Below are 113,843 nucleotides of genomic sequence, written 5' to 3' on the forward strand. Positions count from 1 at the left end.
GCCGCCCCATGGACGACGTGCCTCAGGCACGGCACCCGTTGACTGCCCCACCGACCGCGGGGCGCCGACCAACAAGGAACGAGTCTTGACTGACCAGCTGCGACTGATGGCCGTCCACGCGCACCCCGACGACGAGTCGAGCAAGGGCGCGGCCACCATGGCGAAGTACGTGTCCGACGGGGTGGACGTGCTGGTGGTGACCTGCACCGGTGGAGAGCGCGGTTCCATCCTCAACCCCAAGCTCCAGGGCGACGCGTACATCGAGGAGCACATCCACGAGGTGCGCAAGAAGGAGATGGACGAGGCCCGCGAGATCCTCGGGGTCAAGCAGGAGTGGCTCGGCTTCGTCGACTCCGGTCTGCCCGAGGGCGACCCGCTGCCCCCGCTGCCCGAGGGCTGCTTCGCGCTGGAGGACGTCGGCAAGGCGGCCGGCGAGCTGGTCCGCAAGATCCGCGCGTTCCGCCCGCAGGTGATCACCACCTACGACGAGAACGGCGGCTACCCGCACCCCGACCACATCATGACCCACAAGATCTCGATGGTGGCGTTCGAGGGCGCGGCGGACACCGAGAAGTACCCGGAGGCGGAGTTCGGTCCCGCCTACCAGCCGCAGAAGCTCTACTACAACCAGGGCTTCAACCGCCCCCGCACCGAGGCCCTGCACCAGGCGATGCTGGACAGCGGGCTGGAGTCGCCGTACGCGGACTGGCTCAAGCGCTGGAAGGAGTTCGAGCGGGTCGAGCGCACGCTGACCACGCACGTGCCGTGCGCGGACTTCTTCGAGATCCGGGACAAGGCGCTGATCGCGCACGCCACCCAGATCGACCCCGACGGCGGCTGGTTCAAGGTCCCGATGGAGCTGCAGAAGAAGGTCTGGCCCACCGAGGAATACGAGCTGGCGAAGTCCCTCGTGGACACCTCCCTCCCCGAGGACGACCTCTTCGCGGGCATCCGGGACAATGCCTGACATGAGCGCAAGCGTGAGCCTCGCAGTGACGCATCTCGTCCCTCTCGCCAAGGAGATCGACGAGAACAAGGTCACCCCCGGTGTCCTCGGCTTCATCGTGTTCGCGGTGATGGCCCTGGCCGTCTGGGGGCTGATGAAGTCCATGAGCAAGCACATGGGCAAGGTCGACTTCAAGGAGGCGCCCGCCGAGGGCGAGACCTCCGCCACGAAGACCGAGTCCCGGCAGGGCTGACCCCGCCGGGCGGAACCCACCGACGGGCGCGACCGGAACTCCGGCCGCGCCCCGCCGGTGCCTGGCTCACCCCTTGTCCGGCACCGGCACCCCCAGCACATCGCGGGCGTGCCGGTCCGGGGTCATGCGCAGCCGCCACGCCTGCCAGCCCGACTCCAGGCTCACGCCCCGCTCCAGCAGCAGGGCGTACGCAGGTGCGCAGTCGGTGAGCCGCTCGTCGCGCGCGGGATGCGTGGCGCGGACCAGGCGGGCCAGCTCCTCCTGCGCGACCGCCGTGCCCACCTCGGTGCCGCCCGGCGCCGCGTACGGCAGCAGGGTGCAGCGCAGGAACCGCGCCCAGTCCTCACCGCGCCGGTCGCCGTAGGCGGTGAACAGGGTGAGCGCCTCGTCGCACAGGGCCAGCGCCTGCCCGGTGCGCTCGTTGCCCGCGTCCACCACCGCCAGCTCCAGGCAGGTCCACGCCTCGCCGTGGGGCACCCCGACCCGCTGGAAGTCGGCGCGGGCGTCGACCAGCAACTGGCGGGCGAACCCGGAGTTGCGCAGCGAGCCGGTCTGCGCGGCCCGCTGGTCGCGGGTCACCCGGGCCGAGTGGTGCCGGGCGCAGGCCAGCCCGTACACGTCCCGCATCCGGGAGAACATCGTGCGCGAGCGCTCCAGCTCCCGCACCGCCCGGTCCAGGTCGCCGGTCTCCTCCAGCGCCTGCCCCAGGTGGTACAGCGTCCACGCCTCGCCGCGCGCGTCCTCGTTGTCCCGGTGCCTGACGGCCGCCTGGCGCAGCCTTTCCACGGCGGGCGCCGCGTCCCCGTCGACCAGCCGGGCCCGCGCGAGCTGGGTCAGCGCCCAGGCCTCGCCGCGCGCGTCGCGGGTGCGCCCGTACCGCTCCAGCGCGGCCCGCAGCTCGTCCTCCGCGCGGGGTACGTCGCCCAGGCACAGGGCGAGCTGGCCGAGCTGGTAGTGGGCCCACGCCTCGCCGTGCACCGAGCCGCCCGCCCGGTGCAGCACCAGCGAGCGCTTCAGCAGGTCCAGTGCCTCCGGCAGGCGGGCCCGGTCGCGCTGCACGGCGGCCAGCGCGTGCATGGTCCAGGCGCGGTCGGTGGCGAGCTGCGGGGGCGCCTGGAGGTCCAGCGCCTCCTGCAGCTTGGCCGCGGCCTCGGTCAGGTTGCCCTGGTGGTGCAGGGTGATGCCGAGCGAGCACAGGGCACGGGCGGCGCCCGCGTCGTGGTGCGCCTCCCGGTACAGGTCCACCACCGAGGCCAGCGTGGTGCGCGCCTTGTCCAGCTCACCGAGCTGCCGGGCCGCGATACCGGTACGCCACTGCACCGAGCGCACCAGCAGCCCCTCGTCCACGGCCTGCGCCAGCTCGTTGATCTCCCCGAGCCGGTACAGGTCACCGCGCAGCAGGCAGTAGTCGCACAGCGCGCCCAGCAGGTTCAGCACCGCGCCCTGGTCCACGCCCTCGGCCTGGCGCAGGGTGGCCGTGATGAAGCTGGTCTCGTCGTCCAGCCAGCGCAGCGCCTCCTCCAGCGAGACGAAGCCGTGCGAACCGAACCGGTCCGACCGCGTCGACATGTTGCCGTCGACCAGGCGGAGCACCGAGTCGGCCAGCTCGGCGTAGTTGACGATCAGCCGTTCCTGCGCCGCCGTGCGCTCGGCCTGCTCCTCCTCGTCCAGCAGCCGTGCCCCGGCGAAGGCGCGGACCAGGTGGTGCAACCGGTACCGGTCGCCGCGCACATGGTCCAGCAGTCCGGCGCGGGCCAGCGCGGCCAGGTGCCGCCCCGCCTCCTCCTCGCCGGTGCCCAGCAGCGCGGCGGCCGCCGCCACGCCCAGCGAGGCCCGGCCGGCCAGCGCGAGCCGGCGCAGCAGCCGGCGGGCGGGGTCGGGCTGGTCGGAGTAGCGCAGCCACAGCGCGCGCTCCACCGGCCCGACGGGACCGTACGCGGCGAGGTCCGCCGCCAGCCCGCTCGCCGAGCGGGCTCCGAGCGCCGAGCCCGCGCAGCGCAGGGCCAGCGGCAGCCCGCCGCACAACTCGGCGATCCGGGCGGTGGATTCGGCGTCGTGGGGGTGGTCGGAGTTCTGGGCGGAGGCGGTCAGCAGCTCCTGGGCACCGGCCGCGTCCAGCGCCTCGACGGGCAGGTGGTGCACCCAGGCGGGCAGGTCCGCGGCCAGCTCCAGCGGGGTGCGGGAGGTGACCAGGACCAGGCTGTCGGAGCGCTCCGGGATCAGCGCGCGCACCTGTGCCGGGTCGGAGACGTCGTCCAGCACGATGGTGACCGGCAGCCCGGCCAGGTGCTGGTGGTACAGCTCGCCGAGCCGTTTGACCTGCTGCTCGGTGGAGGAGTGCTCGCGGAACAGCAACTGCTCGCGGGGCGCGCCGAGCCGGTTCAGCAGGTGCAGCAGGGCGTCGCGGGTGGGCAGCGGACGGGTCTCGCGGCCGTCCCCGCGCAGGTCGACGACGACCGCGCCCCGGAAGTGGTCCCGCAGCTCGTGCGCCGCCCGTACGGCGAGCGTGGTGCGGCCCGAGCCCGGCTCACCGTGCAGGACGACGACCGTCGGCCGGGTCTCCGATTCCGCGCGGGCGGCCCGCGTCCACTGTCCGATCCGCGCCAGCTCCTCCGTGCGGCCCGCGAACAGGTCCGCCGGCTCGGGGAGTTGGCCGAAGGACTGCTCCAGCACGGTCCGGCGCCGGGCCGCCGCGCTCTTGTCCGCGCCGCGCAGTGCCGGGCCGGTCCTCCTGCCCGGCGCGGTGGAGGCGGCGAGTATCCGCTGCTGGTCCAGGAAGGGGCGGATGCCGCGCACCTCCAGCGCGGTGAGCCACTGCAGCCGCAACTGCTCGGGGCCGCCGGGCTGGCTCGCCGCGCCCTTGCGGTGGTGGGCGGCGGGCAGATGCGTACCGGCCACCTTCACCACCGTGGCGGCGGCCCCGGCGACACCCACGACGACGCCCGCGCCGAGCGCGGTGCCCGCACCGGTGCCGAGCGACAGGTCGGCGACGGCCGCGGCGACCGCCGCGACGGCGGCCACCAGTAGCGGGGTGCCCGCCCCCTCGCGGGCGTAGCGCCGGCCGAAGCTGAGCCGGTCCGCCTCGGACTCGTCGAGCGCGCGGGTGTACGCGGCGTACTCCTCCGCCGCCGCCCCCGCCATCACGTCCAGCGCGGCACGCGCCCGCGTGAGCAGCAGCTGCCCGTCGGCCCGCCCGCCCGACCGCCGCACCTCCTCCTCCACCGCCCGCACCACGAGCCGCTCGGCCGCTTCCCGATGCCCGTCCCGCATACGTCCCCCTCCCCGCCAACTCCTGTGCGCAACAGTGTGCTTCGGGGGAGAGGGGAGCGCGAGGGGCCGGGGGTGAGGAGCGCGGCGTGGACGAGCAGGCTTCCCGTCTCCGTGAACAGCGCGTGGGCGCGCGGCCATTGGGCCCGGACCGTGGACGAATCCACGGTTCAGGGAGGTGGCGAGATCCGCACCGTTCCTCCACTCGACGGAACGTGTGGAGGACCACATGAAGGTAGATCGATCTGTTCTTCGGGTAAGGATTCTTCAGAAACAGTCCAAGCTGTCTGCTTCCGTTGTCTGGAACGCCGCCTGGTCGTAATCGTCAGTGGGCGAGGGTTTACCCTCCGCTGCGTCCCGAAGGCTCGAATGGTCCCGCTTAAACACCGTTTGCTGGTTCGGTTCGTCACATCTGCCCCGACTGTGGCTTCGTCACAGCGTGTCGGTAACTCGTTGACAAACCGACAGGCCAGTCTTTTACTGTCTCCGGCAGTGAGCGGCGTAGGGGTGCGGGAGCGTGCTCAAGGAGGGGCCAGATGAGCCAGCAGGTCGTGGGCTGCGGGGGATTACACGGGAAGCAGCTCTGCACCAAGTTCACCGCCGAGGTCGACACGACGCCCCCTTCCCGGACCGGGATCGACCGGGGCGAGGGGGACGGCAGGGGGGCGCAGGTACTGGTCGTGGAGAGCGAGCAGGGCGCCGCCGAAAGCCTGGTGCAGGAGCTGCGGCGGCACGGCTATCCGGCCGAGAGCGTGTCCACCGGCGCGGCCGCGCTGCGCGAGTACCAGGGCGTCGATCTGATCCTCCTCGACCTCGATCTGCCCGATCTGGACGGTCTGGAGGTGTGCCGGAGGATCCGGGCCGCCAACGACGTGCCGATCATCACCGTGACCGCGCGCAGTTCCGAACTCGACTGCGTGCTGGGGTTGCAGGCCGGCTCCGACGACTACGTGGTCAAGCCGTTCGGGCTGCGGGAGCTGATGGCGCGGATGGAGGCCGTCCTGCGCAGGGCGCGCCGCCGCCGGCCGGTGGGGCCGGTCGTCACGTACGGGCCGCTCCATCTGGACTCCGCCAAGCGCCAGCTGCTTCTGGAGGGGCGGCTGGTGGATCTGACCCCGAAGGAATTCGATCTGCTGTACCAGCTTGTTTCCCAGCCCGATGTGACCCTTTCCCGGCGCCAATTGATGAGTGAGGTGTGGGACGACGACTGGTCGCACCGAGGGCGCACCATAGACACCCATGTCAGCAGTATCAGAGGCAAACTGGGGTCCAGTAGCTGGATAGTGACGGTGCGCGGGATCGGCTTCCGTCTCGGTCATCCCTAGGGAATTGCCCCCTGGTGGACCTGGTCGGCGCTCGGTCGACCGCATATAGTGCAGGCCGGTCTGCTTGGTTTTTGACTATAGGCATAGTGGGTGGGATGGCTACACAGGAGCGTGGTATCAGATCGAGGCGTTCGATCCTGGAAGCCGCAGCGGATGTGTTCGGCGAACGCGGCTATGACGCGGCGAGCACGAACGAGATTCTCGCCAGGGCCGGACTCACCAGGGGCGCCCTTTATCACCATTTCCCCTCCAAGGAAGCGATCGCCGTGGCGCTCGTGGAGGCCCACAGTGAGGCACTCGTGGTGCCTCACCAGGAGGTGAGGCTCCAGGCGGTCATCGACCTCACCCTGAAGTTCGCCCAGCGGCTCCAGCGGGACCCGATCCTGCGCGCCAGCGTGCGGCTGGCCATCGAGCAATCGGCCTTCGCACCCCCCGCCCGTACCCCGTACATCCAGTCGATCACCGTGATCCAGGAGCTGCTGGAACAGGCGTGCCGGCAGGGTGAACTGCTGCCGGGCACGGATGCGGCCGAGGTCGCGGCGACCATCGTCGGCGCGTTCACCGGCCTGCAGGTGATGTCCCAGGTCTACAGCAACCGCGAGGATCTGCCCGCGCGCGTCTCGGCGCTGTGGCGGCTCGTGCTGCCCGGTCTCGCCTCTCCCGGGATCATCCCCCGGCTGCGTACCGGCGCCGTTCCCGAGGGCGGTACCGGACTGATCGAGAACTCCCTGCCGGCGGGAGGGGAATTCGCCCCTACATGAGGCCGGTCGCGCCGGGCAGCCGATGTGCCGGGGCCGAGGAGCATCAGCTCCTCGGCCCCGGCTTTTTTGTTTTCCCGAGGCCCTGGGCGGCGTTGCAGTACCCGCCGGGACGACGCTCCGATCAGCGATCTTGACAATTCTCTGACCTTCTCTGACCTTCTCTGAACAACCCTGACGTTACCGGTCGGTTATCTGCGGAGTGATGACGAACCCTGTATCGCGAGCCGTTGAACTCGGCCATGTTCACCTGTGATCATTTATTTGCGGCCAACGACAGGAGCGGGTCGCGGAATGAACCACTTTCCTGTGGTTCCCCCATGAACGAAGAAGTCCGTGGGGTTGTCACCGCCGATCGTGCCCGCCCGTGTCGTCTCGATAGGAAAACGTCTGCCCACTGACAAACCGCACGGCCAGTTCCGGTGAAGTGTGCGCAGTCTGACCTCGGCCCAGGAATCGAGCACATCACATGGGGAGACGGACATGATCAACTCTGATTTCGTCATCAGTGACGAGGATGTCACCAGCTTCCGGGACACCGGATTCCTCAAGCTCCGGAACATCTTCTCGCCGGACTTCGTCGAGCACATGAGGAAGCTCAGCAGCTCGGAGATAGCCCCGCCCGCCGACAACTACGGGTCCGGCTTCAGCAAGCTGAAGTACGACATCGGCAACGACGACGCCACCATCCTCGCCGCCATGGGAGACGCGACGTTCGGTGCCGCGATGAAGAAGCTCGTCGAGCAGCCGGTCTTCTTCACCCAGGGCCTCGGCTTCGAGCTGGAGAAGAACAAGAGCACCGGCTTCCCGTGGCACGTGGGCACCCAGAGCTTCGGCTTCCAGCGCCGGGAGGACGCCGGCTTCACCATCTGGACGCCGCTGTGCACCATCGACGCCGACGGCCAGCGCGGCGGCATGAAGTACGTGCCCAAGAACCTGCTCTCCGGCGAGTTCGTGTACCAGCACATCAACCTGCTGCCGGGCTACATGAAGGCCCGGATCGACGCGGGCGAGGAGCTGACGTACGACGACTTCAGCGTCCTGAAGAACACCCTGGTCAACTCCCCGCAGATGACGGACCTCCTGGACCACGTGGCGGTGGAGGACTCCTTCGAGCCCGGCGACGCGCTCATCTTCGACAAGTACGTCCTGCACCGCAGCGTGCGCCTCGGCGAGGGCCCGATCCCCTCCCGCCTCGCCTACGCCCTGCGCTTCTCCTCGGTCGACGCGCGCTACGACAAGTCCCGCGTGGAGGCGCTCGCCTACCCGCGCATCACCTTCAACTACGACGTCGGCAGCGACTTCAACGAGAAGGTCGCCTCCGTCGACGGCGAGCAGGTCTACGCGAGCTCGTACTTCGACGGCAGCCGCGAAGCCCGCACCATCGCCTGACCGCGCGGGACACCGATGCACCAGGCACGTCCGCTTCGGAAGGAACCAGGGCGGTGGACATGGCACAGAGCGCGGCCCCGCTGACCGTACGCCGGGCACAGGCGGCCGACAGCGGGCAGCTGGCGGAGATCGCACGGGGGGCCTACGGCAAGTACCTCGACGTGGTCGACGAACCGCCCGCCCCCATCCTGCTCGACTACGACCGGGTCGCCGCCGCCGGGCGCACCCATGTGGCCCACGTGGCCGACCGCATCCTCGGCATGGTGACGGTGGAGCCCGACGGCCCCTGGCTAATCCTGCGCAACCTGGCCGTACGGCCGGACCTCCAGGGCCAGGGGATCGGCAAGCGGCTCGTCACCCTCGTCGAGGACATGGCCCGCTCCTCGGGCCGGGACGGGGTCCGGCTGTGGACCCGGGCCGAGATGACCGACAACGTCGCCTTCTACCGGGCCCTCGGATACGTCCTCACCCACTCCGAGAAGAACGAACACGCGCACCGCGTCTTCTTCCGCAAGGAACTCGGCGGCGACACCGCCGGGGCGCGCGCCTCCCTTGACCGCAATGCACTGGAAGGACAGAAGTGACCACTGACTCCGGGGTCTACGCCGACCGTCTCGCCGGTACCTTCGCCGCCGAGGTGAAGGGGCTTCCCCTCACCGACCAGGTGATCGAGGACAAGGGCCGCGAGATCTTCGAGACCTACCTCGCCCACAAGGTCCTGGTCTTCCGCTCCCAGGACATCACGCCCAGCACCTTCGCCCGGTTCGGCACGATCTTCGGCCGCCCGGAAGAACATCACGTGGTCAAGCTCCGACACCCCGAGGAACCGACGCTCACCTACCTCTCCAACCAGAACGAGCCCGGCCGCAACAAGGAGATGAAGACCTCCGGGCAGGGGTGGCACTCGGACTACTCCTACAAGCTCGTCCCCGGCAGCGCCACCATGCTGCACGGCCTGGAGATACCCGAGAGCGGCGGCGACACCCTCTTCGCCGACGCGGAGGCCGCCTTCGCCGCGCTCCCCGAGGAGCGCAAGGAGCACCTGCGCACCCTCCGCGTACGCCACCAGTACCGCTGGTCGCCCGACCGCGAGGACCCGTGGGCGCGCTGGAAGTACATCGGCCCCGAGGAGCGCCGGCAGACGCCGGAGATCACCCACCCGCTGGTGCGCCGGCACCCGGACACCGGGCGCGAGACCCTCTTCCTCCAGCCGCGTGTCATCGGCAGCGTCATCGCGATCGACGGGATGCCGGAGGCGGAGAGCACCGCGCTCATCGAGGAGCTGATCGCTCACATCACGAGCGAGCCCTTCGTCTACCGCCACCGGTGGAACCCGCTGGACGTGGTCGTGTGGGACAACCGCTGCGTCCTGCACTCCGCCACCACCAAGGACCTCGACGAGCGGCACGTACGACGGCTGCTCCGGCTCACCACGCACGGCCAGCCCGTGACGCCCTCGAACCCGGAGACCGGCCACAGCCGCCTGTCGCCCACGTCGGCGGACTGAGGTCCGCCCCGGCACTCCCAGCCGGGAGCCGGCACTCCGCGAGCGCCCGCGACTCCCCGGAGTCCGGGCCCTCGCCCCTCCGACCGACCGCCCCGACCCGTCAGCGAGCCCCCCATGCCTTCAGGTATCCCCGTACGGTGTTCCGACAGCGAACTCTTCACCCACATGCTCGGCATCCTCGAGCGGCTGGTGGCCTTCGACACCACGAGCCACAAGTCGAACCTCGAACTCATCACTTACGTGCGGGGGTTGCTGGACGGCAACGGCATCACCAGTGAGCTGCACTGGAACGAGGACCGCACCAAGGCGAACCTGGTGGCCACGGCCGGACCCGGCGGCGGCCGGGACCGCGGCATCGTCTGGTCGGGTCACACCGACGTGGTGCCCGTGGACGGCCAGGAATGGTCCGGCGACCCCTTCACCCTGCGCACCACCGAGGACCGGGTGACCGGCCGGGGCACCGCCGACATGAAGGGCTTCATCGCCTGCTGCCTGGCCATCCTCTCCACCGCCGACCTCGCCCGGCTCACCACCCCCGTCACCCTCATGCTCACCTACGAGGAGGAGATCGGCTGCGTCGGCGCCCGGCACCTCGTCGAGGAACTGCGCACCTGGCGGGGGCGGGTCAGCGGCTGCATCGTCGGCGAGCCGACCGGCCTGGAGGTCGTGGTCGGCCACAAGGGCAAGCAGAACCACCGCTTCACCTTCACCGGCCGCCCCAAGCACGCGGCACTGGCCCCGCGGGAGCCGAACCCCGTCACGACCGCCGCCGCGCTGGCCGGCCACGCCCAGACCCTCAACGAGGGCTTCAGGAGCACCGGGCCGAGCGACGACCGCTTCGAGATCGACCACTCCTGGATCAACGTCGGCCGGATCGACGGCGGGGTCAAGCCCAACATCGTCCCCGAGAAGTGCGTGGTCGAGCTGGAGATCAGGAACGTTCCCGGCCACGACTGCGACGGCATCGCGGAACAACTCCGCGGCCACGCCACGGGTGAACTGCTCGACGCGATGCGCGCCAAGGCGCCGTACACCGACGTCGTCGCCGAACAGCTCTCCGACACCCCGTCGTTCGCCATCGACCCCGAGCACGACTTCGTCACCTTCGTCCGCAAGGCATTCGGTACGGACGGCGAGCCGCAGTACGTGCCGTTCGGCACCGAGGCGGGCCTGATCTGGGAGCACGCGGGTGTCCCCACGGTCGTGTGCGGTCCCGGCTTCATCACCGAGGCGCACACGCCGGACGAGTTCGTCGCCCTCGACCAGCTCCGGCGGTGTCTCGGCCTGCTGAAGTCCCTGCCCCTCGCCTGACCCGGCGCGACCCCGAAGTACACGGACGCCGGGCACCCACGAACGTGCCCGGCATCCGGAAGGAGAACGAAGTGACGACCGACGTCCCGACGGTCACCCCGCCGGAGGCGGAGTCCGCCTCCGGCCCGGCCCGGCCGGGCCGGCAGTTCGCGAAGCTGTGGTGCGCCTCGGGCGCCTCGGCCCTCGGCGAGGGTGTGACGCTGGCCGCGGCGCCGCTCCTGGCGAGCAGGTTCACCGACGACCCCCGGCTCATCGCGGGTGTCAGCATGGCCCTGACGCTGCCCTACGCCCTGTTCGGGATACCGGCCGGCGTCATCGTCGACCGGGTCGACCGGCGCCGGACCATGGCCCGCATCGACCTCTTCCGGGGCTGCCTCGTCACCGTGTTCACCCTGTCCCTCGCGGCCGGCCTCGGCAGCCTGTGGACCCTGTACGTCTGCCTCTTCCTCATCGGAAGCTGCGAGACCGTCTTCCGCAACGCCGCCCAGACCCTGGTGCCCGCCGTCGTACCCGAGGACCTGCTGGTCACCGCGAACGGGCGGATCATGGGGTCGGAGAAGGTGGCCAACCAATTCGTCGGGCCGCTCGTCGGCTCGTCCCTGTTCGTGCTCGCCGTCTCCCTTCCGTTCGGCGTCAACGCCGCCACCTTCTTCACCTCCGCCTTCCTGCTCAGCCGGCTGCGCACCCGGCCGGGCGGCGAGACCCGGCCGGCCGGCGGCGGGGGCGCGCGGCACCTGCTCACGGACATGGCGGCCGGCCTGCGCTGGCTCTTCGCCCACCGGGTGCTGCGCAGCCTCTCCCTGACGGCCGGAGCCATCAACGTCGTCTACACCGGCGCGCTGGCGGTGCTCGTCGTCTACGCCCACCGGGAGCTGGGGCTGTCCGACTTCGGGTACGGCGTGCTCGTCGCCTGCCAGGCCGTCGGCGCGGTCGCCGCCGCGAAGCTGTCACCGGCGCTCGTGCGGCGCGTCGGGCACGGCTGGACGCTCGTCTGCGTCGGCGCCGCGATCGGCTGCAGCAACCTGGTCATGTGGCTGCTGCCCTCCGTCTGGGCCGTGGGCGCGGCCCTGGCCGTCGGTGCCTGTGCCTCCGTCACCTGGGACATCGTGGCCGTGGTACTGCGCCAGACCCAGGTGCCGAGGGAGCTGCAGGGCCGGGTCAACAGCGTCTACCGGCTGTTCGCCTGGGGTGCGCTCCCGGTGGGCGCCGGCCTCGCGGGGGTCGTCTCCAAGAGCCAGGGCACCCCCGCGGTGTACGCGCTCGGCGTCGGCGTCATGGCCCTCGTGACCCTCCGGCTGGCCTTCGGGGTCCGCAAGTGGATCAAGGGCGTCGCCTCCGACGGGTGAGGACGCCCCGGCGACCGTCCTCCCCGCTCCGCCCGCACCCGTCCGTATCGACCGAAAGCGAAACCCTCATGACTCACCCCGTCCTGGCCCCCCGGTCGGACCTGGGCTCCCGGTACCTCGCGTCGCCGGCGCTCCGCGACGCCGACCCGGCCGACCTGACCCGGCACGTGGTGGCCGACGAACTCGTGACGGTGGCCTACCAGGGCCGCTTCCTGCCCGCACCGGTCTTCCTGTCCGCGGGGGAACGCCGCTCCGTGGCCGGTGACCTCTTCCGGGTCCACCAGATGCTCACCCAGCTTCCCGAGCGGCTCTTCGACTCGGACGCCGGCGCCATGGCGCGGGAGGTCGGCATGACCGACACCCAGGCCGAGACCGTGCAGCGCGCGGCCAGGGCGGGGGCCCCGCTCAAGGCGCTGGCCCGCTCCGACCTCTACCGGGCCGCCGACGGCTTCAAGCTGCTGGAGCTCAACATCACCAGCGCGCTCGGCGGCTTCGAGAACGCGGGCATCGCGCGCGCCATGCTGAAGCACCCGGCCCTCGCCTCCTTCGTCGAGGAGAACGGCCTCGCCTACGCGGACACCTTCGGCGGCATCGTCAAGACGCTCTACGCCGAGTGCGCCGCGCACATGCCCGCCGACCGGCGTCCCGTGGTCGCCCTGGTGGACTGGCCCGAGAGCTTCAAGACGTACGAGCCCCGGCTCAAGGTGATGGCGGCGCTCTTCGACGCCCTCGGCATCGACGCCCTGCCCTGCCACGCGGGCCAGGTCCGCGAGCGGGCGGGCCGGCTGGAGGTGCACGGCCGCGCCGTCGACGTGGTCTACCGCTTCTTCCTCGTCGAGGAGATCGCCACCCCCGCCGACGCCGAACTCGTCGAGCCCGTCCTGCGCGCCTTCGAGGAGGGCCGGGTGGGCATGTTCAGCCGCCTGGACGCGGAGCTGTACGGCAACAAGGGCACTCTTGCGATGCTCTCCGACGACCGCAACCGCTCCGTGTTCTCCGCCGAGGAACTCGCCTGCGTCGACCGGTTCCTGCCCTGGACCCGGCACGTCAGGGAGATCTCCACGGACGCCGCCGGCGAGCGCCTGGACCTGATCGGCCACGCCGTGGCCCACCAGGAGCAGCTCATCCTCAAGCCCACCCTGCTGCACGGCGGCAGCGGCATCGTGCCGGGCTGGACCGTCGGCCCCGAGGAGTGGCGCAAGCAGGTCACCGCCGCACTGGACGGCCCCTACGTGCTCCAGGAGCGCATCCGCCCCGTACCCGAGGTCTTCCCGGCCGACGAGGGCACCGGGACCCAGGAACTCTTCCTCAACTGGGGCGTGTTCCTCACCGACCCGCAGATCACCGGCAACGACGGCTACAACGGCTGCCTCGTGCGCGGCAGCACCGATCCGGAGGTCGGGATCGTCAGCATGTCCGGCGGCGCCCGTGTCGCCTGCTCCTTCTTCGAGACCGACGAAGCCTGACGTCCCGGAACCTCGGAAAGGGGATCACGTTGAAGATAGCTGTGGTGGACGGTCACTCGACCGGACGTGCGCTGGTCTCGGCCCTCCGTGAGCGCGGGGCGGTCTGTGTCCACGTACAGAGTTCACCGGACATGTCCGCGTACTTCACGCGCGGCTTCCGGGCCGAGGACTACGAGACCCTTCTCGACGGGACGGCCGCGCCGGACGCGCTCGCCGCGCGTCTGACCGCGCTGGGCGTGGACCGGGTGGTGGCCGGCACCGAGTCGGGGGTCATCCTCGCCGACACCCTGACCCATCTGATGGGGCTGCCCGGCAACCGCCACGACACGCTCACCGCCCGGCGCGACAAGCGGGTGATGGCGGCCGCGGCGGCCGCCGCCGGTGTCGCCATGCCGCGCGGAGAGTCCTTCACGGACGCCATGGCGGCCATGGACTGGTACACCGGCAACCGTCTCGTCGAGGCCGTCGTCAAGCCGCCGAGCAGCGCGGGAACGGACAACGTGCGCTTCTGCCGCACCCGGGACGAGGTGCTCCTCGCCTGCAAGACGGTGCTCGCCTCCGAGAACCTCTACGGCGAGCCCAACACCGCGGCCCTGGTCCAGGAACGCGTGCACGGCGTCGAGTACTACGCCAACTCCGTCTCGCACGACGGCCTGCACCGGGTGGCCGAACTCTGGCGCTACACCAAGCGGGCGGGCAGCGCGGGCTATCCGGTCTACGACTACGAGGAGCCGGTGCCCGTGGACTCGCCCGAGGCGGAGGTGCTGCGCCGATTCGTCGGCGAGGCCCTCGACGCCCTCGGCATCGTCTCGGGCGCGGCGCACACCGAGGTCATGATGACCGCACGCGGCCCCGTCCTCATCGAGTCGGGCGCCCGGCTCGGCGGGGGCACCGCCCCCGCCGTCGTCGAACGGTGCGCCGGCACCTCCCAGACCCGCCTGCTCGCGGAGACGCTCCTCGACCCGCACCGGCTGCGGGACTTCGACGACACGGCCGTCGAGTGGAGGGGCGCCCTGCGCAACGTCGCGCTGATCAACTCCCGTCCCGGAACGGTCGCTTCGCTGGACTGGACGAAGCGCCTTGAGGCACTCCCCACCCTGGTGCACCTCGTGCACGGGGCCGTCGTGGGCGAGCACCTGGGGGAGACGGTCGACCTGATCAGCTCGCCGGGCTACGTCTACCTCGCCGACGAGGACCCCCGCGCGATCGAGCGCGACTACCGGGCGCTGCGCGCCCTGGAGGACGAGGGCCTCTACACCGGCTGAGCCCCGCACCACCCGGCGCGACACCGCCGGACCCCGCACGGCAGGAACGGACCTGACGACCCGGACGGCACGACACCGGCCCCGGCGCCCCGCGCCTCGGACGGCCCGGACGGTGAGAGAGAGGAAAGAGATGACCCTGGCAGCAGGACCCGTCCCTGCCATCGGTCACGGGGAGGTGCTCGTCCTCCTCGTGCAGATCGGTGTGCTGCTGACCCTCGCGGTCGGCCTCGGCAGGCTCGCCGCGCGGCTGAACCTGCCCGCGGTGGTCGGCGAGCTGGTCGCCGGGGTGCTCCTCGGACCCTCGTTGCTCGGCACCGCGTTCCCGGCGGTGTCGCAGTGGCTGCTGCCGCGCGAGCCGGAGCAGATGCACCTGCTCAGCGCGGTCGCGCAGCTCGGAGCGCTGCTCCTGGTGGGAGTCAGCGGGGCCCACATCGACCTGGGGCTGCTGCGGCGCGAGAGGAGGGCCGTGGCCTGGGTCAGCGCGGGCAGCGTGCTCCTGCCCCTGGCCCTGGGGGTGGGCCTCGGCTTCCTGCTGCCGGCGTCGCTGCTCGGCAGCAACGGCGACCGGCCCACGTTCGCGCTGTTCATCGGCGTGGCCATCGCGGTCAGCGCCCTCCCCGTCATCGCCAAGACGCTGCTGGACATGGGGCTGATGCACCGCAATGTCGGCCAGCTCATCATCGGCGCGGCGGCCGTCAGCGACATCCTCGGCTGGCTGCTGCTGTCGGTCGTCTCCGCCATGGCGACCGCCGGCTTCCGCGCCGGTGTCCTCGCGCGGTCGGTGGCCGCCCTGCTGCTGGTACTCGCCCTGACCGCGTTCGTCGCCCGGCCCCTGATCGGGCGGCTCCTGCGCCGGACCGAGCGGTCCGGGAACGGGGACACCGGCCTCTCGGTGACCGTGGTGCTGATCGTGCTGGCGGCTGCCGGGACGCACGCCCTGGGGATGGAACCCATCCTCGGCGCCTTCCTGTGCGGCACCGTCATCGGTTCGCTCGGCGGCGGCGGACGCAGGTACCTGCACGCCATGCGGCCGTTCGTGATGGCCGTCCTCGCCCCGCTGTTCCTCGCCACCGCCGGGCTCCAGGTCGACCTGAGCGCCCTGCGCCGGCCCCCCGTCCTGCTGGCCGCGCTGGTCACCCTGCTCGTCGCCGTGGGCGCCAAGTGCGCGGGCGGCTACCTCGGAGCCCGGCTCGGCAGGCTCGGCCACGACGAGGCCGTGGCCATCGGCGCCGGCCTCAACGCCCGCGGTGTCGTGGAGATCGTGCTGGCCTCCGTCGGGCTGAACATCGGGGTGCTCAACAGCGCCTCCTACACGGTCGTGGTCCTCGTGGCCATCGTCACCTCCGTCATGGCTCCACCGATCCTGCGCCGCACCACGGGACGCATGGCCCAGACCGCCGTCGAGACCCGCCGGGAACGGGAGTACGCCTCCCACTCCGCCGCGTCCTGACGACCCCCACACGTAAACCCCTCAAGGAGAGACCCTCCATGGCAATGCGTGGCGTGTCACACGTCGAAGTGTTCGTACGGGACAAGGTCTCGGCGGTCCGGCACCTGAGGTCCTCGCTCGGCTTCGCCCATGTCGCCGACTGCGTCGAGGTGGACCGGAGCTCCGCCCTGCTGCGCCGCGGGGAGGTGCAGGTGGTGGCCACGTCCGGCTGGGCCACCCGCGCGTTCATCGCCCGCAACGGCGAAGGGGTCGCCGGTTTCGCCGTCACCTGCGACGACGTCCCCGCGGCCGAGGGGGCCGCGCGGGCCCTGGGCGCCGAGGTCAGCGCTCTCCCGCGAGGCCGCGTGACGGTCACCGGCATCGGAGACGTCGCGCACACCCTGCTGCCGGCCGACGGCCACGACCCCGGCGCCCCGCCCGCCGGCCGCCGGTGGGTGCCGCGCGACGGCGCCTGGCCGGCCGCCGGGGGCGCCTGGGCGCTGGAGCGCGTGGAGCTGCGCCTCCCGGTGGCCCTGAGGGAGCGTTACCCGGCCTTCCTCAGCCGGGTGTTCGGTCTCGAGCGGCACCCCGCTCAGCGCTCCTGGCTGTACAGCGCGCCGGCGGGGGTGACCTTCGCGCTGGAGGAACAGCGGGCGCCGGTCCCTCTCGAACCTCCCGCGAGGGCGGCCGCCGGGTCCCCGCCGGCCGCCTCCGTGACCGCGTACGGCCTCGCGTTCCGCGCGCTTCCGGCACCGGTGCTGCGATGAAGCCCGTGGAGGAGGCCGGGAGCATCGCCAGTCCCGGCTGGGACGGGCTGATACGCCGGGTCGCCTCGGACGCGGCCTCGCACGCACCCGCCGTCGGCGCGGTCCTCGACACCCTGATCGCCATGGGCGGCACCGTGCCGGTGGAACACGGGCTCGGCGCCCTGCCGCGCGAGTCGCGCGAACTGGTGGGCGTCCTGCGCACCCTGCCCTGCCTCGCCGCAGCCCCCCGCGCGGAGGACGGCGCGGAGCGGGACCGGGGCGCGGACGAGGGGTACGGGGAGGGCCTGGCGGTCGGCATCGCCGCGGACGGGCGGACCCATCTGGTGCGCCTGCCCGACGGGCTGGAGCCCGTCGCCGTGATCCGCGGGGCCACCCCGGCCGCCGCCCGGCGACTCGCCGCCGCCCTGGACCGGTGGCGTTCGTTACGGCAGGCCGCCGACGCCGAACGGGAGGAGATCAGACGCTGGCTGGCGGCCCGCGACCGGGCGGAGGTCGACGACCGGCTGGCGCACCTCGGACACCTGCTGCTGCACATGGCACCCCTGCGGACGTTCGTCGGGGACACCTCCTTCACCAACCTCGGCAAGGGCAACCTGCCGGGCCGCTCGGTCGCCGCCGACCACGAGGCCAGCGTGCTGCGCCGGCTGCGCGCGGAGCCCGTGGAGCGGTGGAGCGCCGAGGAGGCCGCCTTCGTGGGCGTCTGCTGGGTCCTCATGGCCAGCGGCCCGCAGTCCCGGCTGGAGGAGGCCAACGGCATGTGCCTCGACCTGCCCTGGCTGTCCGACTTCCTCGCCGAGCGGGCGAACCGGTACGGACTCCGGCCCGCCGGCCCCGCCGGGAAGGACGCACACGACATCGACGTCCTCCTGGAACTCGCCGCGCGCCTCGCCGAGTGCCGCGCGGGGCTGCTCCGCGAGGGCCGCACCTTCTACCGCGAGATCCACGGCGCCAGCCTCCACAAGGAGGAGCGGCTCCTGCCCGGTACCCCCGGCCACCGGTCCCTCACCGTGGGGGGCCACACCTGGAGCATGTGGCCCGAGTCGGCCCCGTCCACCGCGCACATGGGCCGGCACGCGGCCCTCCGGGTCCGGCGGGCACCGGCCGCCGAACGCTCCGACACCCGCGCCCTGACCCTGCACGACCTGCTCCGCGAGGTCGCCGGGGCCACCCGCTCCGACGTCGCCCTGGCCCGCGGCCCCCGCGACCTGGCGCTCATCGACGAGGACCCGGCGAGCGCCCTCGCCTTCGGCACCGGCGACTTCTACTGCTGCGTCGTGGCCGGGACGGAGTTCGCCGACCGGCGCCGGGGCCAGGAGCCCCCGCTGCACCGGATACTCACCGCGTACAGCGCCCGGATGCGCTTCAACAGCTGGCACTACCTCCCGCACGTCCTCGGCCGCACCGACCAGGAACGCGACGACTGGTTCTTCGCCCCCACCATGCCCGACCTGACCCACGGCTCCCAGTGGCACCACACCGGGCACGTGAAGTTCGGCGTCCGGCACGCCATCCGGGTGCCGTTCGCCACCACTTTGGGCGGCCGCGACCTGCCCGGCCTGCACGACCTGCGCCTGGTGCGGACCACCGACGAGCCCTACACCCTCCGGGAGCTGGAGACGGCCGTCGCCTTCGGACAGGTCCTGCGGGCCTTCCACGAGGACGCGTTCGCGGTCTGCCGGGACGCGGTGACCCAGTTCGACAACGCGTGGTTCCGGAGCGCCCATGAGGACTGAACCGCTGTCCGTCGAACCGCTGTCGGCGCATCTCCTCCTCGGCCGCTACGCGCGGGGGGAGCTGCGCCCCTCCGACCATGTCGCCGCCGTCCTCGACCGGATCGACGCCGGCGGCCCGGCCGGCTCGGCGTACGTGCTGCTGGACCGCGCGGGGGCCATGGCGGCGGCCCGCCGCGCCGACGCGGAGTTCCGGGCCGGGCGGCCCGCCGGCCCGCTCAGCGGTGTGCCCGTCTCCGTCAAGGACCTGCTGGACGTGGCGGGGCTGCCCACCGGGCGCGGCAGGGGCGGGCCCGCGCCCGCCCCCGCCCCGCACGACTCGCCGGTCGTTGCGGTGCTGCGCCGCGCGGGCGCGGTGATCGTGGGCAAGACCCGCACCTCCGAGGACGGGTGGTCCGCCAGCACGGTCGGGCCGTCCGGACCGGCCACCGTCAACCCCCTGTTCCCGGAGCGCACCAGCGGCGGTTCGAGCGGCGGGGCGGCCGTGGCCGTGGCGACCGGGACCGGCCCCATCGCGATCGGCACGGACGGGGCCGGGTCGGTGCGGATACCCGCCGCCTGGTGCGGGGTCGTCGGCTTCAAGCCGACCTGGCAGCGCTGGGACTACGGCCCCCGCGGCGACCGCCTGTCGCACGTCGGCTCGCTCACCGCCTCGGTCGAGGACGCCCTGCTCATGGACGCGCTCGTCACCTCCGCCCCGCTCTCCTCCGTCCCGGCGCCCCGGCCGGCCCGGAGCCCGGACCTGGTGTGGCCGGTGCTGTCCCGCGCGTCCCACCTCGACGCCACGCTGCGCGCACGGCTCGCCACACTGCTGGACGGACCCGTTCCCGAGGTGCGGCTGGACACCGGCGGCGCCCACCGGGCGCTGGCGGACCTGCTCTCGGCGGGGGAGTACCCGCGCCTGGCCGACGGCCCGCTGTGGCCCGGACACGCCCAGGTGGCCCGGTGGGGTGCCGAGGTGACGGAGAGCGGGCTGCGCGCCGCGGAGGCCACCTGCCGGCGTCTGACGGCCGCGGTCGACGAGGCGCTCGCCGGCCACGACGCGCTCGCGCTGCCCACCGTGGCCGTCCCCGCCTTCGGCCGGGACGAGGAGTTCCCCGCCGGCACCGCCGCGCGGGACTGGCTCGCCTGGGCGGAGCACACCTTCGTCACCAATCTGACCGGACACCCCGCCGTCAGCGTCCCGCTGGGCAGCGGACCCGACGGCATGCCGGCCGGGCTCCAGCTCATCGGCCGCCGGGGCGGCGACCGGGCCCTGCTGTCCCTCGCCCGCGACGTGCGGGACCGCTGGGAATCAAGCACGACGAGGAAGGCGACACCATGAAGAGAGACGACCGCGGGGAGTCGGGGGCGACGGCCTCCGGCATGGGAGCCGGCACGAGCACGCGTCCGGGCGCCGTCACCTCCGGTGCCGGGGACCCCGCCGCCGTCCTGGCGGCCGCCCGCACGGTGAGCGTCGTGCACGTGCTCTACGGCGACCCGCACGGCATCGCCCGCTCCAAGGCGCTGTCCCCGGGTGCCTTCGCCGACGCGCTCCAGGACGGCGTCGACTTCAGCCCCGGCCCGCTCGTCTTCGACACCGGCCACGCGATCGCGGTGAGCATCGACGACACCGCCTTCGTGGGCGAACTGCGCGGCGCGGGGGACATGGTCGTCGTCCCCGACCTCGGCACCTGGACCGTCACCGAGAGCGGCGGGCGCCGTGTCGGCTGGGTCATCGGCGACGAGCGGCTGCGCGGCGGCGACCCCCACCCGCTCTCCAGCCGCCGGGTCCTGCACGAGACCGTCCGGCGCGCCGCACGGCACGGCTGGACGCCGGTCATCGGGATCGAGCTGGAGTTCTACCTGCTGCGCCGCCTCCACGAGCACTACGCCGGCACCCCCGGCGGCTTCGGCGTACAGGGTCTGCCCGAGCCGGTCGCGGTGATCGACGGGGGCTACCAGTTCAACTCCACGCGCCTTCTGGAGGCCGCCCTCGATCTCCTCACCCCGCTGTGGGAGCCGCTGGAGGCGCTCGGCGCCCGGCTGCGGACCGTCGAGCACGAGTCGGGCCCCGGCCAGCTGGAGATCACCTTCGCACCGCAGGACGCCCTCGCGGCCGCCGACACCGTACTGCTGCTGCGCACCTGGCTGAAGTGCTTCACCCGGCCGCACGGACTGCACGTGTCGTTCATGGGCCTGCCCGCCGTCGACCACGGCGACCCCAGCGGCTGGCATCTGCACCAGTCGGGCCTGCGCGCGGACGGCACCCCCTGGTTCGCCGGCGGGGCGGACGGTGAACTCGGCCCGGAGGGACGCAGTTACGTCGCGGGCCTCGTGCGCCGGGCCGCCGACTTCGCGCTGCTGAGCAACGGCACGGTCAACGCGTACCACCGCTTCGCGCCCGAGCACGCGCTCTCCCCGACCCGGCTGGGCTGGGCCCGCGAGGACCGGGGCGCCCTGATCCGGGTCGCGGACGGCGGGGCCCCTCACTCGGTGCACGCGGAGAACCGCGTGGGCGACCCCACCGCCAACCCCTACCTCTACATCGCCGCGCAGATCTCCTCCGGCGTGGAGGGCGTCGTCGACGCGCTGCCCCTCGGCCCCGAGGCGCGGCGCCCCCAGCAGGAGGGCGAGTCGCTGCCGCGCGACCTGGGCGAGGCCGTCGAGCGGTTCGAGTCGTCCAAGGCCGCCCGGGAACTCGTCGGCCACGACCTCCACCGGGCGCTCGTGGAGCTCAAGCGCAGCGAGTGGAACCGGTTCACCGAGGCGGCGGGGGAGTTTCACCACGGACGGGTAAGCGAATGGGAAGCGTGTGAATACAGTGACGAGTACTGAGAACTCCTACCGCGTCGAGGTCCTGGACAGCGTCGAGGAACTGCCGGCGGAGTGCGCGCTCATGGCCGCGGAGCTGGGCCTGTCCACCTTCTACTACGGCACCGAGTTCCTGCGCGCCTACGAGCGCGAGCCGATCCAGCAGGTGCACCACACCCGTTACCTCCTCGTCCGGGACACCGCCGAACGGGTGGTCGCCTTCGTGCCCTGCTACGTGCAGGGAGACCCCCTGCGGGCCCTGGACCTGGCCGAGGGCGAGGTCGTCCTGCTCAGCCATGTCTGGCACTGCTCCGACAGCCGGCTGGCCACCCGCAGCGAGGACCCCGCCGTCGCCGTGGCGGTGGAACGCGCCATGCGGGCACTCGCCCGCGAACTCGGCGCCGGGCGCTACGGGTTCATCAACGTCGCCCGGCAGGGCCCGACGGCGCCGCTGCTGTGCGCGGCCGGCTTCACGCCCCGGCACATCGACACCCGCTACGTCATCGACCTCGCCGCCGCCGGGGACTTCGACGGGTACCTCCAGGGCCTTCGGCCCAACGCCCGCGGCGAGTACCGGCGTCAGCTCAACCGGGCGCGCGACGCGGGCGTGGTCACGTCGGTGCGGGTGCCCGAAGGCGCCGAGGACCCGGCGAGCCTCGACCTCTTCGAGAAGCTGATGGCCAACGTCGGCTCGGCGGGCTACTACGACAAGGAACGGATCTCGCGCTTCCTCACCCACGTCCCCTCCGGCGCCCGGATCGTCGAGGTCCACCAGGACGGCGAACTCCTCGCGAAGTCCGTCGTCTTCCTCGAGGAGACGAAGATCCACGCCTGGGCCGGCGGCTACGACCGCTACGCGGACGAGGACGCGAAGCGCCCCTTCAGCAGCTACTACGTGCTCATCGCCGCGATCCTCAGGCTGGGCTTCGAGGCCGGTGTCCGCTACTTCGAGGGCGGCCGCCGCAACGGCCCCTTCAAGGAGCGGTACGGGATGAGCCCGGTCGAACTCGACGCCTACATCAAGGAGGTCGCCCCGTGACGGGTCCCGCCCCGCACGCCGCACGCTGGATGACACCGTCGGACCTCGCCGAGTTCGCCGCCCTCCTGCCCCCGGCCGTCCCCGCGCGCGAGGCGCTCGGCCCGGCGGACGTGTACGTCCTCGGCGACGGACCCGACGCCGACGCCTGCGCCACCCGGCTGCGCGAGGGGCTGGAGCCCTTCGGACTGCGCGTCGTACCGGTGCCCGACCCCCGGCCGGGCGTGCGCCTCGTCGCCACGCACCGCCCCGGTCCGCCGGCCACCTGGTCCGGCGCGGAGGCGGAGGAACTGGTGGCGGACGTACGGGCCGAACGGCTCGGCCACTGGGCCGGCCTCGCCACCGCCCCGCCGCGCCTGCGCACGCTGCACCGGCCCGGCTCCGACTCCACCGGCGTCGTCGAGTTCGAGTGCGCCGGGGGCACGTTCGTCGCCAAGACGGGCCCCGAGGACGTCATGCTCGCCGAGGAGGAGCACGTCCGGCGGGCCCACGACGGCGGCGGCCGCATCTTCCCCACCCCGCGCGGCTACGACGTCCGGGCCGGCTCGGCCACCCGCGTCATGGACGCCGTGCGCGAGGCCGGACTCGTCGAGACGATGTTCCGGCGGGGCGAGGACGGCCTGCTGCGCGCCGACCCCGCCCGGCTCGAGGCCCTCGGCGACCACCTGGACGTACTGACCCGGTGGCACGGCAGCACGCTCGCCGACGGCGAGCCGGAGGTCGCCCCCTACCTGTACGTGGACCGCTTCAGAGACCTGCCGGGGTCCGAGGCGTGCGCGTCCCTCGGGGCGCGGGTGCTGGGCCCCGCCGCCTACGCCCACGCCTTCGAGACCCCGGTCCTGCTGCCCGACGGCACCCGCGCCGACTACCGCGAACTGGTGTCCTGGGCCCAGGACACCTACCCCAAGTGGCGTCCGGTCCGGTCGTCCCTCGTGCACGGCGACATCTTCACCAGCAACCTCATGCGCGGGCAGGACGGCGAGCCCCGGTTCATCGACCCCCGCAGCGCCTGGGACGGTGTCGCCGAGGCCCCGGCGGGCCGCGGCGACCCCGTCTTCGACCTCGGCACCCTGCTGCACGCGATCTCGCCGATGGTCACCGTCCTGGACGCCTGCGAGCGCGGCGACGCCGCGGCGCTCCTGCCCGCCGGCCCACCCGGTGACGGTCCCGTCGACGCCACGGCCGCCGTGCCCGTCGCGGACGACCCGGCGCGCGCCGTCCTCCTCGGCCGCCTGGAACGGCTCACCGCCGACTGGGGCGACGCCGGGGTCCTCACCCGCCTCCATCTCGCCTCCGCGTGCAGCCTGCTCGGCTGGCTGAAGTACGCGAAGGTCCTGCGCACCCCCGAGGCCTGGTGGTCGGTCTTCCTCGCGGCCGTCGCCGACCTCGCCCGCGCCCGCCGCGTCCACGACGGACTCGGTCCCGCGTTCACCCACGACAGCACCCGGAAGGGCGGTCAACCCCGATGACCATCGACTACGACCAGATCGCCGGCGAGTACGCGCAGCACCGCCGCGCCTATCCCGAACTCGTCGAACACCTCGCCTCGCTGGTCCCGCGGGGCGGCACCGTCGCCGAGATCGGCTGCGGCACCGCGAACCACCTGCGGGGGATAGCCGCGCTGGTCGACTGCACCGCCGTGGGCCTCGACCCGCACGCCAAGATGCTGGAGGTGGCGGCCTCCGCCCCGGCGGGCGACCGCGCGAGCTACGTACGCGGCACGGCGGAGGACCTCTCCGTGCTCGGCATCCCGGCCGGCGGCGCCGACCTCGTCTTCAGCGTCGACATGGTGCACTACCTCGACGACCCGGGTGTCTACGCCGCCCAGGCGTGGGAGCTGCTGCGGCCCGGCGGCTACTTCTGCACGGCCACCGACTCCGAGTGGATCATCCGCAACCGGCTGCCCATGACGGCGTACTTCCCCGGCACCATCCCCCTCGAACTCGAGCGCCACCACGCCATCGAGGCCCTGGAGGAGGCGTACCGCGCGGCCGGGTTCACCGACCCCGGCACCCGCGTCTTCGGCGAGGAGGGCACGCTCGCGGACGCCACCCGCTTCCGGGACAAGGCCAACTCCGTGATGCATCTGCTGCCCGAGGACGAGTGGCGGGCGGGCCTGGAGCGCCTGGAGGCCGACCTGGCCCGCGGACCGGTGCCGTCGAACAACAGGACGTGCCTGCTCACGGTGAGGAAACCGCTGTGATCGCCCGCTATGTCACCCCGGCGATGGCCGCGCTGCTCGGCGAGGACCACCGCTACGACACCTGGCGCCGGGTCGAGGAGGCCGTCTGCGCCGCGTACGTCGACCTCGGCCTGATGCCCGAGAAGGTGCTGGCGGACGTCCGCGCCTCGGACTCCCCGACGGTCGAGGCGATCCGCTACGAGGAGACCCGGCGCGACCACGAGATCCTCGGCTTCCTCGAAGCCTGGGCCCCGCTCATCCCGGACGGCAGCGCCGCCATGGTGCACCGGGGGCTGACCAGTTACGACCTGGTCGACACCGCCAACGCGATCATCCTCAAAGAGGCGGGCGAACTCCTGCTGGCCGGGTGCGAGGAACTGCTCGCGGTCTTCCGCGACCGGATCACCCGGCACTGGGCCACCCCGTGCCTGGGTCGCACCCACGGCATGGCCGCCCAGGCGACGACCTTCGGCCACCGGCTGGCCACGATCGCCCTGGAACTGAACCGGGCGGTGGAGGTGCTGCGCCGGGCCGTGGAGGCGGTGGCCGTCGGCACCATCTCCGGCGCGGTGGGCACCTATGTCGAACTGCCCCTCGAACTCGAGACCTCGGTGCTGGACTCCCTCGGGGTCGGACGCGAGCCGCTCGCGAGCCAGGTCGTCGGACGCGACCGGCACGCTCAGCTCGCCTCCGCGCTCGCCCTGGTCAGCGCGGTCGTCGAACACCTCGCGCTCGACCTGCGCCTGCTGTCGCAGACCGGCGTGGAGGAGGTCGAGGAGCCCCGTCCGCCGCTGTACCAGGGGTCGAGCATCATGCCCCACAAGCACAACCCGACCGGCAGCGAGCGGCTGTGCGGCCTGGCACGCCTCGTCCGCGGAAACGCCACGGCCGTCCTGGAGACCGTGGCCCTCTGGAACGAGCGCGACCTGTCCAACTCGTGCGTGGAACGCGTCGCCCTGGCGGACGCGCTCAGCGTCACCGAGTACCAGGTGACGTTCGCGGCCGGACTGCTGCGCGGGCTGGTGGTCCGCGAGGACGTCATGCTCGCCAACCTCCGGCAGGCCGCCGTACGGCTCGGCAGCCCTCGTGCCATGACGGACCTCATCGACGCCGGCGCGAGCCGCGAGGAGGCGTACCGCCGGGTCCAGGCGGCCGTCGACAGCGACGACCCCGCCGCCCTGGCCGCCGTCGGGCTCACCGGGCGCGACACCCTCGACGAGGCCGAGCTGCGGCGGGTGCTGCCGCACCGCGACGAACTGTACGAACGAGTCATGAAGGAACTGGGATGACCCTCAGCTACACGACCGAATCACCCCGCGACGCCGACGTCGAGGAGATCGCCCGCGTCTACCGGGAGTCCGGCCTCGCCGAGCGCAGGCCCGTCGAGGACACCGAGCGGTTCACCGCGATGATCCGAGGGGCCGGCCTCCTCCTCGTCGCCCGCGAGGACGGCCGCGCGGTCGGCGTGGCACGGTGCCTGACCGACGACTCCTACGTCACCTACGTCAGCGACATCGCCGTCAGCGCGAGCCACCAGCGCACGGGCGTCGGCAAGGCCCTCCTCGACGAGATCGAGCGGTGCGTACCGGGCGTCAAGCTCGTCCTGCTCTCGGCCCCGGACGCGCGGGAGTACTACCCCAAGGTCGGCTTCGACCAGCACCCCTCCGCGTGGACCCGGCAGCCCGCAGAGGAGTGGAAGCGTGGCTAGGCCCCCGCTGGTCGGCATCACCACCTACCAGGAGACGGCGGTCTGGCGCGGCTGGGACCGCAGCGCCTCGCTGGTCCCGCGTGACTTCATCGATCCCCTGTACGCCGCCGGCGCCGCCGTCTGCCTGCTCCCGCCGGGCACCGACGACGAACACACGCTGCGGGCGGCGGACGGCATCGACGCCCTGGTCCTCGTCGGCGGCGCGGACATCGACCCGCGCATGTACGGCGGCGGGCCCGAGGGCTCGTCCCGCGACCGCGCCGAACGCGCCCTGCTGCTCAAGGCGCTGGCGGCCGACCTGCCGGTGCTGGGGATCTGCCGGGGCATGCAGATGATCAACGTGTGCCTCGGGGGCACGCTCGTGCCGCACCTGCCCGACACGCTCGGCACCGACGACCACCAGCCGCTGGAGCCGGTCTTCGTGCCGAAGCGGGTGACGCTCGATGCCGAGCGGCTGCCCGGCAGCGCGGTGGGCGGTCACTGGGACATACCGTGCTTCCATCATCAGGCGATCGACGCGCTCGGTACGGGCGTGCTGGCGACCGGCTGGACCGAGGACGGGGTGATCGAGGCGGTGTGTGTGCCCGAGCGGCGGTTCGTGGTGGGTGTCCAGGGACATCCGGAAGTCGCGCCCGTACGCGAGCTGTTCGGGGCCTTCGTCGCCGCGGCGGCGGAGCGGCGGAGCGACGGTGACGGTGTGCGGGAGCGGGTGGGGGGCGTGAACGCGGCATGACGGCCGACCGGATGACGGACCTTCTGCGGGGCGGCCACTTCGCCCAGCGCGTCGAACACGCCAGGCGACGCTCGGGGCAGTGCTACGCCCCCTGGCCGCCCGGCGCCCCCGAGCCGCCGGCCGGCCCGCTGCCGGGGGAGTGGGAACTGACCGCGTTCCGCGGCCTGGTGGCGGCCCGCGACCGCGCCGGGCAGGACGGCACCGGCGCCGTCTACATCGGCGAGGACTCCCTGCGCTTCGTCGACACGATCCTCGACGCCCGGCCCACCGGCCGGGCGGTGGACGTGGGATGCGGGTCGGGCATCACCAGCTCCGCCCTCGCCCGCACCTGCGACGAGGTGATCGCGGTCGACGTCCAGCAGGTGTGCCTGGACGCGACCGCGCTGTCGGGCACCCTCAACGGCAGCGCCGACCGCATCCACCCCTGGCGCGGTGACGTCTTCGCGTCCCTCGGCACCGGAGGGCCGGACGACCTCGCCGCGTCGGGCCCCTTCGGATGCGTCGCCGCGAACCTGCCCTACGCCCCCGTGCCGCCCGGCCTCGCCTACTCGGCCGCGGGCAACGGCGGACCGGACGGACTGGACCTCAACCGGCTGCTGCTGCGGTCCGCGCCCGGTCTCCTCGACCCTCGTACCGGCATGCTCCTGACGCGCTTCCACTCCCTGGGGGACGCGTCCGGCCCGATGCTGCTGGGCGAGATCCGGGAGTTCGCCGCGCGCACCGGTCACGACGTGGCGGTGGTGGCGGACGGGCGGACCTCCTCCAGGGTCCGTGCCGCGCTCACGGCCGTGCACGCCGCGCGCCACAACCCCGAGCTTGCGGCCGCCGAGGTGCTCCGGCTGGTCGACACCCACCAGGAGAAGCTCGGCATGCCGTACTTCCACGCCTGTTCCCTGGTGAGCCGGGCGGGCGGCTCCGGCACGGTGACCTTCACCGACCTGTCGTCCCCCGTCAGGGCCGACACCCCGGTGCTGGCCGTGCCCGGTGCGTCCCCCGAGGCCGTGCGCACCGCCGAACGGCTCTACCGCAACCGCACCCCCGACCTCCCGGACGGCTTCTGGGAACTGGGCGGCACCGCGGACGTGGACGGCCCGCCGGAGCGCCTGCCGCGGCTGCTGGAGGCCCTGGAGGGGGTACCGTCCGGACCGCGCACGGCGCTGACGCTCGCCGAACTGGTCTTCGCGGACCGGTTCGCGGCGGACGCCACCCGGGCGCGCGCCCTGTACGTGACGACCGAAGTGATGCTCGGCTGCCTCGCGGAGGCAGGCGTGGTGAGGAGCGGGACCGGCGAGTGAGCACTGAACCGACGACCGGGCGCACGACCGGCGAACGCTATCTGGGGGCGGTCCTCCTCCTCGCGCTGGGCGCCTTCGCCGTGGGCACGGACAGCTACATCATCAGCGGCATCCTGCCCGCGATCGCCGGTGACTTCCGGCTCCCCGAAGGGGTGGCCGGGCAACTGGTCACCGTCTTCGCGCTCAGCTACGCGATCAGCGCGCCGGTGCTGACGACCCTGACGGCCGCCTTCGGACGGCGGCTGCTGCTGCAGACCGCCCTCGGGGTCTTCCTGCTGGCCAACGTGCTCGGAGCGCTCGCCCCGACGTACGGGGTGCTGCTCGTCGGGCGGGTGCTGGCCGGGGCCGGGGCCGCGATGTACATGAACACGGCGGTGGCGGTGGCCACCGCCGTCGCCGGGGACAGCCGGCGGGGCCGGGCGGTCTCGCTGGTCCTCGGCGGCCTCACCCTGGCCACCGCCTTCGGCGTCCCCCTGGGCTCGCTCGTCGGCAACCTCGGGTCGTGGCGCGGCACCCTCGGGCTGACCGCGGCCCTGGCGGCCGTGGCGATGGCGGGGCTGGCGCTCACCCTCCCCGCCACGGCCGCGCCCCCCGCCGTCAGCATGGGCCGCCGGCTGCGGGTCGCGGCCCGGCCGGGCGTCCTCGTCGCGGTGACGGCCAACACCCTGGTGGTGGGCGGCAGTTTCGTCGTCTTCACCTACCTCGCCGTGCTCACCCGGGCCGTGACCCCGCTCAGCGAGGCCGGGGTCAGCGCCGTGCTGCTCGTGTGGGGCGTCGCGGCGGCGGCCGGCAACGCCGCCGGCGGCCGCTCCTGCGACCGCCGCGGCTCCGAACGCACCTACCTCTACGGCGTCGGCGGGGTGGCCGCCTCCTTCGTCGCCCTGGGGACCGTCGCCCTCGCCGCCCCGCGCGGGAACACGGCCACGACGGCCGTGTTCCTCCTCTGCACCCTCGTCTGGAGCGCCCTGTACTGGCTGATCCCGGGCGCGCAGGTGCAGCGCGTGATGCTGCGGGCTCCCGACGCCCCGGTCGTCGCCGTCTCCGTCAGCAGCGCCTCCTCCTACCTCGGAGTCGCCCTCGGCGGCGCGGTGGGCGGCGCGACGCTTCAGTACGCCTCCGCGCCGGTGCTGCCCTGGACCGGCTGCGCGCTGGCGCTCTGCGCTCTGCTCGTCGTCGTCCGGGACCGGTACCAGGCCCCCGAGGCGCTCCCGGACGCGAAGAGGGCGCCGAGCGGCTCCACCGTGCGGGAGACGCTCGACACCTGAGGTACGGAAGGCCCCGCCGTCACGGCTCCACCCGCTCGCTCGGAGGGCCGGCCGGCAGACGGACGGTCGTCCGGGGCAGGAAGAAACCGACCAGCGGCCCCATGCACAGTGCGACAAGCACCGTTCCGACTCCCAGGGTCCCGCCCAGCAGCCAGCCGGCGCCGGCGACCGTGACCTCGATCGCGGTGCGGACGGCCGCGAGGGGGAGGCGGGTGACCCGTACGAGGCCGGTCATGATGCCGTCGCGGGGGCCCGAGCCGAACTGCGCGCCGAGATAGAGCGCGTCGAAGAACGCCAGCGCGACCAGGCCGAGCAGCAGGTAGGCGATCCGGCCGGGCAGCCCGTGCGGGTCGGGGAGCACGGCCGCCGTGGCGTCCGCGGCGAACCCCACGACGGCCACGTTGAGGAACGTGCCGAGGCCGGGCAGCTCCCGCAGGGGAATCCAGGCGAGGAGGACGAGGACGGAGATCAGGTTCGTCGCCCAGCCGAACGAGATGCCCGACACGCGGGCCGTTCCCTCGGTGAGCACGTTCCAGCTCGCCGCGCCGAGCCCGGACTGGACCAGCATCATCACGGCGCCCCCGTACCCCGTCAGACCGACGAGGAGCTGCAGCAGGCGGCGTGTCTTCCGGCCCGCCCGGACCTGGGCGACGGCGCTCATGCGCAGCAGTACGGGCCGGTCGGGGTGAGGTGGCGTCGAGACGGTTTCGGGAGGAGCGGGAAGAGCCATGGCACCACTGTGCGGATCATCTGGGTCCGCATTCCATAGCCAGATTCCCTACGCTGGTCCGGTGAAAGTCAGCTCGCACACGGTGGCCGGCATGCTGGGCCGCTGGCAGGAGGGCCCCGGCCCGGCGCACCGGCGCCTCTCCGACCGGCTCCGGCTGCTCGTCCTGGACGGGCGCCTTTCCCTCGGCGCCGCCCTGCCCAGCGAACGGGACCTGGCCGCGGCCCTCGACACCAGCAGGACCACCGTCGGCGCCGCGTACCGGACCCTGGTCGAGCACGGTTACCTCGCCACCCGGTCCCGCGCCCGGGCGACCGTACGGCTGCCCGACGACACACCGGCCGAACGGCGGGCCGACGCGAGCCCGGAGACCCTCGACCTGTCCCTGGCCGCGCCCACGGCCCCGGTCGAGATCCTGCACGCCGCGTTCGCCACCGCGCTCGAACAGCTGCCGCGGCACTTCGAACGGCGCGGTTACGACCGTTACGGCATCACGGAGCTGCGCGAAGCGGTCGCCGACTGGTACCGGCGGCGCGGGCTGCCCACCGCGCCCGACCACATCATGATCACCAACGGGGCCCAGCACGCCCTGGCCGTCCTGGCCCGCACCCTTGTGTCCCCGCGCGACAGGGTCGTCATCGACCACCCGACCTACCCGCACGCGATCAGGACGTTCCTGGACGTACGCGCCCGGCCGCTGCCGGTGGCGCTGACCCCGTCCGGCTGGGACGCCGCGCAACTCGGTGAGGCGGCGCGCTCCGCACGGCTCGCCTACCTGATCCCCGACTTCCACAACCCGACCGGTACGAGCATGTCCGCGAGCGTGCGCCGCGGCCTCAGGCTGGCCTGCCCGACGGTCGTCGACGAGACGATGACCGACCTGGCGCTGGAGGGGGCGAGCCCGGAGCCCTTCGCGCTCCACATGCCCACCGCCATCAGCATCGGCTCCGTGTCCAAGAGCGTCTGGGGCGGTCTGCGCATCGGCTGGATCCGCGCGACCCCGTCCCTGCTGGAGCGTGCCGAACAGGCCCGCCTCACCACCGACCTCGGCACCCCGGTGATCGAACAGCTCGCCACCGCCGCCCTGCTGAACAACCGCCAGACCCACCGGCCCGAGGCGCTGCGCCAACTGGCGGAACGCCGCGACGCGCTGAGGCGGGCCCTCGCCGAGCACCTGCCCCACGTCCACGCGCCGCGCCCGCCCGGCGGCATGACCCTGTGGGCCACCTTCCCCGACCCCGTCAGCTCGCGGCTGGCGGCCATCGCCCCCGAGCACGGAGTGACGATCGCGGCCGGCCCGCGGTTCGGTATCGGCGGCGCCTTCGAACGCAACGTCCGCCTGCCCTACACCCTCCCCCCGGACCAGCTCACCCGCGCCGTCCGCAGCCTCGCCGAGGCGGAACGAGCACTCACCCGCGGAGCGACCGGCACCCACACCCCGGCCCCGATCGCCTGAACACGGTGCGCGCCCGGGGGACGTGACCTCCGAACCCGGTAGTGGGCGGTGCTCACACCTCTCTGACGATCACGCGGTTCCCGCACAGCTTCGACCAGTCGTCACGGTCGGAGGTCAGAACGATGACAGGTGCCGGGACGCGGAGCGCGAGCGCGGCGACGAGAGCGTCGATCGCGTACTTGTGTCCGTGCAGCCGGCCTGCGTCCCGAAGCAACGTCACTGCGGTCAGGGAGTCCTCCTGGCTGACCGGTTCCACTCGGAGCCGGGAGAGCATCCACTTCAGACGTGCCAGATCGGTTCTCTGCTGTACGGCTTCGACAATGGTCGGCGCAGACACAAAGACGGGAATCCCGGCCTGCCGGGATGCCTCGATGCGAGCCGCCATCCCGCGATCGTTGCGCAGAAGCAGGGAGAGCGCCTCGGAGTCGAGTACCAGCGAGCGGGCCGGCCGCTCCTTCACGCAGCGCCCCACTCGGCGGTCTCGTCTCCGAACAGCTCGCGTCGGGCGGCTTCGATCTCCTGCTCGGTGAGCGCGCCGTGCTCCTCCTCATGGGCCGCGACGATCTCGGCGAGCCCGTCCATGGCGAGCTGATGTCTGACGGCTTCGGTGACATAGCTGGACAGCCCGCGACGCCCGGTTCGCGAGCGAAGCTCGCTGACCAGCTCTGCAGGCATCGACACGGAGATGTTCTCGGTGGTGCCGGATCGGGTCGGCTTCATGCTCCCGAGTGTAAGAGAGTATCTATTACATTGCTGGAGTTCGAGGTGTGAGGCCCCACCGGCCCTGGCGCGGAAGAGCGAAGACGAGTCGCACTTCTCCGCGCTGTCGGGGTGCCCGGTCCGGCAGAGCCCCTGTGAGAGGCTGGAGCGTATGAACCGGCTAGCCGACGTGACCTCGCCGTATCTGCTCCAGCACGCTGACAACCCGGTCGACTGGTACCCCTGGGGGCCGGAGGCGTTCGAGGAGGCGAGGCGGCGGGATGTGCCGATTCTGCTGAGCGTCGGGTACTCCGCCTGCCACTGGTGTCACGTCATGGCGCACGAGTCCTTCGAGGACCAGGCCACCGCCGACTACCTGAACGAGAACTTCGTCAGTGTGAAGGTCGACCGGGAGGAGCGGCCGGACGTCGACGCGGTGTACATGGAGGCGGTGCAGGCGGCGACCGGGCAGGGCGGGTGGCCGATGACCGTGTTCCTGACGCCGGAGGCCGAGCCCTTCTACTTCGGCACCTACTTCCCGCCGCGCCCCCAGCACGGCATGCCCTCCTTCGGGCAGGTGCTGGAAGGGGTGCACCAGGCGTGGGAGGGCCGGCGGGACGAGGTCACCGAGGTGGCCGGGAAGATCACGCGGGACCTCGCCCAGCGGGAGATCGTCCGGCAGGCGGCCGGGGTGCCCGGTGAGGAGGAACTCGCGCAGGCCCTCCTCGGCCTCACCCGCGAGTACGACCCCCAGCGCGGCGGATTCGGCGGCGCGCCCAAGTTCCCGCCCTCCATGGCGCTGGAGTTCCTGCTGCGCCACCACGCGCGCACCGGCTCCGAGGGCGCCCTGCAGATGGCGAGCGACACCTGCGAGCGCATGGCCCGCGGCGGCATCTACGACCAGCTCGGCGGCGGCTTCGCCCGCTACTCCGTCGACCGCGACTGGGTCGTGCCGCACTTCGAGAAGATGCTGTACGACAACGCGCTGCTCTGCCGGGTCTACGCCCACCTCTGGCGCACCACCGGCTCCGACCTCGCCCGCCGCGTCGCGCTGGAGACCGCCGACTTCCTCGTCGGCGAACTCCGTACGGAGGAGGGCGGGTTCGCCTCGGCGCTGGACGCGGACAGCGACGACGGCACCGGCCGTCACGTCGAGGGCGCGTACTACGTCTGGACGCCCGAGAGCCTGCGCGCCCTGCTCGGGGACGAGGACGGCGACCTCGCGGCCGAGTACTTCGGTGTGACCGGTGAGGGCACCTTCGAGCACGGCCAGTCCGTACTCCAACTGCCGCAGTCGGAGCGGGTGTTCGACGCCGGGCGGATCGCCTCGGTCAGGGAGCGGATGCTCGCCGCGCGGTCCCGGCGCCCCGCGCCCGGCCGGGACGACAAGGTCGTCGCCGCCTGGAACGGCCTCGCCATCGCCGCCCTCGCCGAGACCGGCGCCTACTTCGACCGCCCCGACCTGATCGAGGCCGCCGTCGCCGCCGCCGACCACCTGGTCCGGGTCCACCTCGACGAGCACGGACACCTCACCCGGACCAGCCGCGACGGCCGGGCCGGGGACAACTCCGGGGTGCTGGAGGACTACGCCGACGTCGCCGAGGGCTTCCTCGCGCTGGCCTCCGTCACCGGCGAGGGCGTCTGGCTGGACTTCGCCGGGCTCCTCCTCGACCAGGTCATGGCCCGCTTCACCGATCCGGAGAGCGGCGCGCTGTACGACACCGCCTCCGACGCCGAGCAGCTCATCCGCCGCCCGCAGGACCCGACGGACAACGCGACCCCCTCCGGCTGGTCCGCCGCGGCCGCCGCCCTGCTGTCCTACGCCGCGCACACCGGCTCCGAGGCCCACCGGACCGCCGCCGAGCGGGCCCTTGGCGTGGTCAAGGCCCTCGGGCCGCGGGTGCCCCGGTTCGTCGGCTGGGGCCTGGCCGCCGCCGAGGCGCTGCTCGACGGACCCCGCGAGGTCGCCGTCGTCGGCCCGTCCCTCACCGACGAACGCACCGCGGCCCTGCACCGCACGGCCCTCCTCACGCGCGCCCCCGGCGCGGTCGCCGCCGCGGGCACACCGGACGGCGAGGAGTTCCCCCTGCTCGCGCACCGCCCCCTGGTGGACGGCGCCCCGGCCGCGTACGTCTGCCGGAACTTCACCTGCGAGGCCCCGGTCACCGACCCCGAAACGCTGCGCGCGGCGCTGGACGGCAACTGACCGGACCCGGCACCCCGCACGGCTACTTCCCGGACACCCCCGCCCGCTACCATGCGCTGCCCGCCGCCCGGACGGGGTGGCGCATCCTGTGGGGGGAAAGCCCGTGTTCGTACTGTCCGTACTGCTGCTCATAGCGGCCGTCGCCGTGTTCCTCGTGGGACGGGGCAGAGCCGAGGCCGGCTGGAAGATCGGGGCCGCGATCGGGGCCCTGGGTGGGGTCCTGGCCGGCCTGTTCGCCTGTCTTCATGTGGTCAGCGCCTATGAGGTGGGCGTCCCGGTGACATTCGGCCGGGTCGGCACCCCGCTGACCTCCGGCATGCACGTCAAGTCGCCGTTCACCGACGTCACCTCCTTCTCCACCCGGCCGGTCGACCTCGACCTGGGCGGCGAGGACCGGGTGGAGGTGCGCTCCTCGCAGGGCGGGGTGCTCTACGCGGACGTCACCATCAAGTGGGCCGTCGTCCCGCGCAAGGCGGTCGAGCTGTACCGGCTGGCGGGCAGCGAGGACGCGGTGCAGGAGCGGCTGGTGCTGCCGGACAGCCGCGAGATCATCCGCAACGTCTTCGCCCGGCACACCAGCGAGGAGGGGTACGCCTCGGCCCGCGAGCGGATCAGCGCCGAGATCGAGGCCCAGGTGAAGGAGCGGCTGGCGCCGCGCGGGATCGACGTGACCACCGTCAACCTGCGCAACGTGCGGCCGTCGAAGCAGTTGCAGGGCCAGATCGACAAGAAGATCCAGCAGGAGCAGGCCACCGAGCGCGCCGTCGAGGCCGCGCGGACCGCCAAGGCGGAGGCCGAGCGCAAGCGGATCGAGGCCGAGGGCACCGCCCGCGCCAACAAGATCCTGGAGCGCTCCCTCAGCGACAAGGTCCTGTACAACCAGTGCCTGGACGCCTACCGCGAGGCCGCCAAGGCCCACCCCGTGTACGCCGTGCCCTGCGGCAGCGGCTCCGGCGGCAGCCCGGTCATCGTGGACGGCACCAAGGACTGACGGCACCGGGCACCGGCGGCACCAGGCACCGGCGGCACCTGTCGGAGCTAGCCCAGCCCCGACCGGAACCGCACCGCCTCCGCCACGATCGCCTCCAACTGCGCGTGGTGCGCCCCCTTCCAGTACGCCCGCCCGCACTCCCCACAGGCCGCGAACACGTCGTACGTGTCCCGCGTGCCGGCCTGGAGCCGGTCGGCCACCTGGGACTTGGTGGCCGGACGCAGCGGGCCGTTGCAGGCGGTGCAGCGGGACCAGGGGGCCAGCTCCGGGGCGAACCGCTCCAGTACGTCCCGGAGCTGCTGCTCGGGCCGGGTGCTGTACACATACGCCCCGGCCCACAGCTCCCGGCGGCGCAGCAGACCCCGGTCCCGGCTGAGCAGGACCCGGCGTTCGGCGGCCGAACGCGCGGCGAGCGCCGGGTCGCCGATGTCGGTGGACTCGTACGCCGTGTCCACGCCGAGCAGGCGCATCCGGCGGGCCAGGGTGCCCAGGTGCACGTCGAGCAGGAAGCGCAAGGGGGCGCCGGGCACCCGCTGGGGGCGGGGGACCGGGCCGACGCGGACGGACTCGCCGTCGGCCGGTACGTGGGAGCGGGGGACCTCGCGGCCGTCCACGGTGAGGGTGCCGGCCTCGGTCAGCGGGATGCCGAGCGACTCCACGACATGGCCGAGGGAGGAGACGCCGTCGGTGCCGAGTTCGGCGGGGCCCGCGCGGTGGGCGTGCGGCACGAACGGGTGCAGTTCCGGGGCGACTTCGAGGTGGATCACGGGTCCGTTCACCCGGTCAGGATGGCACGGCCGCCCCGGCCGCCCCGCAGGTCCGTCAGGCGTGCTGGTAGGCCACCAGCGAGATGCCGATGTAGTGCACGACGAACGCGGCCAGCGTGAGGGCGTGGAAGACCTCGTGGAAGCCGAACCAGCGCGGTGAGGGGTTCGGCTTCTTGATGCCGTAGACCACGCCCCCGGCGCTGTACAGCAGGCCGCCGACGACCACCAGGATCAGGACGGCGACGCCGCCGGTGCGCATGAAGTCGGGCAGGAAGAAGACGGCGGCCCAGCCCATGGCGATGTAGCACGGGGTGTACAGCCAGCGGGGCGCGCCGACCCAGAAGACGCGGAAGGCGATCCCCGCGAGGGCGGCCGCCCAGATGCCCCACAGCAGCCACTGCCCCTTGCTGCCCGGCAGGAGCAGCAGGGTGAGCGGGGTGTAGGTGCCGGCGATGATCAGGAAGATGTTGGAGTGGTCGAGGCGGCGCAGGATGCGGTCGGCCCGGGGGCTCCAGTTGCCCCGGTGGTACAGCGCGCTGACGCCGAAGAGCAGACATGCCGTCAGGGCGTAGATACCGCAGGCGACACGGCCGCGGGTGGAGTCGGCGAGGGCGGTGAGGACCAGGCCGGCGATGAGTGCGGCCGGGAACATGCCCAGGTGCAGCCAGCCACGGAGCCGGGGCTTGACGGGCTCCGGCAAGGAAAGCGTGGGAACGGACGCAGTCATGCCCCGCATCGTACCTACGGAACCGTAAGTTACGAATCAGACCCCCTGGGCGGGTGGCCGAGGTCACGCCGCTGCCAAGATCCATCGTCTCACGTCCGACACGGGTCCGGCGGGCAAAGAATTCGCCATGTGCGCGCCAGGCGGGCGTAAAGGGGTGCGCATGTCAGCAGGACGGACGCGGGACAGGCCGTTTCGGGGGTACTCGCTCACCTGTGACGCCCTCTGGACATATGCGCACTCGCATCGGATGATCAAATGAGTGCGGTCGGTACCGGATGAGCGTCGACCCCGACCGGGGTTGCCGCCTGGCATCCGGGCCGCAGCCCCCAAGGGGCCGAGAAAATCCCTCACCCAGGGCCATAAACCCTCACTTAGGAGCGATCGTGGCGCGCGACAACGCGGCTCCCACCGTCATCCCGACCACCCATCAGGAACTGATCTCGTGGGTCGACGAGATCGCCGAACTGACCCAGCCGGACAACGTGGTCTGGTGTGACGGCTCCGAGGCCGAGTACGAGCGCCTGTGCGAGGAGCTCGTCGCCAAGGGCACCTTCACCCGGCTCGACCCGGTCAAGCGGCCGCACTCGTACCACGCGGCCTCCGACCCGACCGACGTCGCGCGGGTCGAGGACCGGACCTTCATCTGCTCCGAGAAGGAGGCCGACGCGGGCCCGACCAACCACTGGAAGGACCCCGCCGAGATGCGGGAGATCTTCCAGGGGTCCGGCGGCGAGGGCGGCCTGTTCCGGGGTTCGATGCGCGGCCGCACGATGTACGTCGTGCCCTTCTGCATGGGCCCGCTCGGCTCCCCGCTCTCCGCGCTCGGTGTGGAGATCACCGACTCCGCCTACGTCGCCGCCTCGATGCGCACCATGACCCGCATGGGCAGCGCCGTTCTGGAGCAGCTGGGCGAGGACGGCGAGTTCGTCAAGGCCGTGCACACCCTGGGCGCCCCGCTGGCGGCGGGCGAGCAGGATGTGCCGTGGCCCTGCAACTCCACCAAGTACATCTCGCACTTCCCCGAGTCCCGCGAGATCTGGTCCTACGGCTCCGGCTACGGCGGCAACGCGCTGCTCGGCAAGAAGTGCTACGCCCTGCGCATCGCCTCCGTCATGGCCCGCGACGAGGGCTGGCTGGCCGAGCACATGCTGATCCTCAAGCTCACGCCGCCGCACGGCGAGTCCAAGTACGTCGCCGCCGCCTTCCCCTCCGCCTGCGGCAAGACCAACCTCGCCATGCTGGAGCCCACCGTCTCCGGCTGGAGCGTGGAGACCATCGGCGACGACATCGCCTGGATGCGCTTCGGCGAGGACGGCCGGCTCTACGCGATCAACCCGGAGGCCGGGTTCTTCGGCGTCGCGCCCGGCACCGGTGAGCACACCAACGCCAACGCGATGAAGACCCTGTGGGGCAACGCGGTCTTCACCAACGTCGCCCTCACCGACGACGGCGACGTGTGGTGGGAGGGCATGACCGAGGAGCAGCCCGCGCACCTGACCGACTGGAAGGGCAACGACTGGACGCCGGAGTCCGGCACCCCGGCCGCCCACCCCAACGCCCGCTTCACGGTCCCCGCCGACCAGTGCCCGATCATCGCGCCCGAGTGGGAGGACCCGCGCGGGGTGCCGATCTCGGCGATCCTCTTCGGCGGCCGCCGGGCCAGCGCGGTCCCGCTGGTGACCGAGTCCTTCGACTGGAACCACGGCGTGTTCCTGGGCGCCAACGTGGCCAGTGAGAAGACCGCCGCCGCCGAGGGCAAGGTCGGCGAGCTGCGCCGCGACCCCTTCGCCATGCTGCCGTTCTGCGGCTACAACATGGGCGACTACATGGCCCACTGGATCGACGTGGCCAAGGACAAGGACCCGGAGAAGCTGCCCCGGATCTACTACGTCAACTGGTTCCGCAAGGACGGCGAGGGCAGGTTCGTCTGGCCGGGCTTCGGCGAGAACAGCCGCGTCCTGAAGTGGATCGTGGACCGCCTGGACGGCCGCGCCGAGGGCGTGGAGACCGCCATCGGCGTGCTGCCGGCCAAGGGCTCCCTGGACACCGAGGGCCTGGACCTCACCGAGGCCGAGCTGGACTTCCTGCTCACCGTCGACGAGGAGGTCTGGCGCGAGGAGGCGTCCCTGGTGCCTGGGCACCTCGAGACCTTCGGCGATCACACGCCCAAGGAGCTGTGGGACCAGTACCGGGCGCTGGTGGAGCGCCTCGGCTGAAGCGGGGTCAGTGGGCCGCGCTGAGTTCCCTCGGCGCGGCCAGGGCCGCCGTGTGGGCGTCCATCCGCTCGGCGGCCAGGATGGCGGCCGCCGTGTCCGCGCGGGAGGCCGCGACGAGCAGGGCGCGGCCCGCGAGGGTGTGCGCCCGGCGGTGCAGCGACGCCGTATCGGTGGCCGTTCCCGGCGCCGCCCGTACCGGGAGCCGGCCGCCGCGCAGGCGGGCCACCTCGGCGGCGAGCCGCTCCGCGGCCGTGTCCAGCTCGGGGCCGGCGGCCGGGCCGCGCAGTTCGTCGGTGACGGCGAGCAGGGCGGCGAGGTGTCCGGCGAGCTGGATGTCCAGTTCCTCGTCGCGGGAGCGGTGCGGGAAGTCCGGGGCCGCCGGAGTGCTGTGGACCGACTTGGTGCGGATCGGTTCGTACATGGGACGGCCTCCTCTGCGCTGACAGGAAACCATCCTAGCTTGGATTGAGTCTAAAGTTGATGCGAGTCGGTCCTATGGCTGGCCGTAGCCGTCCAGGAAGGTCCCGATCCGGGTCACCGCGTCCGTCAGATCGGCCACGTTGGGCAGGGTGACGACCCGGAAGTGGTCCGGCTCGGGCCAGTTGAAGCCGGTGCCCTGGACCACCATGATCTTCTCCTGACGCAGCAGGTCCAGTACGAGCCGCCGGTCGTCCCTGACCTTGAAGACCTTCGGGTCCAGGCGCGGGAAGAGGTAGAGCGCGCCCTTGGGCCGTACGCAGCTCACGCCGGGAATCCGGGTGAGCAGCTCGTACGCCGTGTCCATCTGCTCCTTCAGCCGGCCGCCCGGCAGCACCAGGTCGTTGATCGTCTGGCGGCCGCTGAGCGCCGCCACCACGCCGTGCTGGCCCGGCATGTTGGCGCACAGTCGCATGTTGGCCAGGATCGTCAGGCCCTCCAGGTAGGAGTCGGCATGCGCGCGCGGGCCGGAGACGGCCATCCAGCCGACCCGGTAGCCGGCCACCCGGTACGCCTTCGACATGCCGTTGAAGGTGAGGGTGAGCAGGTCGGGGGCGACCTTGGCGGTGGGGGTGTGGACGGCGCCGTCGTAGAGGATCTTGTCGTAGATCTCGTCGGAGCAGACCAGCAGGTTGTGGCGGCGGGCCAGGTCGGTCAGGCCCTTGAGCATCGCCTCGTCGTAGACCGCGCCCGTCGGGTTGTTCGGGTTGATGATCACCAGGGCCTTGGTGCGGTCGGTGATCTTGCGCTCGATGTCCGCGAGGTCGGGCATCCAGTCGGCCTGCTCGTCGCACCGGTAGTGCACCGCGGTGCCGCCGGACAGCGAGACGGCAGCCGTCCACAGGGGGTAGTCCGGAGCGGGCACGAGGACCTCGTCGCCGTCGTCGAGCAGGGCCTGCATGGCCATCACGATCAGCTCGGAGACGCCGTTGCCGATGAAGACGTGCTCGACGTCGGTCTCGATGCCGAGGGTCTGGTTGTGCATGACCACCGCGCGGCGGGCGGCCAGCAGGCCCTTGGCGTCGCCGTAGCCGTGGGCCGTGGAGACGTTGCGGAGGATGTCCTCCAGGATCTCCGGGGGGCACTCGAAGCCGAAGGCGGCCGGGTTGCCGGTGTTGAGCTTCAGGATGCGGTGACCGGCCGCCTCCAGCCGCATCGCCTCCTCGAGCACCGGGCCCCGGATCTCGTAACAGACGTTGGCGAGCTTGGTCGACTGGATCACCTGCATGCCCGCGAGCTTACGGCCCCGGAAGGGGCGGCGCGTGTGTTCTCCACCACGTGGGACGCGCCGGTTTCACCGGGTTTCGCCGAGGGGTGTTCGGGGCGCGTCCGTCTCCCTAGAATGCGACGATCATGTCTAGCGAACGCGAGTGCGAGCCGGAGGTGTACGGCGCGCACGAGGCGGACGGCGCGGCGCCGGTCCCGCCGATCGTCTTCCACCCCCCGGCCGCCCCGGCACCTTCCTACGAGGGGTACGCCGACCCCGCCGCCGCCCACGGCTGGCAGAGCGCCTACGACCAGACCCGGGAACTGCCCGCTCTGACCGAACTCTCCACGCCTCCCGGCCCGACGGGCCCCGGCGCCGCCGGAGTCGCCGCTGCCGCCGGCGGGCGGTCCGGGCGCCGGCGGCGGCCGGCCGGGGGGCGCCGCCGGGTGGCGGTGGCCGGGGCGGTCGCCGGCACGGTCGGGGCCGCCGCGGTGATCGCGGGTCTGGCGGGCTCCTCGTCGCCGTCCGGCGGTGACCGCCCGGTGACCACCGGACAGGCCACCTCCGGCGCGTCCGCGGTGCCGGCCACCTCCGGCACGCCGGACCCCGCGGCCGCGGTGAGCGCGGGAGCCGTCGACGTCCGCCCCTCGGCCACCCCGCCGCGTGCCACTCCGGTGCGGGCCACACCGGTCACATCCACCTCGTCGGCCGGGACGCCGGCCGCGCCGTCGGTCGTGCCCGCGGCCGCCACCGCCTCCCAGACGGCCCCGCCGTCCACCGCCCCCGCGACGACGGCCGCCGTTCCCGTGGCCTCCCTCACCCCCGCCCCCGGCGGTACCCCCGCCCATGGCGGCTGGCGGCACCGGCACCGCTGAGTCCGACGGGCCGTCGGCCGGGCGTCCTCCACGTGACGCCTTCTTGTCCTCTCTCGCCGACCCGATAACAATGCGCATGACAATACGGGCGGCCGGTGGCTCTCCGGTCGTCCGCTTCCGCAGAGAGGACCCCCACATGAACAAGCCTCTCCTGGCCGCGCTCTCCGCCGTGGCGCTCGCCGGGTTCGGCGCGACTCCGGCCGTGGCCGCGCCGCAGGCCAGGGCGGTGACCGTCGACTTCGCCGGAACCGTGTCGCTCAGCAACTGTTCCGGCTCCGTCGTCCGGCTGCCGAACTCGGCGGACAGCGACCCCGCGCTGGTGCTGAGCAACGGGCACTGCCTGGAGACGGGCTTCCCGCAGCCCGGCCAGGTCATCACCGGCCAGTCCTCCAGCCGCACCTTCGGCCTGCTGAACTCGGCCGGCACCAAGGTCGCCACGCTCCGCGCCAACCAGGTCGTGTACTCGACCATGACCGACACCGACGTCACCCTGTACCGGCTGACCACCAGCTACGCGGCCATCAAAAGCTCGTACGGCATCAACGCGCTGCCGCTGAGCGACACCCACCCGGTGGCCGGCAGCGCCATCAAGGTCGTCTCCGGCTACTGGAAGCGGATCTACTCCTGCAACGCGGACGGGTTCGTGTACCGGCTGAAGGAGGGCGGCTGGACCTGGAAGGACTCGCTGCGCTACACCGCCGCCTGCGACACCATCGGCGGCACCTCCGGCTCCCCGGTGGTCGACACCGCCACCGGCAAGGTCGTCGCCGTCAACAACACGGGCAACGAGGACGGCCAGTCCTGCACCGAGAACAACCCGTGCGAGGTCGACCAGAACGGCAAGGTCACGGTCCGTCAGGGCATCAACTACGCCCAGGAGACCTACCAGATACCGGCCTGCTTCACGACCGGCAACAAGCTCAACCTCGGCGCGGCCGGCTGCACGCTGCCCAAGCCCTGACCGTCACACCGGGGTACGGCGCACCGACCGGCCCGCCAGCACGTCGGTGCGCCGCCCGTCCTCGATGACGAACCGCCCGTCCACCAGGACGTGTGGAATCCCGGTCGGCAGCGTCCTCGGCTCCGCGAAGGTGGAGCCGGCGGCGACGGTGGCCGGGTCGAACAGCACCAGGTCCGCGCGGTACCCCTCGCGCACCAGGCCCCGGTCCGGCAGTCGCAGCCGGGCCGCGGGCCGCGAGGTCAGCCGGGCCACGCACTCCTCCAGCGACAGCACGCCCAGCTCGCGGACGTAGGTGCCGAGATAGCGCGGGAAGGTGCCGTAGGCGCGCGGATGCGGCTTGGTGCCCTGGAGGATGCCGTCCGAGCCGCCGGTGTGCGCGCGGTGCCGCATGATCGCGCGGACGTTCTCCTCGTGGCCGACGTGCTGCAGGATCGTGGTGCCGAGCCGGTCCTCTACCAGCAGGTGCCGTACGGTCTCCCACGGCTCCTCGCCGCGCAGTGCGGCCACCTCCTTCACCGTGCGGCCCACGTACGCGGCCAGCGCCGGGCTGGTCACGCCGGAGATCTCGATCGTCTCCCACTCCGCCGGTACGCCGTGGCAGCCGTCCGAGCCGGTGACCTCCAGATGGTGCCGGACGCGCTCGGCGGTCGCCGGGTCGGTGAGCCTGCTCAGGATCTTCGCGGGGCCGCCCTCGCTCGCCCAACTGGGCAGCAGCGCCGCGAGGGTGGTGGAGCCGGGGGTGTAGGGATAGGTGTCCAGGGTGAGGTCGGCGCCCGCGTCCAGCGCCGCGTCGAGCAGGGCGAGCAGCTCGGGGGCGCGGCCCTCGTTGACGCCGAAGTTCATGGTGGCGTGCGCCAGGTGCAGCGGGCAGCCCGCCTCCCGGGTGAGGGCGACCATCTCGGCGTACGCCTGAAGGGCGCCCGCGCCGTAGGAGCGGTGGTGCGGGCAGTAGTAGCCGCCGTAGGAGGCCACCACCCGGCACAGTTCGGTCAGTTCGGCGTCGTTCGCGTACATGCCGGGGGTGTAGGTGAGGCCGGAGGAGAGGCCGACCGCGCCCTGTTCCAGGCCCTCCGCGACCAGGTGCCGCATCCGGTCCAGCTCGGCCGGGGTCGCCGGGCGGTCCTCCCAGCCGACGACCAGCGCGCGGACCGTGCCCTGCGGGATGAGGTAGGCCGCGTTGACCGCGATGCCCTGATCGAGCCGGTCCAGGTACTCGCCGACCGAGCGCCAGTCGAAGTCGAGGTCGTCGCCGTAGCCGTTCCAGCCGGTGATGGCCCGGCGGACCTCCTCCAGCGTGCGGTCGTCGACGGGGGCGTACGACAGGCCGTCCTGGCCCAGGACCTCGAGGGTGACGCCCTGGGCGGCCTTCGCGCTGTGGTCGGGGTCGCGCAGCAGGGCCAGGTCGGAGTGGGCGTGCATGTCGATGAAGCCGGGGGAGAGGACCAGCCCCTCCGCGTCCAGCTCGCGCCGGGCGCGAGGGCGCTGGCAGCCCGCCGCCGCGGCCTCCTTGACGATCGAGACGATCCGGCCTCGGTCGACCACCACATCGGCGCGGTAGGCGGGCGCGCCGCTGCCGTCGACCACGTCGGCGTCCCGGATGACGAGTTCTTCCATGGCCCTGCCCTCCTAGAAGAACGTGCGGATGTACTGCACGACCGTGCCGTCCGCCTCGGTCACCGGGATGAGCTGCCACTTGTCGAAGCTGGTGCAGGGGTGGGACAGGCCGAAGCCGATCCAGTCGCCCACCATGACATCGGCCTCCGGTGTGGTGGCCAGCCACATGTGCTGGTCCGACAGGGCGGTCACCGTGACGCCGGTGGCCGGGTGTTCGGCGCCGTTGCGGCGTACGACCTGCGCCTCGGGCTTGTCCAGGTCGTAGGCGGCGTCGCGCTTGCCCGCGTCGACGAACGCCTGGCCCGGCTCGGGGCGGGAGACCACCTGCGCCCACAGCCGGAACGCGGGCTCCAGGGCGCCCTCCTCGGGCACCCGGTTGAAGGGGGTGATGCGGCGGTAGTGGCCGTCGTCGTGGGAGACGTAGGCACCCGAGCGGAGCAGCTTCAGCACCGGGCGGGACAGCTCGGGGACCTCGGCGAACACCTCGGCCACCGTGTCGAACCAGGCGCTGCCGCCCGCGCTGACCACGATCTCGTCCGCCTTGCCGAAGAGGCCCCCGGCGTCCAGGGCCGCGGCGAGCGCGGTGAGCCGGCGCAGGTAGGCGGCGACCCGCTCGGGATCGGCCTTCGGCACCTCGCCCTCGTACCCCGCCACGCCGACCAGGCGCAGGGTGCCGGTGGCGGCCACGGCGGCGGCGACCTCCGCGCACTCCGCCTCGGTACGGGCGCCGGTACGCGCGCCCTCCCCGGCCGCCAGCTCCACCACCACGTCCAGCGGACGGGCCGCGCCGGTGAGGGCCGCGTCCATCAGCTCGACCCCGCGCACGGAGTCGACGTAGGTCACCAGGCGGAAGGCCGGGTCGGCGGCCAGCTCGGCGGCGATGCGGCGCAGCGCGGCCGCGTCCACCAGCTCGTTGGCGAGGAAGATCCGCCGGACGCCGAACTCCCGTGCCACCCACACCTGATGAGGTGCCGCGACCGTGATGCCCCAGGCGCCGTGCTCGATCTGCCGGGCGAAGAGCTGCGGCGCCATCGAGGTCTTGCCGTGCGGGGCGAAGGCGAGGCCGTGCCGGGCCGCGTACGTCTCCATGAGCGCGAGGTTGTGTGCCAGGCGCTCGGCGGACAGGGCGAGGACGGGAGTGGCGAAGCCGCCGGTGAACAGGTTGCGGCGCTCGGCGGCCAGTTCGCCCACCGTCAGCCCGGCGGCGTCCGGCGGAAGGCCCTTGAAACGGTGGTCGACCCGTTCCCCGGCGAGCTCCGCCAGGGCGTCGGAACCGGTCTCACGAGCCATACGAGCCTCCTGATCAGCGTCGTTGCACTCTCTGCAACGTCCATTGCGTATGTCGCTCCATGCTGTCTAACATCTCGGCCAACACGGGGTCAACGAAGTCGTCACCCCGGACCACCGACGAGGAGCCGAGACCATCGTGACCGCCGACGGACCGTCCAGCGCCGCCCCGGACGCCGTGGATGCCGTGGACGTCGTCGCCCTCGGCGAATCCATGGTCGCCCTCCTCCCCGACCGCCCCGGCCGCCTCGCCGACGTGCCCGCCTTCCACCGGGGCATCGGCGGCGCGGAGTCCAACGTGGTCTGCACCCTCGCCGCCGCCGGCCACCCGGCCCGCTGGGTCAGCCGGGTCGGCGCCGACGGCTTCGGCCACCACCTGGTGGAGCGGATCGGCTCCTACGGCGTCGACACCGGCGCGGTCCGCGTGGACCCCGCCCGGCCCACCGGGGTCTACTTCCGCACCGCCGCCGACCGGGCCACCGACGCCCACGAAGTCGCCTACTACCGCGCCGGATCGGCCGCCTCCGCGATGGCCGTCGACAACACCGACCTCGCCGCCCTGGACGCGGGCCGCGTGCTGCACCTGTCCGGGATCACCGCCGCGCTGTCACCGGGGTGCCGGGAACTGCTGCACACCCTGACCGCGCCGCGTGAGGGACGCCCGGTGGTGTCCTTCGACGTCAACCACCGCCCCGGCCTGTGGCGTGAGGCCGAGGACGCGCTGGTGCTGCTGGACCTGGCCCGGCGGGCCGACATCGTGTTCGTCGGCACCGACGAGGCGGAGGACGCCTGGGGCACGCGGGGCGGGGTCGAGGCCGTCCGGCGGCTGCTGCCCGAACCGCGCGTGCTGGTCGTCAAGGAGGGCCCGCACGGCGCGACGGTCTTCGAGCGCACGGGCCCGGGGGAGTCCGCCGTGCACGTGCCCGCCCTCACCGTCGACGTGGTGGCCACCGTCGGGGCGGGCGACGCCTTCGCCGCCGGGTTCCTCTCCGCCACCCTGCGCGGGCTCCCCGCACGCGCCCGGCTGCGGCACGGCCACCTGATGGCCGCGGCCGCCCTCACCGTCCCCGGCGACCTCGCCGACCCGCCCGCCCGCGACCACGCCGACCGGCTCGCCGCCCTGAGCGACGAGGCGTGGGGGAGACTGCGACTCGGCCCCGGCTGGACCGGAGCCGACCAGGTCACCGAAGGGACGAGCACCGCATGAGCCAGACCGTCGACCGCGCCCTGAGCATCCTCCCGCTGCTCGCGGAGGGCCCCGCCGACCTCGGCCAGGTCGCCGAACGGCTCGGGGTGCACAAGTCCACCGCGCTGCGCCTGCTGCGCACCCTGCACGAACACGGCCTGGTCTACCGCCAGTCCGACCAGCGCTACCGGCTCGGCGCCCGCCTCTTCGCCCTCGCCCAGGAGGCGATGGAGAACCTCGACATCCGCGAGATCGCCCACCCCCACCTCGTGAAGCTCAACGAGGCGTGCGGGCACACCGTGCACCTCGCCGTGCACGAGGAGAACGAGGTGCTCTACATCGACAAGGTGGACAGCCGCTACCCGGTGCGCATGTACTCGCGCGTCGGCAAGCCGGTCGCCATCACCGTCGCCGCCGTCGCCAAGCTGCTGCTGGCCGACCTGCCCGAGGGCGAGCGCCGGGCGCTGGCGGAGAAGCTCGAATACCCCCTGTACACGGCCCGTTCCACCCCCCACGCGACCGCGTTCCTGCGGGAGTTGGAGAAGGTGCGCGAACAGGGCTGGGCCACCGACCTCGGTGGCCACGAGGAGTCCATCAACTGCGTCGCGGCCCCCATCAGGGGCGCCGACGGCCGGGTGGTCGCCGCGATGTCGGTCTCCGCGCCGAACGTCGTCGTCACCGCCGACGAACTCCTCACCCTGCTCCCGCGGGTGCGCCGCACGGCGGACGCGATCAGCGGCGAGTACTCCGGAAGAACCCCAGTGAAGGACCCCACCGCATGACCGACAAGATCGCGCTCACCCCGAAGACCCACACGGTGCCGCCCGCGAAGTTCTCCCACGGCGTCAGGAAGGGCAACATCCTCCAGGTCGCCGGTCAGGTCGGCTTCCTGCCCGCCGAGGAGGGCAAGGCCCCCACCCCGGCCGGTCCCACCCTGCGCGAGCAGACCCTCCAGACCCTCGCCAACGTCAAGGCGATCCTCGAAGAGGGCGGCGCGGGCTGGGACGACGTGATGATGATCCGCGTCTACCTCACCGACGTGGACCACTTCGCCGAGATGAACGACATCTACAACACCTACTTCGGCGAGCAGGGCCTCACCCAGCCCCCGGCCGCCCGCACCACGGTCTACGTCGGGCTGCCCGCCGGGCTCCTGATCGAGATCGACGCGCTCGCCGTCCTCGGCTGACCGCCGCTCCCCAAGGCAGCACCACCCGCACCACGCACACGGCACGGCACCCCCTTCGGGTGCCGTGCCGCGCTCCACCCTGCCCGAAAGCCCGATGCACTTAACCGACTCACGCAGAGGACCGCCCTCTCATGTCCCTTCCGCTCGCCGCACCCGCGCCCGCCGCGCCACCCCACACCGGAGGACTGCTCCTCCTGCTGGACGGCACCCCCGGCCTGCTCACCGTCGCCGGCCTCGGCATCGCCCTGCTGCTCTTCCTGATCATCAAGGTCCGGCTGCAGCCGTTCGTCGCGCTGCTCACGGTGTCCATAACCGTCGGCCTGCTCGCCGGTCTCTCCGTCACCGAACTCTTCGGCACCGTGCAGCGCTCCGACGCCGTCTCCACCATCGAGTCCGGCATGGGCGGCATCCTCGGCCACGTCGCCATCATCATCGGCCTCGGCACCATGCTGGGCGCGATCCTGGAGGTCAGCGGCGGCGCCGAGGTCCTCGCGAGCCGCCTGCTGCGGCTGTTCGGCGAGAAGCGGGCACCGCTCGCCATGGGCCTGACCGGCCTCATCTTCGGCATCCCGGTCTTCTTCGACGTCGGCATCTTCGTCCTCGCGCCGCTGGTCTACGCGGCCGCGAAGCGGGGCGGGAAGTCGATCCTGCTGTACTGCCTGCCGCTGCTCGCGGGCCTGTCCATGACGCACGCCTTCCTGCCCCCGCACCCCGGCCCGGTGGCCGCGGCCGGACTGCTGCACGTGCAGCTCGGCTGGGTCGTCCTCATGGGCGTGGTCTGCGGCATCCCGGCGGTGCTGGCCGCGTGGGCGTTCTCCGCGTGGGTCGGCCGGCGCATCTTCGTCCCCGTCCCGCAGGACATGGTCGAGGCGGCGGAGGAGGCCCGGCAGGCGGTCCTCGCCGAACAGCGCGCCTCGGGCGTGGAGCCGGCCGAGAAGCCGGTCCCCCTCGGTACGGTCCTCGCCATCATCGGTACGCCGCTGATCCTGATCCTCGCCGCCACCTTCTCCTCGGTCGCGCTGGACCCGTCCACCGCGCGCTCGGTCATCGAGTTCTTCGGGCACCCCTTCGTCGCCCTCACCATCGCCCTGGTGCTCGCCTACTACCTGCTCGGCATCCGGCGCGGCTGGTCCCGCAAGTCCCTGGAGAACGTCTCCACCGCCTCCCTGAAGCCGGTCGGCAACATCCTGCTGGTGGTCGGCGCGGGCGGGGTCTTCGGCGCCGTCCTCAAGGCCAGCGGGGTCGCCCAGGCGCTCTCGGACACCTTCCACGGCGTCGGCCTGCCGGTGATCGTGCTGGCCTACCTGATCTCGCTGGTGCTGCGGGTCGCCCAGGGCTCGGCCACGGTCGCCATCGTGACGACGGCGGGCATCGTCGCCCCGCTGCTGACCGAGGGCGATCACTCCCAGGCGTTCACCGCCCTGGTCATCATGGCCATCTCCGCCGGTTCCATCTTCGCCTCGCACGTCAACGACGGCGGGTTCTGGATGGTCGCCAAGTACTTCGGCATCACCGAACGCGACACGCTGAAGACGTGGACGGTCCTCGAATCGGTGCTCTCCGTCGCCGGGTTCGCGGTCGCGGCGGTGGTGAGCCTGTTCGTCTGACCGCTCCTTTGGCCGACAGGACGGGGGGACGTACCGGGGGGATACCGGCGGGAATGGAGCGCCGGGTGGTTCCGGCACAGGGAAGTCGTCCATACTGCCGCCGTGGAGCAGCGCATAGGATCGAGCAGCCAGCCCCTGAAGGGCGAGCCCGTCACGGGTGCCGGGTTCGACCCGGCCTTCATCCCCGGTCTGACGGGCTCCGCCGCCCAGGGGGAAGCGGAGGACGCCGAGGCGACGGCCGAAGCGGCCGACTCGGCCGAGGCGGAAGGGAGTTCGGCGCCCGCCGAATCCGTTCCCGAGGCCGAGGCGGCCGACGCCGGGGAGGAGCCCGCCGAGGACGGCGGACCCGTCTTCGAGGCCGCCGACCGCCGGGCGCGGATAGTCGCGGACCGGCGGGGCGTGCGCCTCGCCCTGGACGCGGAGGAGTGCGAGTTCACCTGGCCGGAGATCGCCGCCGTGGAGACGGAGACGGCCCGGTTCGGCAAGCGCTTCACCGTCACGGTGCACACCCCGGACCGCCGCTGGTACCCGATCGAGATCGAGGCCCCCTCCCGCTCGCGGTTCGCGGAGTGGGACGCCTCGATGGACGCGGTACTGGACGCCTACTTCGAGTCGGAGTGAAGAAGGGCGGTGCCCCGGCCTCCCCTCGGGGGAGGCCGGGGCACCGCCCGTTCTCCGGTACCGCTACGGCATCCCGTGCACGTGCGGACCGACCGCGCCGGACCAGGCGTTGCCCGCCGTCGCGTCCCAGTTGGTCGACCAGGTCATCGCGCCCCTGAGGTCCGGGTAGGTCCGGGAGGGCTTGAAGGAGCCGCAGCCGGTGCCCCTGGCCAGGCAGTCCAGCGCGCTGTTCACCACGCTCGGCGCCACGTAGCCGCTGCCCGCGCCCCGCGTGGAGGCCGGCACCCCGATGCCCACCTGCGAGGGCGCGAGCCCGCCCTCCAGCTGGATGCAGGCCAGCGCGGTCAGGAAGTCCACCGAGCCCTGGCTGTAGACCTTGCCGTCGCAGCCCAGCATCGAACCGCTGTTGTAGTACTGCATGTTGACGACCGTGAGGATGTCCTTGACGTTCAGGGCCGTCTGGAAGTAGGAACCGGACGTCGACTGCATGTCGATCGTCTGCGGCGCCATCGTGATGATCAGCGACGAGCCCGCCTTCGACGACAGCGACCGCAGCGCCTGCGTCATGTACGTCGGGTTGAGCCCGTTCTCCAGGTCGATGTCGACCCCGTCGAACCCGTAGGTCTGCATCAGGGAGTACACCGAGCCCGCGAAGTTGTTCGCCGAGGCGGTGTCGCTGACCGCGACCGTGCCGCGCTCGCCGCCCACGGAGACGATCACCTTCTTGCCCGCGGCCTGCTTGGCCTTGATGTCGGCCTTGAACTGGTCGACGGTGTAGCCGTTCAGCCCCGCCGAGTCCAGGCTGAAGCTCACCGCGCCCGGCGTGGAGGTGGCGTCGGCGAAGGCCACCGCGATGATGTCGTAGGCCGAGGGCACGTCGGAGATCTTCTGCACGGCCGCGCCGTTGTTGAAGTTCTGCCAGTACCCGGTCACCGCGTGCTTGGGCAGGTCGCCCTTGGGGATCGTGCCGCCGCCCGACGTGGTGGTCGCGCTCACGGTGGCCGACTTCGCCGACTCACCGGCCGAGTTGGTCGCGGTGACCTGGAAGGAGTACGAGGTCGACGCCGCGAGCCCGGTGACCGTGGCCGAGGTGCCGCTCACCGCGGTGACCTTGGTGCCGTCGCGGTAGACGTTGTAGCCGGTCGCGCCGGACACCGTGCTCCAGGCCAGCGAGACGGAGGACGAGGTGGTGCCGGACACCGCGAGCCCGCCGGGTGTACCGGGCTTCGTCGGCGCCGGGTCACCGCCACCGCCGCCGTCCGGGCCCTGCACCTGCACGTCGTCCGCGTAGTACGCGGCCTGCCCGTACCAGCCGTGGGTGTACACGGTGACCGAGGTGGTGGCGGAGCCCGTGGTGAACGTCGTCGAGAGCTGCTTCCACGACGAGCTGTCCGGCGTCCAGGTCGACACGTCGGTGGTGCCGGTGCCGGTCGCCCCGAGGTAGGCGTACCCGCCCTGCACCCAGGCGCTCAGCGTGTACGTGGAGTTGGGCTTGACCGCCACCGACTGGACGCACTGGGCGTTGTCCTGCCCGGCCGGGGTGGCCTTCAGCGCGGCGGAGCCGCCGTGCACCGGGGACGAGACGGTCGTCCCGCTGCCCGCCGAGCAGGTCCAGCCGGACAGACCCGACTCGAAACCGGCGTTCCTGGCGTTGTTGACGTCCGCCGCCGAGGCGGGAGCGGCGGCCAGCCCCGCCACGGCGAGGGCGAGAGCGGCGGTCACCGCCCGGGCGCGGGCCCGGCCGCGCCGGCCGGGCGCGGGCATGGCAGATACGAGGTCCAACTGGAGCCTCCAGTGGGGGAGATCGCGGGGGAGAGGGGATGAGCACCTCTGTGCGCCCACGTTGGTCCAGACCAATTCCGCTGTCAAGGGGTGGCGTGCGGACGGCTGCCGGACCGACCGAGCAACCTGTCCCGTTTTGAAGCAAGTTGTGACCGGAGAGTTCCTCACGAGCTACACAAACGCTGTTCTCCCGTGATCCAGGCGTGGATACAGTGCTCACGTAGTCACGCAACGAAGTCGTCATGGCCCGAGGGGAACCGTGCCGGTGGGCCGGAGGGTGTGAGAGCGGGGAGCTGCGCGTGCCAACTGCCATCGCCGTGACCAGTGCCGACCTGGCACTGCCGGCGCAGGACGAGCGGACCATGCCCGCCGTCGTGCTGCGCGACCTCGACAGCCGCCCGCTGGACCAGACCCTCCTGGAAGTCCAGGGCGTGATCGACCAGTTCGGCTATCTGGTGGTCCTGTGCTCCAAGGCCACCCCGGAGCCCGTGTTACGCCGGCTGCACACCCTGCGCTCCCTGCTGGAGAGCGACCGGATCGCGGTGTTCAGGCCGGAGCTGCCGCCGCTCGGCGTCGCCGTCCTGGCCCGGCAGTTACGGCAGCTCGCCACCTGCGACCTCAGCCCCGGTGTGCTCGCCTCGGCCGGGCGGCTGCTCACCCACTACATCCACGCCGGTGCCGTACTCGGCTCGGTCGCCCGCCTCGACCACGTGCCCGTGGGGCTCAAGGCGCACGCCAAGTCCTGGGTGCCCGGCGCCCAGTTCGCCGTCGTCGCCCACCCCGAGCCCCAGCTCGTCAAGGCCGTGCAGGGCGCCACCCTCAAGGGACCCGAGTTCAGCACCTGGATGCTGCTCGCCCGGGGCCAGTTGCAGTCCGACTGGATCACCGGCTTCGCCAAGGACTGGGGCACGCACGGGCTGCGCGAAACCCCCCTGCCCGCCGAGTCGCCCGCCTGGTGGGGCACCGGCCGGATGATCGAGTTCTGCGGCTACCTCGCCGACCTCTCCGTGCTCTACCAACTCGTCACCTCGGTAAGGCAGTCGGGCTGCCACTGGTGCGGGCTCGACGTCATCGGGGACCGCTGCGTCTTCTGCTCCGCCTCCCCGCCCGAGCACCCCTTGCCGCAGCCGCGCGCCCTTCAGGGGCGTACGCCCGCCTGAACCGATACGGACCCCGCTCCCGTCCCGCACGACCGATTCCCCCAATGAGGTTGCACGGTTCATGAACTCCCGTCAGCGCCGCGGCGTGATACTCCTGATCCTCTCCGTCCTGTGCGCCCTCGGCGCCTTCGCGGGCGTGCTGTCCGTCATCAGCGACGTGCGCTCCAAGGTCGGCCCCGAGGTCACCGCCTACCGGGTCAAGTCCGCGGTGAGGCCGTACACCGCGCTCGGCGCGGACCAGTTCGAGAAGGTGCGGATGCCCAAGCGGTGGCTGTCCGCCAACGCGGTCACCGACCTCTCCCAGCTGCGCGGCAAGATCGCCGTCACCACCCTGCGCGCGGGCTCCCTGCTCCAGACCGACATGGTGGTCGACCAGCCCGAACTGCGGCCGGGCCAGCAGGAGGTGGCCATCATGATCGACGCGGCCACCGGTGTCGCGGGCAAGATCACCCCCGGCGCGCGGGTCAACGTCTACGCCACCTTCGAGGGCAAGAAGGAGAGCGATCCCGACCAGTCGAAGATCATCGTCACGGACGCACGGGTCCTGGACGTCGGGAAGATCACCGCGCTGGACCCCGACCGGGACCGCGACCAGCAGCGTCAGCCCACCGAAGCCGTCCCCATCACCTTCGCGCTGTCCGCCCTGGACGCCCAGCGCGTCACCTACGCCGAGTCCTTCGCCCAGCGGGTCCGGCTCGCCCTGGTCGCCCCCGGCGGCGAGTCGGAGATACCGGACCGCGAGCGCACCTACGAACTAGCGACGGACAAGTGAGAGGCGGCCCGCATGCCCACCAGGATTCTGCCGGCCGGCGCGGACCCGGACGCCGTACGGTCCCTCACCACCCTGCTCAGCCAGCTCCCCGACGCCGAGCCGGTCCCGCCGGTCACCGACTCCACGCGGCTGGTCGACACCCTGGCGCGGCTCGCCGCGGACTCGGTCGACGAACTCCCCGAGGTCGTCGTCGTCCATGAACGCATCGGCCCCGTACCGGCGCTGGAACTGATCCGGGAGATAGCGCTGCGCTTCCCGGCCGTCGGCGTCATCCTCGTCACCACCGACGCCGGGCCCGCCCTGTTCGCCGCCGCGATGGACGCCGGCGCCCGTGGTCTGGTCGGGCTGCCGCTGGCGTACGAGGACCTCGCACACCGGGTGCAGGCCGTGGCCCAGTGGTCCACCGGGGTGCGCCGCCACCTCGGGCACGGCGGGGCCGACGTGCTCAGCGGCCCCGGTGGCACGGTGATCACGGTCAGCGGGGCCAAGGGCGGCACCGGCGCCACCACGGCCGCGCTCCAGCTCGCCCTCGCCGCCCAGGCGTCCGGCCGGGCCACCGTGCTGGCCGACCTCGACCTCCAGACCGGTGACGTGGCGTCCTTCCTGGACATCCAGTTCCGCCGCTCGGTCGCCGACCTCGCCGCCATCGCCGACATCTCCCCGCGCGTCCTGGCCGACGCCGTCTACCGCCACGACACCGGGCTCGCCCTGCTGCTGGCGCCCGGCGAGGGCGAGCGCGGCGAGGAGGTCACCGACCGCGCCGTCCGCCAGATCGTCCACGCCCTGCGCGCCCGCTACGAGGTCGTCGTCCTGGACTGCGGCGCCCAGCTCACCGGGGCCACCGCGGCCGCCGTGGAGGGCGCCGACACCGCGCTGCTGGTCACCACGCCCGACGTGGTCTCGGTACGCGCCGCCAAGCGGACCGTGCGGATGTGGGACCGGCTCCAGATCCGCAAGGCCGAGGAGACCACCGTCGTGGTCAACCGGTACACCCGCGTCACCGAGATCCAGCCCGCGCTGATCCAGCGCATCACCGGCACCGCCCTGGCCCGCACCACCGTGCCCGCCGCCTTCAAGGAGCTGCAGGGCGTCGTGGACGCCGGACGCGTGCACGAACTCGACGCCCGCAGCACCGTACGCCAGGCCCTGTGGGCGCTGGCCGGGGAACTGGGCCTGGCCAGAGCCGCCGACGGCCCCGCCCACCGGGGCGGCCGGCAGCGCGGCGACCGGGGAGCCGTGGGCTTCCGGCGGCGGAAGGAGTAGGCATGAGGCGCCGTGGCAGGGCACGGGGAGACCGGGGGCAGGTGGCGATCGAGTTCCTCGGCATGACCCCGCTGATCGTGCTGACCCTGGTCCTGATGTGGCAGTGCGTGCTGGTCGGCTACGCCTTCACCCTCGCCGGGAACGCCGCCGACGAGGGCGTGCGGGCGGCCACGGCGGCCCCGCGGGGTGCCCGCCCGGGAGCCTGCTCGGACGCCGCGCTGAAGAACCTGCCCGGGGCCTGGCGGGACGGGGCGGAGGTGGACTGCGGCGGCACCGGGTTCGTCACCGCCGACGTGTCGCTGAAGGTCCCCGTCCTCTTCCCCGGCTCCATCGACTTCCCGGTCACGGTGCGCGGCCACGCCGGTGCCGTGGAGGAGGTGAAGGACTGAGATGCGCCGCAGAGCACACCCCCGCGACCGGGGTCAGGTCGCCATCGAGTACCTGGGGTTCGTCCCCGTCCTGCTGATCGTCGGCCTCGCCGGCATCCAGATCGGCGCCGTCGCCTACGCCGCCGAGCAGGCCGGCACCGCCGCGCGGGCCGGGGCGCGGGCCGCCTCGCTGCGCCAGAGCGCGTCCGGAGCGTGCGCGGCCGCGGTCAGCGGCGGGCTCAGCGTGTCCTGCTCGGGCGGCGGCGGGGGCGGCGACTCGGTCACCGTGACCGCGACCGTCAAGATCCCCCAGGTCGTGCCCGGCTGGAACCTGGGGACCGCCGTCAAGTCCGCCACCATGCCGGTCGACCACTGAGGAGGGGCGTCTCATGAGCCTGCGGGCACGCATCAACTCGCCCGAGGAGCAGGGCAGCCGGGGAGAGGACGAACATCTGGTCGCCTCCTACCGGGCCAAGCTGCTTCAGGAGATCGACCTCGCGGAGATGAGTTCGCTGGCCGCCGCCGAGCGCCGGGCCCGGCTCGAACGCGTCCTCGGCCACATCATCAGCCGCGAGGGACCGGTGCTCTCCACCGCCGAACGCGCCCAGCTGATCCGGCGCGTGGTGGACGAGGCGCTCGGCCTCGGCATCCTGGAACCCCTCCTTGAGGACGCCTCCGTCACCGAGATCATGGTCAACGGCCCCGACTCGATCTTCGTGGAGCGCGGTGGCCGGGTCGAACGGCTGCCGGTGCGCTTCGCCTCCGCCGACCAGCTCATGCAGACCATCGAACGCATCGTCTCCACCGTCAACCGCCGCGTGGACGAGTCCAATCCGATGGTCGACGCCCGGCTGCCGTCCGGCGAGCGCGTCAACGTCATCATCCCGCCCCTCTCGCTCAGCGGCCCCGTGCTCACCATCCGCCGCTTCCCGCGCTCCTACACGCTGAAGGAGCTGATCGGCTTCGGCTCGCTCGACGAGCACATGCTGCTGCTGCTCGCCGGGCTGGTGCAGGCCAAGTTCAACGTGATCGTCTCCGGCGCCACCGGCACCGGCAAGACCACCCTGCTCAACGCCCTGTCCGGGCTGATCCCGGCACACGAGCGCATCATCACCATCGAGGACTCCGCCGAACTCCAGCTCCAGCAGACCCACGTCGTCCGCCTGGAGTCCCGCCCGCCCAACGTCGAGGGCAGCGGCCAGGTCACCATCCGCGACCTGGTGCGCAACTCCCTGCGCATGCGGCCCGACCGCATCGTGGTCGGCGAGGTCCGGGGCGGGGAGTCGCTGGACATGCTCCAGGCCATGTCCACCGGCCACGACGGCTCGCTCGCCACCGTGCACGCCAACAGCGCCGAGGACGCCCTCACCCGGCTCCAGACCCTCGCCTCCATGTCCGACGTGGAGGTGCCCTTCGCCGCGCTGCACGACCAGATCAACAGCGCGGTCGACGTACTGGTCCAGCTCACCCGGTTCGCGGACGGCGCCCGCCGGATCACCGAGGTCGCCCTGCTGGACAGCCACGGCGGGGAGCCGTACCGGCTGGCGACCGTCGCCCGCTTCGACGCCCGTCCCATGACCGCCGACGGCCAGGTCCACGGCGCCTTCCAGTACTTCCCGCTGCCCCGCCGCACCGCCGACCGCCTCTACATGGCCGGCCAGCCCGTGCCCCAGGCGTTCGGCGTGGCCCGCACCGCGGACCAGCTCGCCACCCGAGAGGCCAGGTAGGCCCATGGATCTGTCCACCCTCGCGCAGCTGACCACCGGCATCACCCTGCTGACCTGCCTCCTCGCCGTCGCGGGCGTCCAGACCTACGCCTCGGGCCGGGCCCGGCGCGCCGCCCTGGAGGACCGGCTCGCGCACGCCGACCAGGTGGCGGGGGACGGCCGCAAACGGCACTTCCGCGGGCTCGACCGCCGATTGCGCCGCACCGCGCTGGGCCGGGCGCTGCAACTCCGGCTCGCCGCCACCGGACTCGACCTCACCCCCGGCGAGTTCTTCGCCGGGATGCTCACCGCGGTCGCCGCGCTCTGGCTCGTCGGCCAGGCCACCCTCGCGCCCTTCTTCGGGCCCATCGCCGGACTCCTGGGCATCTGGGCGGCCGTGCAGTTCCTTAACTGGCAGCGGCAGAAGCGCATCGAGCGCTTCATCGGCCAACTCCCGGAACTGGCCCGCATCCTGGCCAACGCCACCCAGGCCGGGCTCGCCCTGCGCACCGCCATCGGCATGGCCGCCGAGGAGCTGGAGGCCCCGGCCGGAGAGGAACTCTCCCAGGTGGCAGACCAGTTGGCCATCGGTCAGTCCATGGAGGACGCGCTCGGGGAACTCGCCGCCCGGCTGCCCTCCCGCGAACTCGTCGTGCTGGTCACGACCCTGGTGCTCTCCAACCGCGCGGGCGGGCAGGTCGTCTCGGCGCTGCGCAACCTCACCGAGACGCTGGAGGAGCGCAAGGAGACCCGGCGCGAGATCCGCACCCAGCTCTCCCAGGTCACCATGACCTCCTACGCCGTGCCCGCCCTCGGCATCGGCGCGCTCTTCCTGATGAACGGCGTCAAGGACGGCGCGCTGGAACGCCTGACCGGCTCACCGGTCGGCCAGGGCTGCGTGATCGTCGCCTTCGCCCTGTACGCGGTCGGGTTCGTCCTCATCCGCCGCATGAGCCGGATCGACGTGTGAGGGGATGACGTACCGGATGCAACTCCTGCTCGCCCTGCTGGCGGCCCTCGGCGTCTGGGGCGCCTTCGCGGGCGTCCGCATGTACCGCGCCGAGACCAAGCTGCCCGGCGACCTCGCCGTCGCCCTGGAGATCGGCGCCACCCGCACCGGCGCGGTCGGCTCCGTCATCGACCGCATGGGCATGCGGTACGCGCCCCTCGTGCTGCGCCTCATGGGCCCCGGCCTGGTCGCCCGCTACCGCCGCCGCATCGACCTCGCGGGCAATCCCGGCGGCCTCACCATCGACCGCTACGCCGCCCGCCGCGCGGTCTACGGCGCGCTGGGCACCCTCGGCTTCCTGGTCTTCCTGCTGCGCGGCCAGTGGTTCGTCGCCCTGCTGCTGCTCGCCTTCGGCGCCTTCTGGACCGAGGTCGGCATCTGGTCCGCGATCCGGGTACGCCGGGACGTCATCGAGCGCACCCTGCCGGACTTCCTCGACGTCCTCGCCGTCGTCGTCAGCGCCGGCCTCGGCTTCCGCCAGGCACTCGACCGCGTCTCCACCCGCTACCAGGGCCCCTGGGCCGACGAACTGCGCATCACGCTGCGCCAGATGGACCTCGGCATGACCCGCCGCCAGGCCTTCACCGAACTCCGCCGCCGCAACGACTCCGAACAGGTCGCCATGTTCGTCACCGCCCTCCAGCAGGGCGAGGAACTGGGCGCCCCCATCGTCGACACCCTCGTCTCCCTGGCCAAGGACATGCGCCGGACGGATGCCCAGAACGCCCGCCGCAAGGCCGCCCGGGCGGTCCCCAAGGCCACGCTGATGATCACGACGTTCATGGTCCCGGCGACGATGCTGCTGCTGGGCGCGGGCCTTCTGCTGGGGTCCGGGGTGGACTTCGGGTCGTTGGCGGGGGAGTAGGGAGGGGAAGGGGTCTGGGGGGAGGTGGGGCCATGTCGCGGAGGCTGAGCGGGCGGGCGCCGGGTGTGCCGGGGGCGGAGGGGACCGGGGCTCCGCACGGCCCGGCGGGACGCGCCGCCCAGGACCGGCCGGCGCGCGACGCGCAGGGCGCTCCGGCCGGCGGGCCGACGGCGGGCCGGGACGGTGACGCCGAGGAGCGCCCCCTGTTCGGCGCGGCGGACGCGCCGGCGGGGGGTGCCGAGGGGCGTTCGCCCGGGGCCGACCGGGACGGGTCCGAGGGACGTCCCGGCCCTGCGGATGGAGGGGCCGCCGTACCCCCCGAGGGGCTTCAGGTGCGGGCCCTGCAGGCCGTCGGACGGCAGGTGTTCGGGTTCCGGCTGGCGATGATCGTGCTGGCCGCGCCCGCCGCGCTGCTGAACGCGGCGCCGGGGCTGGGGGCGCGGCTGGTCGGGGCGGCCGTGGTGGTCACGTTCATGGTGTCCTACGTGCTGTTCCGGGACTGGGGGCGGTTCGGGCCGCTGCTGCTGCGGCATCCGAGCCTGCTCGCCGCCGACACCCTCTTCGGCTCCCTGCTGCTGGTCTCCGCCGGGCCGGACACCACCCTCGCCTACGTCAGCGTCTGCACCCCGCTGCTGGCCGGGCTGCTCTACGGCTGGCGCGGCGCCGCCTTCTTCGCCTCCCTCCAGTCACTGATCCTGCTCCTCGTCCACGCCACCCTGGACGCCGAACGGCACACCGGGCTCGCGGAGACCCTGCTGCTGCCGGGCCTGTGCGTCATCACCGGCGCGATGGGCTCCACCCTGCGCAACCTGATGCTCCGGCTCGGCACCGCCACCCACGCCCTGACCGCCGTACGCGCCAGGCTCGCCGCGGCGGAGGCCGTACAGTCCGAACGGGCCCGTCTGGCCCGCGAGATGCACGACTCGCTCGCCAAGACCCTGCACGGTGTGGCCCTCGCCTCCGACGCCCTCGCCGTCACCGCCTCCGCCGCCACCCCCAACCCCGCCCGCCTGCGCCAGGAGGCGGAACTGGTCGCCCGCTCGGCCCGCCGGGCGGCGGCGGAGTCCCGCGCGCTCCTCTCCGACCTCCGCGAGGAGGCGCCCCAGGCCCCGCTGTGGGCTCAACTGGATCTCCAGGCAGCCGACTTCACCACCCGCACCGGCCTCCCCGTCACCTGCCACCGCACCGGCGACCCGCCACCGTCCCTCCCCCCACCCACCACCCGCGCCCTGCTCGCCCTCACCGCCGAGGCCCTCGACAACGCCCACCGCCACGCGAACGCCACGCGGGTCGTCGTGACGGCGGGCGTCCAGGACGGCCACCTCCGCCTCTCGGTCCAGGACGACGGCAAGGGACTTCCGGCGGGCGTCACCCTCCAGAACCTGCGTGCCGCCGGTCACTTCGGGCTGCTCGGCATGGCGGAGCGCGCCGCGTCGGCCGGGGCGCGCATCCGCATCGGGCGGGGCGCGCACGCGTCCGGCACCGAGATCGGTGTCGAACTCCCCCTGCCCGGATGAACCCGCGAAAGGAGACTCCGATGCGGTTCCCACCCCCCACCGGCCCGCTGCGTCTCGTGGTCGCCGACGACAACCCGGTGGTCCGCGCGGGCCTGACCGCGCTGCTCTCCGGCCGCGAGGACACCACCGTGGTGGCCGAGGCGGCGGACGGGCGTGAGGCGTACGAGGCCGCGCTGGCGCACCGGCCGGACGTCGTCCTCCTCGACGTCCGGATGCCGGGTGTCGACGGAATCTCGGCATTGCCCCACCTGGTCCGGCTGGCGCCCGTCATGATGCTGACCTACAGCCATGAGACGGAGACCGTACGGGAGGCCTTGCGGCTGGGGGCGGGGGGATACCTGGTGCACGGGGAGTTCGACACGGAGCAGTTGGTGCGGGCGGTGCGGGACGTGAGCGAGGGGCGTCCGCATGTGACGCCGGGGGCGGTCCGCGCGCTGTTGCCTCCGGCGGTGGTACCGGGTGCGAGTGCACACGCGGAAGCCGAACGTCCCGTCTCTGCACGGGGGATGTCTGCAAAAGCCCTTTCGCACCTGCAATCCCCTGTGGGACAGTCATTCCGGTCGAGTTTTCAACTGAGCACCAGAGAGGCGGAGATCATGGACCTCGTCGCGTCCGGCATGACGAACCATCAGATTGCCGCCACGTGCTTCATCAGAGAGAAGACCGTCAAGAACCACATCAACCACATCTTCGCCAAACTCCACACCACCAACAGATCCCAGGCGACCGCGAAGTGGCTGGGGGTGGCGTGAGATGCCCACCACCCGCCCTCGCTGGGCCCAAACCTGGGCCCCCGGACCCTGGGCCCGTCTCCTCTTACCGCCGTACGGTGCGCGGATCGGAGACAAATCCGGAGGGGAACACGATGAGCGATCCGATTCTGAAGCTGCTGGTCGCCATGCAGCGCCGTACCAACGACAAAGGCCAGACCGCAGTCGAGTACCTGGGAATCATCGCGGTCGTGGTGGCGATCGTGCTCGCGGTGACGGGAACGAGTATCGGTTCGACGATTCTCGACAAGATCATGACGCAGATCAACAAAATCGTGTGATGGTCCTTCGCCGAAAAGGCGATGCCGGGCAGGTCTTCCCCATCTACATCACGGTGGTGGCGGGCCTGCTCTTTCTTGCCCTGGCCTATCTCGCGGTCGGTCAGGCCGCGGTGAACCGGAGCGGCGCCCAGACAGCCGCCGACGCGGCGGCCCTCGCCGCCGCGCAGAACGCGCGTGACCAACTGGCCGATGCCTGGGTGGACGACCTGCTCGACCCCACCAAGTGGGGGGACATCTTCGACGGCACCGCGCCCGTCGACGACCCGTGCTGGCGGGCGGGCGAGCTGGCGGCCCAGAACGACGCGCAACTGGACGGCTGCGACGGAGTCGCGCTGGAATACACCGCCGACGTCACGACCAACAAAACGGTCGGTCATTCCGTCGTGCCCGGTACGGACGGCCTCAAGGCCACGGCCTCCGCCACCGCCGTGATCAAGCCACGCTGCACCTTCGACCTCGTGGGCGCGGGGCACGCGTTGCCCCGACTCGACTGCGACGGAACCCTCTGGGACCTCAAGCCGGACGGTGACGGCGACCTGCCCGGTCCCGAAGACCTCTTTGATGTCCATCTGGCCGACTGACCAGTGAATGACGAGCGATGAAGGAAGCGGAGCGATGAGTAGCGGATTCACTGCAAGGGCTCGAAGGGGGGCGGTCGCCTTGGTCATCGCGGCAGGTCTTTCCGTTGGCGTGGCGAGCTGCGGAGGTGGCGGCGATGACAAGAAGCCCGAGCCCTCAGCATCGGCTCCGGCTTCCAAGGGTGACGGTTCCGAACCGAGCACTCAGGAGGGAAAGTCGCAGAGCCCGATCGCGGAGCTGCGGGGTCAGGACGGCCTGCTGCTCCAGGTCACCTCCGCCGACCGCGATTCGGGCGGGTTCGTCACCGTCAACGGAGTGCTGAAGAACGACGGCGCCAAATCGCTGGTCATTCCGTCCGGCCTGCGCGGTGACGAGACCGAGATCGTGCAGCACGGCACGTCACTGGGCGGCGCCACCCTCGTGGACCCCGAGGGCAAGAAGCGCTACTACGTACTGCGGGACACGGACGGCCGGCCGCTGACGACCACCGGGCTGACCACGATCCAGTCCGGCCAGACCATCCCGGTCTTCATCCAGTTCCCCGCCCCGCCCGAGGGCACCGCCGAGGTGACCCTCCAACTGCCGACGTTCTCCAGTGCCCCCCTCAAAATCTCCGGCTGAGGCCCCCGTGACCACCACCCGTCTCGCCCGCCTCCTCGTGACCGCCGCCGCCGCGGCGCTTCTGACCCCCCTGGCCCCCGCCCGCGCGGACGGGCCCAGTGAGCCGCCCGGTACGGAGCCGAGTGCCGCCGCGCCCGTGGAGGTGGACGCCACCGATCCGGATCTGAAGCTGCCGGAGGGCGCCACGCTCGCGGGAGCGAAGGTGCTGGACATCAAGTCGGTCGTCGAGGACCAGAGCGGAAACGAGCGCCGCGAGGACACCAACGCCGACGTCACCTTCGCCCTCCAGGCGGAAGTCCTCTTCGGCAAGGACAGCGCCGACCTGGGCCCGGAGGCCCGCGCCCGCATCACCGCCATCGCCGAGGAGATCGAGAAGCAGAAGGCCACCCGCGTACGCGTCTTCGGCTTCACCGACAATCTCGGCTCCTCCGCGCACGGCGACGTCCTTTCCAAGCGCCGGGCCAACGCCGTGCAGGCCGTACTCGACCAGGACCTCAACGCCCCCGACGTCACCTTCGAGGTACGCGGCTACGGCGAGCAGTACCCCATCGCCGACAACGCGACCGAAGCGGGCCGCAAGAAGAACCGCCGCGTGGAGGTCTCCTTCCCCCGCACCGCCCGGTAGGCGCTACCCCACCGACACCGACACCCCCGCCACCAGCCCCCATCCGGCCATCACCCCGGCCCCGGCCTCCAGCACGTGCCGGGACCGGAGCCGGGGCAGGCCCAGCCGCCCCGGCGCCATCGTGCGTACGGCCAGCACCCGCAGCGAACGGTCCAGGTACGCCACGTCGATGGCCATCCGCATCCCGAAGGTGTGCACACTCGCGGCCGGCGACAGCAGCAGCGCCCCCTGGACCGCGTCCCGCCCGAGCAGCCCCCGGGTACGCGCCCGGTAGGACACCGCCAACTCCACCGGGACGCACACCTCGCCCCCCGGCCGATGCACCGTCAGAGTCCCGTGCCCGTCCCGCCAGCGCGCCATCCGGCCCCACCTCCGCCGGGACCGTACCCACCGTCCACAGGCCGCACGCGAATGTCAGTGCCCCCTGCCACACTCCGGACCATGACAGCCGAGCCAGAAGACGTGCGCCTGCGTGGCGTGGCCGAGGACGACCTCGAGATCTTCCTCGCCTTCGAGCACGACCCGGAAGCCGTCCGCAGGTCCCGCTTCACCCCGCGCCCCCGGGACGCCTTCCTCACCCACTGGCGCACCCGCATCCTCCCCGACCCCGACAGCCTGGTGCGGACGGTCACCGTGGACGGCGAGGTCGCGGGCCACGTCGTCTCCTGGACACAGGAAGACAGACGCTTCGTCGGCTACTGGCTGGGCCGCCCCTACTGGCGCCGGGGCATAGGCAGCCGCGCCCTCGGCCGCTTCCTCACCGAGGAGGAACCCGTACGCCCCCTGTACGCCGACCCCTTCGCCGGCAACACCGCCTCCGTCGCCCTGCTGGAGAAGCACGGCTTCACACGGGTGGCGGAGCCCGACGAAAAGGGGTTCGTGCTCCTGGTCCTCGACGGCCCGGCCGCGAAAACCCCGTGACGCCCGGCCGCCGGCTCCGGGACCATGCCGCCATGGACAGGACTTTCGAGGAACTGGTGGCCGAGGGTGCCGCCGTGCCCACCGACGGCTGGGACTTCTCCTGGTTCGCCGGCCGGGCCACGGAGGAGCGGCCGGAGTGGGGCTACGCCCGTTCGGCGGGGGAGCGGCTGGCGCGGGCGCGGGCGGCGCTCGACCTCCAGACCGGCGGGGGTGAGGTACTCGACTTCGCGCTGAAGCGCGCCGCCCCGGCCCGCCCCACCGTGCTCGCCGCCACCGAGGGCTGGCCCCCGAACGTGGCCAGGGCCACCGCCCTGCTCGCCCCGCACGGAGCGGTGGTCGTCGCCGCACCGGACACCGCGCCCCTGCCCTTCGCCGACGCGAGCTACGACCTGGTCCTGAGCAGGCACCCCGTGACCCCGGACTGGCCCGAGATCGCCCGGGTGCTCCGTCCGGGAGGCACCTACTTCGCCCAGCACGTCGGACCGGCGAGCGCGTTCGAACTGGTCGAGTACTTCCTCGGGCCGCAGTCGGAGGAGGTGCGCGGAGGCCGGGACCCCGAGCGGGAGCGGGCAGGGGCAGAGGCGGCCGGGCTGGAGGTGGAGGAGCTGCGGACGGCGCGGCTGCGGATGGAGTTCCACGACATCGCCGCCGTCGTGCACTTCCTGCGCAAGGTGATCTGGATGGTGCCGGGCTTCACCGTCGAGCGGTACGAGGAGCGGCTGCGGGCGCTGCACGAGGAGATCGCGGTGGGCGGCCCGTTCGTGGCGCACAGCACGCGCCAGCTGTTCGTGGCCCGGAAACCGGCCGTCGCCGAGGCCGTCGCTTAGCGGAATGGTCAAGTCACCGTTCGTCGGCGGGGTCGTCCGTGGGAGGGACCCCGTACCGGGCTCGCCGGGTTCGCTGAAATGGCGTAAAAACCTGATGATCGTTCGCTGAGAGGACGCATCGCCTGGGAATCCGGTGCGAATCGGCCACCGCACACCCCTGAACCAAGCATTCCGCGCTCACCGCGGCGTCGCCGGGCGACTCCGCAGCGTAGTTGTGGCGCGCCGGGGCACGCTTCTGCCCTCACGAAGGGTTATGGTGGAAACCCCCCCTCGGGCCGGTCCGTATCCCCCCCCACGGACCGGCCCGTTTTTCTTGGGCGTGTGCGGCGCGGGTAGGCTCGGCGTCCGCGGGATCCGCAACCGCGGCGTTTTGGAGGGGCTCTCACGTGAACCTGCGCGACAAGCTGCGCGGCCTGCTGGTCAGGGTCTACGCACGCCGGGTGGAAGGTCACCTGGACCACGCGTCGGTGCCGGAGCACATCGGCGTCATCATGGACGGCAACCGCCGCTGGGCGAAGGCCGCGGGTTCCAGCACGGTCCACGGCCACCGCGCCGGCGCCGAGAAGATCGAGGAGTTCCTCGGCTGGTGCGACGAGACCGACGTCAAGGTCGTCACCCTCTGGCTGCTCTCCACGGACAACTTCGACCGGCCGCAGGACGAGCTGGGCCCCCTGCTCGACATCATCGACGGGGTCGTGCGCACCCTCGCCGAGGACGGCCGCTGGCGCGTGCACCACGTCGGCACCCGCGATCTCCTGCCCGCCGGGATGCAGCAGACCCTCAAGCAGGCCGAGGAGAGCACCGCCCACGTCGACGGCATAGTGGTCAACGTCGCCATCGGCTACGGCGGCCGCCAGGAGATCGCCGACGCCGTGCGCTCCATGCTGGCCGACGCCCAGGACAAGGGCGTGACCATGGCCGAGCTGGCCGAGTCGGTCGACGTCGACATGATCGGCCGCCACCTCTACACCGGTGCCCAGCCCGATCCCGACCTGGTCATCCGCACCAGCGGTGAGCAGCGGCTCTCCGGGTTCATGCTCTGGCAGACCGCCCACTCGGAGTACTACTTCTGCGAGGTCTTCTGGCCGGCCTTCCGCAAGGTCGACTTCCTGCGCGCCCTGCGCGACTACGCCGCCCGGCACCGCCGCTACGGCGGCTGACCGGCGCCCCGCACCCGCGCCGGGAAACACACCAGGACACACCAGGCACCCCGTCGGCACCCGTCCGGCGGGGTGCTCCTGTGTACCCGGCCCCGCCCGGAAGTAACGAGGAGTTCACCGGCCTGCCGATGGCCGCTTCTGCATGGTCGTGCGAGATCGAGGGCATAACGCTCTCAGGCCGACACCCGAACCACGGGCGTCGGACTCAGCGGGCGGCACGGGGTCGCCCGCCCGGGAGGTCCTTTGCACCAGCCCGACCGTGTCGCGCAGGCACGGCAGCAGTGGCGGAGGGCCGGTCTGCGGCCCGCCGCGCGCGGGGATCTCAGACCGGTCCAGTTCCACTTCGTCGCTCCCCGACCTCATCCGAGGGGGTACGTCCTTCCGTGGTGACCAGCACAAAGCGCCACAAGCCCGACCGGCGCACCTATGTTCTCGACACCAGCGTCCTGCTGGCCGATCCCAACGCCGTGACCCGGTTCGAGGAGCACGAGGTAGTGCTCCCGATCGTCGTGGTCACCGAGCTGGAGGCCAAGCGGCACCATCCCGAACTCGGCTACTTCGCCCGCCAGGCCCTGCGCCTGCTGGACGACTACCGGGTCAGGTACGGCCGGCTCGACGCCCCCATCCCGATCGGGGAACTCGGCGGAACCGTCCGTGTCGAGCTCAACCACTCGGACCCCAGCGTGCTGCCCAGCGGCTACCGCCTGGGGGACAACGACTCCCGCATCCTCGCGGTGGCCCGGAATCTCCAGGCCGAGGGGTTCGACGTCACCGTCGTGTCGAAGGACCTGCCGCTCCGGATCAAGGCGTCCTCGGTCGGTCTGCTGGCCGAGGAGTACCGTGCCGAACTCGCCATCACGGACTCCTCCGGCTGGACCGGCATGTCCGAGCTGACCCTCCCCGGTGAACAGGTGGACATCCTCTTCGAGGAAGGCCATGTGTTCGTCCCCGAGGCGTCCGAGCTGCCCGTGCACACCGGACTGACCATCCAGTCCGAGCGCGGCAAGGCACTCGGCCGCGTCACCCCGGACGGCAACGTCCGGCTGGTGCGGGGCGACCGGGAGGCGTTCGGCATCAAGGGCCGCAGCGCCGAGCAGCGCATCGCGCTCGACCTGCTGCTCGATCCGGACGTCGGCATCCTCTCCATGGGCGGCCGCGCGGGCACCGGCAAGTCGGCTCTGGCGCTCTGCGCCGGCCTGGAGGCGGTCCTGGAGCGCCGCCAGCACCAGAAGGTGATGGTCTTCCGGCCGCTGTACGCGGTCGGCGGGCAGGAACTCGGCTATCTGCCGGGCAGCGAGTCGGAGAAGATGGGCCCCTGGGCCCAGGCGGTCTTCGACACGCTCTCGGCGGTCACCAGCCGGGAGGTCATCGAGGAGGTCACGGCGCGCGGGATGCTCGAGGTCCTCCCGCTCACCCACATCCGCGGCCGTTCGCTGCACGACGCCTTCGTGATCGTGGACGAGGCGCAGTCGCTGGAGCGCAACGTGCTGCTGACGGTGCTCTCCCGGATCGGCGCCAACTCGCGGGTGGTGCTCACCCACGACGTGGCGCAGCGGGACAACCTGCGTGTCGGCCGCTACGACGGCGTGGTGGCCGTCGTGGAGAAGCTGAAGGGGCATCCGCTCTTCGCGCACGTCACGCTGAACCGGTCCGAAAGGTCCCAGATCGCGGCGCTGGTGACCGAAATGCTGGAGGACGGCCACATCTGACCCGTCCTCGGACCACCACAGGCGCCGCCCGGAGAAGCCGAAGAGCTTAGCCGGGCGGCGTCTGTGTGCGCGGGTATTTCCTGAATTCCCTTGGGCCAAACGAGGTGTGAGCTTTCACACGCAACCCGGAATTGCCACTCGCCGCCGGGTTACGGCAGAGTCTCAGTCCTGTCAGGCCCCGCATACGACACACCTGTACCCCGAGGCACGTTCCAGCCCCCCGGCAGGCGCGATCCACGGAGCAAGTCGCCAACTCCATAGCGTCGTCGTATGCCGCCCGAGCATCACGCGGCGCTCCCCGTGCGGGAGTTCCCACCGGGCCCGTGTCTCCTGTGACCCTTCAGTTGGGAGACCAGTGTCGGGGGCACGATTGCGTCCGCCACGGTCACCGAAGCGGGCGATGCTGGAAGGAAACCGTGTGAGCCGGATTTCGGTCCGGGGATTCGCAGTGGCCTCCGCCACCGCGGTCACCGCCGTAGGAAGCGTCGTCGGAGTTGCCTCGGGCAGCGTCGCGCAGAACAACGACGCCGAGCCGACGGCTGCCGACACCACGCTCCTCGCTGAGCTCCCCGCGGATCAGCAGGCGCAGGTCCAGACCGCGTCTCTGACGCAGCAGGCCGACGCGCAGGCCATCGCGGCCGACGCGAGCGCCAAGAAGGACGCGGAGGCAGCGGCCCGCAAGGCCGCCGCCGAGACGGCCATCGCCAAGAAGAAGGACGCCGAGAAGGCGGCCGAGCTGGCGAAGGAGCGGGCCGAGACCAAGGCCGCCGCCGCTGCCAGCCGCAGCGATGTCCGCGACGTCTCCAGCTTCGCTCCCCAGAGCAGCTACTCCGTCGCCCAGATCCAGGCCATGGCCCGTCAGATGGTGGGCGCCGGCCAGTTCCAGTGCTTCAGCAACATCGTCGACCACGAGTCGAGCTGGAACTACCGTGCCGTGAACGCCTCCTCCGGTGCCTACGGTCTCTTCCAGGCTCTGCCCGGCTCCAAGATGTCCTCGGTGGGCGCCGACTGGCAGACCAACCCGGCCACCCAGATCAAGTGGGGCCTCAACTACATGGACAGCCGCTACGGCAGCCCGTGCGAGGCGTGGACCTTCTGGCAGGCCAACCACTGGTACTGAGCGGCTCGTGACACCCGGCCGCGCGCAGCCCCTCCCCTTGACAGGGTGAGGGGCTTTCGCCATGTACGGTCGTCCTCGCACGGCCTCCCCGCGTGACGAAGCACGCCGGAGTGGGCCCGGAACGCGGGGGAAGGGTACGGAACATGACGCGAATGCCAGGATGGCTCGGCCGGCTCGGTGCCGGGCTGACCGAGATGAGCGAGCGCCTGGACGAGCGCCGCGCCGAGGTCCAGAAGGAGCACGCCGGACCCCAGGGCCCTCCCGAGGCGGTGGCCGTACCCGCGCCGCGCCCGGCTCCGTCCGCTCCGCGCCCCGACCCCGCGCACGCCGTGCCGTGGGGAGTGCGGGTCGCGGCCGAGGCGGGCTGGCGCCTGCTGGTGCTGGCCGGCACGGTCTGGGTGCTGATGCGGGTCATCAGCGCCGTGCAGCTCGTGGTGTTCGCCTTCGTGGTCGCGCTGCTGGTGACCGCGCTGCTCCAGCCGACCGTGGCCCGGCTGATGCGGTACGGCATGCCGCGCGGTCCGTCGACGGCGCTCACCGCCATATCGGGCTTCGTGATCATCGGGCTGCTGGGTTGGTTCGTGACCTGGCAGGTCATGGAGAACATCGACACCCTCTCCAGCCAGATCCAGAACGGCATCGACGATCTGCGCAACTGGCTGCTGAAGAGCCCGTTCCACGTCACCGACAAGCAGATCAACCAGATCGCCAAGAACCTGCGTGAGGCCGTCGGAGCCAACACCGACCAGATAACGTCGGCCGGTCTCGAAGGAGTTCAGGTCGTCGTCGAGGCGCTGACCGGCATCCTGCTGGTCTTCTTCTCCACGCTCTTCCTGCTCTACGACGGCAGGCGGATCTGGGAGTGGTTCCTGAAGCTGGTCCCCGCCGCCGCCCGTCCGGGCGTGGCCGGTGCCGGTCCGCGCGCCTGGGCCACCCTGACCGCGTACGTGCGGGGGACGGTGCTGGTCGCGCTGATCGACGCCATATTCATCGGCCTCGGCATCTACTTCCTCGACGTGCCGATGGCGGTGCCGCTGGCGGTCTTCATCTTCCTGTTCTCGTTCATCCCGCTCGTCGGCGCGGTCGCCTCCGGCGCGCTCGCCATCGTCGTCGCGCTGGTGACGCAGGGTGTGTTCACCGCCCTGATGACACTGGTGGTGGTGCTCGCGGTCCAGCAGATCGAGGGGCACGTCCTCCAGCCGTTCATCCTGGGCCGGGCGGTGCGGGTCCATCCGCTCGCGGTGGTCCTCACGGTCGCGGCCGGCGGCATGGTGGCCGGCATCGGCGGCGCGGTGGTCGCCGTACCGCTGGTGGCCGTGACGAACACGGTGGTGGGGTACCTGCGGAAGTACTCGGTCGAGCAGGACTGGCCGGCGACGGAGATCGGGGACCCGGCGGCCGCGGCGGCCGGGGACGAGAGCGCCGTCCCCGCCGAGGCGGAGCCGGCCGGCACCGCCCCCGAGGACACCCGTGAAACCACCGAAGGCCCCGCTCAGCAGGTGTGAGCGGGGCCTTCGGGCGGGGTACTACTCGGCGAGGACGGCCTCGGCGTCGAGGGTGACGCCGACCGCCTGGATCACCGAGGCGATCTTGAACGCCTCCTGGATCACCTCGCGCTCGACACCGGCCTTGCGGAGCACCTGCTCGTGCGAGTCGAGGCACAGGCCGCAGCCGTTGATCGCGGAGACCGCGAAGGACCACAGCTCGAAGTCGACCTTGTCGACGCCGGGGTTGCCGATGACGTTCATCCGCAGACCGGCGCGCAGGGTGCCGTACTCGTGGTCCGACAGCAGGTGCCGGGTGCGGTAGAAGACGTTGTTCATCGCCATGATGGCGGCGGCGGACTTGGCCGCGTCGTACGCCTCGGGCGAGAGGGCCGCCTTCGCGTCCGGCTCCAGCTCACGCAGCACGATGGGGGAGCGCGAGGCGATCGCGGTCGCCAGCACGGCGCCCCAGAGCTGCTGCGCGGGGAGGTCGGAGTTGCCGATGACCGAACCCAGGTTGAGCTTCAGGTCCTTGGCGTAGTCCGGGACGCGGGACTTCAGCGAGTCGAGGGACATGGATCACTCACCCGCCAGCAGCGCGACGGGGTCCAGGGTCTCGTCGCCCTTGCTCCAGTTGCACGGGCACAGCTCGTCCGTCTGGAGGGCGTCGAGGACCCGCAGGACCTCCTTGGGGTTACGGCCGACGGAGCCGGCGGTCACCATGGTGAACTGGATCTCGTTGTTCTGGTCGACGATGAAGACGGCGCGCTTGGCGAAGCCGTCCTCGCCCTCGATGCCCAGGTCGCGCATCAGCTCGTGCTTGGAGTCGGCCATCATCGGGAACGGCAGGTCGGTCAGGTCCGGGTGGTCCTTGCGCCAGGCGTGGTGGACGAACTCGGAGTCACCGGAGAAGCCGAGGACCTGCGCGTCACGGTCGGCGAACTCGTCGTTCAGCTTGCCGAAGGCGGCGATCTCGGTCGGGCACACGAAGGTGAAGTCCTTGGGCCACGCGAAGACGATCTTCCACTTGCCCTCGTAGGTCTTGTGGTCGATCGTCCCGAACTCCTTGCCCTTCTCCAGCGAGACGCAGGCGGTCAGTTCGAACTCGGGGAACTTGTCACCGACAGTGAGCACGTGCTCTCCTTGCAGCGCGGGGACACCCCAGCTTGCGGGATGTCTCCCATGGGTTGGACTGGGCCGATGGTGGCACAGGGTGGATTGATTAGTGAAATAGCTACACTCGGTCTGGTTGATCGGAGGTGGCTATCAGTGACCATCAGTAGTGGCAAACGGAAGCAGCCGACCCTGGCGCAGCTGCGTGCCTTCACCGCGGTCGCCGAGCATCTGCACTTCCGGGACGCGGCCGCCGCCATCGGGGTGAGCCAGCCCGCGCTGTCCGGTGCGGTCGCCGCGCTGGAGGAGACCCTCGGCGTGGCCCTGGTGGAGCGTACGACCCGCAAGGTGCTGCTCTCGACCGCCGGGGAGCGGCTCGCGGTGCGGGCCAAGGCGGTGCTGGCCGAGATGGCCGCGCTGCTGGAGGAGGCCGAGGCGGTACGGGCGCCCTTCACCGGGGTGCTGCGGCTCGGCGCCATCCCGACCGTCGCCCCCTATCTGCTGCCGACCGTGCTCCGGCTGGTGCACGAGCGCTATCCGCAGCTCGACCTCCAGGTGCACGAGGAGCAGACCGCCAGCCTGCTGGAGGGGCTGCACTCCGGGCGGCTCGACCTGCTGCTGCTCGCGGTACCGCTCGGCGTGCCCGGTGTGAGCGAACTCCCGCTCTTCGACGAGGACTTCGTGCTCGTCACGCCGCTCGGTCATGAACTCGGCTGCCGCAGCGGCATCCCGCGCGAGGCGCTGCGCGAGCTCAATCTGCTGCTGCTGGACGAGGGGCACTGCCTGCGCGACCAGGCGCTGGAGATCTGCCGGGAAGCCGGCCGGGAGATCCGGGGCGGCGGCGCGGCCCCGGTCACCACGACCGCCGCCGGACTCTCCACCCTGGTCCAGCTGGTCGCGGGCGGCCTCGGCTGCACCCTGCTGCCGCGCACCGCGATACGGCTGGAGGCGACCCGTGGCAGCAGGGTCCTTACCAGCTCCTTCGCCGGTCCGGCCCCGAGCCGCCGGATCGCCCTCGCCATGCGCACGGCCGCGGCCCGTTCCGCCGAGTACGAGGAACTGGCCGAGGCCCTGCGCGAGGCGATGACCCCACTGCCCGTACGGATCGTGGGCGCGGCGGACTGAGCGGTCACTCGGTACGCAGTCCGTCGGGGCGGGTCATGCGGAGCAGGGGCGGCAGGGTGAGGAGGGTGACCGCGAGGACGACGCCCGCGCCGACGCCGGTCAGCGCCAGGACGTCGGGCCAGACCACGGTCACCTCGGCCGCCGACATCCGCAGCAGCACCGCGCCGAGGCTCACGCCCACCGCCGTGGCCAGCAGCAGGCCCAGCGTGATCGGGAGGGCCGACTGCCACAGCACCGACAGGCCCAGTGTGCGGCGCCGGGTGCCGAACGCGACCAGCGCCGACAGCAGCTTGCGCCGCTCGCGCAACTGCTCCAGCTGGGAGACCAGCAGGCTCGCCCCGATCAGCATCAGCACACAGGACGCGCCGATCAGCATGCCGGTGCGCAGCGAGGTGTACCGGGCGGACGTCTCGGTCGGCGTCACGGCCATGATGTCCGCGACCGGGTCGACCCGCGCCGCGGTGTTGCGCACGTACTCCTGCGCGTCCGGCAGCGCCTGGTCCATCCGTACGAAGACCTCGCCGGACAGCGCCGGTTCGGCTGCCTTCGGGAGCGCGGCCGGGGTGACCAGCAGGCCGTTGGCGCGGGGCATCAGCGAGTCCCCTCGCGCGGTCGCCCAGCGCAGGTGCTCCGGTATCGCGACCGGCACCGAGAGACCCTGGATGTCGGCGTACCCGGGGTCGATGTAGGCGTCGTGGCCGGGACGCAGCACGGCGTCGCGGGAGGCGCGGTCGAACTCGGTGCGGAAGTCCGGGCCGGCGAGGGCGAAGGTGTCGCCGTCGCGGCAGGACGGCAGGTGCGCCAGCTCCCGCAGCGAGGCGCAGTCGCCCACGATCACGTCGAGGGCGGCGTCCGCGTCCTGCGGCTTCTCGCCGAGCGAGGCGGTGGCCAGTCCCACCGAGGCCCGTACCCCCTTGGTCCGGGCGACCGCGGCGGCGGCCGGGCCGACGCGGCTGTGGTCGGAGAGGGCGATCTCCAGCTGGGCGCGGGAGGGGTCCTTCCCGGTGTTCTTCTCGTACTGGCCCTGCACGCCCGCGAACAGCATCTGGAGGGCGATGGCACCGGCCACCGCGACCGCGACGCCGTTGACCGTGCGCGCCGCCGTACCGCTGCTCAACTGGAGTCGGCGCACGGCGAGTTGCCAGGACAGCGGGCCCGGGTCGAGCCGGGCGACGGCGCGCTCCACCAGCCAGGGCAGCAGGGCGGTGACGCCGATCAGGAACAGCAGGACACCGGCGATGACGAGGTACTGGTTGAAGTCGCCGTCCGAACGGCCCTGGCCGATCATCGGGTAGAGCAGCGCCAGCCCGGCGAGCGGCAGCAGCAGCCGCCACCACAGCCGGCGCCGGGCGGGCACGGCGGTACGGACCACGCCGAGCGGCTCGATGACCACCCCGCGCATGGCGAGCAGCGTCACCAGCACCGCGCAGGCCGGGACCGCGAGGGCGACCAGCAGGGCGAGCAGGGGAGAGGGGTCGAGGTAGGCGGGGTAGAAGCTCTCGCCCATGACCGTCACCGACCCGGCGAGCTGCCGTCCGGCCAGGAAGAGGCCCGCGCCGATGACCAGGCCGATCAGCGAGCCGGCCAGCGCCTCGCCCGCCGCGATCCGCCGGGTGGTGCGGCCGTCGGCGCCCACCAGCCGCAGCGCGGCCAGCCTGCGGTCGCGCCGCTCGCCGCCGAAGCGCACGGCGGCGGCGATGAACACCGCGACCGGCATCAGCAGCACCACGAACACGACCAGCACCATCATCAGCAGCACCGGATCAGCCTGTGCGGTGTCCGGCTGCGGGTCGCCGAAGGCGCGCAGCCGCTCGGTCCGGGCACCCCCGGCCTTCGGCTTCAGCCCCTCGGCGCCCGCGTAGTAGACGAGTTCGCGCGGACCCAGCAGCCCCTTGGCGCCGATGGTCCCGGTGATCCGGTACGGCAGCCGCTCGCGCAGCAGCCCGGCGTCGCCGGAGGCGAGGAGTTCGCCCAGCGCGGGGGAGACCAGCATCTCGCCCCTGGCGGGGAAGTGGTCCACGCCCGGCGGCAGCGGGGCCTTCGGGCCCTCGGGTTCGAGGAGGCGGCCGCGGATGGACTTGGTCCGCCACCAGGTGCCGGTGTCCGCCAGCAGCAGGGTGTCGTCGCCCTTGGGGCGCGGGTGCACGGCGAACGTGTAGTCGGTCCGGGCCTCCTCCACCGCGTGGCGCGCGGAGACGACGCCGGGCAGCGCGGTGGTGAGCAGCAGCAGCGCCACACCCATACCGACACCGACCGCGGTCAGCGCCGTACGGACCCACCCCTCGCGCCCCCCGGTCACGGCGAACCGGGCCCCCATCCCCAGGTCACGGGCGTACTGCCGCACGCTCATGCGCTGCGCTCCATGTCCCGCGACCGGCCGTCGCGCACGACGATCTCGCGGTCGGACCAGGCCGCCACCCGTGCCTCGTGGGTGACGAGGACGACGGCCGCGTTGGTCGAGCGGGCGGCGTCGGTGAGCAGCTCCATCACCCGCTCGCCGTTGAGCGAGTCCAGCGCGCCGGTCGGCTCGTCCGCGAACAGCACGCGAGGCCCGGTGACCAGCGCCCGCGCCACCGCGACCCGCTGGCCCTGCCCGCCGGAGACCTCGCCGGGCCGCTTGCGCCGCAGGCCGTCCACCTCGAGGCGCTCCATCCAGGTGAGCGCGGCCCGTTCCGCCTCCTTGCGGGAGGTGCCGTTGAGCCGCAGCGGCAGCGCCACGTTCTCCACGCAGGTCAACTCCGGTACGAGCTGGCCGAACTGGAAGACGAAGCCGAACTCGCCGCGCCGGAGGGCGCTGCGCTCGCCGTCGCTCATGGTGGTCAGCTCGCGTCCGGCGTAGGTGATCGAGCCGGAGTCGGGCCGGACGATCCCGGCGAGGCAGTGCAGCAGCGTGGACTTGCCGGAGCCGGAGGGGCCCATCACGGCGACGACCTCGCCGGGGTGGACCGAGAAGGCGGCGCCGTCCAGGGCCGCGGTGGGGCCGTAGGACTTGCGCAGGCCCCGGGCGACGAGCAGGGAGCCCTCGGGCGGGGTCACGCGACCACCTCCGCGCGCAGTCTGTCGAGGCGTGCCGCGGTCAGTTCCAGCCATCTGAGGTCGGCCTCCAGATGGAACAGGGCGTGGTCGCAGATCAACTGGTCGGCCAGGTCGCCCTTGCGCTTGCGGTCGGTGAGCACGCGCATGGTGCGCAGGTGCTCGGAGCGCTGGGTGTCGAGGACGTCGGCGGCGTCGCGGTGGGTCAGCAGGGCCAGTACGACCTTGGTGTACAGGGTCGAGCGGAGGTAGTCCTCCGGCTTCTCGGGGCTGGCGAGCCAGTGCTCGACGTCCGTGATGCCGGCGTCGGTGATGGCATACCGTTTCCGGTCGGGTCCGTCGCCCGCCTCGATGCCCTCGACCTCCACGAGGCCGTTCTTCAGCAGGCGGGACATGGTCGCGTAGACCTGCCCGTAGGCGAGCGGCCGGTCGTGGCCGAAGGTGTCGTCGAAGGCGCGCTTGAGGTCGTAGCCGTGCCGGGGGCCGGACTCCAGGAGTCCCAGAAGGGTGTGACCGATGGACATGGCGAGCACTCTACACACGGTGTATACCCTCGATGCATAGGGGTGGTCGGAACGGGCAACTCCGCTTTTTCGGGCGTTCCCACGGGCAACCTCGAACCCTTCCTGCCCGTCGGTTCCTTTGGGGTGGGTGCTCATTCTCACGTCCGTAAAAGAGTGGATCGGGCGCTCTTTGTCACATAGAGGGGTGTTAGCTTTCGGAGCTGACCCCGAGACGGAAGCGGAGCCAAGGGACCCATGGGACGAGCGGACGAGAGACGAGCGCGACAGCGCGGCGGCCACCGCGCGGCACCCGGACGCCGTTCGGCAGCCCTGGCCTCCGAACCCTCCGGCGGCCCCGGCGGCAAGCCCGCCAAGGGCCGAATACGCCGGCTCTTCACCTGGAAGAAGATCCTCGGCACGGTCTTCGGCTTCTGCCTGCTGTGCATGGCCGGCTTCGCCGCGCTGTACATGTCGGTCGACGTGCCCGCGGGCAACGCGGCCGCCCAGCGGCAGAGCAACGTCTACAAGTACAGCGACGGCACGGTCCTCGCCCGCGACGGCGAGGTCAACCGGGAGATAGTCGACCTCTCCAAGGTGCCCCGCAAGGTCCAGCTGAGCTTCGTCGCCGCCGAGAACAAGTCCTTCTACACCGACCCCGGCGTCGACCTGAAGGGCACCGCGCGCGGCCTGCTCAACACCCTCGCGGGCCGCGGCAAGCAGGGCGGGTCGACCATCACCCAGCAGTACGTCAAGAACTACTACCTGAGCCAGGACCAGACCGTCTCCCGCAAGCTCAAGGAGATGGTCATCTCGCTGAAGGTGGAGCGCGAGAAGTCCAAGGACGAGATCCTCGCCGGGTACATCAACACCAGCTACTACGGCCGCGGGGCCTACGGCATCCAGGCCGCGGCCCAGGCGTACTACCGCGTCGACGCCCAGGACCTCACCGTCCAGCAGGGCGCCTACCTCGCCGCCCTCCTCCAGGCCCCCAGCCAGTACGACTGGTCCACCGCCACCCCGACCGGCAAGCGGCTGGTCACCGACCGGTGGAACTACGTCCTGAACAACATGGTCAAGGAGCACTGGCTCGACCCGGGCACGCGCGCCGCCCTGAAGTTCCCCGTGCCCAAGCCGCCCAAGGGCGCGCCCGGCATGGAGGGGCAGAAGGGCTACCTGGTCCAGCTGGCCAACTCCCAGCTCCAGCACCAGCTCATGAAGCAGGAGGGCATCTCCCGCTCGGAGGCCGAGGCCAAGGTCGAGGGCCAGGGCTGGACCATCACCCTCAACGTGGACCGCAAGAAGCAGGCCGCGCTGGAGAAGTCGGTCAAGTCCCAGCTCACCGGCAAGCTCGACCCGAAGCGGCGCCCCATCGACGCCGACGTCCAGGCCGGAGCGGTCTCCGTCGACCCGAAGACGGGCCGGATCGTGGCGCTGTACGGCGGCCGTGACTACTACGACCACTTCTTCAGCAACGCGGCCCGCCGCGACTACCAGCCCGCCTCCACCTTCAAGCCGGTCATCCTCGCGGCCGCGCTGGAGCACGGCGCCACCACCCAGAGCGGCACCCTCATCGGCGCCGACACGGTCTACGACGGCACCAGCCGCCGCCAGGTCCTCGACCACGGCTCCCGCGTCGGCTTCGCCCCGCCCAACGAGGACGACGCCGACTACGGCCCGATCAGCGTCCAGACGGCCATGAACAAGTCCGTCAACTCCGTGTTCGCGCAGATGGGCGTGGACGTCGGCATGGACAAGGTGATGGACACCGCGGGGCGGCTCGGCATGGACACCGAGGGCATGCAGGCGGTGCCCGCGCAGACCCTCGGCTCCATGGGCGCGAGCCCGATGGAGATGGCGGGCATGTACGCCACCCTCGACAACCACGGCCGCAAGGTCACCCCGAGCATCATCAAGTCGGCGGAGCAGCAGGGCCGTACGGTCCAGCTGCCGAGCCCGGTCGGCGAGCGGGTGCTCGACCGCACCACCGCCGACACCGTGACCTCCGTGCTCACCGGCGTCGTCGACGACGGCACCGCCCGGCAGTCCGTGGCCAACAACCCGCTGCGGGCCGGGCAGCAGGTGGCGGGCAAGACCGGTACCTCCGACTGCGACCGCTCGGCCTGGTTCACCGGTTACACCCCCGATCTCGTCACCTCCGTCGGCCTGTTCGGCGAGGCGCACAAGGACGGAGTCACCGGCTGCGAGGGCGAGAAGGTCACGCGCTTCGCCCATGTCTCGCTCAAGGGCGCCCTCGGCGGCGGCCGCGTCAACGGCGGCGGGCCCCCGGCCCAGATCTGGGCTGCCTACACCTTCGGCGTGACCCGGCAGGCCCGGTTCGACCTCGACACCGCCCAGGGTGCCGCCGTCGCCCCGACCCCGCCGCCGACCCCCAGCAACACCCCGTCCCAGACGCCGTCGCAGACCCCGAGCAGCGAACCGCCCACCTCGAAGGCCCCGTCCGAGACGCCCAGCGAGACCCCGAGCGACACCCCGACCTCGGCACCGCCCAGCCAGAGCCCGACCCAGACGCCGACCACCCCGCCGCCGTCCGGGGGCCTCACCCCGCGCAACCCGTTCGACCCGGCCCAGCGGGACAAGAGCCAGTAGGCGCCGGACAGATGAGGGGCGCCCGGCGTGATGCCGGGCGCCCCTCGGCGTCGCAGGGGACGGGGGTCAGCCGCGGTGCAGCTCGAACCAGACGACCTTGCCGACGCTGAGCCGGGTCGCGCCCCAGCGCCGGGCCAGCTTGTTGACCAGGTACAGGCCCCGGCCGCCCTCGTCGGTGGCTCTCGCCTGGCACAGCCGGGGAAGCTGCGGCACGTCGTCACCGACCTCGCAGCGCAGCACGTCCGTGCGCAGCAGCCGCAGGGTCACCGGGCGCGTGGTGTAGCGCACCGCGTTGGTGACCACCTCGCTGACCAGCAGCTCGACGGAGTCGGTGAGCTCCTCGAGGCCCCACTCGGCCAGTGCGGTACGGGCCAGCCGGCGCGCCTTGCCCGGCGCCGCGTCCTCCGCGTCCAGCGACCAGTACCGCACATCGTCGGACGCGATCCCGTCGAAGCGGGCCGCGAGCAGGGCGATGTCGTCGTCCCGGTCGCCCGGGCCGAGCATGTCCAGCACCTCGTCGCACAGCGCCTCCAGCGGCGGCGGGTGGTCCGGGCCGGTCAGTTGCGCGGTCGCGGTCAGCCGCTCCCGCAACTGCTCTATGCCCGTCCACACGTCCCGCAGCCGGGACTCCACCAGGCCGTCGGTGTACAGCAGCAGCGTGGCCCCGGCGGGCGCGTCGAGCTCGACCGCCTCGAAGTCCACCCCGCCCACGCCGATCGGCGCGCCCGGCGGCACCCGCAGCACCTCGGCGGTGCCGCCCAGGTGCAGCAGCACCGGCGGCGGATGGCCGGCGTTGGCGATGGTGATGCGGTGCGCGACCGGGTCGTAGACCGCGTACATGCAGGTCGCCATGCGGTCCGTGCCCAGCCGCTGGGCCTGCTCGTCCAGGTGGTGCAGGACCTCCTGCGGGGGCAGGTCGAGACCGGCCAGGGTCTGCGCGGTGGTGCGGAGCTGGCCCATGATGGCCGCCGAGGTCATGGAGTGACCCATCACGTCACCCACCACCAGCGCCACCCGGCTGCCCGGCAGCGGGATCGCGTCGTACCAGTCGCCGCCCACCCGCGCCGTCTCCGCCGCGGGCAGATAACGCGAGGCCAGCCGGACACCGGTGGGGTGGGGGAGGGTCTCGGGGAGCATCGTGCGCTGCAGCTCGTCGGCGATGTACGCCTCGCGGCCGTACAGCACCGCCTTGTCGATGCCGAGCGCGCTGTGCGTGGCGAGCTGCGCCGCCACCAGCAGGTCCTCCGCCTCGAAGGCCAGCCGGTCCGGACGGCGCAGGAACACCGCCGCGCCGATCACCCGGCGCCGTCCGCGCAGCGGCGCGAGGATCGCCCGCTGTCCGGACGGGACGAGCGCCTCGCCGTCCTCGCCGAGCAGCTCGGGCAGCGCGGCGCGGGCGGCCGGGGTGTCCGCGAACACCGGGCGCACCCCGCGCAGCACCTCGTTCAGCGCGCCGCCGGGGCGCACCTCGCACAGCTCGGCGGTCAGCGCGGCCGGGCCCGAGAGCGCGGCCAGCGCCGCCGCCTCGGCGTCCGGCTCCGGGAACGCGGGCGGCAGCAGCAGGCCCTCGGCCTCCCGCTCGTCCGGAATGCGGTCGGTGCGGCGCAGCCGCAGCACCACCGGCCCGGTGGGCCGCTCGTCGCCGACCGGCAGCGGATCGCGCAGGTAGACCAGGATCGCGTCGGAGAAGGTGGGCACCGTGGCGCGGCACAGACCCATGACGATCTCGTCCAGGTCGAGGCCGCGCGCGATGCGCCGGGTGGCCGCGCCGACGAACCGCAGCCGGTCGCCGTCGCGGCGCATGGGCATCGGGCGTCCGGGCGGGCCGCCGCGGCCGGTACGCCGCTCCTGGCCGCCCGGTGCGCGCTCCTGCTCGGCGCCCGGCTGGGCGGGAATGGACTCCGGCGCGGGCCTCGGACGGTGTTCCCCCACGCTGGACTTCGCGCGCGCGGGAGGTTCCCCCATGGGCTCGGCGGCGGCAGGCTGCGAGTGCTCAGGGCCGTTGACTGGGCGCTCCTTCTTCTTGTTCTTCCCCGTGCCCGCGCCGCCCCGGATCTGGGCCGGTGCGCCCAGCAGCGCCCCGCGCACGGCGGGGTCGACGCCCGGCTGGGGGCGTCCGCAGGAGGAAGTGGGCTGCTCCGTCACGCGTGTCGAATCCGTCCGTCCGGGGCTGCGCGCCGGGCGCGCAGGAGATGCCGCCGAAGTCCCGATACCCCGATTACGTGTCCCAGGAACGGAATTCCCGCGTGGTCAGGGGTGGTTTCCGCCGAGCGGGTGAACCCCGCGCCGGCCGCACCGCCGCCCGCCTCGTACCCCTCGCTCACGTGCTGCCGCCCCTCGGTGACATATGGTCAGGCTCTGCGCAGACTCCGGTAGTTGTACCTCGGTGCCCTTGCGGAGGACGATCCTACGGTTGTGGTCCGGGGGCGCATCAAGGGTCTCATGAGGACACGTGCGCGGGCGTACGGTCCCAGTCCTCCGGAAGCGCGGGCACCGACCAGGACGGATCGGGCCGCCAGTGCTGCCAGCCGTCGGTGTACGGAGAGCCCCACGCCTCGATCACCTCCACCGCCCGCCGTCCCGCCGACTTCACCCGCCCGGCGGTCTCCGCGTCCATCAGACCGTCCCGCTGCGCCTGGGCGAACTCGTCCTCGTCCCGCCAGTGCCAGGTGCGGTCCGGGTGGACGGAGATGTCCAGGAAGTGGTCCTCGGAGTCGACCCCGCCGGCCCAACGGGCCAGCGGCTGCTCCAGGTTGACGTACCAGTTCTTGAAGCGCCAGCCCGGTTCCCAGAACAGCCACACCGACCAGGGCTCGCCGGGCCGGGCCAGCTTCAGCACCCCGGTGCCGAACCAGCGGTCCCGCCGCACCACGCGCGGCCTGGTGTAGCGGGACTCCAGTGGCTCCAGGTGGACCGGGGTGCCGTCGGCCAGCACCGGCTTGACGCACTCGGTGCCGGGGGCCAGCCATACGGCGAGCAGCTCGGCGTCGTCCCGGACGACGGTGACGGGACGCGCGATGTGGAACGCGTCGCCCGCGTTCTCCCGGTACCGCCACAGGATCGGGGTGCCGGGGGTCCAGTACGCCGCCGTCGGGCCCGCTTCCGCTCGTCTCACCGCTTCGTCGTCCGCCATGGACAGATATTAGGTGCCGGAAGCACCCGATGCTGCGGTGCGCGTCACCCTTCCGGACAGGTGGCGGGAAATCGGCGGTGCCGTTCGCGGGACGTCACGGGTGCGTCATCCGCAGGACATCCAGCGCCTCGTCCAACTGCTCCAGCGTCAGGTCGCCGCGCTCCACATAGCCGCCCTCCAGCACCACCTCGCGGATGGTCTTCCGCTCCGCGAGGGACTTCTTGGCGATGCGCGCCGCCTCCTCGTAGCCCAGGTAGCGGTTGAGCGGGGTCACGACCGAGGGGGAGGACTCCGCGTACTCGCGGGCGCGTTCGCGGTCGGCGGTGATGCCGTCGACGGTGCGGTCGGCCAGCAGGCGGGAGGCGTTGGCCAGCAGCCGCACCGACTCCAGTACGTTCTTCGCCATGACCGGGAGCATCACGTTCAGCTCGAAGTTCCCGGCGGCGCCGGCCGCGGCGATGGTGGCGTCGTTCCCGACGACCTGGGCCGCGACCATCAGCACCGCCTCCGGGACGACCGGGTTGACCTTGCCCGGCATGATGGAGGAGCCGGGCTGGAGGTCGGGCAGGCGGATCTCGGCGAGGCCGGTGCGCGGACCGGAGGACATCCAGCGCAGATCGTTGGCGATCTTCGTCAGGCCGACCGCGACGGTCCGCAGCTGGCCGCTGGTCTCCACGATCCCGTCGCGCGCGCCCTGCGCCTCGAAGTGGTCGCGGGCCTCGGTGAAGGGCAGCCCGGTCGCCCGCGCCACCTCCTCGATCACGGCCGCCGAGAAGCCGGGCGGGGTGTTGATCCCGGTCCCCACCGCCGTGCCGCCCAGCGGGAGTTCGGCCAGCCGGGGCAGCGAGGAACGCAGCCGCTCCACGCCGTACGTCACCTGCGCCGCATAGCCGCCGAACTCCTGACCCAGCGTCACGGGGGTGGCGTCCATCAGATGCGTGCGCCCCGCCTTCACCACGTCCGCGAACTCCTCCGCCTTGCGGGTGAGAGCCGCGGCGAGGTGCTCCAGCGCGGGGATCAGGTCGTGGACCACGGCGGTGGTGGCCGCGATGTGGATCGAGGACGGGAAGACGTCGTTGGACGACTGGGAGGCGTTGACCTGGTCGTTGGGGTGCACGTCCCGGCCCAGTCGCTCGCCGGCGAGGGTGGCGATGACCTCGTTGGCGTTCATGTTGGAGGAGGTGCCGGAGCCGGTCTGGAAGACGTCCACCGGGAAGTGCTCGTCCCAGGTGCCGTCCGCGACCTCGGCGGCCGCCCCCTGGATCGCGTCGGCCACGTCCCGGTCCAGCACGCCGAGGTCGGCGTTCACCTTCGCCGCCGCGCCCTTGATCCGGGCCAGCGCCTCGATGTGCGCCCGCTCCAGACGCTGCCCGGACAGGGGGAAGTTCTCGACGGCGCGCTGGGTCTGCGCGCGCCACTTGGCGTGGGCGGGGACGCGGACCTCGCCCATGGAGTCGTGCTCGGTGCGGTACTCGTCGGTCATACCCGGTACAGCGAACGGGGGCGCCGTGATGTTCCTGGGCTCGGCCGGACGGGGCGGCGTCCCGGCGCACCTGACGTCCCGGTGCACCCGGGAACGCCTCAGTGCACCGAGAACCCACCGTCCACGAAGAGGGACTGGCCGGTGACGTAACCCGAGGCGCGGCTCGCCAGGAAGACGGCGGCGCCCGCGAAGTCCTCGGCGAGACCGTTGCGCCCCACCATCGTCCGCGCGGCAAGCGCCGCCACCTTCTCCGGGTCGGACGACAGCCGCGCGTTGAGCGGCGTCATCACGAAGCCCGGCACCAGGGTGTTGACGGTGACGCCGGACGGCGACCACTCCTCGGCCTGGGAGCGCGCGAGCGACTCCAGCGCGCCCTTGGACACGCCGTACGCCCCCGAGCGGACGAAGGCGCGGTGCGCCTGCTGGGAGGAGATGTGGATGATCCGCCCGAAGCCCCGCTCGGCCATGCCGGGCCCGAAGCGCCGGCTCAGCAGATGCGGTGCCCGGAGGTTCACGGCGAGGGTGAGGTCCCACTCCTCGTCGCTCAACTCGCTGAAGGGGGGCCGCAGATTGATCCCGGCGCAGTTGACGAGGATGTCGGGCTCCCCGAACACCCCGGCCGCCTCCTCGGCGGCGGCCCGCACCCCGTCCCGCGTGCTCAGGTCGGCGCTCACCCACCCGGCACGGCAGCCGAGTCCGGCGAGCCGGGCGCGGGTGGCCTCCAGCGCCTCCTTGTCCCGCGCCACGACCACCACCGAGGCCCCGGCCCGCGCCAGCGCCTCGGCGATCGCCCGTCCGATGCCGGAACTGCCCCCGGTCACGACGGCGACCCGCCCGTCCGCCGCGAACAACCCGGAGAGATAAGCCGCAGAAGTCATGCGGGCAGCCTAGGGGGTGTCTCAGCCCAGGCCAGGGCCCCGGACCGGGATCGACGTGAACGTCGGCGCGGGCGCCGGGTCCTGGAAGAAGTCGTTGCCCTTGTCGTCGACGACGATGAAGGCCGGGAAGTCCTCGACCTCGATCTTCCAGACGGCCTCCATGCCCAGTTCCTCGTACTCGAGGACCTCGACCTTCTTGATGCAGTCCTGGGCGAGGCGGGCGGCGGGGCCGCCGATGGAGCCGAGGTAGAAGCCGCCGTGGGCGTCGCAGGCGTCGGTGACCTGCTTGCTGCGGTTGCCCTTGGCCAGCATCACCTTGGAGCCGCCGGCCGCCTGGAACTGCTCCACGTAGGAGTCCATCCGCCCGGCCGTGGTCGGGCCGAAGGAACCGGAGGCGTACCCCTCGGGGGTCTTGGCCGGGCCCGCGTAGTACACCGGGTGGTCCTTCAGGTACTGCGGCATCTCCTCGCCCGCGTCCAGCCGCTCCTTGATCTTGGCGTGCGCGATGTCGCGGGCCACGACGAGCGGGCCGGTGAGCGAGAGCCGGGTCTTGACCGGGTGCCGTGTCAGCTCGGCCAGGATGGCGTCCATCGGCTGGTTCAGGTCGATCTTGACGACGTCGCTCGCGTCGTCGAGGTGCTCGTCCGTGGTGTCCGGCAGGAAGCGCGCCGGGTCCGTCTCCAGCTGCTCCAGGAAGACGCCCTCGGCGGTGATCTTGGCGACGGCCTGGCGGTCCGCCGAGCAGGAGACCGCGATGGCGACCGGGCAGGAGGCGCCGTGCCGGGGCAGGCGCACCACGCGCACGTCGTGGCAGAAGTACTTGCCGCCGAACTGCGCGCCGATGCCGATCTTCTGGGTCAGCTCGAAGACCTTCTCCTCCAGCTCCTTGTCCCGGAAGCCGTGACCGAGCGCGGAGCCCTCGGCGGGAATCTCGTCCAGGTAGTGCGCGGAGGCGTACTTGGCGGTCTTCAGCGCGAACTCGGCGCTGGTGCCGCCGACCACGATCGCCAGGTGGTAGGGCGGGCAGGCGGCCGTGCCCAGCGAACGGATCTTCTCCTCCAGGAACTTCATCATGGAGGACTCGTTCAGGACGGCCTTCGTCTCCTGGTACAGGAACGACTTGTTGGCCGAGCCGCCGCCCTTGGCCATGAAGAGGAACTTGTAGGCGCCGCCGTCGGTCGCGTACAGCTCGATCTGCGCGGGGAGGTTGGAGCCGGTGTTCTTCTCCTCCCACATGGTGAGCGGAGCCATCTGCGAGTAGCGCAGGTTGAGGTTCAGGTAGGCGTCGTAGATGCCGCGGCTCAGCGCCGCCTCGTCGCCGCCCTCGGTCAGCACGTTCTGGCCGCGCTTGCCCATGACGATCGCGGTGCCGGTGTCCTGGCACATGGGCAGCACGCCGGCCGCCGCGATGTTCGCGTTCTTCAGCAGGTCCAGCGCGACGAACTTGTCGTTGCCGGAGGCCTCCGGGTCGTCGATGATCCGGCGGAGCTGGGCGAGGTGGGCGGGGCGCAGGTAGTGCTGGATGTCGTGGATGGCCTCCTCGGCCAGCTTGCGCAGCGCCTCCGGCTCCACCTTGAGGAACGTCCGCCCGTCCGGCCCCTCGACGGTGGACACGCCCTCGGAGGTCACCAGCCGGTACGGCGTGGTGTCCTCACCCTGGGGGAGCAGATCGGTGTACGCGAACTCAGGCATCTCAGCCCATTCCTTCATCGACGGACGGCGCCCGCCGACGCTGGCGAGCCTGTCCAGCGTAGAACCCGGCTCGGACAGTGCCGTGGTGAGGTAGGACTCACCTGCTTTCCGGCGCTGCCGGGCGGGGCGGGAGGCACCCTGGTCCGGTAGTTGTCCACAGGCCCTAGTCGCGATCTATCGCGTTTCGGTACGCTGCCGTCGTGGACCTCAAGAAGCACGCGCAGCCCGTGGACACCGCCCCGCGCCCGGCCGACCTGCGCGCCTCCGACGCCGACCGCGACCGGGTCGCCGACATCCTCCGTGACGCCCTGGCCGAGGGCCGGCTGACCGCCGAGGAGCACGCCGAGCGGATCGAGGGGGTGCTGCACACCAAGACCGTCGGCGAGCTGGACGTCTTCATACGCGACCTGCCCGCCGCGCACGAGCGCCCGGCGGCGCCCGCCTACGCCTCCGTCCCGCACCGCCTGCCGCCCGGCTCGCTCCCGGCCGACGCGGACACCAGCGTGGTGGCCGTCTTCAGCAGCGCCGTGCGCCGGGGCCGCTGGCGCGCGGGGCGCCGGGTGCACGCGTTCGCGGTGTTCGGCAGCGTGGAGATCGACCTCAGCGAGGCCGTCTTCGAGTACCAGCAGGTGGTGATCAAGGCGGTGTCGGTGTTCGGGGACGTCCAGATCCGCGTCCCGGAGAACGTGTCACTGCGCGGCACCGGCGGCAGTGTGCTGGGCAACTTCGAGGTCAGCACGATGGACTCGGTGCAGCCGGACGCCCCCGTCATCTACGTCGACGGCTGGTCGGTGCTGGGCAACGTGGAGGCGCGCCCCCGGCGCGGCCGGGTGGTCGCGGACATCCTCGGCCGGGTCCAGGGCACGGTCGAGCGGGCCCACGGCAAGGTCGACCGGACGCTGCGCAAGTACCTGGGGGACTGACGCCGAACAGGCCGTCGTACGCCGGTGGTTGGGAACGCAGTGCATAGGCGCGCGTACAACGGGTAGGGCTTGCTGCATCGTCTCTCGCTAGCGAATTCGTCGTCAGGAGTAGACCGTGCTGCAACCGCCGCATTCGTCCCTGCAGGTAGCCGCCGTTCCGGCCCAGCGGGGGCCGGCGCGAGACAGGGATCAGGACGCGCCCTGGCACACCGAGGCGGTGTGCCGCCGCGACGAGGCCGGTCTGTTCTTCGCGCCGTCGAAGGAGCCGACCGCCGCGCGCCTGTCCCGCGAGGAGGCGGCGAAGCGGGTGTGCGCCCGCTGTCCGGTGATGATCGAGTGCCGCGAGCACGCCCTGCTCCAGCCCGAGCCGTACGGCGTCTGGGGCGGCCTGACCGCGGCCGAGCGCCGCGTGGTCCTGGCCCGCAGGCGCAGGCGCGAGGTGGAGCTCAAGAAGGCCACGGCGACGCGTATAGCGGGCTGAGCCGGAGACTTCCAGGGGCGCGGGAACCGCGGGGCCGGCCATGGCGGACCGGCATCCGCGGAGGTCGCCCGCGCCCCCCCCCGGCTCGCTACTTCGCCCGGTCGAAGTCGATCGCGCTGTAGGCCCGCAGCTTGCTGAGCCGGTGCTCCGACTCGATCTTCCGCACGGTGCCCGACTTGGACCGCATGACGATGGAGTCGGTGGTCGCGGTCTCCGACCGGTACCGCACCCCCCGCATCAGCTCCCCGTCGGTGATCCCGGTCGCCACGAAGAACACGTTCTCCCCGCTCACCAGGTCGTCCGTGGTGAGCACCCGGTCCAGGTCGTGGCCGGCCGCGATCGCCCGCTCCCGCTCCTCGTCGTCCTTGGGCCAGAGCTTGCCCTGGATCGTGCCGCCCAGGCACTTCACCGCGCAGGCGGAGATGATCCCCTCGGGGGTGCCGCCGATGCCGAGCAGCAGATCGATGCCGGTGCCCTCGCGCAGCGCCAGGATGGACCCCGCCACATCGCCGTCCGAGATCAGCTTGATCCGCGCGCCGGTGTCCCGGATCTCCTTGATGACGCCCTCGTGCCGGGGCCGGTCCAGGATGACGACCGTGACGTCCTCAGGGGTGCGCCGCTTCGCCTTGGCGACCCGGCGGATGTTGACGGACACGGGCGCGTCGATGTCCACGAAGTCGGCCGCCTCGGGGCCGGTGACCAGTTTGTCCATGTAGAACACGGCCGACGGGTCGAACATGGCGCCCCGCTCGGCGGCGGCCAGCACGGCGATCGCGTTCGCCATGCCCTTCGCCGTCAGCGTGGTCCCGTCGATCGGGTCGACGGCGATGTCGACCTCGGGGCCCGTCCCGTCGCCGACCTGCTCCCCGTTGAAGAGCATCGGCGCCTCGTCCTTCTCACCCTCGCCGATGACGACGACGCCGTTCATCGAGACGGTGGAGACGAGGGTCCGCATGGCGCGCACGGCGGCGCCGTCGGCGCCGTTCTTGTCGCCGCGGCCGACCCAGCGGCCCGCGGCCATGGCCGCGGCCTCGGTGACCCTGACCAGTTCCAGGGCGAGGTTGCGGTCGGGGGCCTCGGAGGGGACATCGAGTTCGGACGGCAGATGATGCTCGGTCATCGGAGCGCACCTTTCTGATACGACGACGGCCGGATGAGTATGAGGTGACTCTATCGCCGGGCTTACAAAATGAGCAGGGGGCCCCACGGATGAGCGCGGAGGGCACCTGAGACCATAGGAGGCGTGGCAGGTTCGAACGGCAAGCAGAAGACGGTCCGGGACATGATCCTTTCCCTGGCCCTGATCGGTATCGCGGCGGCGGTCATCTACGTCTTCGTCCCGCACGACGACCACAAGCCCGACCTCCCGCGGGTCGACTACACGGTCGAGACGACCACGGCGCGCAGGGCCGTGAGCTACCCGGTGGCGGCCCCCGAGGGGCTGCCGGACACCTGGAAGGCGACCTCCGTCCGCTTCCGCGGCGAGGAGTCCGACCGCTGGCACCTCGGCTTCGAGGACCCCGAGGGCCAGTACGTGCAGGTCGAGCAGTCCACCCAGAAGCGCTCCGACTTCATCGAGCAGGCCACTCAGGGCTCCTCGGCGACCAAGAAGACCGAGAGGATCGACGGCCGCACCTGGACCCGGTACTCCGGCGGCCGCTACGACGCCCTCGTCCTGGAGGGCACCCCCGGTTCCACCACGGTGGTGTCGGGCACCGCCTCCTTCGACCGCCTCACCACCATGGCCTCGGCGCTCAAGATGGCGTAGGGGTCCCCTCTCACGATGCGCGAAGGCCCCCGGAAGCGCATTCCGGGGGCCTTCGCGTCCGCCGTGGGGCGGCGGGAGGGTGCTGCTCAGACGGTCGTGACGACGTCGTCGTAGGACAGGCGCGGGCCGCGCGGGTGCGAGGCGTCGGCGGCCGGGCGGCCGATGTTGACGATCATCAGCGGGGCGTGGTCGTCGTCCAGGAACTCCTTGCGGACCCCCTCGGCGTCGAAGCCGGTCATCGGGCCCGCGGCCAGGCCGGCGGCGCGGACGCCGACGACGAAGTAGGCGGCCTGGAGCGCGGCGTTCAGCGCGGCGGAGCGCTCACGGACCGGGCGCTCGGCGAAGAAGGCGTCCTTGGCCTGCGGGAACGCCGGGAACAGGGCCGGCAGCTCCTCGTGGAACTCGTTGTCCGCGGAGAGGATCGCCACCAGCGGGGCCGCGGCGGTCTTGGCGCGGTTGCCCTCGGCCAGGTGCCCGACCAGGCGCTCGCGGGCCTCGGGGGAGCGGACCAGGGTGATCCGCAGCGGGGTCTGGTTGAAGGCGGTCGGGCCGTACTTGACCAGGTCGTAGATCGCCCGGACCTGCTCGTCGGTCACCGGCTCGTCGGTGAAGGAGTTCGCGGTGCGGGCCTCGCGGAACAGCAGGTCCTGGGCGGCCGGGTCGAGAACGAGAGACATCTGTGACTTCCTGAGGTGCGCGTGCGGTCCGTGGTGCGGGACCTGGTGACGAAGCCGACCCTACGCCAAAGAAGTTCAAGTTTCAACAAAGCCGCTCCGGCCCGCTACTCGCCCTCTTCCTCCTCCGCCTCCTCCGCGAGCGCCGCGTCCAGCCGCTCCCGCGCCCCTTCCAGCCAGCGCCGGCACACCTTGGCCAGCTCCTCGCCGCGCTCCCACAGCGCCAGCGACTCCTCCAGCGTGGAACCGCCCGCCTCCAGCCGCCGTACGACCTCGATCAACTCGTCCCGCGCCTGCTCGTACGAGAGCGCCTCGTCCACCTTGCTGCTCATCCGCCCACCCTATTCATCGCCGCCGACATCGACTCGTACGGCGAACTCGCCCGCCGCCACCCGGGCCCGCAGCGGCTCGCCCCCGGTCACCTCGGCCGGGTCGCGGACCACATGGCCGTCCTCCTTCTGCAGGACCGCGTAACCGCGCCGGAGGGTGGCCGCGGGGGAGAGGGCGACCACGCGCGCGTGCGTGTGGGTCAGCTCCGACTCCGCCCGGTCCAGCAGATGGCCCAGCGTGCGCCGGGCGCGGCCCAGCAGCGCCTCCACCTGCTCCTCCCGCTCGTCCAGCATCCGGTGCGGGTGCTCCATCACCGGCCGGGCCAGCGCGTGCGCCAGCCCGCGCTCCTCCCGGTCCAGCAGGGAGTGGGCGCACCGCCGGCCCCGGTCGCGCAGCATCCGTACCCGCGCCAGCTCCTCGCCCACGTCCGGGACGACCTTCTTGGCCGCGTCGGTCGGGGTGGAGGCGCGCAGGTCGGCCACCAGGTCCAGCAACGGGGTGTCCGGCTCGTGCCCGATCGCCGAGACCACCGGCGTGCGGCAGGCCGCCACCGCGCGGACCAGCTCCTCGTCGGAGAACGGCAGCAGGTCCTCCACGCTGCCCCCGCCGCGGGCCACCACGATGACGTCCACGTCGTCCCGCGCGTCCAGCTCCTTGACCGCCTGGACCACCTGCGGCACCGCGTGCACGCCCTGCACCGGCACATTGCGCACCTCGAAGCGGACGGCGGGCCAGCGGTGCCGGGCGTTCTCCAGCACGTCGCGCTCCGCCGCCGAGGCACGGCCGCACACCAGCCCGATGAGCTGCGGCAGGAAGGGCAGCGGCTTCTTGCGGTCGGCCGCGAACAGCCCCTCCGCCGCCAGCGACTTCTTGAGCTGCTCCAGCCGCGCCAGCAGCTCGCCCACGCCCACCGGCCGTATCTCGGCGGCGCGCAGCGAGAGCTGGCCGCGCGGGGCGTACCACTCCGGCTTGGCGAGCACCACGACCCGCGCGCCCTCGCCGACCACGTCCGCGACCGCGTCGAACACCTGCCGGTAGCAGGTAACGCTCACCGAGATGTCGTGCGAGGGATCGCGCAGGGTCAGGAACACCACCCCGGCGCCGGGCCGCCGCGACAGCTGGGTGATCTGCCCCTCCACCCACACCGCGCCGAGCCGGTCGATCCAGCGTCCGATCAGCCGGGAGACCTCCCCGACCGGGAGCGGGGCCTCGGGCGATGTGTTCACAGCCATGCGGCGAGGGTAACGGCCGCCGCCGACAACGGGGGTGCGCCGGGGACACCCCCCTGGGGGGATCTACGGGGTCCGGCACCCGGCCTTACGATGGGACGCATGACCGCTTCGCCTGGCCGCCGTGTCCTGCTCGCCGCCCCCCGTGGCTACTGCGCCGGTGTGGACCGCGCCGTGATCGCCGTCGAGAAGGCCCTCGAACAGTACGGCGCCCCGATCTACGTCCGGCACGAGATCGTCCACAACAAGTACGTCGTGCAGACCCTGGAGAAGAAGGGCGCGATCTTCGTCGAGCAGACGGAGGAGGTGCCGCCGGGCCAGATCGTGATGTTCTCCGCGCACGGCGTCGCCCCGACCGTGCACGAGGAGGCGAAGCGCGGCCGGCTCGCCACCATCGACGCCACCTGCCCGCTGGTCACCAAGGTCCACAAGGAAGCCGTCCGCTACGCCAAGGACGACTACGACATCCTGCTGATCGGGCACGAGGGGCACGAGGAGGTCATCGGCACCTCCGGCGAGGCCCCCGAGCACATCCAGCTCGTCGACGGCCCCGAGGACGTCGCCAAGGTCGAGGTCCGCGACCCGTCCAAGATCGTCTGGCTCTCCCAGACCACGCTCTCCGTGGACGAGACCATGGAGACCGTCGACGCCCTGAAGGCGAAGTTCCCCGGTCTGGTCTCCCCGCCCAGCGACGACATCTGCTACGCCACGCAGAACCGTCAGCTCGCGGTGAAGCAGATGGGCGCCGAGGCCGAGCTGGTCATCGTGGTCGGCTCGCGCAACTCCTCCAACTCCGTACGGCTCGTCGAGGTCGCCAAGCTCGCCGGGTCCCGCGAGGCGTACCTGGTGGACTTCGCCGGCGAGATCGACGAAGCCTGGCTGGAGGGCGTCACCACGGTCGGCGTCACCTCCGGCGCCTCGGTGCCCGAGGTCCTGGTCGAGGAGGTCCTGGAGTGGCTGGCCGAGCGCGGCTACGGCGACGTGGAGCTGGTCAAGGCGGCCGAGGAGTCCATCACCTTCTCGCTGCCCAAGGAACTCCGCCGCGACCTGCGCGAGGAAGCCGCCGCCCTGGCGGCCGAACGCGGCGGAACCGGTACGCCCGGGGCGTGACCGTCAGTCGTACGTCGTAACGTGGGGCCATGCAGATCTTCGGCGTGGACATCGGCGGGTCCGGCATCAAGGGTGCCCCGGTGGACCTGGACAAGGGCGATCTCGCCCAGGAGCGCTGCAAGGTGCTCACCCCGCATCCGGCGACTCCCGAGGGCGTCGCCCACGGCGTCAAGGAAGTGATCGACCACTTCGGCTGGACCGGCCCGGTCGGGCTGACCTTCCCCGGAGTGGTCCAGGACGGCGCGACCATCCTCACGGCGGCGAACGTCGACAAGAGCTGGGTCGGCACGGACGCCCGCACCCTGTTCAGCGAGAAGCTGGGTGGCCTCCCGGTCACGCTGGTCAACGACGCGGACGCGGCCGGCCTGGCCGAGATGCGGTTCGGCGCCGGGCGCGGGCGCCGGGGCACGGTCATCGTGCTCACCTTCGGCACCGGCATCGGCAGCGCGGTCTTCACCGACGGCGTGCTGGTCGCCAACACCGAGCTGGGCCACCTGGAGCTGAACGGCCACGACGCGGAGAAGAAGGCGTCCAGCAAGGCCAAGGAGGACGCCGACCTCACCTGGGAGCACTGGGCGCGGCGGGTCGAGAAGTACCTCGCGCACCTGGAGATGCTCTTCTCGCCCGAGCTGTTCATCATCGGTGGCGGGGTGAGCCGCAAGGCCGACAAGTTCCTCCCGCACATCAAGGGGATCAAGGCCGAGATCGTCCCGGCCCAGCTCCAGAACAACGCGGGCATCGTGGGCGCGGCGATGCGTGCGGAGCAGCGGGCTTCGGCGGAGCAGTAGGGGGCCGGGGCAGCTGCCCGGCACCGGGACACGCTGCCCCGCCCCACCCCGACCGGAGGTCGTCTCAGTGATACCCGCACGGATGTGCGCCGTCGCCCCGGTGACCCTGGCGCTGCTCGCCCTGTCCGGCTGCTCCTCCTGGGGCTGCACCGACACGACGGCGGAGCGCGGTACGCCCGGAGCCAGGGTGCAGGTCGTGGACACGGACGGGCGGCCCCTCGGCGTCACCGCCGTACTCGTCGACTGGCGCCTCGAGCCCCACCCGCAGGTGCCCTCGGCAGGTGATCAGGTCCACTTCCGCTTCCGCTTCGACGGCGCCGGCGAGAACGCCGACCCCGCGGTGGACGCCTGCGCGGTCGACAAGAAGCGCGTGGCGTTGGGGTGCCGGACGGTCGAGGCGTCCCAGGCGTTCGGACCGGCCGCCGATCCCCGCACGGGCGACGACTGGCTCGCCGTCGAGCACCCGGAGCGGGTTGCCGGAGTGCTGTTCATCCCCGATGACCAGTCCCACGACCGACGCACCTGCGCGGTGGACGTCAAGGACGGCGGCGGGAGGCACCCTCCGGAACGACCCAGCAGGGGGGAACAGCTGTAGGGCCGGTCCCACTCCGGCCCACGTGGCGCTACGGACGGCGTCGTCTGCCGCGGATCCAGCGCACCCGGCGCACCAGGACCATGACCCCGGCGATCAGCGTCCCGCCGTACAGCCAGCCCGCCTGGGTGGCGAGGCCGGTGAAGACGCCCATCAGGGAGCCGAGGAAGCCCGCGCTGCCGTCGGCGACCGGGAAGAGGCCGGCGCCGAAGGCGATCGGCAGGGCGACGGGGGCGGTCAGCAGGTCGCCGGGGCGCACCCAGAGCGCGGTGAGGACGCACACGGGCAGGAACAGCACCCCGTAGGCGATCAGGGACGAGCCGAACAGCAGGGCGTCCAGCGCGCCGAGCAGCAGCATCGCGGCCACGCAGAACAAACCGCCGCCGAGCCCCGTGAGCCGGGGGTTCGGGAAGCGCCGGGCGCCGGGCGCGGAGCCCGGTTCGGCCGCGGGGCCGCGTACGGCCTCGGGTCCGCGGCGGGCCGCGACGGGTACCCCGGCCGCGCCGCGCGCGGCGTCCGGACCGCGCCGGGCCTGGGGCGGAAGGTGCGCGGGCGTGGGTGTGCCGCGTCGCGGCCCGTCTTTCGGAGGTCGCGTTCTGTGTTGCTCCACTGGACCAACTTAGGTCTGTTTATGTGCCGAATCGCCCTTCAGACACGCCGAAGACATGTCCGGGGGGTCAGTCCGGCCGGACGGGGGACGCTCCCGCTAATTGCCCCGCGCGGACGCCGTAAACTGGTGGATCGGCCGGTGTCCCCTGGGCCCTGGCAGCCCCTGGCCCACTCCTCTACGGGAAGTCGCAACGTGTCGCTCACGATCGGAATCGTCGGCCTGCCCAATGTCGGCAAGTCGACCCTGTTCAACGCCCTGACCAAGAACGACGTGCTGGCGGCCAACTACCCGTTCGCCACGATCGAGCCGAACGTCGGCGTGGTGGGTGTCCCCGACGGCCGCCTGGCACAGCTCGCGTCGATCTTCTCGTCGGAGCGCATCCTCCCGGCGACGGTGGACTTCGTCGACATCGCGGGCATCGTGCGCGGCGCCTCCGAGGGTGAGGGCCTGGGCAACAAGTTCCTGGCGAACATCCGCGAGTCCGACGCGATCTGCCAGGTCATCCGCGCCTTCAAGGACGAGAACGTCGTGCACGTCGACGGCAAGGTCTCGCCGAAGGACGACATCGAGACGATCAACACCGAGCTGATCCTCGCCGACCTCCAGACCATCGAGAAGGTCCTGCCGCGCCTCCAGAAGGAGTCCCGGATCAAGAAGGACGTCGCGCCGAAGGTGAAGGCGGTCGAGGAGGCGAAGGAGATCCTGGAGCGGGGCGACACCCTGTCCTCCCAGGGCATCCTCCAGGGCTCGGAGCGGGCAGAGCTGCTGCACGACCTGCACCTGCTGACGACCAAGCCCTTCCTCTACGTCTTCAACGTGGACGAGGACGAGCTGACCGACGAGGACTTCAAGAACGCCCAGCGCGCGCTGGTCGCCCCGGCCGAGGCGATCTTCCTCAACGCCAAGCTGGAGGCGGACCTCGCGGAGCTGGACGAGGAGGACGCGATGGAGCTCCTGGAGTCCGTCGGCGCCGAGGAGCCCGGCCTCGCCACCCTCGCCCGCGTCGGCTTCAACACCCTCGGCCTGCAGACCTACCTCACGGCCGGCCCCAAGGAGTCCCGCGCCTGGACCATCCCCAAGGGGGCCACCGCCCCCGAGGCGGCCGGCGTCATCCACACCGACTTCCAGAAGGGCTTCATCAAGGCGGAGGTCATCTCCTTCGAGGACCTCGTCGAGACGGGCTCGGTCGCGGAGGCCCGCGCGAAGGGGAAGGCGCGGATGGAGGGCAAGGAGTATGTGATGCGGGACGGGGATGTCGTGGAGTTCCGGTTCAACGTCTGATATGTGCGGCGAAAGGCCGTCTGACCTGCGGTGGAGCGGGTTGGGCGGCCTTTGCTGTCCGCGCAGAGCCCCCCGTGCGCTGACTTCGGTCAACGCGCGGGGGTGGCGGCTACGCCGCCTCGTCGACCTGCGGCTGGGCGTCGGCAGGCTGGCGTAGTGGTGCCGGAGGGCGTGGGGTCCGGTGCCCTTCGCTATGCCGGCCTTCGCGCAGGCGGGCCGCCAGGACCCGTCCCCGCCTTGCGGTGCCGCGCCAGTGGCACGGACAGCGAGGCCACAACAACGGCCGCTGCGGCCGGAGAAGCCGCCGCCACCTCCAAGCGGGCTACCAGCAGGCAGCCACCCGCCCTGGGGACCTGGCCCGCCGGATCGGCTTGGGCTGCCAAGCTGCCGATAGTGCTGGCGGATCTCCAGCCGAGATACACGTCGGGCATGCTGTCGCGGTGAGTGAATCCTCAAACGAGTGGCAGGCCTGGCTGGACCCTCTGGACGCGCGTGGAAGGGCGACAGCGGAGTCGCTGCGCGCCCGATTCGAGGCTCTCGGCGTAGCCGATGCCGGCGACTGGGCCAAGTCGGAGATCTGTGAGGACCTTCCACACCTCGCGCGGTTCATGCTGCTGCGAAGTCTGTGGCGCGGTCCGATCGGCGGTTGGGCCGCCCCGGATGCTATCGATCAACTTCCTGTTGCCCAGCGGCTCCTTGCTGCTGGGGCGAACAAGGAGGATCTCGTTCGCCTGGCGCGAGCGGTCGCCTATGAGGCGGTGTTCGCAACGCTCGATGAGCTCGACTCCGGGAGTGATGTGAACGGATGGGGCATCGATGCCGGCTGGCTCGTCATGGAGTCAGCGGAAGACGGCACCCCGACGGGGCGAGCCCTCTCCGGGCTGCACGAAGATCTCTTGGCCATGGACCCGAGTGGGCGCGATGGAGCGGACTTGTGGCAGTAGCAGCCGTGGTGCCGTGACCGCAGCTGCTCCTGGTGCCCTCGCTGCTCGTGGAGGCGAGCGCATCAGTCGTCAGGCGGCGCGGGCTGTGCGTAACGGCGCGACCCACATCCTTAGCCGTGCGCGTGGCGTCTGGTCTAACCGGCGGAAGCGGAGAGGCGGAGCAGTGGCTCGAAGGTGGGTTCCTCCTCGTCCGGTGTGCGGGGGAGGAATCCGTCGGGGACGGTGCGGGCGGCGGTGGTGAGGAGGCGGTCCAGGACCTGCCGCTCGGTGGCCTGGGGGAGGCCGAGCGCGGCGAGGAGGCGGTCCTGGACGGCGGGTGGTCCGGGTGGTCGTCGAGGTAGTCGGCGTTGAGTGCCGGGGGCCGGAACCCGGACAGTGCGTCGTGCCAGGAGGGCAGGACGACGGCGAGGGTCAGGGCCTCGGCGAGGGACTCCGCGATGAGGGAGGCCCGGCCCTCGGAGTCGGTGTAGAGGACAGGACGAGCGCTGCCGGGCAGTGCCGGGCCGCAGAGATAGTGGGTTCCGCCCGCGTTGCAGCCGGCCACCGGCTCCACCGGGAGGCCGTTGGGCAGGACGATCGACTCGATGGGGTCGGTGCGGGTGACGTCGAACTCGCCGTCCCCGGCGAGGAACGCGGCTGCCTCCGGTTGCGCGGCGATCCGCTGGAGCAGAGCGTCGTCGGCGAGGGCGGCCGGGTTGAGGGCCAGGGCCGTCGCAGCGGTGAGGGCATGTCCGGCGAGCACATGGCGTACGGCGTCCACCGGGACCGGGCGCTCGTAGTAGTCCTCGAAGTGGGCCCGGACGGTGTCCGGGGAACGGTCGACGAGGAGACGGAAGAGGAAGCCGGAGCCGTCCGGGTCCTCGTTGCCGTCGGGGAAGGCGATGGCCGATCCGGTGCGCCAGGCGGTGTCACCGGTTTCCCACCAGAGGCAGGCGGTGATCCGGGGAGTGTCGAGGTCGTCGTCGTAGAACGCGGGCTCGTCCAGCAGCGGGCGCAGCGAGGCGGGCACGTCGTCCATGACGCCGGGCCAGACCTGCTCGTCCTCCGTCCCGTACGGACTCATCTCCGACTCGTGGTCGAACCCGCGTATGAGCACGCCTGCCGGGGTGAAGAGCACGGAGAAGTCGTCCCCCGACCCGTTGTCCATCAGCGCCGCCTCTTCTCCGGGGCCCCAGGCGGGGTCAAAGGTGTACTGACAGAACTCCGGATCGTCGCAGATGGCTGCCTCGAGAACGGCCAATGCACGCAGGTGCGCCCGGAGTTCGGAGGGGGCGGGCAGAAGGGCGGCGATCTCGCGCACGGTGCTCATGACGCCATGAAAGCAGCCGCCTCCGACAGGCCGGTGCGGCTATGTGCCCCAGCCGTGAGGGGCTGGCGCGTTTCCCTTCGCGGCCCGGTCAGCGCGCGGGCGTCGGGCCGCTCACGCGCGGACCAGGAGCCGGCACCTCGCGCATGCCTTCCTGATGAGCAGCAACGCCCCGATGTTGAGGGCGCCTGCCGCCAGGTGGAAGGTCAGGGTGAGGAGGGCGGAGGCGGTCGGGCCCGGGTCGAATGTGGAGGGCAGCAGGGTGCTCGCGGCCATCCACGCGACGGCCGCCACGACCGACGACGGCATGGTGAGGAGGGTCCACAGGGCGGTGGCCGGGTACTCGACCGCGTCGAAGGGGAGGGACGCGGCGAGGCTCAGGGCCACCAGTACCGCCGCGTACAGGGAGATCAGGCGCTTGCTCATGAGGTGCTCGCAGGGGTGAGGTGCATGGCCGGGTACGGGGTGGGGGCTGTCACCCAGCCGGTGGTCAGGAGGAGGCGGGGGGAGCGGGTGGTGGTGAGGAAGGCGAAGGGGCGGTCGTAGGTGAGGCTGAGGACCGTGGTGGTGTGCGGGAGTTGGGGTGGGGCGCTGCCCGGGGTCGCGGCCACCGCCGTCACCGCTCCCGCCCTGAAGCCCTTCGCGCTGAACTGGGCCACCGCCGACTGGCGGGCCGCGCCGATCGTCAGGGGGGTGTCCGAGATGCCGGGGAAGTGGGCGTGCGGGGTGGTGGGGAGGCCGAAGAGGGACGGGTCGGCCAGCAGGTCGTGGTCGGCGCGGACCTCGTAGGCCACCGTGCGGACGTCCAGGGCGACCGGTTCCGGGCTCGCGGACGGACGTTGCTCCACGTGCAGGCCCGGCCCCACGTGGCCCAGGGGCAGACGGCCGCCCTCGGTGACCGGGAGCGTGCGCTCGACCAGGCCCACGCCGGCCCCGATGACCTGACCCGGGGTCATGCCCTCCTCGCCGAGCACGAGGTGGATGTCGATGCCGTTGTCGCCGGGCACCGTCAGGGCGGTGACATGGCCCTCCGGGGTCGCGGCCACGCCCACCCGGTCCGGCCGTACCGACCTGCGGAACAGACCCAGCAGCGTACGGCCCTGCCACGGCCCGTGCTCCGGGCGCAGCGGCATCTCGGTGAAGGGCTGGCGCCACGTCGTCCGCAGGGAGAGGGCGCTCGCCAGCACCACCTGCGCGTCTCTCGTCAGCTTCAGCGGCATCCGCTCGACCAGTCCGCCGGTGCGTTCGGCCGCCCACGCGTCCAGGCGCTCCTGCGCGGTGAGCAGGTCGTCCCCGAACGTGCCGCGGGTGCCCGCCGGAAGCCCCGCGAGCCAGTCGTCCCGTAGGCGGAGCGACTGCTGGGTCCACAGGCCGAGGGCGGTGTCCAGGCCGGTCACCGAGGCCATCTCCGCGAGGAGTTGGCGGGCCGCCGAAGCCGCCACGTCCGCGGGGGCGCCCAGCGCCTCCGAGAGATCCGCCCGCGCCTGGCCGGCCGCGCCGTCCGCCAAGAAGGCCAGCAGCGGCCACACGCCGGCCGCCGAGAACACCGTCCCGTCGTCCGCCGCGACCGTCCGCGCCCACCGCGCGGTGAGGCCGTTGACCGCCCGTATGCCGGCGCCGCTCATTCCGTCCCCCACGCCCCGCCCCCATGTCCGTTCCGCGCGCCGCCCGTTCGGGTGCCGAATCCGTTTTCCGGTCTTGTCCGGACCCGCTTATCATGCGCGCATTCGTACGGTAGCCCGCCCGAGCCTCCTCGTCCGCCCCCGCTGGCGCAACTCGTCCCGGAAACGGTAGCGGTGTCCATGTCCCCTGCCCGCGAACCCGGCGAGCCCGAAGGCCCGTCAGAGCTCTCCCCGCAACCCGCGGGCGCCCCGCCCGGAGAGTCCCAGCCGGACCGGCAGGGCCCGCAGGCCCCTTACGGGGGCCCAACCCCTACGGGACGCCGCCCCCTTACGGGTCACCCGCCCCCTACGGGTCGCCCAACCCCCACGCCCCCTACGACGCCGGCTCCGCCCTGATCGACCCGGCAGCCGACATCCCGGCCCGCGAGTCGCTGAAGCCGGCGACCACCCCTCCCGGCTCCGGCTCCCCGGGGACCGGCGACGGCGCGGCGGGCGGCGGCGCCGAGGTGTGATCACGGCCCAGCGGGGGAGTCATGGCCGGAGAAGGCCACCGGCCTTGGGAGAAAGTTGCTGGACCCGGGTGTGCGCCACTCCTCGTCATCACATCGAGTGATTCTTTGGCCTTTGCTTGCATGGCACAACCCACGGTTGCCACGCTGTTGCTGTCTGTACAACCTGATGGGAGCGGCCAGTGACATTCGGTGAGCAGCCGGCGTACCTGCGTGTGGCGGGTGATCTCCGCCAGAAGATCGTCGACGGTTCACTGCCGCCCCATACCCGCCTCCCGTCGCAGGCCCGTATCCGCGAGGAGTACGGCGTCTCGGACACGGTCGCGCTGGAGGCCCGCAAGGTGCTGATGGCCGAGGGGCTGGTCGAGGGGCGGTCCGGCTCGGGGACGTATGTGCGCGAGCGTCCGGTGCCGCGCAGTGTGGCGCGCTCGGGGTACCGCCCCTCGGGGGGCGCCACCCCCTTCCGGCAGGAGCAGGCCGACGCGACCGCGCGCGGCACCTGGGAGTCCAGCAGCGAGCGCGCCGAGGCCGGGGCCGGGGTCGCGGAGCGGCTGGGGATCGAGCCGGGAGAGCGGGTGATGCGTACGAAGTACCTGTTCCGGGACGCCGGGGAGCCGATGATGCTCTCCACCTCCTGGGAGCCGCTCGCCGTGACCGGCCGCACCCCGGTCATGCTGCCCGAGGAGGGCCCGCTGGGCGGGATGGGCGTGGTGGAGCGGATGCGCGCGATCGACGTGATCGTGGACAACGTCACCGAGGAGGTCGGCGCCCGCCCCGGCCTCGCGGAGGAACTCCTCCTGCTCGGGGGCGTTCCCGGCCATGTCGTCCTCGTCATCCAGCGCACCTACTACGCGTCGGGCCGCCCGGTGGAGACCGCGGACGTCGTCATCCCGGCCGACCGCTACCAGGTCGCGTACCACCTCTCCGTGCGCTGACGCCGCATCGTGAGGTAGCGCACAGGGGACGCGCTCCCCGGGGGCGTACCCCGGCGTACGGCTCCCGCGCTTCCCGCCGTGGCTCCGCGGCGATCCGACCGTCGCCCCTGGTGGGCGGCGGTCGGACCCCTTTGTGCGGATCGCCGCCCCGTGCGGCGCGTCCGATTCCGTGCGCCCCCCTGCGTTCTGGCCGGTTGCGTACCTCTTCGTGAAAAGCCGTATCCGCTGTGTGAAGGTTGGGCGTACGCTCGGGCATATGCGTATTGCGGTTTCCTCAGGCGGGACACCTTGGGGCCCCGGAGCGGAAAGCGGGTGGGGCGGGTGCTTAGGGGCACGGGAAGGGAAACGGTGGGGGCGATGAACGAGGGTGCGGTCGTTCTGCCCTGGCTCGTCATACGTCAGGACGACAACGGCAATCGCTACCGGGTCGGCCGGTACGCGACGCGGGCGGAAGCCCAGAAGATCGCCGACAGTCTCGACGGCCGCGGGCACAGGCAGCTCTACTGTGTGGAACGCGTGAGCCAGCACGGCGAGAGCACGCGCAACTGACCACGGGCGTGCTCCCGTAGGCTCCGGACCATGACCGAACGGATCGTGGTGGTGGGAGCCGCCCTGCTCGACGGGGACCGGCTCCTCGCCGCGCGGCGCAGCGCGCCCCCGGAGCTGGCCGGGCGCTGGGAGTTGCCGGGCGGCAAGGTCGAGCCCGGCGAGCGGCCCGACGACGCCCTCGTGCGCGAACTGCGCGAGGAACTCGGCGTCGACGCCGAGGCGGTCGAACGTGTACCGGGGGAGTGGCCCCTGAGGAACCCTTACGTGCTGTGGGTGTGGACCGCCCGGCTCCGTCCGGGTTCCCCCGGACCCGAGGCCCTCCAGGACCACGACGAACTGCGCTGGCTCACCCCCGACCGCCTCTGGGACGTGCCCTGGCTCGACCAGGACGTCCCGGCCGTCCGCGAGATCGCCGCCCGCCTCGGCGCACAGGCGCGCTGACCGGCGTACCGGATGCGTCGCCCGGCGTACGGAGCCGAGGCCGGGCCGGCGGTACCCCGTCACGCCCCCGTGCTCCTCGGCCGAGCCCGCGAGGGGTGGCCCGGCCGGCCGCCGGACGCTGTACGCCGTTCGTGCCACAGTGCCCCGGTCCGCGCGGTACCGCTCCCCTCATACCGGGTATGTGGCCAGTAACCCCATGAAATCGGACATGGGTGGGCTCGCTGCCTGGGAAGTGATCGGCGTGTTCGACACCGAGGGCGACTGCGCCGAGTGGACCTTCCCCTCGGAACCCGGCGCGGTGCGCGCGGCCCGTGCCGCTGTCCGGGGCCAGTTGGGCCGCTGGCATCTGGACTCCCTCGCCGATCTGACGGCATTGCTGGTCAGTGAGCTGGTGACCAACTCCCTGCGGCACGCGGACGGCCCGATCGGGCTGCGTCTGGTGCGCTCGGTGGGGGACGGCGGGGCGCTGCTGGTGGAGGTCTCCGACCAGGTGCCGGACCCGCCGCGCGAGCGGATCGCCCGGCCCGAGGACGAGAGCGGGCGGGGAGTGGCGCTCGTCGCCGGTTCCTCCGCCCGCTGGGGCACCCGGCCCGGCGGCAGCGGCAAGACCGTGTGGTTCGAACTGGCGATCCCCGAATGATGCCCGCCCGCGCCCCACGACCCGGAGCGCGGGCGGGTGCATCAGGGGCACGGCGGGGTGAGCCGGGGGTACGGACGGGGTGCGCGCGCCCCCGCGTGGGTCGGCTCGTGCCCCGGTGCGCAAGCGCGTTGCCGGGCGCGTGGTTCGAGGCCGTGTTCGCTGGTTAGAAGACTGGAAGTGTTGTCGCAGCGCGGGCCGGAAGGCACCCGTACCGAGCTGTGATCGTGAACACCGTGTTGTGCGGCGCCGTAGTGCTGGATACTGCGGGCAGCCGCCCCCGGTGACCGGTGCCGGACGCGGTGAGCTGGAGGGGACGGTTCGCGTGAGCGAGATACCAGCGAAGGCCACGGAGTCCGAGGACCCGTCGGGCGGCGCGAGGAGCCGGGCCGCCGAGGAGGCGGCCCCCGCTGACATGTGGCAGAGCAGTCCGCCCGGCTCGATGTACGACTACATAAAGGTCGCGTCCTTCTCCCTCAGTCCCGGCGGGCTGATCGAGCAGTGGAGCCTGCGCGCCGAACAGCTCTTCGGCATCCCCGCACACCGGGCCGTGGGGCTCGACCCGATCGAGGCGTTCGTCGACCCCGACCTGCGCAGTCGCGGCCAGCGGAAGATGGCCGAGATCCTGGACGGGCGGGAGTGGACCGGCGTGGTCCCCTTCCGCGTCCCGGACGGCGAGGACGGCTCGCGCGGCGAGGAGGGCATGGCGGAGGTCTACGTCATGCCCACCCGCACCGCCGAGGGCGACAAGGCCGCCGTCTGCATCGTGGTGGACGTGCGGACCCTGCGCAGCATCGAGACCGACCTCGCGGCCTCGCAGGCGATATTCGGCCAATCTCCCTTCGGGTTCCTGCTGATCGACACCGATCTCCGGGTGCGGCGGGCCAACACCCGGTTCGCGTCGATCTTCGGCGGCACTCCGGACGACCACCGGGGCAAGGGCGTCCACGACTATCTGCCGCGCGCCGAGGCCGACCGGGTCTCGGCCACCATGCGCCGGGTGCTGGAGTCCGGCGAGTCCATCACGGACATGCACGTCACCGGCTTCGTGCCGGACTCCGACGAGCGCCGGCACTGGTCCATCAACCTCTACCGCGTGCACAGCGGCAGCGGGCGCCCCATCGGCGTGGCCTGGCTCGGTACCGACATCACCGCCCGGCGCGAGGCCGCCCGCGAGGCCGCCTCCGCGCGGCGCAACCTCGCGCTGCTCAACGAGGCAGGCGCCCGCATAGGGAACTCGCTCGACCTGGAGACGACCGCCCGCGAACTTCTCGACGTGGTCGTCCCCGGCTTCTGCGACCTGGCCACCGTCGACCTCTACCAAGCCCTGCTGACCGGCGACGAGGCCCCGCCCAAGCTGGCCGACGGCAGCGCGGAACTGCGCCGGGTCGCCTTCGCCAGCGCCGTCTCCGACGCCCCCTTCGGCGGCTCGGGGGAGCGGGTGGAACTGGGCGCGGTGCACCGCTTCCCGTTCAACTCCCCGTGCGCGGACGCCCTGCGCACCGCCCGGCCGCAGCGGGTGCCCGCCGAGGAGGGCGGCCTGGTGCAGTCCACGCTCGCCGTGCCGATGGTCGCGCACGACACCGTGGTGGGCATCGTGCAGTTCGCCCGCACCAAGGGCAGCGAGCCGTTCGGGGACCGCGACCGGGACCTCGCGGTGGAGCTGGCCGCGCGCGCCGCCGTCTGCATCGACAACGCCCGGCTCTACCGCCGCGAGCACGAACGCGCGCTGATACTCCAGCGGTCCCTGCTCCCGCCCGGCGACCCCGAGGCGTCCGGCCTGGACATCGCCTGCCGCTACCTGCCGGGCAACGCGGCCACGGAGGTCGGCGGCGACTGGTTCGACGTCATCGAACTCCCCGGCCACCGCACGGCGTTGGTGGTCGGCGACGTGATGGGACGCGGCCTGCGCGCGGCCGTGGCGATGGGTGAACTCCGTACGGCGGTACGCACCCTGGCCCTGCTCGATCTCGAACCGGCCGAGGTGCTCTCCGCGCTGGACGAGATCGCCCGGGGCCTCGGCACCCCCGGCGGCGTCCAGCAGGCCACCCGCGCCGCCCGCCAGCCGCGCGACGCCGACCTGTGCGAGGTCTACCTCGCCACCTGTGTGTACGCGGTCTACGACTCCGTCACCCGGCGCTGCACCTTCGCCAACGCCGGCCATCTGCCGCCGGTGCTGGTGGAGCCCGGCGAGGCCGCGCTGATGCTGGACGTGCCGCCCGGCATGCCCCTGGGCGTGGGCGGCGAGCCGTTCGAGGAGGTGGAGGTCGAGCTGCCCGAAGGCGCCCTGCTCGCCCTCTACACCGACGGTCTGGTCGAGTCCCGCGACCACCCGCTGGACGAAGGGCTCCAGGCGTTCGTGCAGGCGCTCACCGACCCCTCCCGCCCCCTGGAGGACGTCTGCGACCACGTCCTGAACAGCCTGGACACCCGGCACGGCGAGGACGACATCGCGCTGCTCATGGCCCGCGTCCAGGGCCTGCCCACCGAGTCGGTCGGCGACTGGACGCTGCCCCGCGAGCCGCGCAGCGTGGGCCGGGCCCGCGAGTACGCGCGGGCGCAACTGCTGAGCTGGGACCTGGAACCCCTGGTCGACACCACGGAGCTCCTGGTCAGCGAGCTGGTGACCAACGCCCTGCGGTACGGAGAGGGCGAGATCAGGCTCCGGCTGCTGCTGGACCGCACCCTGGTGTGCGAGGTGTGGGACGCCGGTCTGGTCCAGCCCCGCAGGCGCCGTGCCCGCGACACCGACGAGGGCGGACGGGGCCTGCAACTGGTCGGCCTGCTCAGCGCCGCCTGGGGCTCCCGCCGCACCCCGCGCGGCAAGACGGTCTGGTTCGAGCTGCCGCTCCCCGGCGCCGACAGCCCCCTGACCGACCCGGCGGAGGCCCTGCTCAGCCTGTTCTGAACCGTCGGCGGGTCTCCGGGCCGCCGAACGCCACCGGCGGGCCCCCGTCCGGCTCCGCGCCGAGCAGCACCCCGCCGAGGACCGCCCCGGTGGTCCCCTCGGTGCCTGACTCCGGCAGGCCGTGCGCCCGTACGTCCCGTTCGGCCAGTTCCAGGGCCCGGCGGGCGAGGACGGCGGCTTCGACGGGGTGGGGGGCGGCGAGGGTGCGTACGGCGGCCGCGAGGAGGGAGCGGGGATCGGTGCCCACCGCGCCCCGGTGCACCGCGACGAAGTCCTCCGCCTCGCCGAGGGCGGCCCGCGCCACCAGCTCGGCCGCCGTGTCCAGCACCCCGCTGCGCGCCCCCGGCAGCCGGACCAGGGCGCGGGTGATCCGGCGCAGCGCGTCCAGCGGGTCGTACGGGCCCGCCGTCAGCTCCGCACGTACGGCGGCCAGGGTGTCGTCGGCCCCCGACGGCACCGGTGTGTCCGTCGCCCGCGCCCGCGTCAGCACCGCCTCCGCCCCGGTCAGCGCGGCCGGTACCAGTGCCGCCGCCTCCCGCAGCCGACGAGCCGTGCGGTCCGCCCCCGCCACCAGGATCCCGGCCTGCGCCACCGAGCCCTCGGCGGCCCGGAGCTGACGTACCGCGCGCCCCCGCTCGCCCGAGTCGGCGGCACGGCGGGCCTCGTTCAGCCGGGCGGTGGCGAACACCAGCCGGTCCATGGCCTCTTCGGCGCACCCGGCGGCCCGCGCGCCGGCCGCCGGCCCGTACCGCTCGCCCAGGTCCGCCACCGTGGCCCGCGCGCCCGCCGCCCGTGCCGTAAGCCGGCGGAACGCCCCCTCCGCCACCCCGAGGGCCGGGCCCACCTCGGCCCAGCGCAGCCGGTCCAGCTCCCCAGCCCGCGCGTCCAGCACCCGCCCCGCCTCCGCACACCGGCCGACGACCCCGGCCAGGGTCTGCCCGCGGTCGCCCAGGTCGCGGGGCTCGCCCTCCTCGTACCGGTGCCACAGGGCGAAGGCGGCGGAGAGTTCCGTGCGGGCGGTGTGGACCGCGTGGCGGAAGGGGGCGAGGGCGCGCTCGTCCAGGAGCGCGGCCGCGAAGGGCAGCTCCTCCTCGCTCGCCCGCACGCTGTCGTCCGCCTCGACCAGGGCCGCGCGGGCCCGGCGGTCGGACTCGGCCGGGGTGGGGGCGGCAGGTGCCGAGGAGGCGGCGCCGGACGCGCGGCGGCCCCTGCGTACGTAGCCGTACGCGGCCACCGCCCCGGCGGTGCCGAGCACGGCGACGGGGAGGATCAGGTCGACGGCGGAAGACTCGTCGTCCCGGGGAGCGGCGGGAATGGCGGGAGCGGCGCGGGCGGTGCGGTCAGGGGACGCGGTCGCCGGCTCCTGCGCCGCGAGGACCGGGAGGGCCAGCCAGCCCGCCCCGGCGACCGCGCCGACGAGCGCGTGCGCGACCCGCACGCGTATGTGCGCCGTGGCGTGCCGGGGGCGCCCCCGGAACAGGGAGGACGTCACTTTGGGAGCGTATGGGCGGGTTCGCGGCCCCGCGAGCGGGCGGGGTTGCGCCGCACGGGTGGGGTTGCCGCGCGGCGCGGTCGTGTCGCCCCGTTTCCCCCGGTGCGGTCGTTTTCAGTGGGCGCATAGATCTGATCAGCTCCATATACCGCCAAAAGTGATCAACACGGCCGCGGCCTTCCGGAGGTAGCAGAGATGTCCCACGACGGCGTCGGCTCACGCGCGGTCCTGCGCGCGACCGCCTTCCTCACCGCGGGCGCCCTCGCGGTGCCCCTCCTCGCCGGCTGCGGCTCGGACGAGAAGGCCGGCCACCCGCTGGCCGGACCGGACATCGCCCACGTCACCCGCGCCGACGTCGCCGAGGGCGGCACCGTGAAGTGGGCCGTGGACGCGCTGCCGGAGACGCTCAACGCCTACCAGGCCGACGCCGACGCGGGCACCACCCGGGTCGCCCAGGCCACCCTCCCCTCGATGTTCCAGCTCGACGCGAACGGCCGGCCGGCGGTGAACTCCGCCTATCTGGAGTCCGCCAAGGTCATCGAGACCGAGCCGCGCCAGGTCGTGCTGTACAAGCTGAACCAGCAGGCCGTGTGGAGCGACGGCCGGGAGATCGGCGCCGCCGACTTCCTCGCCCAGTGGCGCGCCCTGTCCGGCAAGGACAGCGCCTTCTGGACCGCCCGCAACGCCGGGTACGACCGCATCTCCAAGATCGAGCGCGGTGCCAGCGACCTCCAGGTCCGGGTCACCTTCTCCCGCCCGTACGCCGACTGGAAGTCGCTGTTCTCCCCGCTGTACCCGAAGGACGTCATGGGCACCCCGGACGCCTTCAACGACGGCGCCCGGCGGAAGCTGAAGACCACCGCGGGCCCCTTCCGGGTGGACAAGGTCGACACCGCCGGCAAGGACGTCGTCCTCACCCGCAACCCGCGCTGGTGGGGGCAGCCCGCCAAGCTCGACCAGATCGTGCTGCACACCGTCCCGCGCGAGGAGCGGGCCGGCGCGCTGGCCGACGGCAAGGTCGACGTCGCCGACGTGGACGCCGCCACGGCCGGGCGGATCGGCGGCGCCGCCGGAGGCGCCGGGACCGGCAGCCCGCTCGCGGGCGGCGGCAAGACCTCCGCCAAGAAGCTCCGCTCCTGGGCGCTCGCCCACGGCCTGGCGGCGGAGAAGGTGGAGCACGCCGGGCGGAAGAAGCTGCGCAAGGCCATCACCCGGTACCTGGAGGAGCAGGACGGGCTCCGCTCCTACGAGGTGCGCAAGTCCCTGGAGCCCGCCTACACCCAGCTCGCCCTGAACGGCGCCGGGGGCGTGCTCGCGGACGAGCGGGTCCGCCGGGCGGTGGCCCGCGCGCTGGACCGCAAGGAGCTGGCCAAGCTGGTGCTGACCCCGCTCGGCCTGCCCGCCGAGCCGGTCGGCAGCCACCTGGCGCTGGAGGGCCAGCCCGCCTACGCCGACAACAGCGACGCCCTCGGCGGCCAGGACACCAAGGAGGCGCAGGCCCTGCTCTCGGACGCCGGGTGGGTACCGGGCGGCCCCGTCAAGGCGGAGAAGAAGGCGGAGAAGGCCGCCGGACCGGAGAGCGGCACCCAGGACGACGACGACCGCTCCGAGGGCGGCAAGGACGGCGAGTACATCGTCGGCGAGGACGACAAGAACACCGACGGCAAGAACGAGCACGGCGACGGCAGCGGCCGCCACCTCGCCCAGGACGGCAAGCAGTACACCGGCCAGGGTGGTGCCCCGGGCGCCTACGCCCCCAAGGGCACGGCCGCCCCGGCGGGCGCGGTCAACGGACCCCTCGCCAAGGACGGGCAGGCGCTCAACCTCCGCTTCGTGCTCCCCACCGGGGCGGGCTCGGAGACCCTGAACACCGTGGCCGGGCGGATCTCCGCGATGCTGGAGAAGGTCGGCATCCGCACCACCCTCATCAAGGTCCCGGACGAGAGCTACTTCAAGGACCACATCGCGGCCGGCGACTTCGACCTCGCCCTCTACTCCTGGCCCGCCTCCGCCTTCCCGGCCACCGACGCGCGTCCGATCTTCGCCAAGCCCGCGCCCGCCGCCGACGGCTCGGTGAACGTCGAGCAGAACTACACCCGGGTCGGCACCGACCAGGTGGACCAGCTCTTCGACCAGGCCGCCTCGACGCTGGACGAGGACGAGTCCCGCGACCTCATCCGCAAGGCCGACACCCGCATCTGGGCGGCGGCCGGCTCCATCCCGCTCTACCAGCGCCCCCAGCTCGTCGGCGTGCGGAAGACCCTGGTCAACACGGGAGCCTTCGGCTTCCAGACCCCGGTCTACGAGGACATGGGCTTCCTCAAGAAGGGCGCGAAGGTCTCGCCCTCTCCGAGCGGGAACTGACGCCCGGCCCCACCCCTGATTTCCCCCGGAAACCGGGCCCCGTGGCCCTGCGGAGGCCGTCCCCCGCAGGGCCACGTACCATGGGGTGAGGCCGTGGCGTGTCCAGCCCGGCAGGTCCCGCGCTAGAGAAACCCGCGCAGGGCAGTCCGCACACTCCGGGAGTACGCCGCAATATGGCCACGCGCCACGACATCCGTAACGTCGCCATCGTCGCCCACGTCGACCATGGCAAGACCACCATCGTCGACGGCATGCTGAAGCAGGCCGGCGCGTTCGCCGCCCACCAGCTCGACTCCGTCGACGACCGCATGATGGACTCGAACGACCTGGAGCGTGAGAAGGGCATCACGATCCTCGCCAAGAACACGGCGGTGAAGTACCACCCCAAGGACGGTGGGGACCCGATCACGATCAACATCATCGACACCCCCGGCCACGCCGACTTCGGTGGCGAGGTCGAGCGTGGTCTGTCGATGGTCGACGCGGTCGTCCTGCTCGTCGACGCCTCCGAGGGCCCGCTGCCGCAGACCCGCTTCGTGCTGCGCAAGGCGCTCCAGCAGCGGCTGCCCGTCATCCTGTGCATCAACAAGACGGACCGCCCCGACTCGCGCATCGACGAGGTCGTCAACGAGACCTACGACCTCTTCCTCGACCTGGACGCGGACGAGGAGCAGATCGAGTTCCCCATCGTCTACGCCTGCGGCCGTGACGGCATCGCGTCGCTGACCAAGCCGGAGAACGGCACGGTCCCGGCGGACTCCGACAGCCTGGAGCCGTTCTTCTCCACGATCCTGGAGCACGTCCCGGCCCCCACGTACGAGGAGGACGCGCCGCTCCAGGCCCACGTCACCAACCTCGACGCGGACAACTTCCTCGGCCGTATCGCGCTGCTCCGCGTCGAGCAGGGCGAGCTGCGCAAGGGCCAGACGGTCGCCTGGATCAAGCGCGACGGCACCGTCCAGAACGTCCGCATCACCGAGCTGATGATGACCGAGGCGCTCACCCGCAAGCCGGCCGAGGTGGCGGGCCCCGGTGACATCTGCGCCGTCGCCGGTATCCCGGACATCATGATCGGTGAGACCCTCGCCGACCCGGAGAACCCCGTCGCGCTCCCGCTGATCACGGTGGACGAGCCCGCGATCTCCATGGTCATCGGCACCAACACCTCGCCGCTGGTCGGCCGTGGCGGCACCGGCAAGGGCGCGGACGCCAAGTCCGCCGTCAAGGACCGCAAGGTCACCGCCCGCCAGGTCAAGGACCGTCTCGACCGCGAGCTGATCGGTAACGTCTCCCTCCGCGTGCTCGACACCGAGCGCCCGGACGCCTGGGAGGTCCAGGGCCGTGGTGAGCTGGCGCTCGCCATCCTGGTCGAGCAGATGCGCCGCGAGGGCTTCGAGCTGACCATCGGCAAGCCGCAGGTCGTCACGCAGATGATCGACGGCAAGGTGCACGAGCCGGTCGAGCGCATGACGATCGACGTCCCCGAGGAGCACATGGGCGCGGTCACGCAGCTCATGGGCGTCCGCAAGGGCCGGATGGACAACATGTCCAACCACGGCTCCGGCTGGGTCCGTCTCGAGTTCGTCGTCCCGTCCCGCGGCCTCATCGGCTTCCGTACGGAGTTCCTCACCAACACCCGTGGTACGGGCATCGCCCACTCCATCCACGAGGGCCACGAGCCGTGGTTCGGCACCCTGACGACCCGTAACAACGGCTCGCTCGTCGCCGACCGCGCCGGTTCCGTCACCGCGTTCGCGATGACGAACCTCCAGGAGCGCGGCGTGCTCTTCACCGAGCCGGGCACCGAGGTGTACGAGGGCATGATCGTCGGCGAGAACTCGCGCTCCGACGACATGGACGTCAACATCACCAAGGAGAAGAAGCTCACGAACATGCGGTCGGCGTCGGCCGACTCGTTCGAGGCGATCGTCCCGCCGCGCAAGCTCTCCCTGGAGCAGTCCCTGGAGTTCTGCCGCGACGACGAGTGCGTCGAGGTGACCCCGGAGGCGGTGCGCATCCGCAAGGTCGTCCTCGACCAGAAGGAGCGCGGCCGCACCGCGAGCCGTGCCAAGCACAGCTGACGACTGATCAACTCGGCCTCAGCGCCGGGTGACTGAGCCCGGCCGTCCCCATCTCGGGGGCGGCCGGGCTTTTTCGCAACCGAATTTGAGCCGCCGCCGGGGCGCCCGGTGTCCGGAACGCGGAGATCCTGAACCGATAGCCATGTAACACGTCCGTTTCGCGGCCTTCATCAGGGGAGCTGTTTGTCCGGTTTTTGGAAGTTCCGCCCGTCAGCTGTGACTGAATTGAGATTTAAAGACAGTGGTCGCCACTTGGCTCATGGCAGATAGTTAGCCGCGTACCGCTCGGGTCGAGAGGGAGCTGTTCGTCGCTTCCAGCGGCGTGATCCGGCCCTAGAACTACGCGCGTCCGACTGCGAGTTCGCGCGCTGTCCAGCAATTCCGGAACCTCCCGCACTCTAATCTGCGAAACGGACGAACCGTGACAAGTCCCATCGACATCGAGGGCGGCGGCACTTCGGTCGTCGTCGACGGCGAACCAGGGCCGCCGGCGAAGACCGAGACCGTCCAGCTCGAGGGCCGTTCTCCCGGCCGGCTGATGTGGATGCGCTTCAAGCGCGACCGCACCGGCGTGATCTCGGCCTGTGTCGTCATCTTCTTCTTCCTGGTCGGGCTGCTCGCCCCGCTGATCTCCAAGGTGTACGGCAAGGACCCGTACACGGTGTACGCGGACGAGCGTCCCGAGCTGTTCGACAGTGCGGGTGTGCCGGTGCAGCCCAACGGCGGTATCAGCGGCGAGTTCTGGTTCGGCCTCGAACCGGGCAACGGCTACGACGTCTTCACCAAGCTGCTGTTCGGCATCCGTACCTCGCTGATGATCTCGCTCGCGGTCACCGTCACCGTCGTCCTCACCGGCATCCTGCTCGGCGTCGCGGCCGGATACCTGGGCGGCCGCACCGACTTCGCCATCGGCCGGGTCATCGACTTCCTGCTCGCCTTCCCGGCGCAGTTGTTCTTCATCGCCAGCATGCCGGTCGTCGTCTCGTTGTTCGTCAGCCCCACCGACGAGACCCCCACCTACGTCCGGGTACTGGCGCTGATCATCGTCCAGTGGTTCCTCGGCTGGATGAGCCTCGCCCGCATCCTGCGCGGCACCTCGCTCGCCCTGCGGGAGCGGGAGTTCATCGAGGCGGCCCGGGTCAGCGGGGCCTCCTCGTGGCGGATCATCCGCAAGGAGATCCTGCCGAACGTGGTAACTCCGCTGCTGGTGCAGGCCACTTACCTGCTGCCCTCCTTCGTCACCGCCGAGGCCGGGCTCTCCTTCCTCGGCGTGGGCATCGTCGAACCGACGCCGGACTGGGGGCAGATGTTCTCCAAGGCGTCCACGGAACTGGTGATGCAGAACGACATCACCTACATGTTCTTCCCGGGCATCTCGATGATCATCTTCATCGTGGCGTTCAACCTGCTCGGGGATTCGGTCAGGGACGCGTTCGACCCCAAGACCGCTCGCTGACCGGTCACTTCACAGCACCACAGCACCACAGCACCTCGCACAGCACTACCAGCAGTTTCTTTCGCACTGGTGACACAGGAACGCACTGGTGACACAGAGATGGGTGGGAACCTCGTGATG

Annotated in this window: 104 protein-coding genes (1 of these 104 running past the window's edge); 73 read left to right on the forward strand and 31 right to left on the reverse strand. The window is 72.2% G+C overall.

All coding sequences use genetic code 11. The features are described 5' to 3' along the window. The first annotated feature begins 106 nt into the window (after nt 1-106). Both mca and EV284_RS08180 read left to right on the forward strand, forming a co-directional pair. Entirely contained in the window at nt 107-967 is an 861-nt protein-coding gene (gene mca, locus EV284_RS08175; protein ID WP_207229004.1) for a mycothiol conjugate amidase Mca, read from the forward strand. Next, nucleotides 960-1,199, forward strand: a complete 240-nt coding sequence (locus EV284_RS08180; RefSeq protein ID WP_078873247.1) for a hypothetical protein — start codon at nt 960-962, stop codon at nt 1,197-1,199. Before mca ends, EV284_RS08180 begins: the two co-directional genes overlap by 8 nt. Before the next feature lie 66 nt (nt 1,200-1,265). Here EV284_RS08180 and EV284_RS08185 read toward each other — a convergent pair whose 3' ends face one another. Beyond that, on the reverse strand, nt 1,266-4,469 hold the full coding sequence (locus EV284_RS08185; protein ID WP_130331820.1) for a tetratricopeptide repeat protein: 3,204 nt from the start codon (nt 4,467-4,469) through the stop codon (nt 1,266-1,268). 533 nt (nt 4,470-5,002) lie between these two features. On the opposite strand from EV284_RS08185, the gene EV284_RS08190 reads away from it, so the two are divergent. From EV284_RS08190 to EV284_RS08295, 22 genes are all read left to right on the forward strand, one after another. Beyond that, on the forward strand, nt 5,003-5,791 hold the full coding sequence (locus tag EV284_RS08190; protein ID WP_130331822.1) for a response regulator transcription factor: 789 nt from the start codon (nt 5,003-5,005) through the stop codon (nt 5,789-5,791). A 95-nt stretch (nt 5,792-5,886) separates the two neighbouring features. Further along, nucleotides 5,887-6,552: a ScbR family autoregulator-binding transcription factor gene (locus tag EV284_RS08195; protein ID WP_130331824.1), complete on the forward strand. Its 666-nt coding sequence runs from the start codon at nt 5,887-5,889 to the stop codon at nt 6,550-6,552. Nucleotides 6,553-7,032: 480 nt separating this feature from the next. Beyond that, nucleotides 7,033-7,941: a hypothetical protein gene (locus tag EV284_RS08200; protein WP_130331826.1), complete on the forward strand. Its 909-nt coding sequence runs from the start codon at nt 7,033-7,035 to the stop codon at nt 7,939-7,941. Between the two features lie 59 nt (nt 7,942-8,000). Then, nucleotides 8,001-8,525: a GNAT family N-acetyltransferase gene (locus tag EV284_RS08205; RefSeq protein WP_130331828.1), complete on the forward strand. Its 525-nt coding sequence runs from the start codon at nt 8,001-8,003 to the stop codon at nt 8,523-8,525. Next, nucleotides 8,522-9,448 carry a TauD/TfdA family dioxygenase gene (locus EV284_RS08210; protein WP_130331830.1) on the forward strand — a complete coding sequence of 309 codons (927 nt, stop codon included), beginning with the start codon at nt 8,522-8,524 and terminating at the stop codon, nt 9,446-9,448. The genes EV284_RS08205 and EV284_RS08210 overlap by 4 nt, the downstream gene beginning before the upstream one ends. A 114-nt stretch (nt 9,449-9,562) precedes the next feature. Beyond that, nucleotides 9,563-10,759, forward strand: a complete 1,197-nt coding sequence (argE, locus tag EV284_RS08215) for an acetylornithine deacetylase (RefSeq protein WP_130331832.1) — start codon at nt 9,563-9,565, stop codon at nt 10,757-10,759. 71 nt (nt 10,760-10,830) lie between these two features. Further along, nucleotides 10,831-12,105: an MFS transporter gene (locus EV284_RS08220; RefSeq protein ID WP_130331834.1), complete on the forward strand. Its 1,275-nt coding sequence runs from the start codon at nt 10,831-10,833 to the stop codon at nt 12,103-12,105. 68 nt (nt 12,106-12,173) lie between these two features. Further along, a complete protein-coding gene (locus tag EV284_RS08225) occupies nt 12,174-13,571 on the forward strand; it encodes a hypothetical protein (protein ID WP_130331836.1) in 1,398 nt (465 codons plus the stop codon). Between the two features lie 44 nt (nt 13,572-13,615). Beyond that, complete coding sequence (locus tag EV284_RS08230) at nt 13,616-14,836, forward strand: hypothetical protein (RefSeq protein ID WP_242625650.1); 1,221 nt, start codon at nt 13,616-13,618, stop codon at nt 14,834-14,836. A 130-nt stretch (nt 14,837-14,966) separates the two neighbouring features. Beyond that, nucleotides 14,967-16,286 (forward strand): cation:proton antiporter, encoded by a 1,320-nt coding sequence (locus EV284_RS08235; protein ID WP_130331840.1) that lies wholly within the window; start codon nt 14,967-14,969, stop codon nt 16,284-16,286. Between the two features lie 53 nt (nt 16,287-16,339). Further along, complete coding sequence (locus EV284_RS08240; protein WP_165425480.1) at nt 16,340-17,032, forward strand: VOC family protein; 693 nt, start codon at nt 16,340-16,342, stop codon at nt 17,030-17,032. Continuing rightward, nucleotides 17,029-18,765 carry a hypothetical protein gene (locus EV284_RS08245; protein WP_130331844.1) on the forward strand — a complete coding sequence of 579 codons (1,737 nt, stop codon included), beginning with the start codon at nt 17,029-17,031 and terminating at the stop codon, nt 18,763-18,765. Before EV284_RS08240 ends, EV284_RS08245 begins: the two co-directional genes overlap by 4 nt. Beyond that, on the forward strand, nt 18,755-20,086 hold the full coding sequence (locus EV284_RS08250; protein WP_130331846.1) for an amidase: 1,332 nt from the start codon (nt 18,755-18,757) through the stop codon (nt 20,084-20,086). The genes EV284_RS08245 and EV284_RS08250 overlap by 11 nt, the downstream gene beginning before the upstream one ends. Beyond that, complete coding sequence (locus EV284_RS08255; protein WP_130331848.1) at nt 20,083-21,579, forward strand: glutamine synthetase family protein; 1,497 nt, start codon at nt 20,083-20,085, stop codon at nt 21,577-21,579. Before EV284_RS08250 ends, EV284_RS08255 begins: the two co-directional genes overlap by 4 nt. Then, complete coding sequence (locus EV284_RS08260; RefSeq protein WP_130331850.1) at nt 21,566-22,594, forward strand: GNAT family N-acetyltransferase; 1,029 nt, start codon at nt 21,566-21,568, stop codon at nt 22,592-22,594. The genes EV284_RS08255 and EV284_RS08260 overlap by 14 nt, the downstream gene beginning before the upstream one ends. Continuing rightward, nucleotides 22,591-24,060 carry a phosphotransferase gene (locus EV284_RS08265; protein ID WP_130331852.1) on the forward strand — a complete coding sequence of 490 codons (1,470 nt, stop codon included), beginning with the start codon at nt 22,591-22,593 and terminating at the stop codon, nt 24,058-24,060. Before EV284_RS08260 ends, EV284_RS08265 begins: the two co-directional genes overlap by 4 nt. Beyond that, a complete protein-coding gene (locus EV284_RS08270) occupies nt 24,057-24,794 on the forward strand; it encodes a class I SAM-dependent methyltransferase (RefSeq protein WP_130331854.1) in 738 nt (245 codons plus the stop codon). The genes EV284_RS08265 and EV284_RS08270 overlap by 4 nt, the downstream gene beginning before the upstream one ends. Then, nucleotides 24,791-26,062, forward strand: coding sequence for a lyase family protein (locus EV284_RS08275; protein WP_207228969.1), 1,272 nt, complete (start codon nt 24,791-24,793; stop codon nt 26,060-26,062). The genes EV284_RS08270 and EV284_RS08275 overlap by 4 nt, the downstream gene beginning before the upstream one ends. Next, nucleotides 26,059-26,481: a GNAT family N-acetyltransferase gene (locus EV284_RS08280; protein ID WP_130331856.1), complete on the forward strand. Its 423-nt coding sequence runs from the start codon at nt 26,059-26,061 to the stop codon at nt 26,479-26,481. The genes EV284_RS08275 and EV284_RS08280 overlap by 4 nt, the downstream gene beginning before the upstream one ends. Continuing rightward, entirely contained in the window at nt 26,474-27,214 is a 741-nt protein-coding gene (locus EV284_RS08285; protein ID WP_130331858.1) for a gamma-glutamyl-gamma-aminobutyrate hydrolase family protein, read from the forward strand. Before EV284_RS08280 ends, EV284_RS08285 begins: the two co-directional genes overlap by 8 nt. 11 nt (nt 27,215-27,225) lie before the next feature. After that, nucleotides 27,226-28,509 (forward strand): 50S ribosomal protein L11 methyltransferase, encoded by a 1,284-nt coding sequence (locus EV284_RS08290; RefSeq protein WP_165425481.1) that lies wholly within the window; start codon nt 27,226-27,228, stop codon nt 28,507-28,509. Further along, on the forward strand, nt 28,506-29,774 hold the full coding sequence (locus EV284_RS08295; protein ID WP_165425482.1) for an MFS transporter: 1,269 nt from the start codon (nt 28,506-28,508) through the stop codon (nt 29,772-29,774). The genes EV284_RS08290 and EV284_RS08295 overlap by 4 nt, the downstream gene beginning before the upstream one ends. Nucleotides 29,775-29,793: 19 nt before the next feature. On the opposite strand, the gene EV284_RS08300 is transcribed toward EV284_RS08295, so the two are convergent. Then, on the reverse strand, nt 29,794-30,504 hold the full coding sequence (locus EV284_RS08300; protein ID WP_242625625.1) for a hypothetical protein: 711 nt from the start codon (nt 30,502-30,504) through the stop codon (nt 29,794-29,796). Between the two features lie 61 nt (nt 30,505-30,565). On the opposite strand from EV284_RS08300, the gene EV284_RS08305 reads away from it, so the two are divergent. Then, the gene (locus EV284_RS08305; RefSeq protein ID WP_130331862.1) at nt 30,566-31,957 is read left to right on the forward strand and encodes a PLP-dependent aminotransferase family protein; all 1,392 of its coding nucleotides are present in this window, start codon (nt 30,566-30,568) and stop codon (nt 31,955-31,957) included. A gap of 52 nt (nt 31,958-32,009) precedes the next feature. Here the strand turns inward: EV284_RS08305 and EV284_RS08310 are convergent, their stop codons facing one another. Beyond that, complete coding sequence (locus EV284_RS08310; protein ID WP_130331864.1) at nt 32,010-32,417, reverse strand: PIN domain-containing protein; 408 nt, start codon at nt 32,415-32,417, stop codon at nt 32,010-32,012. Then, nucleotides 32,414-32,677, reverse strand: a complete 264-nt coding sequence (locus EV284_RS08315; RefSeq protein WP_130331866.1) for a hypothetical protein — start codon at nt 32,675-32,677, stop codon at nt 32,414-32,416. The genes EV284_RS08310 and EV284_RS08315 overlap by 4 nt, the downstream gene beginning before the upstream one ends. A gap of 151 nt (nt 32,678-32,828) precedes the next feature. On the opposite strand from EV284_RS08315, the gene EV284_RS08320 reads away from it, so the two are divergent. Both EV284_RS08320 and EV284_RS08325 read left to right on the forward strand, forming a co-directional pair. Further along, nucleotides 32,829-34,862, forward strand: a complete 2,034-nt coding sequence (locus EV284_RS08320) for a thioredoxin domain-containing protein (RefSeq protein WP_130331868.1) — start codon at nt 32,829-32,831, stop codon at nt 34,860-34,862. A gap of 103 nt (nt 34,863-34,965) precedes the next feature. Beyond that, nucleotides 34,966-35,853, forward strand: a complete 888-nt coding sequence (locus EV284_RS08325; protein WP_130331870.1) for a prohibitin family protein — start codon at nt 34,966-34,968, stop codon at nt 35,851-35,853. A gap of 47 nt (nt 35,854-35,900) precedes the next feature. Here EV284_RS08325 and EV284_RS08330 read toward each other — a convergent pair whose 3' ends face one another. Both EV284_RS08330 and EV284_RS08335 read right to left on the reverse strand, forming a co-directional pair. Continuing rightward, complete coding sequence (locus tag EV284_RS08330) at nt 35,901-36,632, reverse strand: Mut7-C RNAse domain-containing protein (protein ID WP_130331872.1); 732 nt, start codon at nt 36,630-36,632, stop codon at nt 35,901-35,903. Nucleotides 36,633-36,675: 43 nt separating this feature from the next. After that, nucleotides 36,676-37,356 (reverse strand): hemolysin III family protein, encoded by a 681-nt coding sequence (locus EV284_RS08335; RefSeq protein ID WP_207228970.1) that lies wholly within the window; start codon nt 37,354-37,356, stop codon nt 36,676-36,678. A 374-nt stretch (nt 37,357-37,730) separates the two neighbouring features. On the opposite strand from EV284_RS08335, the gene EV284_RS08340 reads away from it, so the two are divergent. Continuing rightward, complete coding sequence (locus EV284_RS08340) at nt 37,731-39,563, forward strand: phosphoenolpyruvate carboxykinase (GTP) (protein ID WP_130331876.1); 1,833 nt, start codon at nt 37,731-37,733, stop codon at nt 39,561-39,563. A gap of 7 nt (nt 39,564-39,570) precedes the next feature. Here EV284_RS08340 and EV284_RS08345 read toward each other — a convergent pair whose 3' ends face one another. Both EV284_RS08345 and EV284_RS08350 read right to left on the reverse strand, forming a co-directional pair. Further along, on the reverse strand, nt 39,571-39,984 hold the full coding sequence (locus tag EV284_RS08345; RefSeq protein ID WP_130331878.1) for a hypothetical protein: 414 nt from the start codon (nt 39,982-39,984) through the stop codon (nt 39,571-39,573). 72 nt (nt 39,985-40,056) lie between these two features. Beyond that, complete coding sequence (locus EV284_RS08350) at nt 40,057-41,268, reverse strand: pyridoxal phosphate-dependent aminotransferase (RefSeq protein WP_130331880.1); 1,212 nt, start codon at nt 41,266-41,268, stop codon at nt 40,057-40,059. Nucleotides 41,269-41,393: 125 nt separating this feature from the next. Between EV284_RS08350 and EV284_RS08355 the strand changes: the two genes are divergently transcribed. Both EV284_RS08355 and EV284_RS08360 read left to right on the forward strand, forming a co-directional pair. Beyond that, a complete protein-coding gene (locus tag EV284_RS08355; RefSeq protein ID WP_130331882.1) occupies nt 41,394-42,122 on the forward strand; it encodes a hypothetical protein in 729 nt (242 codons plus the stop codon). Between the two features lie 136 nt (nt 42,123-42,258). Further along, a complete protein-coding gene (locus EV284_RS08360) occupies nt 42,259-43,083 on the forward strand; it encodes a serine protease (protein ID WP_130331884.1) in 825 nt (274 codons plus the stop codon). Between the two features lie 3 nt (nt 43,084-43,086). Here EV284_RS08360 and EV284_RS08365 read toward each other — a convergent pair whose 3' ends face one another. Both EV284_RS08365 and EV284_RS08370 read right to left on the reverse strand, forming a co-directional pair. Continuing rightward, nucleotides 43,087-44,697: a D-aminoacylase gene (locus EV284_RS08365; RefSeq protein WP_130331886.1), complete on the reverse strand. Its 1,611-nt coding sequence runs from the start codon at nt 44,695-44,697 to the stop codon at nt 43,087-43,089. 12 nt (nt 44,698-44,709) lie between these two features. Continuing rightward, nucleotides 44,710-45,987, reverse strand: a complete 1,278-nt coding sequence (locus tag EV284_RS08370) for an alanine racemase (RefSeq protein ID WP_130331888.1) — start codon at nt 45,985-45,987, stop codon at nt 44,710-44,712. A 136-nt stretch (nt 45,988-46,123) separates the two neighbouring features. Here EV284_RS08370 and EV284_RS08375 point away from each other — a divergent pair, with 136 nt between their 5' ends. From EV284_RS08375 to EV284_RS08395, 5 genes are all read left to right on the forward strand, one after another. Next, on the forward strand, nt 46,124-47,191 hold the full coding sequence (locus EV284_RS08375) for a sugar kinase (RefSeq protein ID WP_130331890.1): 1,068 nt from the start codon (nt 46,124-46,126) through the stop codon (nt 47,189-47,191). Continuing rightward, on the forward strand, nt 47,188-47,952 hold the full coding sequence (locus EV284_RS08380; protein ID WP_130331892.1) for an IclR family transcriptional regulator: 765 nt from the start codon (nt 47,188-47,190) through the stop codon (nt 47,950-47,952). The genes EV284_RS08375 and EV284_RS08380 overlap by 4 nt, the downstream gene beginning before the upstream one ends. Further along, nucleotides 47,949-48,359, forward strand: coding sequence for a RidA family protein (locus tag EV284_RS08385; RefSeq protein ID WP_130331894.1), 411 nt, complete (start codon nt 47,949-47,951; stop codon nt 48,357-48,359). Before EV284_RS08380 ends, EV284_RS08385 begins: the two co-directional genes overlap by 4 nt. A 131-nt stretch (nt 48,360-48,490) precedes the next feature. Then, complete coding sequence (locus EV284_RS08390; RefSeq protein WP_130331896.1) at nt 48,491-49,966, forward strand: gluconate:H+ symporter; 1,476 nt, start codon at nt 48,491-48,493, stop codon at nt 49,964-49,966. Between the two features lie 102 nt (nt 49,967-50,068). Next, nucleotides 50,069-50,587 carry a hypothetical protein gene (locus tag EV284_RS08395; protein WP_130331898.1) on the forward strand — a complete coding sequence of 173 codons (519 nt, stop codon included), beginning with the start codon at nt 50,069-50,071 and terminating at the stop codon, nt 50,585-50,587. Between the two features lie 63 nt (nt 50,588-50,650). On the opposite strand, the gene EV284_RS08400 is transcribed toward EV284_RS08395, so the two are convergent. Next, nucleotides 50,651-52,351, reverse strand: a complete 1,701-nt coding sequence (locus EV284_RS08400; RefSeq protein WP_130332960.1) for a glycoside hydrolase family 18 protein — start codon at nt 52,349-52,351, stop codon at nt 50,651-50,653. 260 nt (nt 52,352-52,611) lie between these two features. On the opposite strand from EV284_RS08400, the gene EV284_RS08405 reads away from it, so the two are divergent. The 14 genes from EV284_RS08405 (at nt 52,612) to EV284_RS08470 (ending at nt 63,905) form a co-directional block, all read left to right on the forward strand. Next, entirely contained in the window at nt 52,612-53,529 is a 918-nt protein-coding gene (locus EV284_RS08405) for a hypothetical protein (RefSeq protein ID WP_130331900.1), read from the forward strand. A gap of 61 nt (nt 53,530-53,590) precedes the next feature. After that, the gene (gene cpaB, locus EV284_RS08410; protein WP_130331902.1) at nt 53,591-54,301 is read left to right on the forward strand and encodes a Flp pilus assembly protein CpaB; all 711 of its coding nucleotides are present in this window, start codon (nt 53,591-53,593) and stop codon (nt 54,299-54,301) included. 12 nt (nt 54,302-54,313) lie between these two features. Further along, nucleotides 54,314-55,564 carry an AAA family ATPase gene (locus tag EV284_RS08415; RefSeq protein WP_130331904.1) on the forward strand — a complete coding sequence of 417 codons (1,251 nt, stop codon included), beginning with the start codon at nt 54,314-54,316 and terminating at the stop codon, nt 55,562-55,564. Nucleotides 55,565-55,566: 2 nt separating this feature from the next. Then, a complete protein-coding gene (locus EV284_RS08420) occupies nt 55,567-55,953 on the forward strand; it encodes a TadE/TadG family type IV pilus assembly protein (RefSeq protein ID WP_130331906.1) in 387 nt (128 codons plus the stop codon). Nucleotide 55,954: 1 nt separating this feature from the next. Next, nucleotides 55,955-56,308 carry a TadE/TadG family type IV pilus assembly protein gene (locus EV284_RS08425; protein WP_130331908.1) on the forward strand — a complete coding sequence of 118 codons (354 nt, stop codon included), beginning with the start codon at nt 55,955-55,957 and terminating at the stop codon, nt 56,306-56,308. Nucleotides 56,309-56,321: 13 nt separating this feature from the next. Next, nucleotides 56,322-57,659, forward strand: coding sequence for a CpaF family protein (locus tag EV284_RS08430; RefSeq protein ID WP_130331910.1), 1,338 nt, complete (start codon nt 56,322-56,324; stop codon nt 57,657-57,659). A 4-nt stretch (nt 57,660-57,663) separates the two neighbouring features. Then, on the forward strand, nt 57,664-58,608 hold the full coding sequence (locus tag EV284_RS08435; RefSeq protein WP_130331912.1) for a type II secretion system F family protein: 945 nt from the start codon (nt 57,664-57,666) through the stop codon (nt 58,606-58,608). A 16-nt stretch (nt 58,609-58,624) separates the two neighbouring features. Then, entirely contained in the window at nt 58,625-59,512 is an 888-nt protein-coding gene (locus EV284_RS08440; RefSeq protein WP_130332962.1) for a DUF5936 domain-containing protein, read from the forward strand. Nucleotides 59,513-59,544: 32 nt separating this feature from the next. After that, entirely contained in the window at nt 59,545-61,029 is a 1,485-nt protein-coding gene (locus tag EV284_RS08445; RefSeq protein ID WP_207228971.1) for a histidine kinase, read from the forward strand. After that, nucleotides 61,026-61,781, forward strand: a complete 756-nt coding sequence (locus tag EV284_RS08450) for a response regulator transcription factor (RefSeq protein ID WP_130331914.1) — start codon at nt 61,026-61,028, stop codon at nt 61,779-61,781. Before EV284_RS08445 ends, EV284_RS08450 begins: the two co-directional genes overlap by 4 nt. A 113-nt stretch (nt 61,782-61,894) precedes the next feature. Continuing rightward, nucleotides 61,895-62,080, forward strand: coding sequence for a hypothetical protein (locus tag EV284_RS08455; protein ID WP_130331916.1), 186 nt, complete (start codon nt 61,895-61,897; stop codon nt 62,078-62,080). Next, nucleotides 62,080-62,661, forward strand: coding sequence for a pilus assembly protein TadG-related protein (locus EV284_RS08460; RefSeq protein ID WP_130331918.1), 582 nt, complete (start codon nt 62,080-62,082; stop codon nt 62,659-62,661). The genes EV284_RS08455 and EV284_RS08460 overlap by 1 nt, the downstream gene beginning before the upstream one ends. 34 nt (nt 62,662-62,695) lie before the next feature. Next, complete coding sequence (locus EV284_RS08465; RefSeq protein ID WP_130331920.1) at nt 62,696-63,280, forward strand: hypothetical protein; 585 nt, start codon at nt 62,696-62,698, stop codon at nt 63,278-63,280. Nucleotides 63,281-63,287: 7 nt separating this feature from the next. Next, nucleotides 63,288-63,905: an OmpA family protein gene (locus tag EV284_RS08470; protein WP_130331922.1), complete on the forward strand. Its 618-nt coding sequence runs from the start codon at nt 63,288-63,290 to the stop codon at nt 63,903-63,905. A gap of 3 nt (nt 63,906-63,908) precedes the next feature. On the opposite strand, the gene EV284_RS08475 is transcribed toward EV284_RS08470, so the two are convergent. After that, the gene (locus EV284_RS08475; RefSeq protein ID WP_130331924.1) at nt 63,909-64,265 is read right to left on the reverse strand and encodes a DUF192 domain-containing protein; all 357 of its coding nucleotides are present in this window, start codon (nt 64,263-64,265) and stop codon (nt 63,909-63,911) included. Nucleotides 64,266-64,346: 81 nt separating this feature from the next. Between EV284_RS08475 and EV284_RS08480 the strand changes: the two genes are divergently transcribed. The 6 genes from EV284_RS08480 (at nt 64,347) to EV284_RS08510 (ending at nt 71,147) form a co-directional block, all read left to right on the forward strand. Next, nucleotides 64,347-64,826, forward strand: coding sequence for a GNAT family protein (locus EV284_RS08480; protein ID WP_242625626.1), 480 nt, complete (start codon nt 64,347-64,349; stop codon nt 64,824-64,826). A gap of 32 nt (nt 64,827-64,858) precedes the next feature. Then, nucleotides 64,859-65,653 (forward strand): methyltransferase domain-containing protein, encoded by a 795-nt coding sequence (locus tag EV284_RS08485; protein WP_130331928.1) that lies wholly within the window; start codon nt 64,859-64,861, stop codon nt 65,651-65,653. A gap of 386 nt (nt 65,654-66,039) precedes the next feature. Further along, nucleotides 66,040-66,813, forward strand: coding sequence for an isoprenyl transferase (locus EV284_RS08490; RefSeq protein WP_130331930.1), 774 nt, complete (start codon nt 66,040-66,042; stop codon nt 66,811-66,813). A 383-nt stretch (nt 66,814-67,196) separates the two neighbouring features. Next, entirely contained in the window at nt 67,197-68,522 is a 1,326-nt protein-coding gene (locus EV284_RS08500; protein WP_030806983.1) for a PhoH family protein, read from the forward strand. A gap of 400 nt (nt 68,523-68,922) precedes the next feature. Next, complete coding sequence (locus EV284_RS08505) at nt 68,923-69,642, forward strand: transglycosylase SLT domain-containing protein (protein ID WP_207228972.1); 720 nt, start codon at nt 68,923-68,925, stop codon at nt 69,640-69,642. A gap of 143 nt (nt 69,643-69,785) precedes the next feature. Continuing rightward, nucleotides 69,786-71,147, forward strand: a complete 1,362-nt coding sequence (locus tag EV284_RS08510; protein ID WP_130331934.1) for an AI-2E family transporter — start codon at nt 69,786-69,788, stop codon at nt 71,145-71,147. 21 nt (nt 71,148-71,168) lie between these two features. Here the strand turns inward: EV284_RS08510 and EV284_RS08515 are convergent, their stop codons facing one another. Next, nucleotides 71,169-71,702, reverse strand: a complete 534-nt coding sequence (locus tag EV284_RS08515) for an alkyl hydroperoxide reductase (protein ID WP_130331936.1) — start codon at nt 71,700-71,702, stop codon at nt 71,169-71,171. A gap of 3 nt (nt 71,703-71,705) precedes the next feature. Further along, nucleotides 71,706-72,260, reverse strand: coding sequence for a peroxiredoxin (locus EV284_RS08520; RefSeq protein WP_130331938.1), 555 nt, complete (start codon nt 72,258-72,260; stop codon nt 71,706-71,708). Nucleotides 72,261-72,395: 135 nt separating this feature from the next. Here EV284_RS08520 and EV284_RS08525 point away from each other — a divergent pair, with 135 nt between their 5' ends. Next, complete coding sequence (locus tag EV284_RS08525; RefSeq protein WP_242625627.1) at nt 72,396-73,364, forward strand: hydrogen peroxide-inducible genes activator; 969 nt, start codon at nt 72,396-72,398, stop codon at nt 73,362-73,364. A gap of 4 nt (nt 73,365-73,368) precedes the next feature. On the opposite strand, the gene EV284_RS08530 is transcribed toward EV284_RS08525, so the two are convergent. From EV284_RS08530 to EV284_RS08540, 3 genes are read right to left on the reverse strand one after another with little or no spacing between them, the layout of a single operon-like run. Then, nucleotides 73,369-75,714, reverse strand: coding sequence for an FtsX-like permease family protein (locus EV284_RS08530; RefSeq protein ID WP_130331943.1), 2,346 nt, complete (start codon nt 75,712-75,714; stop codon nt 73,369-73,371). Further along, nucleotides 75,711-76,400: an ABC transporter ATP-binding protein gene (locus EV284_RS08535; RefSeq protein WP_130331945.1), complete on the reverse strand. Its 690-nt coding sequence runs from the start codon at nt 76,398-76,400 to the stop codon at nt 75,711-75,713. The genes EV284_RS08530 and EV284_RS08535 overlap by 4 nt, the downstream gene beginning before the upstream one ends. Next, complete coding sequence (locus EV284_RS08540; protein ID WP_130331947.1) at nt 76,397-76,921, reverse strand: PadR family transcriptional regulator; 525 nt, start codon at nt 76,919-76,921, stop codon at nt 76,397-76,399. The genes EV284_RS08535 and EV284_RS08540 overlap by 4 nt, the downstream gene beginning before the upstream one ends. Nucleotides 76,922-77,155: 234 nt before the next feature. Between EV284_RS08540 and EV284_RS08545 the strand changes: the two genes are divergently transcribed. Continuing rightward, nucleotides 77,156-79,507: a transglycosylase domain-containing protein gene (locus EV284_RS08545; protein ID WP_130331949.1), complete on the forward strand. Its 2,352-nt coding sequence runs from the start codon at nt 77,156-77,158 to the stop codon at nt 79,505-79,507. A gap of 66 nt (nt 79,508-79,573) precedes the next feature. Here the strand turns inward: EV284_RS08545 and EV284_RS08550 are convergent, their stop codons facing one another. The 5 genes from EV284_RS08550 to EV284_RS08570 all read right to left on the reverse strand — a co-directional run bounded on the left by EV284_RS08550 (nt 79,574) and on the right by EV284_RS08570 (nt 86,693). Next, nucleotides 79,574-81,652: a SpoIIE family protein phosphatase gene (locus tag EV284_RS08550; protein WP_130331951.1), complete on the reverse strand. Its 2,079-nt coding sequence runs from the start codon at nt 81,650-81,652 to the stop codon at nt 79,574-79,576. Between the two features lie 295 nt (nt 81,653-81,947). Next, entirely contained in the window at nt 81,948-82,640 is a 693-nt protein-coding gene (locus tag EV284_RS08555) for a DUF402 domain-containing protein (protein WP_130331953.1), read from the reverse strand. Nucleotides 82,641-82,734: 94 nt separating this feature from the next. Next, complete coding sequence (locus EV284_RS08560; RefSeq protein ID WP_130331955.1) at nt 82,735-84,123, reverse strand: class II fumarate hydratase; 1,389 nt, start codon at nt 84,121-84,123, stop codon at nt 82,735-82,737. A gap of 98 nt (nt 84,124-84,221) precedes the next feature. Next, nucleotides 84,222-85,001 (reverse strand): SDR family oxidoreductase, encoded by a 780-nt coding sequence (locus EV284_RS08565; RefSeq protein ID WP_130331957.1) that lies wholly within the window; start codon nt 84,999-85,001, stop codon nt 84,222-84,224. Between the two features lie 21 nt (nt 85,002-85,022). Then, nucleotides 85,023-86,693, reverse strand: a complete 1,671-nt coding sequence (locus EV284_RS08570) for a fumarate hydratase (RefSeq protein ID WP_130331959.1) — start codon at nt 86,691-86,693, stop codon at nt 85,023-85,025. Nucleotides 86,694-86,893: 200 nt separating this feature from the next. On the opposite strand from EV284_RS08570, the gene EV284_RS08575 reads away from it, so the two are divergent. Next, a complete protein-coding gene (locus tag EV284_RS08575; protein WP_130331961.1) occupies nt 86,894-87,616 on the forward strand; it encodes a DUF1707 domain-containing protein in 723 nt (240 codons plus the stop codon). Between the two features lie 115 nt (nt 87,617-87,731). Further along, nucleotides 87,732-88,097: a WhiB family transcriptional regulator gene (locus EV284_RS08580; protein WP_130331963.1), complete on the forward strand. Its 366-nt coding sequence runs from the start codon at nt 87,732-87,734 to the stop codon at nt 88,095-88,097. Between the two features lie 88 nt (nt 88,098-88,185). Here EV284_RS08580 and glpX read toward each other — a convergent pair whose 3' ends face one another. Further along, on the reverse strand, nt 88,186-89,217 hold the full coding sequence (gene glpX, locus EV284_RS08585) for a class II fructose-bisphosphatase (protein ID WP_030807028.1): 1,032 nt from the start codon (nt 89,215-89,217) through the stop codon (nt 88,186-88,188). Nucleotides 89,218-89,340: 123 nt separating this feature from the next. Between glpX and EV284_RS08590 the strand changes: the two genes are divergently transcribed. Continuing rightward, nucleotides 89,341-89,865: a DUF4245 domain-containing protein gene (locus EV284_RS08590; protein ID WP_130331965.1), complete on the forward strand. Its 525-nt coding sequence runs from the start codon at nt 89,341-89,343 to the stop codon at nt 89,863-89,865. 86 nt (nt 89,866-89,951) lie between these two features. On the opposite strand, the gene EV284_RS08595 is transcribed toward EV284_RS08590, so the two are convergent. From EV284_RS08595 to xseA, 3 genes are all read right to left on the reverse strand, one after another. Further along, nucleotides 89,952-90,542 carry a malonic semialdehyde reductase gene (locus EV284_RS08595; RefSeq protein ID WP_130331967.1) on the reverse strand — a complete coding sequence of 197 codons (591 nt, stop codon included), beginning with the start codon at nt 90,540-90,542 and terminating at the stop codon, nt 89,952-89,954. A 104-nt stretch (nt 90,543-90,646) separates the two neighbouring features. Beyond that, nucleotides 90,647-90,871, reverse strand: coding sequence for an exodeoxyribonuclease VII small subunit (locus tag EV284_RS08600; protein WP_030807037.1), 225 nt, complete (start codon nt 90,869-90,871; stop codon nt 90,647-90,649). Nucleotides 90,872-90,880: 9 nt separating this feature from the next. After that, entirely contained in the window at nt 90,881-92,101 is a 1,221-nt protein-coding gene (xseA, locus tag EV284_RS08605; protein ID WP_130331969.1) for an exodeoxyribonuclease VII large subunit, read from the reverse strand. Nucleotides 92,102-92,191: 90 nt separating this feature from the next. Between xseA and EV284_RS08610 the strand changes: the two genes are divergently transcribed. The 3 genes from EV284_RS08610 (at nt 92,192) to EV284_RS08620 (ending at nt 94,591) form a co-directional block, all read left to right on the forward strand. After that, the gene (locus EV284_RS08610) at nt 92,192-93,208 is read left to right on the forward strand and encodes a 4-hydroxy-3-methylbut-2-enyl diphosphate reductase (RefSeq protein WP_130331971.1); all 1,017 of its coding nucleotides are present in this window, start codon (nt 92,192-92,194) and stop codon (nt 93,206-93,208) included. A gap of 29 nt (nt 93,209-93,237) precedes the next feature. Next, complete coding sequence (gene ppgK / locus EV284_RS08615) at nt 93,238-93,996, forward strand: polyphosphate--glucose phosphotransferase (RefSeq protein ID WP_130331973.1); 759 nt, start codon at nt 93,238-93,240, stop codon at nt 93,994-93,996. 67 nt (nt 93,997-94,063) lie between these two features. Then, complete coding sequence (locus EV284_RS08620) at nt 94,064-94,591, forward strand: hypothetical protein (protein WP_207228973.1); 528 nt, start codon at nt 94,064-94,066, stop codon at nt 94,589-94,591. Between the two features lie 28 nt (nt 94,592-94,619). Here EV284_RS08620 and EV284_RS08625 read toward each other — a convergent pair whose 3' ends face one another. Continuing rightward, complete coding sequence (locus EV284_RS08625; protein ID WP_130331975.1) at nt 94,620-95,198, reverse strand: DUF6542 domain-containing protein; 579 nt, start codon at nt 95,196-95,198, stop codon at nt 94,620-94,622. A gap of 192 nt (nt 95,199-95,390) precedes the next feature. Here EV284_RS08625 and ychF point away from each other — a divergent pair, with 192 nt between their 5' ends. Next, entirely contained in the window at nt 95,391-96,479 is a 1,089-nt protein-coding gene (ychF, locus tag EV284_RS08630) for a redox-regulated ATPase YchF (RefSeq protein WP_031180998.1), read from the forward strand. 831 nt (nt 96,480-97,310) lie between these two features. Here ychF and EV284_RS08640 read toward each other — a convergent pair. The 3 genes from EV284_RS08640 to EV284_RS08650 form a co-directional block, all read right to left on the reverse strand. Next, nucleotides 97,311-98,732 carry a hypothetical protein gene (locus EV284_RS08640; RefSeq protein WP_242625628.1) on the reverse strand — a complete coding sequence of 474 codons (1,422 nt, stop codon included), beginning with the start codon at nt 98,730-98,732 and terminating at the stop codon, nt 97,311-97,313. 111 nt (nt 98,733-98,843) lie between these two features. After that, entirely contained in the window at nt 98,844-99,155 is a 312-nt protein-coding gene (locus EV284_RS08645; protein ID WP_130331977.1) for a hypothetical protein, read from the reverse strand. Next, entirely contained in the window at nt 99,152-100,354 is a 1,203-nt protein-coding gene (locus EV284_RS08650; RefSeq protein WP_130331979.1) for a serpin family protein, read from the reverse strand. The genes EV284_RS08645 and EV284_RS08650 overlap by 4 nt, the downstream gene beginning before the upstream one ends. A gap of 688 nt (nt 100,355-101,042) precedes the next feature. Between EV284_RS08650 and EV284_RS08655 the strand changes: the two genes are divergently transcribed. From EV284_RS08655 to EV284_RS08675, 5 genes are all read left to right on the forward strand, one after another. Further along, entirely contained in the window at nt 101,043-101,795 is a 753-nt protein-coding gene (locus EV284_RS08655; protein ID WP_130331981.1) for a GntR family transcriptional regulator, read from the forward strand. A 357-nt stretch (nt 101,796-102,152) separates the two neighbouring features. Then, on the forward strand, nt 102,153-102,344 hold the full coding sequence (locus EV284_RS08660) for an SPOR domain-containing protein (protein ID WP_030807072.1): 192 nt from the start codon (nt 102,153-102,155) through the stop codon (nt 102,342-102,344). A 30-nt stretch (nt 102,345-102,374) separates the two neighbouring features. Then, complete coding sequence (locus tag EV284_RS08665) at nt 102,375-102,785, forward strand: (deoxy)nucleoside triphosphate pyrophosphohydrolase (protein ID WP_130331983.1); 411 nt, start codon at nt 102,375-102,377, stop codon at nt 102,783-102,785. Between the two features lie 208 nt (nt 102,786-102,993). Next, nucleotides 102,994-103,425: an ATP-binding protein gene (locus EV284_RS08670; protein WP_130331985.1), complete on the forward strand. Its 432-nt coding sequence runs from the start codon at nt 102,994-102,996 to the stop codon at nt 103,423-103,425. A gap of 322 nt (nt 103,426-103,747) precedes the next feature. Next, the gene (locus tag EV284_RS08675) at nt 103,748-106,330 is read left to right on the forward strand and encodes a SpoIIE family protein phosphatase (RefSeq protein WP_130331987.1); all 2,583 of its coding nucleotides are present in this window, start codon (nt 103,748-103,750) and stop codon (nt 106,328-106,330) included. On the opposite strand, the gene EV284_RS08680 is transcribed toward EV284_RS08675, so the two are convergent. After that, on the reverse strand, nt 106,317-107,822 hold the full coding sequence (locus tag EV284_RS08680; RefSeq protein ID WP_130331989.1) for a hypothetical protein: 1,506 nt from the start codon (nt 107,820-107,822) through the stop codon (nt 106,317-106,319). The genes EV284_RS08675 and EV284_RS08680 overlap by 14 nt on opposite strands. 195 nt (nt 107,823-108,017) lie before the next feature. Here EV284_RS08680 and EV284_RS08685 point away from each other — a divergent pair, with 195 nt between their 5' ends. The 4 genes from EV284_RS08685 to EV284_RS08700 form a co-directional block, all read left to right on the forward strand. Next, complete coding sequence (locus EV284_RS08685) at nt 108,018-110,186, forward strand: ABC transporter family substrate-binding protein (RefSeq protein WP_130331991.1); 2,169 nt, start codon at nt 108,018-108,020, stop codon at nt 110,184-110,186. Nucleotides 110,187-110,359: 173 nt separating this feature from the next. Then, a complete protein-coding gene (gene typA, locus EV284_RS08690) occupies nt 110,360-112,267 on the forward strand; it encodes a translational GTPase TypA (RefSeq protein WP_086692123.1) in 1,908 nt (635 codons plus the stop codon). Between the two features lie 421 nt (nt 112,268-112,688). Further along, a complete protein-coding gene (locus EV284_RS08695) occupies nt 112,689-113,723 on the forward strand; it encodes an ABC transporter permease (protein ID WP_130331993.1) in 1,035 nt (344 codons plus the stop codon). Nucleotides 113,724-113,840: 117 nt separating this feature from the next. Further along, nucleotides 113,841-113,843, forward strand: the start of a protein-coding gene (locus EV284_RS08700) for an ABC transporter substrate-binding protein (protein ID WP_130331995.1). The gene runs 1,806 nt beyond the window's last position; only the first 3 of its 1,809 coding nucleotides appear in the window; it begins with the start codon at nt 113,841-113,843; its stop codon lies beyond the right edge, outside the window.

Origin of the sequence: Streptomyces sp. BK022 (genome assembly GCF_004217355.1) — a bacterium.
GTDB lineage: Bacteria > Actinomycetota > Actinomycetes > Streptomycetales > Streptomycetaceae > Streptomyces > Streptomyces griseoluteus.

What these genes read in the sequence shown, in the direction of transcription:
- mca (WP_207229004.1), top strand. Translation starts at nt 107, where the DNA reads ATGGCCGTCCACGCGCACCCCGACGACGAGTCGAGCAAGGGCGCGGCC.
- EV284_RS08180 (WP_078873247.1), top strand. Translation starts at nt 960, where the DNA reads ATGCCTGACATGAGCGCAAGCGTGAGCCTCGCAGTGACGCATCTCGTC.
- EV284_RS08185 (WP_130331820.1), bottom strand. Translation starts at nt 4,469, where the DNA reads ATGCGGGACGGGCATCGGGAAGCGGCCGAGCGGCTCGTGGTGCGGGCG.
- EV284_RS08190 (WP_130331822.1), top strand. Translation starts at nt 5,003, where the DNA reads ATGAGCCAGCAGGTCGTGGGCTGCGGGGGATTACACGGGAAGCAGCTC.
- EV284_RS08195 (WP_130331824.1), top strand. Translation starts at nt 5,887, where the DNA reads ATGGCTACACAGGAGCGTGGTATCAGATCGAGGCGTTCGATCCTGGAA.
- EV284_RS08200 (WP_130331826.1), top strand. Translation starts at nt 7,033, where the DNA reads ATGATCAACTCTGATTTCGTCATCAGTGACGAGGATGTCACCAGCTTC.
- EV284_RS08205 (WP_130331828.1), top strand. Translation starts at nt 8,001, where the DNA reads ATGGCACAGAGCGCGGCCCCGCTGACCGTACGCCGGGCACAGGCGGCC.
- argE (WP_130331832.1), top strand. Translation starts at nt 9,563, where the DNA reads ATGCCTTCAGGTATCCCCGTACGGTGTTCCGACAGCGAACTCTTCACC.
- EV284_RS08225 (WP_130331836.1), top strand. Translation starts at nt 12,174, where the DNA reads ATGACTCACCCCGTCCTGGCCCCCCGGTCGGACCTGGGCTCCCGGTAC.
- EV284_RS08235 (WP_130331840.1), top strand. Translation starts at nt 14,967, where the DNA reads ATGACCCTGGCAGCAGGACCCGTCCCTGCCATCGGTCACGGGGAGGTG.
- EV284_RS08245 (WP_130331844.1), top strand. Translation starts at nt 17,029, where the DNA reads ATGAAGCCCGTGGAGGAGGCCGGGAGCATCGCCAGTCCCGGCTGGGAC.
- EV284_RS08250 (WP_130331846.1), top strand. Translation starts at nt 18,755, where the DNA reads ATGAGGACTGAACCGCTGTCCGTCGAACCGCTGTCGGCGCATCTCCTC.
- EV284_RS08255 (WP_130331848.1), top strand. Translation starts at nt 20,083, where the DNA reads ATGAAGAGAGACGACCGCGGGGAGTCGGGGGCGACGGCCTCCGGCATG.
- EV284_RS08270 (WP_130331854.1), top strand. Translation starts at nt 24,057, where the DNA reads ATGACCATCGACTACGACCAGATCGCCGGCGAGTACGCGCAGCACCGC.
- EV284_RS08280 (WP_130331856.1), top strand. Translation starts at nt 26,059, where the DNA reads ATGACCCTCAGCTACACGACCGAATCACCCCGCGACGCCGACGTCGAG.
- EV284_RS08290 (WP_165425481.1), top strand. Translation starts at nt 27,226, where the DNA reads ATGACGGACCTTCTGCGGGGCGGCCACTTCGCCCAGCGCGTCGAACAC.
- EV284_RS08300 (WP_242625625.1), bottom strand. Translation starts at nt 30,504, where the DNA reads ATGGCTCTTCCCGCTCCTCCCGAAACCGTCTCGACGCCACCTCACCCC.
- EV284_RS08315 (WP_130331866.1), bottom strand. Translation starts at nt 32,677, where the DNA reads ATGAAGCCGACCCGATCCGGCACCACCGAGAACATCTCCGTGTCGATG.
- EV284_RS08320 (WP_130331868.1), top strand. Translation starts at nt 32,829, where the DNA reads ATGAACCGGCTAGCCGACGTGACCTCGCCGTATCTGCTCCAGCACGCT.
- EV284_RS08335 (WP_207228970.1), bottom strand. Translation starts at nt 37,356, where the DNA reads ATGCGGGGCATGACTGCGTCCGTTCCCACGCTTTCCTTGCCGGAGCCC.
- EV284_RS08345 (WP_130331878.1), bottom strand. Translation starts at nt 39,984, where the DNA reads ATGTACGAACCGATCCGCACCAAGTCGGTCCACAGCACTCCGGCGGCC.
- EV284_RS08350 (WP_130331880.1), bottom strand. Translation starts at nt 41,268, where the DNA reads ATGCAGGTGATCCAGTCGACCAAGCTCGCCAACGTCTGTTACGAGATC.
- EV284_RS08355 (WP_130331882.1), top strand. Translation starts at nt 41,394, where the DNA reads ATGTCTAGCGAACGCGAGTGCGAGCCGGAGGTGTACGGCGCGCACGAG.
- EV284_RS08360 (WP_130331884.1), top strand. Translation starts at nt 42,259, where the DNA reads ATGAACAAGCCTCTCCTGGCCGCGCTCTCCGCCGTGGCGCTCGCCGGG.
- EV284_RS08365 (WP_130331886.1), bottom strand. Translation starts at nt 44,697, where the DNA reads ATGGAAGAACTCGTCATCCGGGACGCCGACGTGGTCGACGGCAGCGGC.
- EV284_RS08370 (WP_130331888.1), bottom strand. Translation starts at nt 45,987, where the DNA reads ATGGCTCGTGAGACCGGTTCCGACGCCCTGGCGGAGCTCGCCGGGGAA.
- EV284_RS08380 (WP_130331892.1), top strand. Translation starts at nt 47,188, where the DNA reads ATGAGCCAGACCGTCGACCGCGCCCTGAGCATCCTCCCGCTGCTCGCG.
- EV284_RS08385 (WP_130331894.1), top strand. Translation starts at nt 47,949, where the DNA reads ATGACCGACAAGATCGCGCTCACCCCGAAGACCCACACGGTGCCGCCC.
- EV284_RS08390 (WP_130331896.1), top strand. Translation starts at nt 48,491, where the DNA reads ATGTCCCTTCCGCTCGCCGCACCCGCGCCCGCCGCGCCACCCCACACC.
- EV284_RS08400 (WP_130332960.1), bottom strand. Translation starts at nt 52,351, where the DNA reads ATGCCCGCGCCCGGCCGGCGCGGCCGGGCCCGCGCCCGGGCGGTGACC.
- EV284_RS08405 (WP_130331900.1), top strand. Translation starts at nt 52,612, where the DNA reads ATGGCCCGAGGGGAACCGTGCCGGTGGGCCGGAGGGTGTGAGAGCGGG.
- cpaB (WP_130331902.1), top strand. Translation starts at nt 53,591, where the DNA reads ATGAACTCCCGTCAGCGCCGCGGCGTGATACTCCTGATCCTCTCCGTC.
- EV284_RS08415 (WP_130331904.1), top strand. Translation starts at nt 54,314, where the DNA reads ATGCCCACCAGGATTCTGCCGGCCGGCGCGGACCCGGACGCCGTACGG.
- EV284_RS08420 (WP_130331906.1), top strand. Translation starts at nt 55,567, where the DNA reads ATGAGGCGCCGTGGCAGGGCACGGGGAGACCGGGGGCAGGTGGCGATC.
- EV284_RS08425 (WP_130331908.1), top strand. Translation starts at nt 55,955, where the DNA reads ATGCGCCGCAGAGCACACCCCCGCGACCGGGGTCAGGTCGCCATCGAG.
- EV284_RS08430 (WP_130331910.1), top strand. Translation starts at nt 56,322, where the DNA reads ATGAGCCTGCGGGCACGCATCAACTCGCCCGAGGAGCAGGGCAGCCGG.
- EV284_RS08435 (WP_130331912.1), top strand. Translation starts at nt 57,664, where the DNA reads ATGGATCTGTCCACCCTCGCGCAGCTGACCACCGGCATCACCCTGCTG.
- EV284_RS08440 (WP_130332962.1), top strand. Translation starts at nt 58,625, where the DNA reads ATGCAACTCCTGCTCGCCCTGCTGGCGGCCCTCGGCGTCTGGGGCGCC.
- EV284_RS08445 (WP_207228971.1), top strand. Translation starts at nt 59,545, where the DNA reads ATGTCGCGGAGGCTGAGCGGGCGGGCGCCGGGTGTGCCGGGGGCGGAG.
- EV284_RS08450 (WP_130331914.1), top strand. Translation starts at nt 61,026, where the DNA reads ATGAACCCGCGAAAGGAGACTCCGATGCGGTTCCCACCCCCCACCGGC.
- EV284_RS08455 (WP_130331916.1), top strand. Translation starts at nt 61,895, where the DNA reads ATGAGCGATCCGATTCTGAAGCTGCTGGTCGCCATGCAGCGCCGTACC.
- EV284_RS08460 (WP_130331918.1), top strand. Translation starts at nt 62,080, where the DNA reads ATGGTCCTTCGCCGAAAAGGCGATGCCGGGCAGGTCTTCCCCATCTAC.
- EV284_RS08465 (WP_130331920.1), top strand. Translation starts at nt 62,696, where the DNA reads ATGAGTAGCGGATTCACTGCAAGGGCTCGAAGGGGGGCGGTCGCCTTG.
- EV284_RS08475 (WP_130331924.1), bottom strand. Translation starts at nt 64,265, where the DNA reads ATGGCGCGCTGGCGGGACGGGCACGGGACTCTGACGGTGCATCGGCCG.
- EV284_RS08480 (WP_242625626.1), top strand. Translation starts at nt 64,347, where the DNA reads ATGACAGCCGAGCCAGAAGACGTGCGCCTGCGTGGCGTGGCCGAGGAC.
- EV284_RS08485 (WP_130331928.1), top strand. Translation starts at nt 64,859, where the DNA reads ATGGACAGGACTTTCGAGGAACTGGTGGCCGAGGGTGCCGCCGTGCCC.
- EV284_RS08505 (WP_207228972.1), top strand. Translation starts at nt 68,923, where the DNA reads ATGCTGGAAGGAAACCGTGTGAGCCGGATTTCGGTCCGGGGATTCGCA.
- EV284_RS08510 (WP_130331934.1), top strand. Translation starts at nt 69,786, where the DNA reads ATGACGCGAATGCCAGGATGGCTCGGCCGGCTCGGTGCCGGGCTGACC.
- EV284_RS08515 (WP_130331936.1), bottom strand. Translation starts at nt 71,702, where the DNA reads ATGTCCCTCGACTCGCTGAAGTCCCGCGTCCCGGACTACGCCAAGGAC.
- EV284_RS08530 (WP_130331943.1), bottom strand. Translation starts at nt 75,714, where the DNA reads ATGAGCGTGCGGCAGTACGCCCGTGACCTGGGGATGGGGGCCCGGTTC.
- EV284_RS08540 (WP_130331947.1), bottom strand. Translation starts at nt 76,921, where the DNA reads ATGTCCATCGGTCACACCCTTCTGGGACTCCTGGAGTCCGGCCCCCGG.
- EV284_RS08545 (WP_130331949.1), top strand. Translation starts at nt 77,156, where the DNA reads ATGGGACGAGCGGACGAGAGACGAGCGCGACAGCGCGGCGGCCACCGC.
- EV284_RS08555 (WP_130331953.1), bottom strand. Translation starts at nt 82,640, where the DNA reads ATGGCGGACGACGAAGCGGTGAGACGAGCGGAAGCGGGCCCGACGGCG.
- EV284_RS08560 (WP_130331955.1), bottom strand. Translation starts at nt 84,123, where the DNA reads ATGACCGACGAGTACCGCACCGAGCACGACTCCATGGGCGAGGTCCGC.
- EV284_RS08565 (WP_130331957.1), bottom strand. Translation starts at nt 85,001, where the DNA reads ATGACTTCTGCGGCTTATCTCTCCGGGTTGTTCGCGGCGGACGGGCGG.
- EV284_RS08570 (WP_130331959.1), bottom strand. Translation starts at nt 86,693, where the DNA reads ATGCCTGAGTTCGCGTACACCGATCTGCTCCCCCAGGGTGAGGACACC.
- glpX (WP_030807028.1), bottom strand. Translation starts at nt 89,217, where the DNA reads ATGACCGAGCATCATCTGCCGTCCGAACTCGATGTCCCCTCCGAGGCC.
- EV284_RS08595 (WP_130331967.1), bottom strand. Translation starts at nt 90,542, where the DNA reads ATGTCTCTCGTTCTCGACCCGGCCGCCCAGGACCTGCTGTTCCGCGAG.
- EV284_RS08600 (WP_030807037.1), bottom strand. Translation starts at nt 90,871, where the DNA reads ATGAGCAGCAAGGTGGACGAGGCGCTCTCGTACGAGCAGGCGCGGGAC.
- xseA (WP_130331969.1), bottom strand. Translation starts at nt 92,101, where the DNA reads ATGGCTGTGAACACATCGCCCGAGGCCCCGCTCCCGGTCGGGGAGGTC.
- EV284_RS08610 (WP_130331971.1), top strand. Translation starts at nt 92,192, where the DNA reads ATGGGACGCATGACCGCTTCGCCTGGCCGCCGTGTCCTGCTCGCCGCC.
- ppgK (WP_130331973.1), top strand. Translation starts at nt 93,238, where the DNA reads ATGCAGATCTTCGGCGTGGACATCGGCGGGTCCGGCATCAAGGGTGCC.
- EV284_RS08640 (WP_242625628.1), bottom strand. Translation starts at nt 98,732, where the DNA reads ATGAGCACCGTGCGCGAGATCGCCGCCCTTCTGCCCGCCCCCTCCGAA.
- EV284_RS08645 (WP_130331977.1), bottom strand. Translation starts at nt 99,155, where the DNA reads ATGAGCAAGCGCCTGATCTCCCTGTACGCGGCGGTACTGGTGGCCCTG.
- EV284_RS08650 (WP_130331979.1), bottom strand. Translation starts at nt 100,354, where the DNA reads ATGAGCGGCGCCGGCATACGGGCGGTCAACGGCCTCACCGCGCGGTGG.
- EV284_RS08660 (WP_030807072.1), top strand. Translation starts at nt 102,153, where the DNA reads ATGAACGAGGGTGCGGTCGTTCTGCCCTGGCTCGTCATACGTCAGGAC.
- EV284_RS08665 (WP_130331983.1), top strand. Translation starts at nt 102,375, where the DNA reads ATGACCGAACGGATCGTGGTGGTGGGAGCCGCCCTGCTCGACGGGGAC.
- EV284_RS08670 (WP_130331985.1), top strand. Translation starts at nt 102,994, where the DNA reads ATGGGTGGGCTCGCTGCCTGGGAAGTGATCGGCGTGTTCGACACCGAG.
- EV284_RS08685 (WP_130331991.1), top strand. Translation starts at nt 108,018, where the DNA reads ATGTCCCACGACGGCGTCGGCTCACGCGCGGTCCTGCGCGCGACCGCC.
- typA (WP_086692123.1), top strand. Translation starts at nt 110,360, where the DNA reads ATGGCCACGCGCCACGACATCCGTAACGTCGCCATCGTCGCCCACGTC.